This is a genomic window from Natronococcus amylolyticus DSM 10524 (assembly GCF_000337675.1).
Lineage (GTDB): Archaea > Halobacteriota > Halobacteria > Halobacteriales > Natrialbaceae > Natronococcus > Natronococcus amylolyticus.
This window is the reverse complement of sequence record NZ_AOIB01000005.1, coordinates 66,334-176,699: the sequence shown is the minus strand read 5'-3', so window position 1 is coordinate 176,699 and position 110,366 is coordinate 66,334. Positions and strand designations below refer to the sequence as shown.

The window sequence follows — 110,366 nt, the reverse complement described above, 5'->3', positions numbered from 1 at the left end:
GGCTGGGGTCACACCGCGGCCGACACCAGAGACAAGGTCGAACCGCGGAACCTGCGCGAACACGCCATGCTGATCGCACTGCTGGTCCGGGAGCTGACTGGGGCTGAGGTCCCGCGAATTGCGGCCGACGAACTTCGGGAGCGCTTCGAGGACCAGAACTACGTCCCCGGGATGCGGGCGGCCGAGGTCTGGCCGTCGGCGTGGGAGTAGCCGACCCGCTTCGGCGGGCGAGCATATGCAGGCTGTAGCGGTTTGTCCGCAGTTGGCAAAGATCGAGGGAGAACATGACATTCGATCCACCAGTTACGTGTCCTGTCTGCGAGGAGGTTCTGGAGCTAGATCGGGAACTCGAGGACCATCTCGTCGAAAAACACACCCAGCGTGAGGTCGCTCGGTACGTCGTCTCCCGGGAGGATCGAACCGAGCCCGAAGCGCTCGTCAGGTGACGGCCCTCGAGCGGTTTCGTTCTCACCCTCGCATCTCCGCGTCGACGGCGGTTCGGACGACTCGTGCAACGCCCAGCATGGCGACAAAGCAGCCCGCGAACGTCAGCGTCCCGAACAGAAACAGGCCGATCGCGATCGGACCGCCCTCCGACTGGGCGAACAGCGTCGAGATGACGAACCGATAGCTCAGGAAAACGAGGACGACGCCCGCGGCGACGTAGATCGACGCGCGCCAGTAGGCGCCGTACTCCTCGGGAGAGAGCTCCATATGCCGTCGATCGAACGCGGAGGCCAAAAAACGCTCCCCCGCGCAGGGTCGAACGGGAGTTATCGCAGACCGTCCCGGAGCTGTCCCGCAACCCGCGACCCGGTCCGGCGCTCGACCCGGCGACGATCGAACACCGCTCGAGCGCTCGCCGCGGCGTCCTCGTCGACCTCGAACGCGAGATCCGGATAGTCGACGTCGGCGAGCACGAGCGGTTCGGGCGGAGCGGGCGCGATCCCCTCGTGACCGGGCAGCGACTCGGGCTCGAGCGCGCGCTCGAGGTCCGCGAACGACCGCTCACCCGTTCCGACCGATTCGGCGAGCGAGACGAGTCGCCGAACGAGCTCGCGGGCGAAGCCGCCGGCCGAAACGGTGACGACGAGATAATCGCCGTCCCGCATCGCCTCGAGGGTCGGCGAGCGCTCGGTGTTGCGGTCGTCGGGCGTGAGGTTGTGGAAGTCGTGCGTGCCCGACAGCGCGTCGCAGGCGGCTCGAAACCGATCGTCGTCGACGGCGGCTCGGCCGTCTCGAGCGGGCTCGTTCTCTTCGCCTCGGTTCGCGGGCGGTGCGTACAGGTGATACGTGTACTCGCGTCGGGTCGCGTGGTGGGTCGCGTGGAAGCCGTCGGCTGGGTCGGCGGCCGCCCACGCCCGAACGTCGGCCGGGAGTTCGCCGTTGAACGCACGTGGCGTCAACCAACTGGGCGCCTCGAGGCCGACCGTCTGCGCGAGCGCGGAGACACCCGCGTCGGTTCGTCCCGCTGCGGCGTAGCCGGCCGGTTTCCTCGCGTCGGACTCGAGGACACCGTGGGCACGGAGTGCGTCGAACAGCGCGTCCTCGACGGTCGGCACGTCGGGCTGGCGCTGGAAGCCGTAGTAGTCGCTGCCATCGTAGGCGATCCGGAACGCGCGCAGTTCCATCGACTGGATCCAGCGGTTCCGGGGTGTTAGCCTCGTCGGAGCGGTGCCGTGGACTCCGTGCCGTTCGGCGAGACGTCGGACCGGCCTCGGCGGTCCCGGGAGTCGGTCAGTCGGCGTCCTCGAGCGCGTCGACCAGCCGACACAGCTCCGAGACGGCCGTGTCGACGAGCGCTTCGCCCTTCTCTGCGGTCGCGACGGTCGGATCGCCGATGTTCCCGGTAGGCGTCAGTTCGTCCATATCCTCGGCCGTGAGCGACCAGCCAACCTTGTTGTCGCCGAGGGCGTCGTACTCCGTGAGCGGCAGCGACTCCACGGGCGGGTCGACGCGCTCGGCGGCGTCCATATCGACGAGCTCGGGCAGGAGCTCGAGCATGATGCTAGTCTCGAACTCCGAGGCGTGAAAGGAGACCTCACCGGTGCGGATCTCTTCGGCGACCTCCGCGAACAGGTCGACCAGCGGCGCGTGGAACGCCTCGAGGCCGTGCTCGGTCCGCAGTTCGCGGACGACGATCTCGAGTTCGGGATCCTGGGCGAGGTAATGGCCGTTGAGCAGGACGACGTTCTCGATCCCCCAGCGGCCCGCGGAGGCACAGACGTCGGTGACGTACCGCTGGAACGTCTCCGAGGAGAGCGTGAACGTGCCGGGCTTGAACGTGTGGTGGGGGCTGACGCCGTACCAGATCGGCGGCGCGAGCAGGGCGGGGCTGCGCTCGGCGACGCGCTCGCCGATCGCCTCAGGCATGTAGACGTCGACGCCGAGGGGGAGGTGGTGGCCGTGTTGTTCGGTCGTGCCGACCGGGAGCAACAGCGTCGAGGTTGACTCGAGGGCCGTCTCGATCTCCCGCCAGGTCATCTCGGCGACGCGATAGGGGTCGTCGGCACCGCTCGGTTCGTCTGTCACGCCCGTGTCTCACCGCCTGGCGACTAAACGGATTCGGTAGGTTCGGTTCCGATCTCGGCGGACCCGGACTACGGTCCGTCCTGCTCGGGTTCGCTCTCGATCTGGGGGTGAATCGCGTCCCAGTCGCTGGGTCGGACCGGTCCCTCGAGCAGCGGGTCGTCGGTCTCGAGCATCCATCTGATGAGGTCGTCCCGGAGGCGATCCCTGACGTCCTCGTGGTCGGAATCCTCGGCGAGGTTCTCCTGTTCGTGGGGGTCTGCCTCGAGGTCGTACAGCTCGACGTAGGGACGTTGCTCGCAGTAGTACTCCTCACGGACCTCGCTGCCGGCGGCGCTCTCGTAGATGTCGCGGGTGAGGTAGACGCCGGGTAGGTGCCAGAAGTTGCGGACGTACTTGTAGCGGTCCGTGCGGACGGCCCGCACCGGGTTGTAGCGGTCGTGCCAGGTCATCCCCGAGAACAGCTGCTCCCGGGGCTCGTACTCGTCCTCGCCCTCGTCGAGGAGTCGGTCCCGAAAACTTCGCCCGGCGACCTCCGCCGGAACTTCGACGTCGGCGAACTCGAGCAGCGTCGAGAAGACGTCGACGTTGCTGACGAGGTCGTCGACGACGCTCGGCTCGAGTTCGTCAGGGTAGCGCATCGCCAGCGCAGCGCCGATACCGGCGTCGTAACAACAGCCCTTCGCCCGAGGGAACGCCAGCCCGTGCTCGGTCGTGAAAACGACGAGCGTGTCCTCGGCGAGCCCCGCGTCCTCGAGGGCGTCGAGCACCGTTCCGACACCGTCGTCGAGCGCCCCGAGCATCCCCTGTACTTCGGCGATGTCGCTGCGGATCCCCGGTCGATCGGGGAGAAACGGCAGCGGCTCGACGCGCTCCGGATCGGGCGTCTCGTAGCGCTCGGCCTCGAAGCCGAACCAATCCTCCTCCTCGACCCGGTGGAGTTCGAAGAAGCCGACGGAGGCAAAGAATGGGTCATCGTGGTCGCCCGCCGAAAGCACCGAGGCAACCTCCTCGCCGACGTCACGGGCGCGGGCGGTTTCGTGGACCGACGGCGGCGTGTTCACCCGCAGGGACTCCTCGACGTGTTCGTGGTCGTAGCCGAGCCGGTCGGGATACTCGGTGATATGCTGGAGGCCGAATCGGTGGGTCTCGTAGCCGGCCTCGCCGAGCAACTGCGGAAGCAGGCGTTCGTCGGGGCCGATCTCCCAGTCGCCGTGGGCGAGCCCGAGCATCCCGTTCTGGTGGGGGTGGCGTCCGGTCATCAGGCTCGAGCGACTCGGCGAACACTGGGGAGCCGTCACGAAGTGGCGATCGAAGCGGACCCCCTCGTCGGCGAGTCCGTCGATCCGCGGCGTGTCGACGGCCGCCCCGTAGCAGCCGAGGTAGCGCCCCAGGTCGTGGCAGTGCATCAAGAGGATGTTCGGCGGGGCCATTGCTCCGGCGTACGCAACCGGGTCGAGTAAGCGTTGGGCCGGCTACAGCCTGATCGGTCGCCGACGGAGACGGTCATTCGGCCCGATCCGAATCCCTGAATCCCCTGCATTAGCCGGGTCTGGCGCCTTCCCGACGAGAGGCGGAGGTGATATAGTCATGAGCGAACCCAACGAGCGTGACGGAGAGTCACACACTAACGTTCGGAACGTCGTTCTCGTCGTTCTCGACACCGCTCGAGCGAGAAGCGTCAGTCCGGAGACGGCACCGGCGCTGACGACGCTCGCCGAAGAGGGGACGAGCTTCGAGAACGCGTTCGCGACCGCGCCGTGGACGCTGCCCTCACACGCCTCGATGTTCACCGGCTGCTACCCGTCCGAACACGGTGCCCACGGCGGGCACACGTTCCTCGACGACGATCTTCGGACGCTGGCGGAGGCGTTCTCTGAGGGCGGGTACGAGACGGTCGGCGTCTCGAACAACACCTGGATCACAGAGGAGTTCGGCTTCGACCGCGGGTTCGACGACCTCCGGAAGGGCTGGCAGTACATCCAGTCCGACACCGACATGGGCGCCGTCGTCAGGGGCGAGGACGCCCGCGAGAAGCTCCAGGCAACCCGCGACCGACTGTTCGAGGGCAACCCGCTCGTCAACGCGGCGAACGTCCTCTACAGCGAGGTGCTCCAGCCGACCGGCGACGACGGCGCCTCGCGGTCGGCCGACTGGATCGGCGACTGGCTCGAGAGTCGGGGCGACGACCCCTTCTTCCTGTTCTGTAACTTCATCGAGCCCCACGTCGAGTACGATCCGCCACAGGAGTACGCCGAGCGCTTCCTCCCCAAGGGAGCGAGCTACGAGGAGGCCACGGCGATCCGACAGGACCCCCGCGCCTTCGACTGCGAGGACTACGACCTCACCGAGCGGGAGTTCCGGCTCCTCCGGGGGCTCTACCGGGCCGAACTGGCCTACGTCGACGATCAGCTCGCTCGGCTTCGCGAATCCCTCGAGGCAGCCGGCGAGTGGGAGGACACCCTATTCGTCGTCTGTGGCGACCACGGCGAGCACATCGGCGAGCACGGCTTCTTCGGCCACCAGTACAACCTCTACGACACCCTGATCAACGTCCCCCTCGTCTGCCACGGCGGTCCCTTCACCGGCGGCGGGCGACGCCGGGAGCTGGTCCAGCTGCTCGACCTCCCCGCGACGTTGCTCGAGACCGTCGGGATCGACGATCCGGAACTGCTCGAGCAGGGCCACGGTCGGTCGTTCCACCCCGACAGCGACGGCGAGCGACGGGACGCGATCTTCGCCGAGTACGCCGCGCCCCAGCCCTCGATCGACCGCCTCGAGGCCCGCTTCGACGAGATCCCCGACCGCGTGCGGGCGTTCGATCGTCGGCTCCGGGCGATCCGCACCCACGACGAGAAGTACGTCTGCGGCGACGACGGCTTCGAACGCTACCACGACCTCGAGGGCGATCCCGACGAGCGGACCGATCTCGCGGCTGACCGCCCCGAGCGGGTTCGGGAGCTTCGGAAACGACTCGAGGAGCGCTTCGACTCGCTCGAGGCGTCCGAGGCAGGCGGGGAGGTCGAGATGCAGGCCGGAACCAAGGAGCGACTGGCGGATCTGGGGTATCTGTAACAGTCGGTGAGAGGGAGCGTTCGGCGTACTAGTCGTTCAACCGGGATGAACGGTGACCGTCCACAACGGTACGCAGCTCGTGTTCGCTTCCGGCTCGGAGCGTGAACGAGAACGTCGCTCCCTCACCGGGTTCGGAGTCGACCCAGATCTCGCCCCCGTGGCGCTCGACGATACGCTGGCAGAGCGCCAGCCCGATACCGGTCCCCTCGTACGCCCCGTGACTGTGGAGGCGGTCGAATACCGTGAAGATACGGTCCTGATCCTTGGGATCGATACCGATCCCCTCGTCGTCGACTGAAATCACCCAGTCGTTGTGTCTCCGGTCGGCGCTCACGTGAATCCGCGGCGGCTCGTCTCCGCTGTAGGTGATGGCGTTGTCGAGCAAATTCTGGAACAGCTGTCGGAGCTGGCTGGCGTCGCCCTCGAGACGCGGCAGCTCCTCGACCGTCACTTCGGCATCGCTTTCGACGATCCGAACGTGGAGATCCTCGAGCACGTCCTCGAGGACGGCGTTCAGCTCGATCGACTCGACCGAATCGTTCCGTGTATCGACCCGGGAGTACTCGAGTAGCCCCTCGATCATGTCGCGCATCCGGTCGGCACCATCGATAGCGAACTCGATGAACTCTTCACCGTCGTCGTCGAGATCGTCCCTGTATCGGCGTTCGATGAGTTGGAGATAGCTCGAAACCATCCGCAAGGGTTCCTGGAGGTCGTGGCTGGCGGCGTAGGCGAACTGTTCGAGGCGCTCGTTGGACACCTCGAGTCGTCGCTCGAACTGCTTGCGCTCGGTGATATCGGCCAGGGCGCCAGGGAACGACACCGGAGTACCATCGTCGTCGTACTCGACGTGGCCGCGCGCGACGACCCACCGGAGGTTGCCGTCGCCGTCCCAAACCCGATACTCCTCTTTGTACTCTTTACCCGATTCGATAGCGTCCTCGATCTTCCGTTTAACCCGGTCGCGATCGTCCTCGTGGATGGCCGAAATGAACTGGTCGAACGAGACGCCCTCGGTGGCCGCCTCGGGATCGATCCCGAACGTCTTGGCGAACGACGCGCCCGTGACCATCCGGTCGTCGGGAATGTTCCACTCCCAGGTCCCGACGGCGCCGGCTTCTGCCGCCGCCTCCAACCGCTCTTTTGCATCCTCGAGATACCGCTCGCGTTCGACCCGCTCGGTTACGTCGTTCGCCGTACCCAACCATCGTGTGATTTCGCCGTTCTCATCCAGGAGCGGCGTAGCACGCGAGACGATCCAGGCAACTGTGTCGTCTTTGCGAACAATTCGGTGTTCCAACTCGAAGCTGCTTTTCGTGCGAATGGCTTCGTCGATGGTCCGCTGAACGCGCGGCTGGTCTTCGGGCGGAACGTACTCATCGACCCACGACGGCCCTTGCTCGTCGATGTCCGCGAGGAAATCTGCCCCCTCTAAACTGTGCACCTCGCTCCAGTCTGCGTTCGTACTGAACACCGCATCCGACGTGGTAGTGACCAGCGCCCGGAAGCGTTCTTCGCTCTCGCGCAGTTGTTCGTACGCCTCCCGTTTTGCCTGTTGTAGCAGCTCCTGTCCGCGCAACACGATATCCGACGCGAGCTGTGACTCCGCCGTGTCCGGTACCTCTAGCCGCTCCTGGTCGCCGTCCGCCTGGAGTTCCTGGACGATCGGAGTGACGTCCTCAACACTGTGAATAATGTAATCGATCTCGCCCGTCGTGGTGAGCACGGGTGAGTTAGTCGGGCTCCACCAGCGCTCTTCGAACTCGTCGCGGTCGGACGTGCGGTCGGGGATCGGATAGTGCGTCACCGGCATAACGTCGGCCTCTCCGGTCTCCGCTACTCTCTCGAGGGACTCGCGCAGGTTTTCGACGCCCTCGGCTGGATCGTCGGGATTGTTCGGAAAGATCTCGAACAGCGACTTACCCAGGATCTCCGCCCGATCGGTCATCGTCGCGTCCAGATAGGCATCGCTCACGGCCACGGCTTCGTAGTCGCCGGGCTGTACGATGAGATAGTTGCCGGGGACGTTCTCGAACAGTCGACGAAAGGTCGATTCGGTCGTTTCCGTTTCCGCCTGGTTGCGCTCGTCAGTTTCGCGAACGGTTCCGACCGCTCCCTGTGCGGGATCACTCGCGTCGAGTGCGTTCACCCGCACTTCACAGCGAATCTGTTCCCCCTCGGCGGTCTCCAGGGTGAGCCCGAGCGGCTCGCTTCGCTTGGAGTCGTTCGCTCGGAGACGGCTGATCTCCTGTTCGATCGTCCCGCTGTCGCCGCCGAAGAGCACGGACACGTGCTCGCCGAGCAGCTCCTCTCGTGTGTATCCGGTTATCTCGACGATGACGTCGTTGACCGAGACGAGGTGGCCGTCGACGTCGAGTCGATAGATCCCGTCGTCAACCGCCTCGACGAGGGTACGATAGTGCTGGAGGGCCTCGGTGTCATCCATCTCTCCCCAGAACGTCATTTCGGAAGACCCGGCCCGGTCACTCATGTGTTTGCCAAAGACCCTCTACCCGGATAAGGTCCGTGCTCGGACCGTTCCCCGTACTGTTCGGCAGTTTGAGACCGCCAGTACCGCATCGATAGCCTCGTCGTCACGTTACCGTCACTCGTCATGGTCGATCGCTACGCTTTACAAACCGAGCCCGGCCTATTCGTCGTTCGCGTTATGTGCTCTTGGTAACTCGCCGAATGATGACGGCCCCTTGCTTCGTCCGCAGCCCTCTCGGCTCCGCCACCGAGCACCGTTATAGTCCTGTCTCTTATACACATCTCTNTTATAGTCCTCCGTCGTCTTACGGAAAGATGTGTCCGATACCCGCGCGGAGACGAGCAGTTGTCGGCTCTGTGGCGGCGACGTCGACGGCGACGAGCGGTTCTGCTCGAGGGGCTGTCGGGAGATCCACGAGACTCTCGGCGAGCCGCCCGAGGACGGCACCGACGAGCGGTCCGCCGACGCGACAGGCTCGAGCGCCCCGCCCGACGACGCAGCCCGCGCGTTCTTCCGGATCGACGGGATGTACTCCGCGCTCTGTGAGGCCTACCTCGAGTCGATCGCCGAGAAACGGGAGGGCGTTCTCGAGGCGAGCGCGAGCTACGTCAGCGAAACGGTGCGGGTCGACTACGATCCTGCGCTGACTTCGGCCGACGAGCTTCGGGTAACTCTGACCACGACCGGGTACACGGCCTACCGCCGGGAGGGGATCGCCGGCGGGAGCGCCGAGGACAGCGGGGACGACTCGAGCGAGACCACCCACCGGTCTCGGGAGATGACGGGGCTTCGCAAGCGACGCACCGACGACGTCCTCGAGATGCGCTACGTCGTCGGGATCGTCTTCGGCTCCTTCCTGCTGGTGCCGTACGTCACGATCCTCTACCCGGTCTATCTCGCGGACGTCGTCGACTGGCGGTTTCTCGCACCGTACGAGGGGGCGTTCGCGACCCTCGACGGGCTGATACTGCTGCCGCTGTTTCTGTCCGTCACCGGCGCCGTCCTCTACCTGAGCGGGATGCCCCTGCTTCGGGGAGCCTACGTCAGCCTGAAGCTCCGCCGGCCGAACACCCAGCTGCTGGCCGCCGTCACCGTCGTCGCCGCCTTCGCCTACGGCACCGTCTCCCTCGCACTCGGCCGGAACGATGTCTACTACGACCTGACGATCCTGGTCGCCGCGACAGTGATGGCGGCGCTGTTCTACGAGGCGACGGTCAAACGGCGGGCGCTAGCCCGACTCACCGACCTCACCGTCTCGGACGTCGGCGAGGCGCGCCTGCTCGAGGCCGACGGGACGACACGGACGGTGCCGACCGAGCGGCTGGCCGCGGACGATCGGCTGCTCGTCCGCGAGGGCGAGCGGATCCCGGTCGACGGCCGGCTCGCGGAGGGGAGCTGCACGGTCGACGAGGCGGTCGTCACCGGGGAGTCGCTCCCGGTGGCGAAGCGGGCGGGCGACGACGCCGTCGGTGGCTCGCTCGTCGTCTCCGGCGCGGCGGTCGTCGACGCGGCCGACAGAACCGAGAGCAGCCTCGAGCGCCTCACCGAGACGGTCTGGGACCTCCAGAGCGCGACCCACGGCGTCGGCCGGCGGGCCGATCGACTCGCCGCGCGTGCGACCCCGCTGGTCGTCCTCGCCATGGGGGGCGTCGGCGCAGCCGCGCTCGCGCTGGGCTGGGACGCGCCGACGGCCGTCACGGCCGTTCTGGCGGCCGCGATCGTCGCGAGCCCGTGGGCGCTCGGTCTCGCGGCCCCGGTGTCGGTCGCGACGAGCATTCAGGAGGCCCTGGATCGGGGGATCGTCGTCTTCGACGAGACGGTGTTCGAACGGCTCCGCGAGGTCGACGTCGTCGTCTTCGACAAGACGGGGACGCTGACGACCGGCGAGATGCGGGTGCTCGAGGCCGACGCGCCACCGGAGCTGCTCAGAGCCGCGGGCGCGCTCGAGGACCGGGCGGCCCATCCGGCCGCGACCGCGATCCGAGACGCCTTCTCCCACGGGAACGACGCCGAAGACGGCGAGGACGGAGCCAACGCGGGGGAAACGACCGTCGGCGACGGTGCCGGCGTTCCGCCGACGGTCCGGGAGTTCGACTCCCACGAGACGGGCGTCGAGGGCATCGTCGACGGACGACGGGTGCTGGTCGGCCACCCGGACCTGTTCCGCGAGCGGGGCTGGACGCTCGAGGACGAGCTCGCCTCGCGGGCTGCGATGGCTCGCGAGAACGGACGACTTCCGGTCCTCGTCGGCGCCGACGGTCGCGCGAGCGGGCTCGTCGTCGTCGGCGACGAACCCCGCAGCGAGTGGGTCGAGAGCCTGACCCGGATCCAGGAGACGGGCGTCGAGGTCGTCGTCCTCACTGGCGACGACACGGCCGCGAGCGCGTTCCTCGAGCGTCGGGCCGATCTCGAGGTCTTCGCGGATGTCCCGCCGGCCGGCAAGACCGCGGCGATCGATCGGCTGGCGGCCGATCGACGGGTGGCGATGGTCGGCGACGGGACCAACGACGCGCCCGCGCTGGCCGCGGCGGATCTGGGGATCTCGCTCGGCGGCGGAACCGCGCTCGCGGCCGACGCCGCCGACCTCGCGATCCTCGGAGACGACCTGGCCGGCGTCGAACGGGCGATCTCGCTCGCTCGAGCCGCGGGGGATCGCGCCACCCAGAACCTCTGGCTGGCGCTTTCGTACAACGCGATCGCGATCCCGGTCGCGCTGGCCGGGCTGTTGAGCCCGCTGATGACGGCGGGCGCGTTCGCGGTGACCACGTCGCTTGTCGCCGCGAACGCCTCGCGACCGCTGCTCGACCGGTAGCGCTCGAGTGCGCGGAGTAACGGAGGGTTTCCCCTCGAGATCGCGAAGCGGCAACCGGGCGGGGCAAGGCCAACCTACAGGACGGAACGCCCGCATCTCGCGGATGAATGGCCGACGACACCCTCGGGCGACGACGGAGCTACGGGATCGTCGTCGCCGCGACGCTCGCCTACACCTGCCTGATGTTCGTCTGGTTCTCGCTGCCGGCGTACCTCTCGACGATCATCGCGGAGCTCGAGCTGTCGGGCACACAGGCCGGCGTCGTCACGGGTGCGGTGCCGTTGACCTACATCCCGCTAGCGCTGTTCTCGGGGCTGGCGGTCGATCGGATCGGTCCCGGCCGGAGCCTCGCGGCCGGCGCGGCGATCTTCGGCGTCGCGCAGGCGGGTCGGAGCGTCGCCGAGGGGTTCCCGTCGTTGCTGGCGCTCACCCTGCTGCTCGGAGTCGGCGCGACCGCGATCACGTTCGGGCTGCCGAAGCTCGTCTCGACGCTGTTTCCGCCGAGCCGGACGGGGTTTCCGTCCTCGATCTACCTCGTCGGTGCGTCGGCGGGGACCGCGCTCGCCTTCGGGGTCGGACGGCCGATCCTCGGCCCGTGGCTCGGCGGCTGGCGTCCCCTCTTTCTCTGGAGCGGGCTCGTCGCGATCGGCTACGGGCTCGGCTGGTACCTCCTCGCCCGGCGGCTGGGGCTCGACGACCGCGCCGCGGCAAAGGACGCGAACGAGAACGACCACGGCGACCGATCGCCCCTCGAGTCGATCCGCCGGGACCTCCGGCTGATCCTCACCCACCGGGAACTGCAGCTCGTAGTCGTCGTCGGGACGATGTACCTGCTGGCGAGCCACGGGATCCAGGGCTGGCTCCCGACGGTGCTCGAGGCCCGGGGCGTCTCGCCCGGGCTCGCGGGCCAGACGACGAGCCTCTTCGTCGCGGCCTACGCCGTCGGCATCTTTACGGTACCGGCGCTGGCCGACCGCTACGAGGCTCGCCCGTCGGCGCTGATCGGCTGCGGTATCGTGTTCTGTGTTGGGATAGTCGGTATCGTGCTCGCCGATCGGATGTGGGTCGCGCTCCTGGCGAGTATCGTCGTCGGCGGGCTCGGCGTCGGCGGGCTCTCGCCGCTCGTTCGAGCGATCCCGCCCGCGCTCGAGGGGATCGGCGCGCGGCTGACGGGCACTGCCGTCGGCTTCATCTTCGCGGTCGGCGAGATCGGTGGCTTCCTCGGTCCGGTGCTGATCGGGACGAGCCACGACCTGACAGGCTCGTACGCCCCCGGACTGGGACTGATCGCAGCGGCGGGGATCGTGGTCGCGGCCGCGGGCGCGGCGCTGCGTCGCCTCGCCGACTGAGGTCCGAGGGACGTATGCAGGACATCGCCTGAAGAGGCTCCGGTTCCTAACGCCAGTATGGCCAGTATCCGTATCGGTTCGGCGTTCGGCATTCCGATCAAGCTTGGCGTCTCGTTTCTCCTCGTCGTTCCGCTGTTAGCCTACCTCATCGGCGTCCAGATGGAACTTACCGTCCAGTTGCTCAACGACACCTTCGGCGCGGGGATCGATCCGGCCCCGCTGACCGACGGCGCGACGCCGTGGCTGCTCGGGCTGGCGGCCGCGCTCGGGCTGTTCGTCAGCGTCTTCTTCCACGAACTGGGACACGCGCTGGCTGCCCGCCGCTACGACCTCGAGACCCAGTCGATCACGCTGTGGTTCCTGGGCGGGCTCGCCCAGTTCGCCGAGATGCCCGAGGACTGGCACAAGGAGTTCGTCATCGCGATCGCGGGCCCGATCGTCAGCGTCGCGGTCGGTGTCGTCTGCTACGTCGGGTTCGTCCTGCTGCCCGCCGAGTTCCCGGCGGTGCTGTTCGTGCTCGGCTACCTGGCGATACTCAACGTCGTGCTGGCGATCTTCAACATGCTCCCGGGGTTCCCGATGGACGGCGGCCGGGTGCTCCGGGCGCTGCTCTCGCGGAACCGCTCCCGACTGGAGGCAACGCAGATCGCCGCCGGCGTCGGGAAGGGGTTCGCGCTCCTGCTGGGATTCGCCGGCATCATCACCCTCAGCATCTTCTGGATCGCGATCGCCTTCTTCATCTACATCGCCGCCTCGAGCGAGACCCAGCAGATCTTCGTCGAGACCGCCTTCGAGGGGTTGTCCGTCGCGGACCTGATGACGCCCGCGGCGCGGCTCGATACGGTCACGCCCGAGTTTCCGCTCGATCGGCTCCTCGAGCGGATGATGCGCGAGCGCCACACCGGCTACCCCGTCCTCGAGGACGGCGAGCTCGTCGGCATCGTCACCCTCGAGGACCTCCAGGAGCGGGCTGACGACGCCGACGACGTCGTTGCGGACGTGATGTCGACCGACCTCGTCACCGCCGCGCCTACCGACGAGGCGACGTCAGCCCTGCGGACGATCCAGCGGGAGGATATCGGACGCATCCTCGTCGTCGACGACGACGGCTCGCTCGCGGGGCTGCTCTCGCGGACGGACCTGATGAAGGCCCTGGAGATCGCCCAGCGGAGCCGCTCGATCCCGGCCGAGCCGCGGTCGCTCGAGCAGTGAGCGCCCGCCGCGGCCGCAGCCGCGACTCCCGTCGGCGACGGTTCGACTGCCGGGCGTAGGTCTTTGGGGCGCGTGCTCGTGGTACGAGCGAACGCGGCGTACGGTGAGCACCATGGACAGCCACAATCCGGCGACCGGCGAGCGACTCGAAACGTACGACGACCAGGACGAGGACGACATCGAGGAGATCCTCGCGAGCGCGGACGACGCGTTCGAGTCGTGGGCCGAAACCCCGATCACGGAGCGCCAGCAGCTGCTCGAGCGGGCGGGCGACCTCATCCGGGAGCGCGAGGACGAGTACGCCGAGCTGATCAGCGAGGAGATGGGCAAACCGATCGCTGAATCCCGCGCGGAGCTCGAGAAATGTGCGTGGGTCTGTGACTTCTATGCCGAGCGGGCCGACGAGTTCCTCGCCGACGAGGCGCTGGGCAGCGAGCCCCACTCGCGGACGTTCGTCTCCTACGAGCCGCTGGGGGCCGTTCTCGCGGTGATGCCCTGGAACTTCCCGTTCTGGCAGGTGTTTCGCTTCGCCGCACCCCACCTGACCGCGGGCAACGTCGGCCTGCTCAAACACGCCTCGAACGTCCCGGGGTGTGCGCTGGCGATCGAGGAGATCTTCGAGGACGCGGGCTACCCCGAGGGAGTCTTTTCGACGCTACTGGCCGGCTCGGACGCGATCGAGGACGTGATCGCCGACGACCGCCTCGACGCGGTGACCCTCACCGGCAGCGAGGGCGCCGGCCGCGCCGTCGCCGAGCAGGCCGGGAGCGAGCTGAAGAAACACGTCCTCGAGCTTGGCGGGAGCGACCCGTTCGTCGTCTGTGCGGACGCCGATATCGAGGCAGCAGCCGAGACTGCAGCGACCGCCCGGACGATCAACTCCGGCCAGTCCTGTATCGCCGCCAAGCGATTCATCGTCGTCGACGACGTCTACGACGACTTTCTCGACCGGTTCGTCTCGGGGATGGAGGCCCTCGAGATCGGCGACCCGCTCGAGTCCGACACCGACATCGGCCCCCAGGCCCGCGAGGACCTCATGGACGACCTCCACGAGCAGGTCGAGGACAGCGTCGAGGCCGGCGCGACCCTCGAGTGCGGCGGCGAGCCCCTCGACCAGGAGGGCCACTACTACCCGCCGACGGTGCTCTCGGAGCCCCCGCGGGACAGTCCCGCGGCCGACGAGGAGGTGTTCGGCCCGGCCGCGGCCGTCTTCCGGGTCGAAGACGAGGACGAGGCGATCGAACTCGCCAACGACACCCGCTACGGGCTCGGCGGGTCGGTCTGGACCGAGGACCTCGATCGCGGGGAGCGACTCGCCCGCGAGGTCGAGGCCGGCTGCGTGTTCGTCAACGAGCTCGTCAAGTCCGACCCGCGCCTGCCGTTCGGCGGCGTGAAGGCGTCGGGACACGGCCGCGAGCTCGCCGAGGCGGGGATCCACGAGTTCGTCAACCGCAAGACCGTCTGGGTCCAGTCGGCCGGCGCGGACGACGGCGTCCCCGACACCGAGTAGCCGTCGGCCGTCCCACGAAGGTACCAGACTCATAGGTCCCGGGCGAATCGGGTGAGCCGTGCCAACAGCATCCGATCTACTCGTCGACTGCCTCGAGGCCGAGGGCGTCAAGTACGTCTTCGGGCTCCCGGGCGAGGAGGTCGAGGACCTGCTCTTCTCGCTTCGCGACTCCTCGATCGAGTTCGTCCCGACCCGCCACGAGCAGGGCGCGGCGTTCATGGCCGACGTCCACGGGCGGCTCACGGGCGACGCCGGGGTCTGTCTCTCGACGCTCGGGCCCGGCGCGACGAACCTCATCACGGGCGTCGCCGACGCCCAGCTCGACAAGAGCCCCGTCGTCGCGATCACCGGCCAGGGCGGGCGCGAACGGCTCCACAAGGAGAGCCACCAGGCGCTGGACGTCGTCGACGTCTTCGAGCCGATCGTCGAGTGGAACGCCCAGATCGCCGAGCCCGAGATCGTCCCCGAGTCGGTCCGCAAGGCGTTCAAGCTCGCCGAACTCGAGAAGCCCGGCGCCACCCACCTCGAGTTTCCCGAGGACGTCGCGAGCGAGGAGATCGACGAAGAACCGATCCCCGTTCGCGATCCGATTCGCCGTCCGGACCCCGACGATACGTCGGTCGAGCGGGCCGCGGCGTTGCTCGAGGACGCTGAACGACCGCTCCTGCTGGCGGGCAACGGCGCGGTCCGCACTCCGGCGGCAGACGGCATCCGCGCGCTCGTCGACCGCCTCGAGCTGCCCGTCGTCGCGACCTACATGGGCAAGGGGGCGATCTCGGACCGCGAGCCAGCCTCGTTGCTGACCCTCGACTCCGGGCCGAACGACGAGGCCGCGCGGGCGATCGAGCGGGCCGACTGCGTGATCGCGGTCGGCTACGACATCGCCGAGCACGACCCCGAGGGGTGGAACCCCGACTGCGAGAAGCCGATCGTCCACGTCGACTACGAGCCCGCGGAGGTCTATCGTCACTACAACCCCGACGTCGAGATCGTCGCCGACGTCGGCGCGACCCTGGAGGCGATCGGCGATCGGCTCCCACCGGAATCGTGCTCGCTGTGGTGTCGCGACGCCCACGATCGGATTTTCGAGGCGGCCACTCGAGCGCCCGAGGACGACGACCCGGTGACGGTTCGCAACGCCCTCCCGCTGCTCCGGGAGGCGATGGCCGACGAGGACGTCCTCGCCTCCGACGTCGGGAGCCACAAGATGGCCATCGCACAGTCGTACCCGACCTACGAACCGAACACCTGCGTGATCTCGAACGGGCTGGCGAGCATGGGGATCGCCGTTCCGGGCGCGCTCGCGGCCGACCTCGCGACCGATTCGAACGTTGTCGCGGCCACCGGCGACGGCGGCTTCCTGATGAACGCCGCCGAGATCGAGACCGCGAGCAGGCTCGACTGCGGCTTTACGATCGTCGTCTTCGTCGACGACGACTACGGGCTCATCTCCGAACAGCAGGTCGAACACCGCGGCGAGTACACCGGCACCGCGCTCTCGAACCCGGATCTGGTCGCGTTCGCCGAGAGCTTCGGGATCGACGCCTATCGGCCCGAAGACTGGGACGAAGTCGAGCGAGCCTTCCGGGAGGCCGTCCCGTCCGACGAGCTCTCGCTGATCGAGGTCCGACTCGAGGCGTAGTCGACCGGCGAGCGGCGGTCACGCCGTTGGTCGGCGAATCGTTCGTGGACCGAGGTTTCTATTGCCGACCATAGAGTTTACTACAGCGAAAGGATGGAGGAATTATGGCGATCGAGGCCGCCTTCGACGTGTCGGGGGAGTGGTTTCCGCTGACATGCGTGTTCGAGGAGTTCCCGGACGCGATGGTCGAACTCGATCGGATCGTCCCGACGAACGGAGAGACGATACCGTACTTCTGGCTGCGCGGTCCGAACGTCGCGTCGTTCGACCCGGACGCGGTCTCACACCCGGATCTCGGGGCGATCAGCGTCGTCGAAACCGTCGGCGAGGAGGCGCTGATGCGGGTCGAGTGGGATCCCGACCGGAAGACCCTCCTGACGATGTTGCTCGAGTCGCCGGTCGTCCTCGTCTCCGCGGTCGGCACGAGGCGACGCTGGTCCGTCGAGATCCGGGGCGACGACCGCGAGGCCCTCGCCGCGTTCCAGTCGGCCTGCCGCGAGGCGGGGATCCCGATCGATCTCACGCGGCTCCAGCCGCTCTCCTCGCCGCGGGCGGACGAGAGTGACGTCCTCACGCCACCCCAGCGCGAGGCGTTGCTCCTCGCCTACGAACACGGCTACTTCGACTCGCCGCGACGGATCACCCAGACGGAACTCGCCGCGGAACTCGACATCACGCGCCAGTCGGTTTCCTCGCGGTTGCAGCGCGGACTCCGGCGACTCGTCGGAACCACGATGTTCGACTGAACCGACGTGGCACATATAAAAAGGATGCTGCACACGCAGCAGTACGCTCAACCGTTCGAAACGCCGCCGTACGGTAATGGCAGAGGGATTCGAGTTTATTTTATCCATATACTCGTGGGGAAAACTGAGACGGGGGTCGCGGCGAACGAGAGTGGCAGTCGCCCGCCAGACGTCGAGGAGCGGGGACGAACGGTCGGTCGTCCGAGGAGGGCAATGATTCCCTCGCGGGAGGTGTTGCTGGTCGAGGACAATCCCGGCGACGTCCGACTCGTCCGGGAGGCGTTCGAGGCGACCGACGGCGATCACGAGCTTCACGCGGTGCCGACCGGCGAGGACGCCTTGCGGTTCCTCGAGCGACGAGCCGAGAACGGCGACGAAGCGCTGCCCGACCTCGTCCTGCTGGATCTGAACCTGCCCGGGACCGACGGCGGGGCCGTCCTCGAGCGAATCAGGGAGTCGCCGGAGCTCCGACGGCTTCCCGTTATCGTGCTGACGAGCTCGGAGGCCAGCGGGGACGTCGAGGCGTGTTACCGACGGGCCGCCAACGCCTACCTGACGAAACCGATCGCCCCCGACGACCTCGTCTCGATGATCAGGAGCGTCGAGACGTTCTGGTTCGATCACGTCCGACTCCCGCCGCAGTAGGCCGACCCGTTCCGGCGGTATCTCTTTGCCCGTTCGCGCGTTCAGGGCGGAACGTGTTCCACGGCGAGGAGTTCTGGCTCGTTCGCTTCCTCTTCCAGCGCGGGCTGGCGCTCCTCTATCTGCTCGCCTTCCTCGTCGCCGCCGTCCAGTTTCGCCCGCTGGCCGGCGAAAACGGCCTATTCCCCCTCGAGTGGTACGCCGAGGGTGCCTCGTTTAAGGAACAACCGAGCCTCTTTTATTTCGTTCCCAGCGACCGCGCGATCGGGATCGCCGCCTGGACCGGGGTCGGTCTCTCCGCGCTGGCGCTGTTCGCCGTTCCCTACCAGCTTCCCGACGGCTACGCGACGCCCGTCTCGATGGCGCTGTGGGCGACGCTGTGGCTGTTGTACCTCTCTTTCGTCAACGCCGGCCAGCTCTTCTACGGCTACGGCTGGGAGTCGATGCTGCTCGAGACCGGCTTCCTGGCGATCTTCCTCGGTGCCGGCTTGGCCTCCCCGCCCGCGGTCGTCTTCCTGCTGCTCCAGTGGGTGCTCTTCCGAAATATGTTCGGCGCGGGCCTCATCAAGATCCGCGGCGACGACTGCTGGCGCGACCTCTCCTGTCTGGACTACCACTACGAGACCCAGCCCATCCCCAACCCCGTGAGCTGGTTCGCCCACCACCGTTCGAAGCTCTTTCACCGCCTCGAGACCCTCGGTAACCACGTCCTCGAGCTCGCGGTGCCGTTTCTCTACTTCGCGCCCCAGCCCGCCGCAGCCCTCGCGGGCGCGGCGACGATCGGCTTTCAGGGCTGGCTGATGGTCACCGGGAACTTCGCCTGGCTGAACGCGCTGACGATCGTGCTGGCGATCGCCACCTTCAGCGACGGGATCCTCGAGACCCTGTTCCCGGTGACGGCGCCGGCGACCACGGCGACGCCGCTGTATCTCGAGGCCGCGGCCGTCGTGGTGGCAGTGGTCGTCCTCGCGCTGAGCGTCTATCCCGTCCGGAACATGCTCTCCGAGCAGCAGACGATGAACACCGCCTTCGACCCGCTGCACCTGGTCAACACCTACGGGGCGTTCGGTTCGGTCACGCGGGACCGCTACGAGCTCGTGATTCAGGGGACGAGCGACGAGCGAGTCACCGACGATACCGAGTGGGAAACGTACCGGTTCCGGGGGAAGCCGACGGATCCCGAGCGACGGCCGCCGCAGATCGCCCCCTACCACCTGCGACTGGACTGGCAGCTCTGGTTCGCGGCGATGTCGCCGACTCCGCGTCGCAGCCCGTGGGTGTTGCGACTCCTCCGACGGCTGCTCGAGGAGGACGAGTCCACGCGCTCGCTGTTGGCCGAGGACCCCTTCGAAGGCGCCGAGGAGTCCCCCGAACACGTCCGCGTGCTTCGCTATCGCTACCGGTTTACGACCCCCGAGGAACGCGCCGAGACGGGCGCGTGGTGGCACCGGGAACGGGTCGGTACCTACGTCGATCCGGTTTCGCTCGAGGAACTGCGCGTTCGGCGGTTCGGTCCGTAGGGCGAACTCCGCGCCGAAGAAACGGGTGGGCGAACGTCGTCAAAACTGCTCGAGGTATCGATTACCCCGTTTAGTGAGATGTTTACGCGAAACGACGCGTGTGAGGGCGTCACAATCGGGACCGGTGAAACGGGTAACCGTCGACTAACGTCAGGAAACAACTACATAACAATACTTGTGACTTCCGTCGTTAGTAACATGAGCGAGGAGATCACCGTCGGACTGACGGACGGGCGGGAGATCACGGTCGACGAACTGACGGTACTGGACCGGGACAACGGTTCGTGGATCCGGTGTGTGCGATCCGAGCCGAGTCGGCGGATGGAGTTCGACGAGACCACGACGTACTACCACCTCGGACGCGACGTCGACTACGTCGTCGCGGACGGCACGGACGACCACGAGGTAGACGACGTCGTCGACCGCCGACCGAACCTCGCCGCGGTGCCGACCGACGCCGCTCGCCGATGATCGAGCTTCCGAGTCTCAGCGTCTTGCTGATCGGTAGCGGCGCGTATCTCGTGGCGGTCGCCGCCGTCCTCCGGTCGCTGGGTCGAACGCGGACGCTTCACTGGCGAGCCGAGCGCTCGAGCGAGGGCCCAGCGGAGAACGAGGTCTCGTCGTAGCTCGCGGTCGGGTGCGAAGCATTGGCCGGCCGATCAGGTACGCCGCCGCTTACTCTTCCCGCCGGACCGGTGGGGTTTTCGAGAGGTACTGCCCCCAGAAGTCGCGGTTGTGCGCTACTCGTCGGTACCCCTGCTCGCGGAGGCGCTCGTAGTCCTCGAAGTTCCGGAGGAATCCGACGGCCTCCCGCACCACGCCGGCGTCGTCGACTCGAGCCATCCCCTCCTCGAGGGAGGCGCCACAGGAGTAGACCTCGTCGTCGGTCACGAAGTGCGAACAGTCCTCGTAGTTCTCGGGCAGTCGCTCGCGGAGCTCCGGGGTGAGGTCGGTGAAGCCGACGATGCGGACGTCGGCTCGGTCGTCGAAGAACTCGGCCCACCACGTACAGAAGCCGCAGTCGTCGTCGAAGACGAGCGTCGGTTCGGTCATCCTATCGAAAATATTCGGGGTCGGCTCACTTAGCTTCTCGCCCGACGGGGCCGGGATACTTGGCTCGGGCAACCAACCGGTCGGTATGGAGCGATTCGTCGGACTGATCGTCGCCGGCGGGCTCGCCCTTATCGCCGGGCTCTGGCTGCTCGCGCTCCTCGAGGCGGGAGCTGTGGGCTGGGTACTGGGACTCGCGCTCACGATCCTGGGGACGGGCGCGCTGGGTGTCGGAATCGCGAGCGAGCTCGAACTCGAGCCCGGACGGTAGCTGTGACAGATTTCCGTGTCGCTCGAGCCGACAGTCACCGCGCCGGAACGTTCTTGGCGCCGACGGCCGATGCCGAACCATGAGCGTCCGGTCACTGACCGAGCCCGAGGTGCTGGCCGACGCCAAGAGGGGACTCTTTCCTGACGATGGTGGGCCCGCCTACGCGGTCGCAGACACGCAGTTCTCCCGCGAGGAGTGGCTTCCCGGACGGGCCGTCGACCCGGATGTCAGGGACCGGCTGGCGCCGTTCAACCACGTCCGGATCGGCGGCGGCTACCCGGATCTCGTCGGCGTCGGCCGGCTCGAGCCGGAGTTCGTGGCCGTCGACCGCCTCGGCGACGAGCCGCCGCTGGTCGCCGTGGAGGCGAAGGGGTACGCGAGCGACGGTGTCGACACCCAGCGCGGGATCGTCCAGGCCTACGACCGCCTCGGGGAGGCCAACGCGGCTTACCTCGCGGCGCCCGCATCGGCCGTTTCCGAGACCGATCGAACGCTGGCACGGGAGCTGAACGTCGGCGTCCTCGGCGTCGAGTCCGACGGCGGGGTGGCGCCCCTTGAGGTGCCGCGCGTGGTCGGGAACAGGACGACGACCGAGGCGACGGCGATCCGGTTCCAGGCGAGCGCGCAGGGCGTCGCGAACCAGTCGTTCGGCCTGAACCACCCCAAGAACTACCTGGGGTATCCGCTGGCCCACTACGCCGACGGCGACACCGAGACGCTGCTGACGACGTACGACGTCGTCGGCGCTGTCGACGACGCCCGGCGAGGCGCCGTGTTTCTGGGACTGCTCGAGGCGGCGCCGGGCGGAGCGGAACTCACCTCGCTCGGCGAGGAGGTCGTCCGGTTCGCGAAGCACAACTACGGGTCGTGCAAGGGCGCGCTCTCGGAGTTCGAGGCGTGGTACCGCTCCCGGAAGCGGTTCGTCGACCTGGCGCCGGCCTGGGGACAGCTCGCGCGCCGGGTCGTCTTCGACTACCCCGCGACCGAGCTGCTCGTGACCGAACTCCAGGGGCTCCACCGGGACGGCAGCCGCGAGCCGTCGCTCGTCGAGTTCGTCACCTACCTCCACGAGCTCCACCCGACGTTCGCCGTCGAACTGTTCGTCCGGGGCGACCGGAGGGTTCGGCGCCGCGCGCTGACGACCGACGGCGAGCTCCGCCGGGAGGCCCTCGAGGACGGCGCGACCTACCACGCGCCGACGGTGTTCCAGCTGAAGACGATGCTGTACCACGTCGGGATCCTCACCGAGCGCGGCCGCGAGCCACACCGGCTCGAGCCGACCAGCGACGTCTGGGCGCTTCGCGAGTCGGTCTGAGACGGACCGGTAGGGTGCTCGTACCGAGACGACCGGGTTCGTCGATCGGTGCCACACCATCGCTGCTCGGGAAACCGGCCTCGAGAAGATCGAGAAAGCGCCGTCTAGGGGCGGTTCTCCGGCCCATACTTATGTCGCCAAGAGTGTCACCGGCGATTATGCGCTTCGACGGGTGGACGGACGGATGGTGGGAACCGAACGTGAGGACGAATCAACTGGGTGGTCGACCGTGACCGACGAGTACCCGATCGCGACGGGGGGTTCGTTTCCGGGCAAGGAACGGGTGCTGGCCGAGTTCGAACGGATGCTCGACGGCGACGCGCGGCTGACGATGGGCGACCACTGCCGAGCGTTCGAACGGGAGTTCGCCGACTACGTCGGCCGCGAGTACGGGATTGTGACCAACTCGTGTACGTCGGGCCTCGAGACGGTCTTTCGCGCGCTCGAGGGTCGCGGCGAGGAGGTGATCGTCCCGATCCAGACGTTCGCCGCGAACGCCTCGTCGGTGCTGACCGCGGGCTACGAGCCCCGGTTTGCCGATATCGAGCCCGACGATCACAACATCTCGCTCGAGTCGGTCGCCGAGCTGATCGGCGACGACACCGCGGCCGTGGTGGCCGTCCACTTCGCAGGCAACGTCTGCGAACGGACGGCCGAGCTCCGGGACCTCTGCGAGGCCCACGACGCCGTCCTGATCGAGGACTGCTCGCACGCCCACGGCGCGACGATCGACGGCCGGCCCGCGGGCAGCATCGGCCACGCGGCATGTTTCTCGTTCTACGCGACGAAGGTGCTGACGACCGGTGAGGGCGGCATGGTGCTGACCGACGACGACGAGCTCGCGCGACGGGTGGCGGCGATCCGCAACCGGGGGCTCGATCCCGACGCCGACGACCCGCGGTTCACGGAACTCGGGAGCAACTACCGCCTCTCGGAGTTCGCGGCCGTCCTCGGGCGCAGCCAGCTCGAGCACGTCGAGGCGTTCGTCGCCTACCGCAACGAGATCGCCCGGATCTACGACGATCGACTGTCGGAACTCGCCGAGCAGGGGATCGCCGAGCCGATCTCGCCGCCGCCGAGCGTCCGCTCGAGCTACTGGCGCTACCCCGTCGCGCTCGAGGCCGGCTGCGACCGGACTCGCGTTCGGGACCGCCTCGAGGCCGAGGGGATCACGATCGACTGGGCGTACGATCCGCCCCTGCACCGCCAGCCGTTCGTCACCGACCGCTACGACACCGACGGCGTCGCGTCCGAGGGGACCGCAGCGATGGGACGACACGTTTGCCTGCCGATCCACCGGGACCTCTCGCTCGAGGACGCGAAACACGTCGGCGAGCGCGCGGTCCGGGCGATCCGTCGGGCGCGGTCGGAGCCGACGACGGCCGCAAAACAGGGTTACGAGAGTCGGTAGACGGCGGCCTCGTACGGTCGCAGCTCGATCGTCCCGCTGAACGACGGCTCTTCGTCGTAGTTGCCGAGCAGCCGGTTCGCGACCTCGTCCTCGAGGCCGAGTTCGATCTCCGCTCGCTCGCCAAAGAAGTTACAGACGACGAGCAGCCGTTCGTCCTCGAGGCTGCGCTCGTAGGTGAACACCTCGGGATGGTCGGCACACAGGAGTTCGTACTCGCCGTAGACGAGCGTCTCGTACTCCTCGCGGAGAGCGAACAGCTCCCGGTAGTAGTGCCAGATCGAGTCGGGGTCCGCGCGGGCGGCCTCGACGTTGATCTCGTCGTAGTTGTCGGTGATGCCGATCCAGGGCTCGCCGTCGGTGAAGCCGGCGTTGTCGTCGTCGGTCCACTGCATCGGGGTCCGGGCGTTGTCCCGGGAGCACTCCTCGAGCACCGGACGGACGTCCTCGAAGGAGTCGTACCGGTCGCCCTCGAGGGCCTCCTCGAGGAAGTTCTCCGCCCAGACGTCCTCGACGTCGGCGGGATCCTCGAAGCTCGTGTTCGTCATCCCGATCTCCTGGCCCTGGTAGAGAAACGGCGTCCCTCGGAGGGTACAGAGTACGGTCGTGAGCATCTTGGCGGACTCCTCGCGGTACTCGCCGTCGTCGCCGAACCGGGAGACCGTTCGGGGCTGGTCGTGATTGCTGAAGTACAGGCAGTTCCACCCCTCGTCGGCCAGCGCCTCCTGCCAGCGGCTGATGATCTCCTTGAGCTCGAGCAGATCGAGGTCGACGGGATCGTACTTCCCGCCGTCGCCGCGGTCGACGTTCATGTGCTCGAAGTGGATCGCCATGTTGAGCGCCCGATCGTCGCCGATGTACGCCGAGGCCTCCTCGGCCGCCATCCCGACCGTCTCGCCGACGGTCATCGCGTCGTAGTCGGCCAGGGCCTCCTCGTACATCTCCTCCAGGTACGACTCGAGGTTCGGCCCGTTGACGTAGTGTTCGGCCCCGACGGGGAGGCCGTCGATCTCCTGGTCGCCGTCCGGCAGCCCGTCGGGTTTGGAGATGAGGTTGATGACGTCCATCCGGAAGCCGTCGATCCCCTTCTCGAGCCACCAGCGCATCATCTCGAAGACGTCCGCACGAACGTCGGGGTCCTCCCAGTTCAGATCCGGCTGGCTCTCGTCGTAGAGGTGCAGGAAGTACGCCTCGCGCTCGTCGTCGTAGCGCCAGGCCGACCCCCGGAAGAACGACTCCCAGTTGTTCGGCACCGGGCCGTCGGGCTCGCCTTCCCGCCAGACGTAGTGGTCCCGGTACGCCGGCTCGCCGGCCCGCGAGCGGACGAACCACTCGTGTTCCTCGGAGGTGTGGTTGACGACCAGGTCCATGATCAGGCGCATGTCCCGGTCGTGAAGCTCCTCGAGCAGGTGCTCCCAGTCGGCCATCGTCCCGAAGCGGGGGTGGATCGCCCGGTAGTCCGCGATATCGTAGCCGTTGTCCGCCATCGGCGACTCGTAGACGGGGTTGAGCCAGACGACGTCGACGCCGAGCGCCTCGAGGTAGTCGACCTTCTCGACGATCCCGGGGATGTCGCCGACGCCGTCGCCGTCGCTGTCGTTGAAGCTGCGTGGGTAGATCTGGTAGACGATCGCCTCCTTCCACCACTCGCGTTCGGACATGGGGACGGCTACCCACCGGTGGGTATAGTAGCTGTGGCTCCTGGCTCGAGGGAGTGGCGAAAACGGACGCCGTCTCGGTCGGGCTACGCGTCGTCCTCGTCGGAGTCGGCATCGGGGTCAGTTTCGTTCTGTCGCGATCCGTCCTCGGGGATCTCCTCGGTTTTCTCGTCGTCAGTCATACGTCGGAACCATCGGACCGACGGTTCTGAAGCTTCGCCCGGAGTTCGACGGGTCGGGGCTCGGAGTTTTAGTCGAAAGCAGTCGATGTCGGGATCGCGACCTCGAGAAGCCTCATGGGAAATCAGCCAGATGGAGTGGCTTCCGAACAAGTCATTTTAATAAAGGTTCCCTGACCATCTGTCACACAGTAATGGACGAAACGGAGGTGGCGGAATACGCCCGACACAGTCAGACGATTATCGACGATGCACCCCAGATGGACGAAGCTAATACGAAGGCTGCTGTTCTGCGTGATTTTTTGGATCTCCTTGGGTGGGAGATACCTGCTAATACTAAGCTGGAATACTCTGTTAAAGTTGGCACACGGTCCTACAAGGTTGATTATGCGCTCCTCCTCGAGGGGGCTCCGGTCGCATTTTTCGAAGCGAAAGGAGTTGATACGGCTCTGAGCAGTAATCATCGTGAGCAACTCGGCACCTACATGAAGAACGAGAACGTGAATTGGGGAATTCTTTCGAATGGCAAGCAATATCAGTTCCTCCGTCGCGAGGTCGTCGATACGAACGTAAAGGTGCAGGTCCTCGCAGAGGCCGATCTCAAGCGATTGCCCGAGCAGATTACTATCCTGCGAGCGTTCACCAAAGACGCGATTCAAGCAGGCGATTCGGAAAAAATAGCTAACCGTATTGAGGAACTGAAAGCTGCTCGAACAAGCCTTGAGAAGAACAAGGATGATCTCTCAACTGCTATTACTGAAATACTGACGGAGGATGTTTCGGACACGATCTCTACGTTGGCAGAGCCGAGAGCGAAGGAAATGATCGACGACCTTGTTCAGGAGATTGACGCCGAGATCAATACAGACCGAACTCGGTCACAAAGTGAAGAAGTCGATACGTCATCAGTTGAAACAGACGGTTCAGATGAACAAGGTTATATTGTCAAAATCCACAACGGCGGAGAGACTCTCACTACGTTTAGTGATACTGTGCAGAGCGACGTGATGGCAGGGGTTGTGAATTATCTGCTCGAGAACTACGATCTGAGTTCGGAGATAGAACCGTTACCGTACATTCCAGGCAGAAAAAAGGCAATTATCAACGACGAACCTTCTTCACCACACGACGAGCAAGCGATGAGAAATCATCGCGAATTGAGTGGTGGACACTACCTGGATACTCACATGAGTGGGAAGAATAAGAAGAGGTACCTACAACGTTTCGCTGAGATGTGTGGGCTTGACGCATCTTTCGCTGGAGAGTGGTGAACACCTCTCTCCACCTGTAGAGCACGGGGCGCGACGGGATTGTGAACTACGCGAACGGCTCGCTTCGCTCGCCGTTCTCTACTTCAAATCCCGTTTCCCGTCGCTGCCGCTCGCGAATTGCTCGCGGCAGAACGACGGGCGCGACGGGATTTGAACCCGCGACATCTTGGTCCGGAACCAAGAACTCTGTCCACTGAGCTACGCGCCCTCGTGTCTACAGATAGCGATACCGATCGTATAACGGTTGCTCTTTTTTACTGCTTACAGCGACGATTCGGCGTCGGGGACGTCGGTAACCGCGCCGTCGGGCGACGCCGGCTCCGACAGGGCGATCTCGAGCCCGCCCTCGCGGGAGTCGACGGTAACCAGCCAGCCGGCGTACCGGAACGACAGGGATCGGAACCCGGAGCTCGGGTTGGAGATCGAATCCAGCGTATCGGGGTCGATCGCGTCGTAGAGGGGCTCGAGCGCGATCGGATCGACCTCGTCGACGCGAGCGACTAGCTCGACAACCGCCGTACTCGTCCGTCGATCCTCGGTTGCAGCCACACTCGTCATCGGTCGGTGAGAGGTCACTACTAACGGTGAGCGGACCGGGAGTAAAGAAAATGACTGAATATTCCAGCACTGAGATGACGGTGAAAATGAGTGTTCTCTCGACGGATCGATCGCGCAGCTCTCCGAAACGGCCTCACGTTCGGCGAGGAACGTCGTGGCGGCCGAAGCCGTACCGAAGCCGACTCGCCAGCCGCCTCGAGAACCGTCCCTCGTCGGCTCGCGAACCGAACCGCTCGGAGAGGGCGGTGTAGATCAGCGGTAGCGGCACCTCCTGCTCGAGAGCCTCCTGGACGGTCCAGGTGCCCGTCGAGCCGCCCTCGATGCGGTCGGCGACGGTGCCCAGGTCGGTCCCTTCCTCGCGGAACGCCTCCTCGCAGAGCTCGAGCAGCCACGAGCGGATCACGGCGCCGTTGTTCCAGACCGAGGCGACCGACTCGAGGTCGAGGTCGTACCGGCCCTCGTGGAGCAGCTCGAACCCCTCGCCGTAGGTCTGCATCAGGGCGTATTCGACGCCGTTGTGAACCATCTTGACGTAGTGTCCCGACCCCGCGGGCCCCATTCGGCCGTGACCGTCTGGACCGGTCGCGACGGCGTCGAAGACCGGGACGAGTTCGTCGTAGGCCCACTGCGGGCCGCCGACCATTAGCGAGAAGCCGAGTTCGGCGCCCGCCGGCCCCCCGGAGGTGCCGCAGTCGAGATACGCCGCCGAGCAGGCCTCGGCCCGGCGCACCGAGTCCTCGAAGTAGGAGTTGCCGCCGTCGACGACGACGTCGTCGCCGCCGAGGTGGGGATCGAGATCGTCGAGGGTCGCGTCGACAGCCTCGCCCGCGGGGACCATCAGCCAGATCCGTTTCTCCTCGCCGAGTCGGTCCGCCAGGTCCGATACCGAGTCGGCCGGCTCCGCGCCAGCGTCGGCCGCGGTGGCGACGGCTGCCGGATCGAGGTCGAAGGCGACGACGTCGTGGCCCGCCTCGAGCACCCGATCGACGACGATCTGTCCCATGCGTCCGAGTCCGATAACGCCCAGTTGCATGCGTTCGGATGGGCGGGGCCGCGAGGTAGTGGTTGTGATTCGTGGCGGAGGCGACGCTCGAGAACGAAACGCGAGGCAGAAGTCGCCGCGGCTGCAGCGAAGCCGACCGCCGGCGTCAGTGGATCGGTTGCTCGAGGCGAGCCCAGCCGATCGCGTCGAGCACGACGATTCGACCGTGGTGTTCGACGTAGACGCCGTTGTACTCGCCCCGATCGGCCTCGTAGTACGGCAGCGAGTCCCGGATCGTGTCGACGACCGACCAGGCACCGTCGCGCTCGAGGGTGACGTGTTCCCACTCTTCCCGGGCGTCGTTGCGCACCGCGCGCTCGAGCGCCCGTCGGGCGCCCGGAATCTCCGCGAGTCGGCGGGCCGATGCGTCGATAACGGTTGCACCTGCGGGAACCTCGTCGACGACCCTGGCGCCGAGGTTCGCTTTCGAGCGTCCCGTTTCGGTCGGCGAACGGTCGTTCTGAAGGACGTACCCGGCGGCCGCGGCGGTCCCCACCGCGAGCAGCGACAGGGCCATCCCTTTGCCCCTGAACATCATACACATACCTCTCAGTAGCTAACTAAGTATCTTTCGTAACAATCTTCTTTACAAATATATCTAGGAAGGAATTACATGTCTACGACACGGCCGCGGCGACGTTGGTCGTGATCGCCCCGGCGACGACCAGGAGGAGGACGGCGACGACCGCTCCCGCCCGGTACAGCGGCAGGGCGTTCGCCGCGGGTTCGCGGAGCTTCTTCCCGTTGAGTCCCGACTCGAACCGTTTTGCGCCCACCTCGACGAGCCCCGCGAGGACGAGCCAGAGGGCGACCATCGCGAGCACCAACTGCCCGTTGATCGTGTTGAACAGTCCCTCGGCCGTGTAGCGGGTTCCCGCGAGATGACCGCCGCTGAGCAGCAGGACGAGCGCGCTCACGCGCGAGATCGACGTCAGTCTGCTCGAGATCGTTTCGAGGGGTTTCGTCGAGTTGAACGCGCCGTCTCGGGCCAGCGGGAGGACGACGAACGCGACGTAGAAGACGCTGCCGGCCCAGAGCGCGGCGAAGACGAGGTGGGTCGTCTGGGCGAGAAACGTGTCGACCATATCGGAAGCTTCGCGACCGACGGTATCAGCGTTCCGACTTCTCCCGGCTACTCGAGCCAGTCGGGGAGCCATGCGACCAGCCGTCGCCGAACCAGGACGTAGCCGAGCGAGACGGCGAGGCCGCCCGCGACGACCGAACCGACCCAGCCGTCGAAGACGAGCAGCGCCGGCACCGCGAGTGCGAGTGCGAGCGCGCCGTCCTCCGGCGCGCCGTCGTAGCGGACCCACCGTCGCGCCCGGAGCCACCGACCCCGGACGTGGTCGTAGACCGCGCGGTCGCCGACGTCGGTCCAGGGGTTCATTTCCGGTCCGTCGCCGAGGACGTCGCTCGCGGCGTGGAGCCAGGCGGCGACGACTGCAGCGGCGACCGCGACGACGGGACTCGAGGGAACCGCCACCGCAGCGCCGACGGCGAGCGCGGCAACGGGCAATCCGGCGACCGGGAAGTGCAGGCTTCGGCGGTGCTCGAGGACGAGATCGAGATCGGGTGCGAGCCCGCCGACGATCGCACCGACGGCGAGGGGACTCGAGAGCGTCGGAACGGCGGCGGCGACCGGGGCGGCGAGGGCGAGCCCGGCGAAGACGTGGGTGGTCGCCATCATCTCAGCGGTCCGGCGACCCCGTCGGGGTTCGGCTCTCCGTGCTCCGATCGTAGACGATCACGACGGTGAGCGCGGCGCCAACCCNGGTCGCCATCATCTCAGCGGTCCGGCGACCCCGTCGGGGTTCGGCTCTCCGTGCTCCGATCGTAGACGATCACGACGGTGAGCGCGGCGCCAACCCAGATCCCGATCCAGAGGGCGATCGCGGGGCCGGCCGCCCCGATCGTCCCTTGCTGGATCGAGAGCAGGGCGAGATAGCCGAGCAGGGCCGTCGCGAGGGCGAGGACGGGGACGGCGATTCCGAGGACGAGCCAGCCGACATACCGCCATCGGCTCGACCGCTCGTGTCCGCAGTCGGGACAGCGAGCCGCCGCTCGAGTATGCTGCGATCCGCACTGTTCGCACGGCTCCGTCCCGGACATCGCGTTCGAGTTCGTCGCCGGTCGCCTTCGTTCTGTCGGCCGCGAAACCTGTTTTCAGTCCGACCGCTCCGGTGCGAGTCCCTTCTCCTCGAGCTCCGCGATTGCCCCGTCGGTCTTCTCGAGTTCGTCGAGGCCCATCCCCTCGAGGACGTGGTCGGCTTTTGTGAACTGGATCTCCGAGTAGTCGACGAGCTGGACGCGGTTCCCCCACGGATCGTGAAACTCGAGGCCGGGGACGTCGAGGCGCTCGACGACGCAGTCCTCGAGCCGCCGTTCGGCGGCGTCGGCGTCGTCGACGACGAGCCCGAAGTGGCGCTGACCGTCCCGGTCGGTATCGTCGCTTTCGGCGAGCGCGATGAACTGATCGCCCATATCCAGAAAGGCCTTCGAGTCGGACCGGCTCCGGAGTTCGAACGCGAACAGATCCTCGTAGAACTCGAGTGCGTCGTCGATGTCGCCGACCTCGAGGGCGACGTGGTTGATGCCGACGAGCGACGGTCGTTCCGTTTCGGCGTCAGTCATGTGCGAACGGTCGTCGCGGACGGCCGTCAATCCCCTGCCGGCAGCCCGGCGACTACTCGAGGTTCTCGCCCTGATAGCTGCCGTCGTAGGCGCCCTCGTGGTTGGCCTCGGCGAACACCAGCTGGGCGATGCGGGCGCCGCGGGCGATCTCGACGTCGTGGTGGACCTGCAACAGCCCCTCGCCCCGGCCCTCGTAACCGGCGTCCCACACCGCGGTGTTCAGCATACAGGAGTTGCGCATCAGCGACGAGCGGGGGTAGACGAACCCAACGTGACCCTCCGGGATCTCGATGCGCTCGCCATAGCGGGCGACGTAGGCACCCTCGGGCAGGTAGTAGGTGTCCGGCGCCTTCTGCTCGAGCTCCTCGAGCGGGCGGGCCACCCGGTCGCCGATCTGCTTGCCGTCCCGGCCGATCCGACCGGGCTCGAGCTGTTCGAAGACGACGTCGAGGGTGAGGTCGACGCCGTTGGGCTGGATCTGGTCGTCGCTCGTCGGGGAGACGTACTCCGCGACGAAGGCGCCGGAGCGGAACATAGCGTCGATACGCTCCGGAGTTGAAAAAAGGGTATCCGTTCGGATCGGCCGTGGCAGGGCGTTACGGGACACGCTCGAGGAGGTCGCCGTCGGTCGGCTGCGCGCGAGTGTACGAACGGTCAGCGGCGTGGCAATACTTACGCGAAACCCCGTCGAATGCCCGGAAATAACACGGACGTTCCCGATAGAAACACGCTGGATTTATCAAGGCGGAAAGCCGAAATTCGGATGCTATGGGACAGACTCTCACCGAAAAGATTCTCGACGACCACCTCGTCGAGGGCGAACTCGAGACCGGCGAGGAGATCGGGATCGAGATCGACCAGGTACTTACCCAGGACACGACCGGAACGATGGTCTGGCTCCAGTTCGAGGCGATGGGACTGGACGAGGTCCAGACCGAGATCGCCGCGCAGTACTGCGACCACCAGACCTACCAGTTCGACTTCAAGAACACGGACGACCACCGCTTCCTGCGTTCTGCAGCCGGCACCTACGGGGCTCACTTCTCTCGCCCCGGTAACGGTATCTGTCACAACGTCCACCGCGAGAACTTCGCCGCGCCCGGCAAGACGCTGCTCGGCTCGGACTCGCACACGCCGACCCCCGGCGGCCTCGGCGAGCTCGCCATCGGCGCCGGCGGGATCGACGTCACCGTCGCGATGGGCGGTGCGCCCTACTACATCGAGATGCCCGAGATCGTCAGCGTCCGACTCGAGGGCGAGCTCCCCGAGTGGGCCACCGCGAAGGACGTCATCCTCGAGTTGCTGCGACGCCTGAGCGTCAAGGGCGGCGTCGGCAAGATCCTCGAGTACACCGGTCCCGGCGTCGAGAGCCTGACGGCACCGGAGCGGATGACGATCACCAACATGGGAACGGAACTCGGCGCGACGACGTCGATCTTCCCGACCGACGAGCAGACCGAGGACTACCTCGAGCGCGTCGGCCGCGGCGACGAGTACGTCGAGCTCCAGCCCGACGACGACGCCGACTACGACGACGAAATCGTCGTCGATCTCTCGGACCTCGAACCGCTGATCGCCACGCCGTCGATGCCCGACAACGTCGTTCCCGTCAGCGAGGTCGAGGGCGAGTCCGTCGAGCAGGTCATCGTCGGCTCCTGTACGAACGGTGGCTACGAGGACATCCTCCCCGTCGCGAAGATGCTCGAGGATCGCCAGACCTCCCTCGAGACCGAGACGATCGTCGCCCCCGGCTCCAAGCAGGCCTCCGAGATGCTCGCCCGCGAGGGCTGGGTCGCGGAGATGATGGCCGCCGGCGTCAACTTCTCCGAGGCGACCTGTGGTGCCTGTATCGGGATCGGTCACGTTCCCGCCTCCGACTCGGTCTCGCTGCGGACCTTCAACCGCAACTTCGAGGGCCGCTCGGGTATCGAGGACGACAACGTCTATCTGTGCTCGCCGGAGGTCGCCGCCGCCGCGGCCCTCGAGGGCGAGATCACCGATCCGCGGAACCTCGACGACGTCGAGGCCCCCGGCGTCGAGCTTCCCGACGAGTACGACGGCTCGAAGACGGACCTCATCGCCCCCGACGAGGCCGTCGACGACGAGCTCATCAAGGGTCCGAACATCGGCGACGTGCCGATCCGCGACGAGCTCGGCACCGACATCTCCGGTGAGGCCCTGCTCAAGATGGAGGACAACATCACGACCGACCACATCATTCCTGCAACGCAGGACATCCTGATGTACCGGTCGAACGTCCCCAAGCTCTCCGAGTTCACCCTCTCGCGTGTCGACGACACGTTCGCCGACCGCGCGCTCGAGGCCGACGGCGGCTTCCTCGTCGCCGGCGAGAACTACGGTCAGGGTTCCTCGCGCGAGCACGCCGCGCTTTGCCCGATGTACCTGGGCATCGAGGGCGTCCTCGCACAGAGCTTCGCCCGGATCCACCGCGCGAACCTCTTCAACTTCGGTATCGTCCCGCTGACGATCGACGAGGACACCTACGACTCGATCGACCAGGGCGACGATATCGAGATCGTCGACGACGTCTACGAGGCCGTCACGAGCGGGCAGGAGGAGTTCACCGTCCGCGTCAACGGCGAGGAGTTCACCGCGACGCTCGACGCCTCCGAACGCGAGCGCTCGATCCTCGCGGCCGGCGGCAAGCTCTCCTGGACCCGCGACCAGGCCGAGGACAGCGGCGCCGCACCCGCCGACGACTGATCCCAACGCGGGACGCCGATCTTTTGTTTTCTGGCTCCGTAGCTCCTCGAGGAGTTATAATCTTGATCGAACGCTCTAGGTTCGAGTTGCTGCTGAGGTCTCTCATCGCACGGCATTTTATCACAATGTACTAGCCGAAGGAGAACGATAATAAGCAGGGAGATGCGTTTGTCGTCACGTATGCGTAGTCAACACAGCGTTTTCGATACGAGTCGAAGTCCCAGTGCGGTCGGGAATATCCGTGGCCAGCCCCTTTCGGAACTCGTGCTCAGCCTGCTCGACAGCGCCTTCGCCGGCGTCTTCTGTGGATCCGAACAGAGGAACCGATATGGGGAACACCCGGTACGCTGAGCAGGCCGCCCCCGTATGGGTCGAGTACGCCGCCGCATCCGATAGCCACGCCTCCGGACACGTCGTTCTACAGTGACCAACCACTCTCGAACGACGTGTCCGGCTCCGCCAGCGACTGGTGTCCCGGACGTGCTGGACTGGATGGCAGGTACGACGACGAGCCGTGGCTCCAGCCCGGTGCTCGTCTGACTCCCTGGACTAACCGGCAGCGCTGATCGTTGTTCGCTCCCGGCGGACCTCGCGTCCGGCCTGTAGGGCCCCCTTCACGCAATTATTTCATATTATATATCGGTGAATTTAATACACCCAACGCCACATTCCCAACTGTATGTGGGAATCCACTCACCATTCGCAGCTGAGTAGTGCGGTGAACTACAGCGGTCCGACCCTCGAAGAACAGGTTCGCAGCTTGCTCGACAGCGCGTTCGCCGGTATCTTCTCGCCAGCCCAGGAGGAGCACTATGACTGCTAAGACACCGACAGACGAGTCCGAGGAGCAGACGGAAGAACCAGCCGCGGAGCCGCTTACTGACGGCGGAGTCACGAACAACGGAACCAAGACCACTGGCGGCGGAATCGCCATTCGTGGTGAGAGTATCAAGGACGCGGAGCTGACGCGCAGCGAACTCATCCTCTCCTCGTCACTGCCAAAGAAGATCTGGCTCCGCCTCCCGTGGTTGCTGGTTGCACTTGCTGGTGGCCTCCTCGCTGGCGGGGTTATCGGTGGCGCTGAAGGGTCACTCGAGGCAGCCGAGATCGCGCTGCTGGCCGTTTTCGTCCCGGTGATCATGGACATGGGTGGGAACGTCGGTACCCAGGCGTCCACGATCTTCGTCCGCGGGCTCGCAACTGGCCACATCGATGACAAGAACGCAATGAAACACCTCGCTCGAGAGGGCGTTTTTGGCGTCGTCATCGGCCTCATTATCGGTGGCATCGCCGCAGCCATCGCGCTGGTCTGGCAGGATAACGCAGCGCTGTCGATGGTGCTGTTCACCGCTCTGTTGACCGTCTGTACGGTCGCCAGCGTGTTCGGGTACCTCATCCCGTGGGCCGCACACAAGCTGGGATTCGATCCCGCTGCGGTCTCCGACCCCGTCGTGACGACGTTCAAAGACCTCACTGCCGTGCTGATCTACTTCGGCCTGGCAATCTGGCTGCTCCCGGGAGCACTGTAATCGGTAGCCGACACGGTTTCAAAACTCGTCTCCGACGAGTTTCGGATCGCTGACCTCCCGATCACCGCTGACGAGGCGATCGACCGTCGAACGGAACGGACGATGCTGTATTAGCTGTCCGTCGTCGACGTCGACGAACTCGGTGGGGTCGCCAAGCGTGACGGCCTGCTGAACGTCGCACGATGTCGAGGACGTCGTGACGAGCGCTATTCTGACGGGTGATCTGTGTGAGGGGGTCGGCGATGAACCGAGTGTCCTCGCTGGAACAGCTGGATTCTGGGTGTACCGGACCTGGCTGATCCGGCCTCGAGCGCACACTCCCGCAATACGAACATAAACTGAACACGAAATCATGGCCCGAAAACACTACCAGGATGAACTCGAGGCGCTCCGTGAGGCGGTAATCGAGATGAGCGACCTCGTCTACACGCAGTTCGACCGCTCTGTAACAGCCCTCGCTGATCACGATACGGAGCTAGCCCGACAGGTCGTCGAGAGCGAAGAACGAATCAACGAACACTATCTCGAAATCGAGCGCAACTGCATCGACCTGTTGGGACTTCAACAGCCGGTTGCCGGCGACCTCCGCTTCGTCGCCGCGTCGTTCAAGATCAGCACCGATCTCGAGCGGATCGGCGACATCGCGGTCAAGATCGCCGAACGAACCGAAGCCGGGCTCCCGACGATGGACACCGACGTCGATATTCCATCGATGGCCCAGGAAAGCGCAACGATGGTCGCCGACGCGAGCGACGCCTTCGAGGCAGCCGACGCGGAGGCGTGTCGGGAAATCATCGCTCGCGACGACCAGATCGATCAGCTCGCGAAACACGCAAATCGGCAAATATTCGGCGAAACGGTTACCCTCGACGCCGAGACCGTCGATCCGGATGAGTACTACGAGGAGCTCCTCCGTCTCCTGCTCACCGTCACTGACATCGAGCAAGTCGCCGACCACGCGGCGAACATCGCCGCTCGGACGATCTATATGGCCACTGGGGACGACAGTTACCTCGAGTAACACCACCGTATCGGTGTTCTGAACAACTACTCGAGACCGGATTCAGCGATGTCCCTTCTGGCTTCGACACGCCAGGGCGTCTGGCCCCTTATCTACGAGTATCCCTGCTGGCGCCGACGGAGCGACCGAGAGTCGCGCGTCCCGGCTTACGTGGCGTCTACCCGTCGGCACGCCGTCGCATCTCTGGGTTACGGACGCCGTAACTACACGCTCCGACGGCTACGGCCGATCCATGTGGCCCTGGGGACACCTCGGCGTGGCCTACCTCCTGTACTCGCTGTACGCCCGCGGCCGGTTCGGACGGCCGCCGCGAGCCGAACCCGCCCTCGCGGTCCTGGTCGGCTCGCAGTTCGCCGACCTGATCGACAAGCCGCTGGCTTGGTGGGTCGGCATCCTGCCAAGCGGCCGCTCGCTCGCCCACTCGCTGTTCTTCGCGGCGGCGTTGATCGTCGTCGTCTACGCCGTCGGGTTCGCGCTCGGCCGCGTCGAGACAGCCACCGCGTTCGTCGTCGCACACCTCTCCCATCTCCTGGCCGACATCCCGCCGCGGGCGTTTCTCGGGTATCCGTTCGAGACGGAGTTCCTGGTCTGGCCGCTGCTCGAGCAGCCGACGTTCCGGTACGGCGAGCGGCTGTTCGAACCGCCCGCGGTCGTCGAGCTAGTCGTCGGCCCGTTCACGAACCCCGCGATCTTCTTCCTGTTCGAGTGGGTGCTGTTCGGGGCGGCGATCGCGCTCTGGTACGTCGACGGCTGCCCGGGACTGGGGTACGTCGATCCCAGTTCCCGTCGCTGAGTTCGATCATCGGGTCGAGAACGAACAGCGTCTTGTGAACGCAGCCGATAGCTCGAGCGAATGTCCTCCAATCACGCGAACGCGGGCTACCGACGGCTGTTCGACGGCGAGGGACTGACCTTCGGTGCGGGGTTTCCCCTGACCGGGGCGAACCGCTCGAGGCCCGACCCCGAGGCGGAGATCGAACTCGCGACTCTCGCCGAGGAGCTGGGGTTCGACGGCCTCTGGGCGCGGGACGTTCCCACCTACTGGCCGAAGTTCGGCGACGCGGGCCAGACCTTCGACACCTGGCCGTGGCTCTCCCACGTCGCCGCCCACACCGACGAGGTCGCGCTGGGAACCTCGAGCGTCGTCCTCCCGCTTCGTCATCCGTTACACGTCGCGAAGTCGGCCGCGACGGTCGATCGGCTCTCGAACGGGCGGCTCGTGATGGGCGTCGCCTCGGGCGACCGGGACCCGGAGTACCCCGCCTTCGGGGTCGACCGCGAGGCGCGAGGCGAACTGTTTCGCGAGGGATGCGAGGCCCTGCGGACGGTCTGGCGGGAGGACTACCCCACCCTCGAGGGGCGGTGGGGTCGGCTCGAGGGCGAGCTCGACGTCGTTCCGAAGCCGACGGAAGGGACGATCCCGCTGCTGCCGACCGGGAACTCCCGGCAGGCCGACGAGTGGATCGCCGAGCACGGCGACGGCTGGCTCTTTTATCACCTCCCCGAGTCGACCCTGGAGAGCTACATCGCACAGTGGCGCGAGGCGACTGCGGACAAACCGTTCGCGATCGCGGTCCGAGTCGAACTCGCCGAGGATCCGACCGCCGATCCCGAGCCGCTGCACCTCGGGTATCGAGCCGGCGTCGAGTGGTACCGCGACTACTTCCGCCGGCTCGAGTCCTACGGCCTCGATCACGCCATCATCGGTCTCCAGAACGAGGACCGCGAGCGCGGGCTCGAGCGCTTCGCCGACGAGATCATCGACGGGCTGTAGGCCTGTGACGGACGCTACGTCGGGTACCGATCGATCCACGGTCGCCGTCGCTCGAGGGCGGCGCTGGCCGCGAGGACGTCGGCGTCGCCGAAGCGTTCCCCGGCGAGCTGGAGGCCGACGGGGAGCCCGTCGACGAACCCCGCGGGGACCGAGGCGGCGGGATGGCCGGTGAGGTTGTACGGCTGCGTGAGCACCCAGCCCCGTCGCGGGCCGACGTCGACGCCGTCGATCGTTTCGGGCGGTTCGCCGTGAGGGAACGGGGTCGTGGCCAGCGTCGCCGACGCGATCAGGTCGTACTCCTCGAAGCAGTCCTGCAGGTCGTCGAAAACCCGCGAGCGAACGACGTCAGCGCGGGTGAGCTCCCGAACGGTCGGCGGTTCCGCGTCCAGAACGGTCTCGACGAACGCGTGGTGCAGTCGGTCGCGGTCCTCGTCGCGCGGATCGAAGCCCCGGTCCTCGAGGTCGTCGAGGGTCGCCTGCCAGCGGACGGTCGCCATCGTGTAGAACGCCTCGAGGATCTCCTCGCGGTCGTGGGCCAGCCTCGGATCGACCGCGTCGACGGTCGCACCGGCCCGCTCGAGGGCTCCGACGGCGTCGTCGATCGTTTCCCGGACCGCGGGCTCGAGCGGGTAGATCCCCAGATCGGGACTGTAGGCGATCCGCAGGTCGTCGATCGGTCGGTCGACAGCGGCGAGGTAGTCGTCGGTCGCGGGCACCGAGTGGGGGTCGTCGCGGTGAGGGCCTGCCATCGCCGTTAGCGCGAGCGCGGCGTCGTCGACGGTGCGGGTCATCGGGCCGACGTGGTAGAACGGCGTGTGACTGGCGAAGGCGTTGGGCCGATCCACGTTCGGCACCAGTCCGTACGTGGGTTTGTGTCCGTAGACGCCGCAGGCGCTCGCGGGGATGCGGATCGAACCGCCAGTATCGGAGCCCGGCGCGAGCGGGACGAGGCGGTCGGCCAGCGCCGCCCCCGCCCCGCCCGAGGAGCCGCCGGCGGTGCGATCGAGGTCGAAGGGTGTGCTCGTCGGGCCGGCGACGCGGTTGTCCGTCGTCGTGCCGACGCCGAATTCGGGCGCGTTGGTTTTGCCGACGACGATCGCACCCGCAGCCTTCAGGCGGGCGACGTACGCCGCGTCGGCGTCGGCGACGCGATCCTCGAGCAGCCGCGAGCCGTGGGTGGTCTCGACCCCCGCGACGTCGTCGATATCCTTGACGGCGACGGGAACGCCGTGGAGCGGGGGCAGCGGCTCGCCGTCCTCGATCGCGCGCTCGGCCTCGACGGCCGCCTCGCGGGCCGACTCCTCGGCGACGGTGACGAACGCGTTCGTCCGCTCGTTTCGCTCGCGGATGCCCTCGAGGTGGTCCTCGACGACCTCGACGGGGGACAGCTCGCCGTCCCTGATTCGTCTCGTGATCCCGGCCGCGGAAAACTGCGTGCTATCTCCGCCCATAGTGACCGTCACACGAACGGAGGGATAAGCCTGGGTCCGGCGGCTTCAACCGCGGGCGGATCGCGCCGGTTCGAGACGAAGGGGTCTCGGCGACGCCCTCAGAACCGGTCGATCGCGAACGGCTCGATCGGGTGGTCGGTCTCGCCCTCGAGCGCCAGATCGGCGAGGAGCTCCCCGATGACGCTGGCGAACTTGAACCCGTGGCCGGAGAAGCCGGCGCCGACGGCGACCTGCGGGCTCTCGGGGAGCGTATCCAGGACGAAGTCGTCGTCGGGGGTGTTGGTAAAGAGGCAGGTCTGGAGCCCCATCGTCGGTCCGGCGCCGTCGGGGAAGTACCGTTCGGCGAACTCCCTGAGGAGCCACTCGTCGGTCTGGGTCGGCTCGCGCTCGAAGGCGTCGGGATCGACGACCTCCTCGCGGTGGTTGTACCGGCCGAGCTTGAGCCCCGGGACGTCGTGGACGGGAAACCCGTAGTACCGGCCCTCCGGGACCTCGAGGTTCCAGACCGGGAACCGCTCGCGCTCGAAGTGGTCGGGTTCGGTCGGCTGGAACCACGCGAGCGCCTGTCGCTCGGGGACCAGCACCGACTCGAGGGCGTCGACGAAACGTCCCGCCCACGCGCCGGCGGTGACGACGAGCCGATCGGCCTCGTAGCTGTCGTGGTCGGTCTCGACGCGGACGCCGTCGCTCGTCGGGCGCCAGTCGACGACGCGCTCTCGGGCCCGGATCGTCGCCCCCGCCCGGTGGGCGCGCTCGACGTGGCCGACGGTGCAGGCCTCTGGCTCGAGGAACCCCCCGTCGGGCTGGTAGATCGCCTCGTACCCTTCCGGAAGTCGGTAGCCGGGGTAGCGCTCGGTCAGCTCGCTGCTCGACAGTTCCTCGTACTCGAGGCCGTGTTCCGCACAGGAGCGTCTCGAGCCCGCGACCAGTTCGCCGTCGGCGGGCCCGGCGTCGACCGATCCCGTGCGGTAGAACAGTCGCCGGTCGGTCGCGTCCTCGAGGTCGTCCCACAGCTCGGCGGCCCGCTTCGCGAGCGGGACGTAGGCCGGGTCCTCGGCATAGGCGAGTCTGAACATCCTGGACCGGCCGTGCGAGGAGCCGTAGTCGTGGGGGACGTCGTAGCGCTCGAGGCCGAGGACGTCGGCGCCTCGCGTCGCCAGGTGGGCGGTCGCGGCGCTCCCGATTCCGCCCACCCCGAGGACGATAGCGTCGTACCGATCGGTCATGGGTTCGTCTACGGAGCGGGGTTCGAAAACAGTTAGCAGTCGTCGGTCGTCACTCCCGCCGAGCGCGCTCGCGGATCCGGCGCTGCTGGCGGCGTTCGGTGACGTGACCGATCCCGTCCGCCAGTTCCTCTCGAACCTCGTCCTCGAAGGCGTCGGCGTCCTCGAGGAAGCCGTCCGAGAACTCCTCGACCAGTTCGTAGGTCCACCGGTCGCTAATCGCGCCCGCCGGAAGATGATCGTCGCGCAGGCGGTCGGCCAACTCCTCGTGGCCGGCCTCCCGAAGCTGGTCTTCGGCGTCGCCGATTCGGTCCATGGCGTGGCCGAGTTCGTGGTGAAACTGGAGCAGGTTCCCGTAGGCCCGATGGACGTACTCGATGCCGAGCTGGAGCTCGTGTAGAGCCGCCTCCTCCGTTTCGCTCAGCTCGAGGGCCTCGAGATCGGTGTCGGTATCGTGTGCCATCCGTCGTTGGGACGGCGACCGACGTAAAAGGCGTTTCAGGTCCGGAAGCCGGTTCCGGTTCCCGTACTCGGGGCGTTACCGGAACGGCTCGAGTTCCGGTCCGGCACCGCATCGGTCCCGGATCCGGCGTCGACGATCGTCCCCGTCGCCGGCATCGCCAGCACGCTCACCAGTCCGCTGATCGACCCGGTGTGGTTCGCCCCGCGGCGGTGCTCCCGACAGAGGCGACAAACCTCCTCGTACTCGATACCGGGAAGCGCCCGGATCGTCGCCTCGTGCTCGCGGACGAACGTCGGGAGCCAGTCCTCTCGCAGCGCGGCCGCGTTCGTCCCGTCGCTCGAGTCGCCGACGCGCTCGCGGTAGAGCTGGCCGAGCCAGTGGAGCGCCCGCGGCCGGGAGAGCGAGACGCCACTCTCGTTGTGGGAGATCGCCGCGAGGTCGGGCGCGAGCCGCGACACCGCGCGGTTGACGACGTTCCGTCGCATCGCGTCGGACCGGGGTAGCTCGAGCGAGAGTTCGATCAGCCGGCGATCGAGAAACGGGTAGACCGTCGGCAGCACCTGAACGTCGGCGTACCGGTCGAAGGAGCTCTCGTTGGTCAGGGGGTACCAGAAGTCGACTCGTCCGAGCTCCGCCATCGACGGGTAGTCGACGCCGTGGTCGCGGACGCCCTCGGTGGTGTCGGTCAGGGATCGCTCGAGCACCCGACGAGCGGACGGGACCGCGTCGGTGTCGACGTACGCCGGAGTCGCCTTCGACCGCGTCTCCAGGAACTGCCGCCGATTCTCGGCCGCCCGTCCGACCGGGAGCGTGATGTCGCCGAGCGGCGTCGAGAGCCGGCGGTCGGGGAGGGTCCACCCCTTGAAGAAGACGTCGGCGTACAGCCCGGAGACGAGGGTGTCGACGTCCCCGCGGATCTCGTCGGCGACCGCGAGGGTTCGCGCCTCGTTGAACCAGCCGATCCCGTTGCCGTGTCGGCCGTACGCCTCGAGCAGCGCCGGGGTTCGGTCCGGGTCGAGCTCGAGTCGCGTGAACGGAACGTCGATGCTTCGGGCGACGCGGGCCGCGATGGACGACTCGTCACCCGACGTCGTCGAGCCGGTAGTGAAACCGTACGTCCGGTCGGGATCGACCGTCGCCGCGAGGAGCCGGGAGTCGCTGCCACCCGAGAGCAACAGGCCGTGGGTTCGTTCGGACCGAACCCGGTCGTCGACGGCGGCGGCAAAGCGCTCCAGGAACCGATCGACGAACCGATCGGCGGACAGCGACGTCGGCTGCGGGGTCGGGTACCAGTAGCGGTCGTGTGCGATCGAGCCCTCGTCCCCGAGTTCGACCGTCGTGATCGAGGCGGGCGGCAGCTGCGCGATTCCCTCGTAGAGTGTCTGCGTTCCTCGGACCCGCTTGTGAGCGAGGTACTCGACCAGTCCGGACGGATCGAACGCGGCCGGAACGCCGGGGTGGTCGACCAGCGACTGAACGGCCGTCGAGAACAGCAGCCGGTCGCCGCTCGAGTGGTAGTACAGTGGCCGACTGCCGAGGAGATCCGTCACGAGCCGCAGCCGCCGGTCCGCGTGCTCGAGGACGACCGCGACGAACTCGCCGTTGAGTTCGGTCAGCGCCTCGAGCCCGTCGGCGGCGTACTCGCGTGCACAGAACTCCGGCGTCGAGACGCCCGCAGGCCGTCTCCGCCGCGAGCCGTCACCGAGACGACTGTAGACGGTTCCGGAGACCAGCAGCGTCGCGTCTCGCTCCGGAACCCGAACCGGCTGTGGGGTCTGTCGGTGTGTCGCCGCGAGGCAGGTCAGCCCGGCGCCGTCGTGTCTCCCTGCTTCGCCGACGTCACCTCGGCCGACCCACTCGGCCATCGGCTCGATATCCGGTCTCTCTCTCCCGAACGCACCGCAGACCCCAACCATTACGAAAAGTCTGGTGTAGAGGGGGTATTACACTTCGGCCTACCAATCCAGGTGCCGTCCGCTACGACTCCGTCTGCGGGCCGGTTACACGCCTGCTGGTTGTCAGTCTCGACACGGCCGAAGGAACACGGGGAGTACGCCGGTAACCGGTTACGAGAACCCGTCTCAGGCGTCGGCCCGAAGCAGGGTCGTGAACTCCCGAGCGAACGACTCGACGTCGTCCCAGTCGGTGTACTCGTAGTCCCGGGCAGTGTCGGTGTCGCCGCTGGCCCGGCCCGCGATCCAGCGCATGACGAAGCGCTTGAGCCGGCCGTACTCGCTGTACTTGAGCGCGCCCGCGACCGCCAGCGTGCCGTCGGGGTTCCACCCGGTTTCGTCGAGGAACGCCTCGAGGAGCTCCGCGGCGGGAGCGCGCTCGCCGGGATCGTCGTGGGCTGCCGTGAGACTGACCGAAAAGAAGGCCGACGGTCGCCGGTTCAGGGTCTCGAGGTGGTCCCGAACGAACGAGCCGACGTAGCGCTGGTGGGAGCCGCCGTGGATCGACGCGCCGACCACGATGCCGTCGTAGGCGCCGGGGTCGAGCCCGTTGGGCGGGTGTTTCAGGTGTGTGAGGGTTACCTCGTGGCCCTCGCCACCGACGACGTCGCCCATCCGCTCGGCGATCGCCTCGGTCTGTCCCTCGCTCGTGCCGTAGCAGATCAGGACCCGGGTCATCGACAGTCACCTCGAGCGGTCGGGGTGAGGTCGTCCATACGTGTTCTCCCACCCGCAGTTGCATCAAGGCGCAGGTGCCTCTCAGAGCGACAGCTCCTCGCCGAGGGACGGCGCTTCCGCGGCGATTCCCTCTACCCGAAGCTCGTCGGCAAAGTCCTCACAGCGGTCGCCGTGGTTGATCAGTATCCGAGCGTCGGCGTAGGGTGCGAGGAACTCGAGCAGGCCCTTTCGATCGGCGTGTGCGGAGAAATCGTACTGCTCGACCTGTGCACTGACTCGCATCGAGCGCCCGTCGATCACCGCACTACCGGTCTCGTACAGTTCGCGACCGGGGGTGCCCTCGACCTGATGACCCGTCATGGCGATCTTGTTCGTCGGGTGCGAGCGGATCGCCGGCACGTACGTCATCGCGGGGCCGCCGTGGAGCATCCCGCTAGTCGTGACGATCACGGTGTTTTGCTCGGCGATCCGTTCCCGTTGTCCATCCCGCCCGTCGACGAACCGGGCGTTGCCCTTCGCCCGCCGGAGCAGGTCGGGATCGCGCAGAAAGTCGCGGTTTCGCTCGCGGAGAAAGAGTTCGGTGACGCGCTTTCCCATCCCGTCGACGTAGCACTCGAGGTCGTACGCCTCGCAGATGCAGAGCACCTCCTGAGTGCGACCGATCGCGAACGCGGGGACGACGACGGTGCCGCCCTCCCAGAGGGTGGTCTCGAGGCTGTCGACGAACGATCGCTCGATCTCTTCTCGGGGCGGCCGGCTCACGTCCGAGTAGGTGCTCTCACAGATCACGGCGTCAGCGTCGGGACGGGCCACGGTTCCGGAGAGCAACTGCTGGTCCTCAGTGTGGAAGTCGCCGGTGTAGAGCAGCCGCGTGTCGCCGTCGGAGACCAGCACGTGGGCGCTCCCGGGGACGTGACCTGCGTCGAAGAAGATGACCTCGTAGCCCGCGGCCTCGAAGGACTCGCCGTAGCCGTGAGTCTCCGATACCTGTGCGAGGCGAGCGATCTCGGTCTCGGTGAACGGGCAGTTGTACGTTCCCCCGTGAAGTTTGAGGGTATCCCGCGCGAGCACCGTCGCGAGGTCGTACGTCGGCGGCGTCCAGTGGATCGGCGGGCGGGCGTCGCCCGCCAGCAGGGAGGGGATCGAGCCGACGTGGTCGAGGTGGCCGTGGCCGACGACGACCGCGTCGGGGTCGGCGTCGTCGATCGGAAACGACGGTGGGTTCCCCGAGTCCATGCCGAAATCCAGCAGCAAGGAGTCGTCGATCAGCACCGCGCTGCGACCGATCTCGCGAGCCCCGCCCAGAAACCGAACGTCCATACCCGGTCTTTTCCGCTCGAGTCGCTTGCCTCCGTCGGTTCGCCAGCCGCCGTCAGCGGTCGTCGCCCAGCGCCCGGCCGACGAGAAAGAGCAGGGCGAAACACAGCACGACCATGGCGGCCTGGGAGATAGCCCCAATCGGGCTGTCGACGGAGCCGCCCGTCGCGAGCGTCCAGGCGTCCGCGAGCCCGCGCGTGCTGCCCGCGATGCCGAGCAGCGCCAGCAGGCCGTAGCCGTAGATTGGGAGCCGTCGCCGACCCGTCGCGCGGCCGAGCCAGCCGATCGCGACGATGGCGATCCCGAAGAACGCGGGGATGAGCGCCGTGACGCTCGCGAACCCGGTTCCCACGTACGCGACCACACCGAGCAGGATCAGGAGGACGCCGATCGCGATTCCGCCGCCGAACAGCCCCGTCTCGTCTGTCTCCATGGCTGATACGAGTTCCGGCGGGGTAATACTGGTTACGCTCGAGCCTCGCCGACGAAACGAGCTTTCCCGAAGCGCGAGCGCTCAGGAGGAGCCGTTCGACCGGGCCTCACCGGCCGGCGGATCGCTCGAGGGGGCCGTCCGCTGGAGGACGCCGATGAGATAGACGTCGAGCAGGCAGACGATCAGGACGGCAAGCGGGATCGCGACGTCGGCGTAGCTGACCGACTCGAACTGCAGGGCGGTGACGACGAACGGGTCGCCGAGCTCGAGGGCACCCGAGATCGATCGGGCGCTGAGAAAGCCGAGCGCGAGGACGTAGAGGGTGAACCAGATCGACCCCCGCTTCCACTGGCCGAGATACCAGTGGCCCAGGCCGGCGATCAGCGCCGTGAGGAGATAGGCCGGCCAGAACGGTCGTCTGCGATCGGTCATACCCGACAGTTCGGGACGGGGCACAATCGGTGTTTCCCCTCTGACACGGGTTGTCGCGGCCGACGGTCAGTCGCTCGGCTCCGCATCCGGCCCCGCGGGCGAGGCGTCACCGACGACGTTGTCGGTCCAGGTCCCCCGCAGGAACCAGGCGGCGGTGACGATCGCCGAGAGGACGTAGGAGACCGCGATGGCGTACCAGACGCCGATGACGCCCATGTCGAGGACGACGATCGCGATCGCGGCGATCGGGATGCGGTACAGCCACAGCTCCTGGATCGACAACAACATTGCGGCGCGGGTCGACCCGCTGCCCCGGATCCCGCCGAGCATGATCTGGAAGGCGCCGAGGAAGAGGTAGGAGGGTCCCGCGATCGTGATGTAAGCGGCGCCGTAAGCGATCACCTGCGCCGACTCATCGCCCTCGATGAAGATCGCCGTGATCGGTTCGGCGAACTGGTAGGCGACGCCGATCACGACGGCGAAGATCGAGAGGACGAGCGCCCCGCTGAGCGTGACCGCCTGCTTGGCGCGGTCGACCTGCTCGGCACCCAGGTTCTGGCCGACGACGGTCTCGGTTCCGCGGGCGAGCCCGAGCGCCGGCAGGAACATCAGCGACGAGAGCCGGTTGACGATCCCGTAGGCGGCGACCGCCTCGGTGCCGGCGACGGCGATCAGCGCCGTGAGGACGGTGATCCCGAACGCGCGAAACCCCTGTTCGGTCGCGATCGGGCCGCCGATCTCGAGGATCTTCCGAACGGTCTCGCTCTCGAGGCGGAGGTCCGACAGCGAGGGCTCGAGCCCGACCCGACCCGAAAACAGCAGGTAGAGGCCGACGGTCGCGGCGATACCGCGGGAGAACACCGTCGCGACGGCGGCGCCCGCGACGCCGTACCCCTCGAACCCGGTCGCCTCGTAGAGGGTCGTCTCGAGGCCCGCCAGCCCGACCCAGGCGAACATGGGGTTGTCCTGAAAACCGAGGATGAGAAACGGGTCGATGACGACGTTGATCGCGACGCTGATCACCATCAGGTACAGCGGCGTTCGCGTGTCGCCCCACCCTCGCGAGAGCGCGTCGAAGATGAAAAACCAGAACATGAACGCGACGCCGACGAAGATGATCCGGGTGTAGGTGACGGCGTAGGTAAAGGCGTCGCTGCCCGGCTCCGCGCCGATCAGGCGAATCAGCCAGGGCGAGAGGAAGTAGCCGACGATACCGAAGACGATCGCGATGATCGTCACGAACGAGAGGGTCTGGCCGGCGACGTGAGAGGATCGCGTGAAGTTACCGGCACCCTTGTGCTGGGAGATCAGCACCGTCCCGGCGACGGTCAGGCCGCCGCCGACGCTGACCATCAGGAAGACGATCGCCCACGAGTACGACAGCGCGGCGACGGCGTCGCCGCCGAGCCGACCGACCCAGTAGGTGTCCGCGAGGTTGTAGCCGACCTGCAAGAGCTGGCTGGCGACGATCGGCGCCGAGAGAACCATTAGCGGCTTGAACAGGTCGCCGTCGGTGACGTTGACCGAGCGATCGGTGCCCTTGCTCGACCTGCTCACTCCCGATCACGCTCGGCCGGGTCATCGTCGGTACTCTCGTCCGCATCGCCGTTTCCGCCGTCACCCAGGTCGGCGGCGAGGCGGTGTTGCTGGTCGGGCTCCGGAAGGGTACTCGGATCCCGATCGGCCGGGAACGACGCGTCCTCGGCGAGCAGGTCGTCGAACACCCACGTGGCGGTCCCCCTCCGGACCTCCTCGAGGTACTCGTCGCGGCCGATCGTTAGCTGACGGATGCGAGCCCCGTCGAAGGCCGCGATCAGCAGCGCCGCGGTCTCCTCGGGATCGTGTTCGTTGAACTCGCCGGCCTCGAGCCCGTCCCGAAGGATCTCCTCAAGGACCGCCCGAAGCTGATCGTCGCTCTTGCGGAGCTTCTCGCGGAACGCCTCGTTGTACGGCGCCTGCGTACGCAACTCGAGCATCGCGACGTGGAACGACTGGCGATCGTTCTCCTCGGGACCGTAGAGGAACCAGTCGACGAACACTGCCAGCCGTTCGACCGGCGGGCGGTCGCGGGTCTCGGCGACGCGCTCGTCGAAGCGCTCGAAGAGGAACTCGAGGAAGTCGCCCAGGATGTCCTCCTTGGAGTCGTAGTGGTAGAACAGCAGCGACTTGCTCTTGTCGGTCCGGTCGGCGATATCCTGTGCCGTCAGCTCCGTGTAGCCGCTCTCGCAAAGGGCCTCATACACTGCGCGCATGATCGACGCGCGAACGTCGGGATCGGTCACTAACTGACTAGTTAGTCAGCACGGATAAGGGTATTTCGGTTCGAAGGGGTGTTTGAGAGTTACACGCTCACTCCTGGTACCGGCAAATCCCGAACGTCTCGTAACCGCCAAAGGCGATCTCGAGCGAGCCGATCCACCAGTTCCAGCGTTCGGGCGGGCCGCCGTCGGGGGCGTCTTCGAGCTCCTCGAGGACGATTTCCGTCGTGAGTCGGATCCTGGTGTCGGCCTCGTAACGCCCGGAGTCGGCGAGGTCCGTGGCCTGGCGAGCGACGACGCGAGCGGCGCCGCTCGAGCCGCCGAACTCCTCGCGCAGTCGTCGCTCGAGGCGGTCGCGATCGATGCTCACGGGAGCCGGTACGCACCGAGGGCGGTAAACGGCACCGAACGCGGGCGGGCGGGTGTCGCGTCGAGACCGTGTTTCGATGTGTTTTTGAGCGCGCGCCGTTTTTCACCGGGCATGGCAAGTTTCACAGTCGTCGTCGGCGATCCGGACTCCGGATCGACCTACCAGCTCGAAGCGGAGGAACAGGACGCAAACCGGTTCATCGGCAAGTCGATCGGCGAGGAAGTCGACGGTGGTGCCGTCGGTCTCGACGGGTACACCCTCGAGATCACCGGCGGCTCCGACGAGGCCGGCCGCCCGCTCAGCCCCGACGTCGGCGGCCCCAACCTCGAGGAAGTGCTGATGAAGGGCCGACAGGTCGGCTACCACCCCACCCGGGAGGGCGAGCGCCGGCGCGTCACGGTTCGCGGCCGCGAGGTCTCCGACGCCGTCGCACAGATCAACGCCTCGGTCGTCGAATCCGGCAGCAGCGAGATCGACGAGCTGCTGGGCGGCGACGACGAGTAACTTCCCCCGTTTCTCTACGATGGCAGACAGAATCTCGAGTGACCACCCGTCAGTCCGAACCGTTCGCTCGACGTGTACCGAGACGGCAACGGGAACCAAACTCGACGTTCCGGCCGAGGATCGCGAGGCGTTCGTCCACGACGAAGTCGTCCGCGTCGTCCTCGACGGGAGCGAGCGGTTCGCGCGCATTGAACGCGCCCTCACGGGCGAGGAGCTGTCGCTTCCGGGCGTCTACGACACACCGGAGATGGTCCGAAACCCCGGCGAGGGAACGGACCGACTCGAGGAGTGGATCGACGACCACGGGATACGCTCGGGCGGATCAGTGCTGATCGACGTCGTCGAACCCGAGTTTCTCTACGGACTCAGAGCGCCCGGCGAGACGAACTTCTACGACGCCCGCGAACCGCCGAGCGACAGTTTGAGCGACATCGCCGACGGGCTGGGGACGGAGTAGCGGCTGAGCGAGAGCGCTCACTCCGAATCCGCGGCCGGATAGGAGGAGAGAAACCGATCCAGCAACAGCCCGAAGGCGAGGTGCTGGGTCATCGTTCGCTCGAGGGTCGCGCGGACGTAGGCCTCGTCGACGACGGAGTACTCCTTCGTTCGAACCTTCGCGTGCATCGACAGCACGTCCTCCTCCTCGAGTTCGTGCAGACAAGGGTAGACCGTCCCGGGGCTGAGCTGGGCGTCGAACTCTTCGGTTAGATCCGCGAGCAGCTCCTTTCCATGTGTCGACCCGTGGACGCAGACGAGTACGAGCAACAGCTCCTCGAGGTTTTCTTTGATCAGCGACTCGTCGAAGGCGACCTCGTCGGTCGCGAGCGCGGCGGTTACTTGATCGAACAGTTCGTCGAGTTCGTGGTCCGTCGTCCCCGGTTCGGCGGCCCCGAGACCGGTAGCGCCGACGCTTCCGGCTTCGGTACTCGAGCGTTCGTCGAACGCGGACGCGATGGAGGAGTCGTGTTTGCTCATTGATGATCACGGCGGTGTCGTGGCTGGGCCACCGTCGGGACCAGCGACGTCGCGGCGCGAGGTTCGCGTTCGCCCGACAGTCGCTCCGATCCGACGCTTTGTGGCGGTCTCGGGGGATTCCGAGAGGTGCGGAGTCGTGCCCATCCAACTACTGGTTCCTCGTGTCGGAACGTAATAAGTAACAGGGTTCCTTACTTTCATTATTTAGTTAACTACCTGAGCATAAAATACTCGAGCCGGTGTTTCAGGCCGATTCGGGTGGAATCGGAGCATCGGTCGCCACGTCAGACGCGGCTGTCGCTCCAGTTTCGTAGTAATTCCTGAACGTTCCGCCGACGAAGGAACGATCGGAGGAGGTTATTCGTCGACGATGCCGACGACATCGCCGACGTCTTCCGACCGGGCGTCGAACTGCCGGTCGATCCGCTGGTCGGCCATCCGTCCGACCAGCACGTCGTCAGCCAGGCTCTCCCCGTTGATGCGGGCCACGTAGGCGAGGCTTCGCGCGTGAGCGGCGAAGGCGCTCCCCTCGAGCGAGTCGATCGGCGAGGCGACGTCGGCGTCAGGGTGGGCAGCGTCGCCCCGCGAGACGCCCCGGACGTAGGCGACAAGTTGCTCGCGGGCGCGGGGGCCGATCCAGCCCAGTTCCTCGTAGTAGCGCAGGCAGTTCAGCGCCCCCGTCGTTCCGAACCGGTCGGTGAGATATCTCACCCACTCGATCGTTACGTCCGTCCGATCGGTCGGTCCGTCGAGCGTCTCGAGGTACGGCATCGTGTCTGTCATTACTACTGAACGTTTCCTCGCCGGGAACGCAAGAAGCTTCGTTCGATTACGAGCGGTGAGCCGTCAGACGGCGACGACGAACTCGACGAGGTACTGCGTCGCGGCGGCGACGACCGCACCGACCCACGTCAGGAGGACGAAGTGGACCAGCCCGCTAATGGGATGGCCGCGGTCCGTGAGTCGGATGATGGCCGCCGACAGCGCCGCGTTGAGCAGGATGGTAAACGACAGCAGGTACTCGATGGCCGCGATGTTGTACTGTTCGGTATGGAGCAGACCGTCGGTGAAATCGCCCGGCGCTGGCCCGCCGGCGACGTTGCTCTCGGGGTCATCGGTGTCGTCCAGATCCATCTCCGTGGTGATATCCATCATGATGTCGACGATCTCGAGCCCGATGAAGAAGGCAAAGACGCTCGCGGCGGTGATCCCGTACAGGACGCCAATGAGGGTCATCGTCTCCTGCTGGCGCTGCTCGCGGACCTTCAGCACCTGATTGTAGTTCCTGCTGATAAGCTGACCCAGCAGCTTCGGATCGCCCCCCATCCGGCGACCGACGACGTACATATCGCCGAACTTCTGGATGAGGTACGAGCCGGTCTCGGCGGCAAACAGCCGCCACGATCGAACGCCGTCGATCCGCATGTTGAGCCGCTTGTACAGCGCGTCGATGTTCGCCGTCAGCGCACCGAAATCCTTGTGGCGCAGGCTCGAGAGGACGCTGCTCGTCGAGGTCTGTTTGACGCTCTCGACGGCCCCGAGCGTCCGGACGAAGCTCGGGAACTCGCCGTCGCGGATCTTGACCCTCTGTTCCTCCCGTCGCATCCTCCAGCCGGGGTACAGAAGCGGCGTCACGGGGACCGCGAGCAGGATCGGCAGCGGGATGTCGAGGTCGGGCACCGGTACGAACCCGAGCAGGGCGACGAGGACGCCGAGCGCCAGCACGGCGCTCGTTCCGACGCCGATCGCCAGCGCGGTCGGGATCCCGTCCGTCGGACCGAAGCCGGCGGTCTCCTCTATGTACCAGACGGGGTCGGCGGGCGCGATGAGGTGGATCGCGTAGACGAACCCGAGCTGGACGATCAGGAACATGACGATCGTGCCGGCGATCAGCAGCGTCGGGTTCGCCCCGACGAGGATCGGGAGGACGATCGCGAACACGAGGACGAACGCGACCGACAGCATCATCGACATGTACAGCTCCTTCATCACGTCCAGTTTCGCCAGGTCGGCCTCGTAGCGGGTGACGAACTGCTGGATGATCGTGTCCTGCTCGTCGATCAGGAACTCGCTGATCTGCTGGCCGCCGCCGACCGTGTAGGCGAGTCGCTCGAGGAAGTCCGTCAGCAGCGGGCTCGAGGTCTGTTTGGCCCGTATTCGACAGGCGTCGTCGAGGCTCATGTTCCAGGTGTCGACCATCGCGACGAGGTGGCCCATCTCGTCGGCCAGCGCGTCGTACTCCTCCTCCTCGGCCAGGGTTCGGAAGATCTCGACGCGGTTGATGTTCGTCATCGAGAGCACCGTGATGTGGGTCAGAAAGAGGTGAAAGCGCTGTCGGACCTGCTTGCGTTTCCGTTCCTGGAGCAGTTTCGGGTAGCTGACCGCGACGGCGACCCCGAGCAGCCCGAGCAGGACGACCGGGAGCGTCAGCAACAGGGGGAGACCCAGCAGCAGCGCCAGCACGGGCGTAAACAGGAAGAACCCGACCGCGGGCGCAACGACGAACAGGAGGTACCGTTCGGTCGAGAACCCCATCTGTTCGTAGGCCATCCCGAGCTCGCGAAGCGCCGAACGGGCGGCGAGCTCCGGTGACGACTGGGTCTCCGAGGACATGTTAGGCGAACTGATCGAGCCCCCTGATCCGAACCGGCAGCCCCTGCAGCCCGTCGCGCTGGAAGTCGGCGATCGCCCGGTTGACCTCGTGGTAGCCCAGCACGTCGGCGTCAATCAGCTGGCGGACGATCTCCGCGCGGCGATCGAGCTCGTCGTAGATCCGGCGAGTGTCCTGGTAGCCGAGCAGCGTCGCGATCTGTTCCTCGAGGACGTAGGAGTTGTTCCGACCCGTAAACGAGACGTCGTCGTCCCTGGGATCCCAGCGAAAGGCCTGCCGGGTGACGACCCCGCCCTCGTAGTCGGAGTAGCCCTCGATCTCCTGGACCGAGGTGACCCGACGGAGGACGTCGTCGCCCTGCTTGACCCGGTTCTGGAACAGCGCGACGTCGCAGTTGTCCATGAACGTCTCCGGGACGTCGATCGGACTCCCGGTAAAGCGCTGGATCATCGAGACGATGTCGCTGGCGTGGAACGTCAGCATGACCGGGTGGCCGGTCTGGGCGGCCTGGAACGCCATCTGGCCCTCCTCACCGCGGACCTCGCCCACGACGATGTAGTCGGGGCGCGAGCGGAGCGCGGCCGCCACCAGGTCGAACATGTCGACGTCGGCGCTCTCGTCGCCCGACCCCTCCCGGGTCAGGAGCTGCTGCCAGGTGTCGTGGGGCGGGATTACCTCCGCGGTGTCCTCGGCGGTGTAGATCTTGGCGTCCCGCGGGATAAACGAGAGCGCGGCGTTCAGCGTCGTCGTCTTCCCCGAGGCGGTCTCGCCGACGACGAACACCGTCTGCTCGTTCTCGAGGCAGAGCCAGAGGTAGGCCGCGAGTTCGGGGCTGAGCGTGCCCCACTTCGTGATCTGGAGGATCGAGAGGGGGACCTCCTCGCCCTGTCGGATCGTCAGCGAGGGCCCCTGCACCGAGACGTCGTCGGAGTAGATGATGTTGATCCGGGAGCCGTCGGGCAGCGTCGCGTCGATCACCGGATCGGAGTCGCTGACGGGGTGGTCCATCCGTTCGCCCATGTTTCGGAGCCACTGTTCGAACTCCGCGGGCGTGCCGAAGTCGACGGTCGCCTCGATCATCCCGTAGGTGCCGTGGTCGAGGTAACACTGGTCGGGGCCGATGACGTGGATGTCCTCGTTGGCCGTGTCGGTCATCACCGGCTCGAGCGGGCCGAGGCCGACGATGTCGCGCTGGAGCTGGTAGCGCAGGCGGGAGAACTGCTCCTCGGTCACGGAGAGCGTGCTCGTCCCGAAGGCGTCGAACAGCCCGCCCGAACTCGGCTCCTCGGTCGTCCCGGAGCCGATCTCGACGACCTCGTCTAACAGGGCGTCGATGTGTTCCTCGAACGCCTCGCTGTCGGTCGGGGCGGGCCGCGTGACGCTCTTGTCGAGAATCCGCTGGCGGATCTCGTCGTACAGCTCCCCGTCGCCGTCCTCGAGGATCGGCTCGACGCAGTAGTACGTCGTCGAGATGCCGACGTCGCCGTGGACGTGACAGAAGATCGGCTCCTCGGGGGTGTAGATGACGTTCGGCCGGGGGGACTCCCAGCCGGGACCCGGCTCGTCGATCAGGACCGGGTACTCGTTGTACTCGGCGTAGAACCCCTCGAGGTGTTCGCGGAGGTGGGGGTGGTTGTCGGCGAACGCGGCCAGGTCGTCCTCGAGCCGCGGCGTTCCGAAGTCGGACATCTCAGGCGACCGTCCGGCTGATGATCGAGACGCCCCGTCCCTGCTGGACGCTGAAGCCGATCGTGTCGTCGACCGGGGCGTTCATGTTCTGGAACCGCCGAACGCGGATGCTCCGCCTGACCTCCTGGCCGACCGCCGTCGTCTCGATGTCGAAGTAGACGTCGGCGACGCTTCGCAGCGGGTGCAAGGCGTCCTCGGCGATCCCGCTCGGATCGACCGTCAGCACGATCGACTTGCCGCCTCTGGTCATCCGCCGGAGGAAGGTGACGAGTCGCTGGAGCACGCGGTTCTCCTCGCCGGCCGCGCTGCCGGCCTCGTAGTTGGGGTCGTGGCGCAACAGCGCCGAGAGCGTGTCGACGTAGACGACGTCCGCCCGCCAGAGTCGCTCGGCGTCGACCAGCCGAGCGAGCAGCTGGCGGGTCGGCCCCGCGTCGTGGGTGTCGACGTTCGCGTGCAGGAAGAGGAGTCGTTCGGCCAGCAGGAGGTCGACGGCGTCGTAGGACAGCGAGTGCATCTGGTCGATGAACTCGCCTGCCTCGAGCTCGCTCGAGACGTAGGTGACGTCGGTTCCCTCGGTCGCCATCCCGTAGGCGAACCGCTGGGAGAGCGCGCTCTTGCCGGCGCCGTCCTCGCCCTCGATCAGTACAATGCTTCCGGTCGGGATGCCGTCGCCGACGGCGTTGTTCACCCGATCTCGATCCGTCAGTCCGATAGAGTAGTGGTCAGTCATGGTTAGGTTCGAAATTCGAACACCGCGCGGCTGTCGTTTTTCGTGACGACTGCCCGGTGTTCCTCGCCGGTCTCGAGAGTCCGGTCGATCTTGAGTTCGGCGACGGCGCCCGATCGCCAGTGGTCGTCGCCGTGGATCTCGATCTCGAGTTCATCGCTCGAGACGTACTCGCCGTCGACGAGCACGTCGAGGCCGGCGCCGTCGCTGGCGAGGGTCTTCTCGCCGGTGTTCTTGACGTACAGGGTGACGGTGCCGTCGCCCTCATCGCCCTCGTCGCCCTCGTCGTCCTCGTCGTAGACGGCGTCGCTGCCCGCGTCGCTGATGATCGCGATGTCGGTGTCAATCGCGTCCGCGGTGTTTCCGGTCTGGGTGCTGACGGAGCTGCTCACGTCGGTCACCGTGGTCACGAGGGTTCCGGCGACACCCGCGGCGACGATCATCGCCGCGATGAACAGGATCAGACTCGAGATCGAGGTGCTCGACACCTCAGACCGCCTCCGTGGTCGCGACGCCGTGTTCGGTGACCAGCTTGATCCGCTCGGGGTCGTCGGGGAGGTCGTCCTCGTCGACGGTGATCGTCAGCTCCTCCTCGGGGAGCCACAGCTCGTGGTTGGACTCCTCGTCGATCGTCGTCTCCCGGTCTGCGGGGAGCGTTCCGTCGACGAGCAGCGTCGTATCCGCGGCCGACAGCGACGTCGAGCCGTCGTTTCTGGCAGTCACCATCAGCTCACCGTCCTCGGACGTGATCTCGACGTCGTCGATCGCGGTGTTGTGCGTCTCGAGGACACGGTCGTCCCGGTCCTCGATCGCATCCTGGCGTAAGTCTTGTGCCGCCTGCAGGGTTGGATACGCCACGCTGACGGCGACGAGAACGCCGATGAGGAGGATCGCGGTCGCGCCACTGGTGCTGAAGCCCATCTTCGATCACCCACTCGTCAGGGCTCGACGGTTCGTCTGATCTCGCGGATCTCCCGAAGCTGCATCATGTAGGCGTAGCTGTCGGCGTGGTCGTCGGCCGTCAGCTCCGCGGCGCCCGCGGGGGCCGCGGTCTCGAGCCCCGGTCCCGCGAGGACGCTCTCGAGGTGGACCCGGACCTCCTCGTCGATCCAGCCGACCTCGACGTAGTACGACAGCGCCTCGAGGGTCGCCCGCGGCCCGCCCGCCTCGAGTAAGTCCGCGAGCCACTCGAAGACGACCACGTCGGTCGCGTAGGTGTCGGGCAGCTCCCGCAGTGCGGGCTCGTCGGGACTACGGCGCTCGAGCTGGGGTTCCGCGGTCGGCTCGGGTTCGGGTTCGTCGTCCCCGATCTCGTCGACGGGTTCGATCTCGACCTCGCCCTTGAGGTCGTCGAACGAGACCGTCTCGCCCTCGGTGTCGGCGTGCTCGTCGCCGAAGACCTCGAACCCGTTGTCGGCCTCGCCCTCGCCGGTGAAGGGGTTGATGTCGTCGGTCACCTGGTCGTACAGCCCCAGCAGCCGTCGCACGCGGTCGTTGAGTTCGTCGACCTGCGAGACGACCTGCTCCTGGGAGTCCTGGATCGCGTCCAGGCGCATCTCGGTGTCCTCGAGCGACTCCTCGAGGCCCTCGGTACGGTAGTACAGCTCGTCGACCGCCTCCTCGTCGGGGCCGTCCTCGCCGCCGTCGGCCCCGGCCTCGTCGCTCGAGTTCGAAAAGGAGCTGGCCCAGCTGAGGTCGATCCCGCCCGAGTCGTCGTCGGGGTCGTCCAGCGGCGCGGGCTCGAGGGCGGCGAACTCGTCGTGTTCGTCCTCCGCGTCGTCCTCGAGGGTGGCCTCGTCGTCGGCGTCCTCGAGGTCGCCGTCCTCCTCGGCGACGCTCTCGTCGAATTCCTCGAGTTCGGGGTCGGCCTCCCAGTCCGCTGGCTCGAGGCCCGCCGGCTCGGGATCGGCGTCGGACTTCCCGTGACCGAGCAGCCGCAGCAGCCAGTTCAGTCCCGCGGCCATCCTACCGGCCCTCCGTCGGTGCCCCGCTGCCGGCGTCGGCCGGCCCGTTTCCTGTGCGATAGTGTTCTGACATACCCGCCTCTTCTAACAGGACCGCTAAAGTTCTCTCCACGAGTTCAGCGCTCGTTTCGAACCGTGAGTCGAGACTCGAATCGAAACGTGAACTGACAACTACCTTGATGCTCACTGTGTTTGATGTTCTACCGGGGACGACCCCTACAATCCGCGCTTCCGTCAGATTCGCCCGATCCGGCCTCGAGCTCCGGTGAAGCTCTCAGCCCGCTGTCACGCGGTGTGATCGCGGGGTGGCGCTCGAGTCGGCGGCCGCCTCTCGAGTTCGCACTCGAGGTGGCTCGCGCACCCACGGGTGCGCTCGGGAACGTACGGGACGCGGACACGAGACAGATATACAATGTTCGAAACAATCGCAAACGAAGACGACCGCGGTCAGGTCGGGATCGGGACGCTCATCGTGTTCATCGCGATGGTCCTGGTCGCGGCTATCGCCGCAGGTGTACTGATCAACACGGCTGGTTCGCTCCAGAGCCAGGCGTCGGATACGGGTACTGAGACCCAAGAAGCAGTCGCGAACCAGATCGAAGTGGTTCACGCAGTTGGTGAAACGCACGATGGTGAGGAACTGAGTGAAACTGATGACGGGATCGAACAGCTCAGCATGACCATAATGCGGTCGGCTGGAGCAGATGTGATCGACCTCGAGTCGATGACCGTCCAGTATACTAGTGCCGAGACGGATCAGACGCTTACTCACGAAGATTCTGACGACGTAGAGGACGGCGATGAATTTGACCCCTCTGAGTTAGAGGAAGAGCAATTCACTACCGTTGGTATTGATGATAGTGAGGACAACTCGTTGACCAATTCGGAAGACCGCGTTCAGCTTCTGATTAACGTTGACGAAGTTGACGATGGTCTCGGAGAGGGTGACAGCGCAACGCTGCAACTCGTCGACCAATCCGGTGCGCAGTTCACCTACGGAGTCTCCGTCCCAGCAACGTTCGGTAACAACCACGTCGTCGAAGTCTAAAACAATGTTCGAGGCAATTACAGACAACAGTGACCGCGGTCAAGTCGGAATCGGCACCCTCATCGTGTTCATCGCGATGGTGCTAGTTGCGGCAATTGCAGCAGGCGTACTGATCAACACGGCTGGCTCCCTCCAGAGCCAGGCTTCCGATACGGGTTCTGAAACACAGGATGCGGTTGCGAATCAGATCGAAGTCGTACACGCGGCCGGTAACGTTGACGAGAGTGGAGAGTACGTCGAAGAGGTCGACATGACGCTCATGCAGTCCGCTGGCTCTAACGAAATCGATCTCAACTCGATGACGGTCCAGTATACGAGCGCTCATACGGACGAAACGCTCATGCTAGACGATGGCGAGCTGAGCTCCGACTCCATTTCAGGCGATAACGGTGGAGAATCGCTGACCACGACTGAAGACCGAGTGCAGCTCTCGCTCGATACGGCTGCTCTCGAAGGCGACGAAGAGGATGACCTGGGTACTCAAATAACCGAGACGGTCGATACTGACGGTGAAGATATTGACATCGACATCGATCCAACCGTCGATGAGGGTGCGGATGAGGTAGAGTTCGAAATTGAGCTTGAGGACACTGGTCTCGGAGATGAAGAGACTGCAGATCTTGAATTTGCCCTAGACGAGGATAACGAAGAGACCCTCTCTGTCGGTGACACAGACGATGTGGACGATACTACTCTCACCCTCGACGATATCGGAAATGGGGACGAGTTTACTATTGACATCTCACCTGACGAAGGCGACGAAACTGGGTTCGAGGACTCTTACGAAGGAGAGATTTCCTTTATCAGTGGCCTCGAGACTGGTTCGAGCGCAACCGTCGCGCTCGTTGACCAGTCCGGTGCGCAGTACACCTACGGCATCAGCGTCCCGTCGACCTTCGGTGACGCCACGGTTGTCGAGGTCTAATCTCGCAACCACGCCGTATAGATACCTATTTGCCGCTTTTTTGTTCGATGTCGATACGCGAGGACTCGAGTTCGAACGCTACTAGTCGAACGCAAGTAGCGGAGAGCGTCCTCGAGCATACAACTCACTCCTCGATATCGTCCAGAGATTTTTACAGATATACTCTCCACTGAGAGTATGATCGACGACGGCACCTCGAGACGCCGCTTCCTCACTACAGCCGCCACCGTAACGGCAGCGGGACTAGCAGGCTGTACCGGCTCCACCGGACAGATCCACCCGCAAGAACCGTCCGAGCCTCGAGAGGGCTCCCCCGAGGAGTTCTACTACTTCCTCGAGGACAACGATATCGCGGTCGAGGAACTCGCTCGAGAGGACGACGAACTGTTCCTGACCTACGACTCCGAGGCCGAGACGATCGAGGAATCGGACGAGGAGATCATGGTGATCTACGAGGTGTACAAGCTGGCGCTGATCCACCGCGGGTCGGAGATCGAGTACCTCTACAGCGAGATCGCGGATCCCTTCGAGGAGCAGGCGTTGGGCTGGGGGATCGACACCGAGTGGGTCCACCGGTTCGACGACGAGGAGGGCGAGGGTAACGAGACCGACGCCAACGAGTCGACGAACTCGAGCGTGGGCAACGAATCCGCCGAAGAGGAACTAGATATGGACCAGGTCACTCTCTGGAGCAACATCATGAACACCAAAGTGTACGAGGACGACGTCGAGGCCGTCGGCAACGAGAGCGACGCGAACGAGACCGCGGCCAACGCGACGAACGCGAGCGACGACGTTCTCGAGAACGAGAGCGACTGACCAGCCATGAGCGAGGACCTCCCATACGACGAGGGTGTGCTCACCCCCGAGGAGCTCTCGCTCGAGCGCGATACCGTCGACGACCTCGGCGAGAACCGGTTTCTGGTTCGCTCCGAGGGCGACGACTCGAGCGCGGTGCTAACCGACGGCCGCGGCGGAGTCGAGCGCTCGAGTTCCGAGATCGGATCCGACCTCGCCGACACCCCCCAGCCCCACGCGGTCGACATCGCGCTGAAGGTCGACGGCGAGGTCGCACGCCACCGAGCGTCCTCGAGCGACGTCCGCGAGGTGTTCGCCGAGCTGCTGACCTGGTACGCGACCCAGCTGGACGACGACCTCTCGCCCGAGGCGACGCTGCGGCTGATGCTCGAGCACGCCGACCTCGAGCGCTGACGAGGGGATGACGCGTCCTTTTTCCCGCTCGAGCGACGATAGCGCCGTATGAGCAACCCACGCGAGGAGTTTCTGGCAGGGGAGCGTCCCGAGGACGTCGCCCTGTTCCTGGCCGATTCGTACGTCGCGGACGAGCGCTTCGAGAAGTTCGGCGACCCCGTCGACGACGGGATCGTGATGATCGTCGACGGCGAGAGCGGGCGCAACGCGTTCAAGGCCGCGACCGACACCGACGCGATGGGCTTCGCCAAGACCGCGATGCAACAGGAAGGGAAGATCAACGACGACCTCACCAGCGGCGAGTGTCCCGAAGCCGACGCGGACGGCGACCACGAACCCCAGTTCGTCTTCGCGTTCGCCGAGGAACGGAACGAGGACGTGGGCGGGATCTACGCCGAGGGCGCGGTCGTCCACGCGTACGCGCAGTGTGCCTGCGGGACGGCCTACTCGGATCGCTGGAACGTCGCCGACTCGTAGCCGCCCCCACGCGTCGTCGCGACCGACAGCTCGTCGCCACGGCCCGACTCGAGGACTCACACCGACCGGCGACCCGGACGGCTCCGAGCAGCGCCAAGGAGCAGCCTTTTCCTGACGGCCCGGCTACCCGCCCCCAATGAGTTCCTTCGAGACGCCACAGAAGACCGATCGCGGCTTCGGGTTGTCGCGCCGCGAGGTAACCGTCGTCGGCGGGGCGAGCAGCCTGATGGCGGTCACCATCGCACTGATGTACGCCTTCGCGATGACCCCGATCGCCGAGATCAACCAGCTCGTGTTCTCGGTGCCGATCGTCGGCGTTATCGTCTACGGCGCGGCGATCACGATCGGCGACCTGATCGCCGAGCGGGGCGTCAAAAACGACAACATGGGGACGGCGTTTTTCGGAATGGTGATCCTCCAGGTCGCGTTCGCGGCCTTCGGCGCGGGCGTGATCGCGTTCGCCCCGCCCGATCTCCGAGTGACGATCCTCGGCATCACGGCGGTCATCACCGCGATCATGATGGCCGTGATCTCGGGGTACGTCTACGCCCGCTCGATCACGTTCGAACACTGGGGGCGGTTCTCGACGTACGCCTTCATCGGCGGCGTGATCGCGATCCTCGTCGGTAGCTTCGTCCTGCCGGAGCTGCTGCTGGCCGGCTTCGCGCTGTTCTTCCTTGGCTTCGTCCTCCGACTCGGTTACGAAATCTGGCAGGTCCGGGACAACCACAACGCCTCGGTCGGCCTGCAGACCATCGGCGTCTACGTCGCCGTCGCCGGGGTGTTCGTCCACGTCCTGCAGCTCGTCCGGGCCTACGTACTCTCCCAGGAGTAGCTCCCACCGGTCGATTTACGTCCATATTCGTGGAACCGTTCGCCGTGACACGTTACTACGAGGAGCTGACGGTCGGCGACGTTTTCGAAACCGGTGGCTACACCGTCACGAAAGATGAGATCGTCGAGTTCGCGGAGCAGTTCGATCCGCAGCCGTTCCACGTCGACGAAGAGGCGGCGGCGGAGTCGATGTTCGGCGAGCTGGTCGCCAGCGGGCTGCACACGCTCTGTCTGTCGGTACGGCTGTTCGTCACCGACGTCGTCCAGGGCGAGGACGGCGTCGCGAACATGGGCGGGCTCGGGATGGACGACCTGCGGTGGCACGAGCCGGTTCGTCCCGGGGACACGCTCCGCGTTCGCGTCGAGGTGCTCGAGAAGAACCCGTCGGAGAGCCGATCCGACCGCGGCTACGTCACGTTCGGCCGGAGCGTTGTCGTCGACGAGACGACCGTGCTGTCGATCACCTCGTCGAACGTTATCCGGCGACGGGACACCGGGAGGTAGTCGACTCCGACGCCGAAAGGGAGAACGCGTCCTCGGTCCCGATCGATCTCGAGGGACTACGCGTCGTCGGACGCGTCGGACGACTCGTCTTCGTCCGCCGACTCCGCGACGTCGCGGAACGCGTCGAGCAACACCTGCTTTGCAACCGCGCCTCGAGAGGTCCAGTGCATCGCGTAGTCGAGCATGTCGTCGTAGATGTCGGGCTTGCAGCCCGCGGCCTTGGGGTGGCCCCCGCCGTTGACCTGCCCGGCGACCTCGTGGCAGCGCTCGAACTCGTCGGTTCCCCGGATCGAGGCGGAGCCGGCGGGTTTGACGATGATCGAGGCGTCGGCCCCGCGCTCGCGCATCGTCTCGGCGACCTCGTTTTGCGAACAGCGCCCGTAGGTGATCCCGACGGTGTAGCCGCCGATCTTGCGGAACTCCGAGCGACCGACCGCCTGCTCGATCAGCGCCTCCTTCTCGACGCGGCGCTCGGTCAGGTACTCCTGAACCCACTCGGGCAGGTCGACGCCGTACTCCCGGACGACCTCGACGTACTCGGCTGGGTCGGTCCAGTAGGCGTAGTCGGCCAGATCGTCGCTACGGGGGTCCTCGCGCAGCCAGAGGTCGTGATCCCGTGTCACCGCCGCGAGTTCCTCGTACATCGGGGCGAAGTTGTACTCGAGCGAGCGGTAGACGACGTCGGCCGAACACTCCTCCTCGGAGTCACCGACGACGAGGTCGACGCCGGCCTCCCGAACTGCCTCGGCGACGTCGTCGCCCCACTGGTGGTGGTCGTACCACGAGACCCGGTCGGCCGTCTCGAGGGCTGCATCGAGCTCCTCGTCGACGTACTCGTACCGATCGGGACAGAGATCACAGACGAAGAGATCGATTCCCGGCTCGGCGTACTCGGCGACCCGCGCCAGCGCGTCCTCGACGTTGTGGGGACTCGCGGGGATGAGCGCGACGCCGTGGGGCGTCGGCTCGGGTTCGGCGAGCGGATCGTCGGCCTCTCCCGCAGCGAGCGCGAGGTTCTCCTCGTGGGCGTCGTCGGCCGCTTCGGCATCCGCGTCCTCTCCGTCCGCGTCGGGCTCGGGGACGTTCTGAACGTCATCGTAGGCCTCCCGGAGCAGGGCGACGCAGGCCAGCCCGTCGGCGTCGGCGTCGGCGACGACCGCGACCTCGGCGCCCTCGAGGGCGGCCTTGGTCTGTTCGTCCTCGAGATCCTCCTCTAAATCGTCGGGGAGGAAGAAGCCGGTTCCGGGGAGCACCGACTTGCGAGCGGTCGGCAAGTCAGCGCTGTCGATGAGATCCTCGTACATGCTCCCCACTGGGCGGGCTGGCCGGAAGTACCCGCCGATCGACGACCCCGACCCGACTCAGGCCGCAGCGCCGTCGTCGGCCGTCTCGAGCTGGCGGACCGTCAACACTGGTACGGGCGAGCGACGAACGACGCGCTCGGCGACGCTGCCAAGCAGGAGGCGGTTCTCGCCGTGGCGGCCGCGGGTCCCGGTGGCGACGACATCGGCGTCGACCTCCCGGACGTACTCGCAGATCTCGGAGGCGGGTCGGCCCTCTCGAACCGCGGTGGTGACGTCGCCGTCGGTTCGGTTCTCGACCGAGGCGAGGGCGGCGTCGGCGGTCGTCTCGAGTGCCGTTCGAAGTTCCTCGCGGAGCTGTTCGGGCGAGGCGTCGACCTCGCTGGCGTCGATTACCGAGAGCACGTGAACCTCGGCGTCGAACTTCTCGGCGAGGTCGAGCGCGACGTCGACCGCGCGGCTAACGCTGTCGGAGCCGTCCGTGGCGACGACGACCGTATCGAACATAGCCGACACGTACGGGCGCCAGGGCTTAAACGCTCCCGTCACGCTCGAGGCGCCTCCGCTTCGGGGCGGCGAATCGTGCCACGGTGGCGTCCCCGCCGCTCGAGGACGGTGGGGAGTCTTTTTGTCGCCGGAACACACACTGCCGCGTATGGACGCCAGCGAGTCGTTTACCGTCGACACGGTTCTCGCACCGGTCGACGGGAGCGAGGAATCCGCGACCGCCGTCGAGTACGCCGTCGCCGTCGCCGACCGCTACGACGCGTCGGTCCACGCGCTGTTCGTGCTCGGTCGCGGCGTCGTACAGGGGATAGACGCCGGCACCGTCGAAGAGGAGGCCGTCGCTGACAGCACACGAGGCTTTCTCGACGACATTAGTCACATCGCCGACAGCGAGGACGTCTCGCTGTCGACGTCGGTCGACCACGGGTTCTCGACGACGCGCAAGACTCGGCATCCGGGCAACGTCGTGCTCGACACCGCCGACGCCGTCGACGCCGACTTTATTGTCCTGCCCCGTGAGCCCGTCACCGGCGCCTCGGCGGAGATCCTCGAGAAGGCCGCCGAGTACGTGCTGTCCTACGCCAGCCAGCCCGTCCTCTCGGTGTAGCGGGAGAGCGAAGCACACTTTCGTCGCCCCGGACCCCGCTAATTCGGCCGCTACGTGGATAGGCGCACCTAGGGGAATCTCCTCGATCAGCTCGTAGAGCTGTCGAGAGGGCCGTGTTGAATACACAGCGCGAACTTCGGGTCACGTATGGCCTCACTGATCGGCCAGCAGACCAGGCGCTGCGCGCAGCAAGTGGACGTGACCGGGTGTACGGAACACTGCCGGAACGCCACTAGCTTCGAGGATTGCGGCAGCCGTTCCGATCCTCGAGATAGGGAGTGAGCGATCTCCGTCACCAGGCCTGACGGTCCGGACTGGATAGAGAAGGTCGATCTCGCCCCCGGTCTGGGTGTCGAATCGACACTGGGTCTCCGGCACGAAACGCCGCGATCGTGTCGTCAACGAGGGTGACGACTCGCGGCTACTTTTTAACAGGAATGGTGAGCGCCGCATCCCGTTCGAAAGTGATGGTTCGATCACTCTTGACATCCTCTCCGCCCTGAAGGGCGAAGATTCCCACGGCACCGCACCGCTGAGTTGGGATGTTTAAGGTTTGTAGCGGCCCTGATGACGGCTACTGGCTGTGCCAACCAGCCGTTACTCCTATCCCGGCATGGGAGTCGGAGGTACTTCTTGCTGCACCCCGATTCCACAACAGAACGAGGTTCTTTCTGCGTGAAATCGGGGAATCCCGATATTGTCCGATTAGTGGGGCGGGTAGACCGCCTCGGTCACATGATAATACGCAATCATATGAGTTAAAACATTCGTGTAGCACGTCAAACCTGGTTCACGTAGATTTTGTCGGATTCATCCCCGCCGTGAACGGCGGGGCTTTCTCCTCGAACTTCCGTAAACCCCCTCATCGTGCCGGCTCGATGTTCTGGTTCACCCGGAAGAAGTTGTCCGGATCGTAGTTCGCCTTGATCTCCCGAAGACGCTCGTAGTTGTCGCCATAGGAGGCCTGAACCCGCTTCTCACCCTCGTCCATCATGAAGTTGACGTACGAGCCGCCGGCAGTGTGGGGGTGGACTGCCTCCCAGTAGTCGCTGGTCCAGTCGGTGATCCGCTTTTCGTTGGTCGGATCCGGATCGACGCCGACGATCGCCATCGAGTAGGTCGCGTCACGATGCCCCCAGGCGGTGGCGTCCGCGTCCATCTCGTGGACGGCGCGGTCGATGGGATAGATGTGCATCCCGGACTTCGGAGTCGGAACCTCAGCGAAGCGCTCGTGTTCGGCGATCGCCTCGTCGGTCAGTTCGTACACGAGATCCCCCTTCCAGTACCAGTGGTCGCCCGGGGGGTAGAGATCGTCGAACATGCTCTGGACTACCGGATACGGCATCGGATCGATGTGTTCGAAGAGCGGTTCAGCGGTGTCTCGTGCCGGCTGAATCACGTCCTCGGCCTCCTCTTCCGGTCCCAGATAACACCACATCAGGCCGCAGACGTTCTCACCGTGGAGCTCTTCCGGGAAGGGATCACCCGGAACCTCGTGGATCAGGTAGAAGGCGTAGACGTCTTCGGGTTGCTCCGGCAGCCACTCGCGGTACCACTTCATCGTCTCCTCGAGGTCGTCGATCGGCCAGAACAGCGGGCCAGCGACGACCGTTTCGACCGGATGCAACTCGAACTCGAACGAGGTGACAACGCCGAAGTTGCCACCACCGCCGCGTAACGCCCAGAACAGGTCCTCGTTTTCGTTCTCGCTCGCGTGAACCAGTTGCCCATCGGCCAACACGACGTCCGTACTCAGTAGATTGTCGATGGTCAACCCGTACTTGCGGCTCAGATAGCCGTGCCCGCCGCCGAGCGTCAGCCCGCCGACGCCGGTCGTCGAGATGATTCCGCTGACCGTTGCCAGCCCAAACGCGTGGGTGGCGTGATCGACGTCGCCCCAGGTGCAGCCAGGTTCGACGTGGACGGTCCGTGTCTCGGGATCGACGCGGACTCCAGTCATATCCGACAGGTCGATAGCCAGTCCATCGTCAACCGTAGCCAACCCTGCGCCGTTGTGGCCACCGCTACGAACCACCGTTTCGAGGTTGTGAGCGCGCCCGAAGTTCACGGCTGTGATCACATCGGCGACGTTGGAACACCGAGCGATCAACCGCGGGTGCTTGTCGATCATCGCATTGTAGATGATGCGCGTCTCGTCGAACTCCGGGTCGTCTGGCTGGATCAGATCTCCTCGGAGCGTCTCCCCGAACTGTTCGACTTCTGTATCGTCTGTCGTTGCCATGGGTTTCTTCTCCTCCGTTCTCTCTCGGAGAACGGACTGATGCCCTCGGCAATGCGAATGCTATACGCTACCAAGTGCGATGGTTGCCTACCACTTCCAGCGGAAAGTAGGCATCTACTGATGATCCGGCAGCCACCGACGATTGTGCGAACGATGAAACTCCTCACTGATCGTAATGAGTGGTACCATGACGGTCGCGGACCCGCTCGAAGAAATCTTCGACGTGGACAGTAACGGGAGATACCGAGCACTGCACCGGTAGTTGCTCTGCCTGTACGGAACGAATCGCTGTGCGCTATCGGATTCGTTCCGGTCTCCGAACGCAACCCATCGTCAGTCGAGCAGGATCCCCATCTCCTGTTCGAAGTTCTCGGTGCCGGTGGGTTCGAACCCGACGCGTTCGTACAGCGCGATCGCGGGCGTGTTCCAGCGCTCGACGGTCAGCCAGACGTGGGTAATCCCCAGCTCGATCGCGTGCCCGAGCAGGTGTTTCAACAGCTGCGTCCCGATCCCCGACTGCTGGTAGGCCTGGAGAACGAAGATCGCCAGCTCCCACTCGACGTCGCCGACGTCCTCGATCGAGTCGGGGTCGTCGGAGTCGGGGACGAGCACGGCGTGACCGATCACGTCCTCGCCGTGTCGGGCGACGACGTTGACGCTGTGTTCGGCGATCGTCTCGAGCCAGTTGCGGATCCGAGTCTCGCCCGTCGGCGGGATCCCCTGGGCGCGATCGGTCGGGTCGAACTCGACGTACATCTCGACGGTGTCGTCGAGCACTTCGCCCTCGAACTCGTCGACGGCCTGGAACTCGATCTGCCGATCCGACTGGTCCTCGGCGGTCGACGGCGGCGCGGGAAACGACCCCGATGCCGTGTCGGGATACACTCTCCCGGACATCGTTATCGCACCAGCTTGACCGTCGTCGGAGCGTTCAACAGGACGAACTCCGTGATCGATCCCAGCTGAATCTTCCCCATCGGACTGATGGTGCCGCCGCCGATTACCAGCTGATCGAACTCGCCCTGTTCGGCGTAGTTGACCAGCGAGGCGCCCGGATCGCCCTCGAGGCGCTCGATCTCCGCGTCGAGGTTGGCCTCCGAGAGCAGCTTCTCGGCCTGGCGGTACATCTCCTCCTGGGAGCGATCCGTGTCGGCCTTCTCGAGGACCGCGACGGTGAGCTCGTCGCCGACGTTGTCGGTTCGTTCGATCGTTCGGCGCAACGCCGTGATGGATTCGTCGCTTCCGGCCAGTCCCAGCAACACGTTCATGCGTACGTCTGTGAGCTAATGGAGCAAAACCGTTGTGCCGCTCGAGCCGGCCTTCGAGCGTCGCCGCGTGACGACGACGTTAAGGGTGCGTAGAGAATACGTTGACCGAATGAGTGACGCAGCGCTCGATGTCGTCGAGTTCGTGCTCACGACGAGCGTGTATTCCGACGACAGGACGCTGGACGAGAACGATCTCCCGCCGTCGTACCGCCGCGTCTTCTGGACGGGCGGGAGCGACGAGAGCGAGGACGACGACGATGACAGTCGAACGCGGGGCGGGATCACCCGACCGCTGTCGGCGACCAACACCACCGCACGACAGGCGACGGACGTCGATCGACCCTGGGAGGCCGTCTCGGGGCTGATGTTCACCGATCGCGACGAGTTCTCCGGAACGATCACGTTCACCGAGGAGGGGATGGCCGAACAGTGGTACCTCGACCGGACCGACGACGAACGGCTGCTCGAGAACCCGACGCTTGCAAAACACTTCGCGGAACACGACGAGTACGACGTCGACGTCAGCCATGAGGCAGCCCGCGAGCGAAACCGGCCGATTCAGGCCGATCGGGTCTGGATCGACGGCCTGCTCGAGGAGTACTTCGACGAGGAGGACGACGAGGAGATGCTCGACCTCGTCGACGTCCGCGCGCCCGAGGAGGTCGACGTCACGCTCGACGACCTCGTGTTGACGGCGGGCCAGGAGGCCGAGATCGACAAGATCGCGAAGGCGATCGAACACCGCGACTACCTCGCGGAGATCGGCCTGCGCGAGATCGGGAAGCTGCTGTTCGTCGGCCCGCCGGGCACCGGCAAAACGTCGACGGCACAGGCGCTGGCCCAGGACATGGACCTCCCGTTCGTCGAGGTCAAACTCTCGATGATCACGAGCCAGTACTTAGGCGAGACGGCCAAGAACGTCGACAAGACGTTCGAGGTCGCCAAACGGCTCTCACCGTGTATCCTCTTTATCGACGAGTTCGACTTCGTCGCCAAAACGCGGCGCAGCGACGAACACGCCGCCCTGAAGCGCGCGGTCAACACCCTGCTCAAGAGCATCGACAACATCTCGCTGATCCAGGACGACGTGCTCCTGATCGGGGCGACGAACCACCCCGACCAGCTCGACGCGGCCGCCTGGCGGCGCTTCGACGAGATCGTCAACTTCCCCAAGCCCGACTACAACATGCGGGCCGACATCCTCCGGGTCATCACTCGACAGATGCGCATCGACGAGTTCGACCCCGAACTCATCGCCGATGCCACCGAGGGAATGACCGGCAGCGACCTCCGGATGGTGCTCCGGGAGGCCGTCCTCGAGGCACTGACCGAGGACCGCACCATGCTCACTCAGGAGGACCTGCTCAACGCCGTCGAGGAGTTCGAGGAGCGGGACAACCTGAAGAACATGGACATGATCGACGGCGACCACGACGCGCTCGTGGCGGGCGGCGACGTCGACGGCAGCGGCGACGATCACGGTCACGACCACGACCACGATCACTGACCGCGTCGACCGGCCCCGTTCGGTGTCGAGAGCGCAACGACCAACTGTTCGGGCTCCATCGAACCGGTATGTACGATTTCCACGCGCACACGAACTACTCCGACGGCTCCTTTCTGCCGGGGATGGTGCGGGCCGCCGAGGAGGCGGGACTCGAGGGGATCGGCCTCACTGACCACTGTTCGATCAGCTCGCGCGACCGGGCCAACGCCACTCGCAACCGCTACGCGTTCAACCTCGATCTCACCTACGAGCGGCGCCGCGACGCGATCGAGCAGGTTCGGGAGCACACCGGGATCGACGTCTACGACGCCGTCGAGATGGACTACGACCCCCGGGACGAGGACGAGATTGCGGCCTTCCTCGAGGAAGCGAACTTTCAGTACGCGATCGGCAGCGTCCACGCCGTCGAGGGCGAAAACGTCCAGGTATCCTCGAACTTCGAGGGGCTCTCGGAGTCCGATCGAGACACCGTCGTCGACGACTACATCGACCGGCTGGTGGCGCTGATCGACTCCGAGCTATTCGACGTTGCGGCCCACCTCGACCTGATCGAGCGCACGCCGCCGCTACAGGGACGGACGACCACCGACCACTACGAGCGGGTCGCGAGGGCCTTCGATGACTCGCGGACGGTTCCCGAGATCAACGCCGGCCGGGCGACCCGAGAGGAGTCGATCGTCCACCCCTCGGAGGAGTTCCTCGAGGCCCTCCGGACGTACGACGTCTCCGTGACTCTCGGCACCGACGCCCACGAACCCGAGGAGATTCGCGAGCGGACGACGTTCCTCGAGGAATACCTTACGAGTCACGACCTCGAGCCGGTGAGCCCGCCGAGCCTGGAATCACACACGCGGGAGTGACGGTCTCCTTGTGATCGTGACAGTGACCGACCGCGACACACGTCCCGCCGACACCACGTTTTTCCGCGCTCCGTCCGACGGTTCGGTATGACCACCGATCCCGATCGGAACGTGTTCGGCACCGAGCTCGAGCCCTGTAGCACCGATCCGATGACCGGCTTTCTGCGGGACGGCTGCTGTCGACGCGTCGAGGGCGACCGGGGCCGTCACGAGCTCTGTGCCGTCCTCACCGAGGAGTTCCTGCAGTTCAGCAAGGCCCGCGGCAACGACCTCACGACGCCCCGTCCGGAACTCGAGTTTCCCGGCCTCGAGCCCGGCGACCACTGGTGTCTCTGTCTGGGACGCTGGCTCGAGGCCGAGGAGGAAGGCTGTGCACCCCCGGTGGTGCTCGAGTCGACCCACGAGGCCGTCCTCCGGGACGTCGACCCGGATCTGCTCCGCGAACACGAGTACGACCCGCGAGACGACGATCCGTCGGGCTCGAGTTCCGGTTCGGTTTCGGGGTCGACGAACTGATCAGCGACACGCTCCCCCACTCTCTCCCCGTTTCCGAGAGGACCCTCGCTCCAGACTTTCAGCTGTATTGTGTATTTCCACTACCCCGAACTTCGTCGATCCACCACGGAATTTCACAGAGGTCTTGCTCTAGCTCTTCCGGATCTTGCTGAGGACGGGGGCGGCTGATCTCGAGACCAGCATCGGTGATCCGAATGAGTCTGAGTACGTTCCCGCCGTCACTAACTGTGCCCTCTGTCCACTCGCTTTCATCGTTCAGCCGTCCGCCATACCGATACGTTCCTGCCCGGCTGGGCCACTCACAGGGAACGCGCTCGTATCCTTCCTCTGGGAGCGTGAGCGATTGCTCGACGACGACGTCACCATCGGCGAGGACGCGAACGTCGAGTGTCTCTCGACGGTCCGTATGGTTCTCGATAGCTAGATAACGGAGCGTCGTCGGGTTGTAGGCCGAAACTGCACTGAGGCCGAGTACACCGATCGCACCTGCTGCCAGCAGTGACCGTCGTGTGATCCACGTGTCTTTACTCATCGCTAATAGGTTGGTTGCACATCACTTAAACACGGCTCTCGCTCAAAAGAGCGTCTGAGACGTCAGACTGCGCTCTTCTCGCGAACTGCTGGATACGTTTTCGGTCAGCACTCCCTCGCTAACAGGGATCGGGTACGTTGCGATCGACCGCGTCACGTCGGTCTCCGATTCCGTCTACTCCTCGAGCAGCTCCCAGAACCGCTCCTGATCGCCCTCGAAGCGCTCGAGCAGGTCCCGGACCTCTCGGCGCACCTCGTCGTCGACGACGACGTGGACCATCCCCTCGTCGGGTTGGCCGTAGACGACGCTGGCCCCGTCGGGCGCGAGCATGATCGCCGGCAGCACCACCAGGTCCTCCTCGCCGTCGACTAGGACCGTCGTCGGTTCCTCGCGCTCGAGGCTCTCCCGGAGCGTCTCGAGGACGTCGGCAGTGAGCTCGGCGGGCGGATTGTGAGCCTCGACGTTCACTCGCTCAGTGACGGTCTCGCGGATCTCCGCCTCGACGAGCTCGCGTTTGGTCCGCTCGTCGACGAGCGCGACGTCGGGGTCGCGTCCCGTCCTGACGATGTGGTAGGTGACGACGTCGCCGACGGCGATCAGCGGCCCCGAGACCGCCTCGAGCAAAATCTCGGCGTCGGTCTCGATCGGGCCCATCGGCTCCTTGAGCTCGTGGCGCAGTTCGTCGGGTAAAACCAGCAGCTGGTCGTCCGCGCGGACGTCGTCGCTGTCGTCGTCGCGAGCCACGTTACCGAACCTTCAGCGCGTACGCACCGGGCTCGGTGACCTGCATCTCCGTGGCGATCTCGCTGTCCTCGGGATGGGCGATGACGACGTAGCCGGCCCAGTCCTCGGTCAGCGACGAGGAGTTACAGGAGTCGCAGGTGCCGCTGTCGGGGTCGTTGACCCGGTGGCACTCACGACAGACGAGTCGATCGGATGCCATCGTTACTCACCCGTGGCCGCTTCGCGCTTCTCGTGGTCCTCCTCGAGCCAGCCGTGTTTGCCGAGTCCGGGCTGTTTCGCGGTGAGACCGATCTTCGAGTCGCGCGGGTTGCGTTCGTCGATGCTCTTGGTGACGATGCGCGCTCGAACGGCGTCGTCGACGCCCAGCGTGCGGTTGGACTCGTTCGAGGCGAGCTGCTGGTTCTCGCCGTCGAAGGCGAGGTACTCGTCGGAGATCTGGGAGACGTGGAGCAGCCCGTCGACGGGACCGATCCCGACGAAGGCGCCGAACTCGACGACCTCGACGATCGTGCCGTCGACGACCTCCTGCATGTCGGGGTCGAACGTGACGGCGTCGAACTCGGCCTCGTAGTAGACTCCCGGCTTGTTCGGGAGCACGGCTCCTTCCCCGATGTCGTGGACCTGGGTGACCGAGACGACGCTGCCGACCTGTTCGTCCATCCGACCCTCGAGTTTGTCCTGCAGCAGTTGCTTGACCAGCTTCGGCGAGACGTCACCGAGCGCTTTCGGCGGTACTTCGACCGTATCCTTCAGTTTGACCCGTTTGTACATCTATGGTTGAGTGATTGCCAGCTTGTTTCTCCCGCGTAATGCAAGTACCGGTATGCTCGCCTCGAGCACCCGGTCGCGCAGCGGGCGATCGTTCGTGACGACGTAGTCGACGCTTCCCTCCCGGGCGAGTTCGACCAGGGCGTCGTCGGCGTACGACTCCTCCGTGTCGACGACGAGACAGCGTTCGGTCGCCAGGTCGTGGCCGACCGACGCGGCGGTTCCTTCGGTGCCGCCCTTCTCCGAGAGTCGCCGGAGCTCCTCGATCACGGGCTGGGGTGCCACCAGCTCCGCAGAGCCGATCAGCCGCTCGAGTTCGTCGAACAGCCGGACGTCCAGCTCGACCGGCATCATCAACGCGCTCGTGTCGAGGGCGACCCGGGTGCTCATGGCGCTGTCGTCGTGTTACTCGCGAAGCGTTCCCAGCCCGATCAGTCGCCAGCGGGCGCCGATCCGGCGATTGATCGCGATCTTCGCGCCGGGCTCGGCCGCGACGGGGCGTTTGAGCTTGACCTCACACTCCCCGCTGCGGGCGCTCGTGACCGCGCCGACGGTCGTCGCCGTGCCGACGGTCATCATCAGGGGCTCGCCCGTGCTGATCTCGTCGATGTCGGCCGCGTCGCCCGGTCCGCTCGTCTCCTCGACGTTACCGACGACGCGATCGAGGAGATCGACGTCCATCGTGAACTGCTCCCAGGTCGGTGGGAGCGACCCCGGCGGACCGGCGATCCGTCCCGCGAGAGCGTCGCCTTTCGTCAGCGAGGGATCGAGTCCGGTGCCGACCCCGAGCAGCCCGCCGGGCGTAACCGATTCCGCGTCGGCGCCGCCGGCCTGCAGCGACCGAACCGTCGTCTGGATCGGGACGTACTCGGTCTGGCCGCCCTCCTCGACCTCCCGTCCCGGACGGATCTCGAGGTCGTCGTCGAGCTCGAGCTCGCCCCGAACGAGGCTGCCGCCGAGGACGCCGCCGGCGAGGTTCGCGGCGGTCGTCCCGGGTTTGTTGATGTCGAAGCTCCGGGCGACGTGCATCCGGGCGTCGGTTCCGGGATCCCGCTCGGGCGTGGGAATCTCCTCTTCGATCGCCTGGATCAGCAGGTCGAGGTTGACCTCCTGGCCGGCCGAGACGGGGACGACTGGCGCGTCCTCGGCGACGGTGCCCTCGACGAACTCCTGGATCTCCTGGTAGTTCTGTCGAGCCTGCTGAGAGTCGACGAGGTCGACCTTGTTCTGGGCGATGACGATGTTGTCGATCCCGATGATGTCGAGTGCCATCAGGTGCTCCTCGGTCTGGGGCTGTGGGACCGGCTCGTTGGCGCTGACGACCAGCACGGCGCCGTCCATCAGCGAGGCCCCCGAGAGCATCGTTGCCATCAGCGTCTCGTGACCCGGTGCGTCGACGAACGAGACCGTTCGAAGCGGCTCGCTCGGCGTGCCGTCCGCACACTCCTGTTCGACGGTGTACCGTTCGGGCTCGTCGAGGTCGGGACAGTGACGGAACGTCGCGTCTGCATACCCCAGCCGGATGGAGATACCGCGTTTCATCTCCTCCGAGTGCTGGTCCGTCCACGATCCGCTGAGAGCCTGCACCAGCGTCGTCTTGCCGTGATCGACGTGGCCGACGAGTCCGATGTTCACCTCCGGTTGTTGATTTCCTGCCATAAGACGATGAGTAATCTTAGGTAGGAGTTCCCTCGTGCGACTGATAAACCTACTGTTCTCGGGGCGTATCACGCCACCAAACAGTTCCGTGCAGTCGGGCGATCTCGACCTCGTTACTCCTTGACGAAGGTATCGATCGGGGGCGCCTCCCAGACGACGTCGCCGTCCTCGAGCAGCTCGAAGACGGTCGCCGTCTCTCCCGCCTGTTCGCCGGAAATCGAGACGGTCGCGGGGTCGGCGTCGATATCGACGATTTCGTCCTCCCCGTCTTCGAGTTCGACACCCAGGCGGTACGGCTCGTCCTCGCCCAGCGGGAGCTCCTCGCCGTCTTTCGTGAAGACGGCCTCGAGTTCGATTGCCGATCCCGGCTCGATCGCCGGCAGTCCGCCCGTCTCGGTCTCGTAGTGCCAGTGGCCGGCGTGGGAGTTTGCGACCTGTTCGCCGTCACGATCGTAAACGAGCAGTTCGGAGACGTCGACCTCGTGGTCCGCGTCGTCGACCGGATCGTCGACCAGATCGTCGTCGAACTCGCCGTCGTCGGGATCGTCGGTCTGTTCGTCGTCGTCGTCACTCGAGTCGTCCGTCGATTCGCCGGGTTCGCCGTCGTCGAGACAGCCGGCGGCTCCGAGAACCGCGATCGAGCCCGCGCCGGCGAGTAGCCGACGGCGCGACGTCGGGCGTCGGTTGTTGCTCATCGATCACAAGCGGTCACACCGACCTAAACTCCTTCCGATCGCGAGCGCGTCCGTCGATGGCCGGGCCCGTGATCCCCAAGATCGGGTCGTGCCAAGACCCGTCCCCGGCAGAATAACAGCTCCGTTACAGAAACGACGTTGAGCGAACGCTTTAGCTCGGTTGGATGGTAGACCTTCGCATGAGTGACTCATCCGTTTCGAGCGACACCGATCCCGAATCGGTTCTCGAGTGCACGGAGTGTCTGGATCCGGCCGACGCGTTCGCCCTGATTGGCAACGAGACCCGACTCGCGATCCTCGAGGCGCTGTGGGCGGCCGACGAGCGTCCGGTGTCGTTCTCGGAGCTGCGCCGAGCGGTCGGGATGCGCGACTCCGCGCAGTTCAACTACCACCTGCAGAAACTCACCGGCCACTTCGTCACCCGTCGAGAGGATGGGTACGCGTTCAAACACGCCGGCCGGAAGGTCGTCCGCTCGGTGATCGCGGGTTCGTTTAACCAGCGGCCGACGCTCGAGCCGTTCCCCGTTACGGGGGAGTGTTTCGATTGCGGCGGTTCGCTCCGAGCCACCTACGCGGACGAACACCTCGCGATCGACTGTCGGGACTGCGGGCAGTGCCACGGCGAGTACGGCTTCCCGCCCGGCGGTCTGAACAATCGGTCCCCCGCGGAGATCGCCGACGCCTTCGACCAGCGCGTCCGCCATCTCCACTGTCTGGCGGCCGACGGCGTCTGTCCGGAGTGCAGCGGGCGGATGGAAACCCGGATCGTCGAGTCCGGCGAGTGCTGTCTCGGCGTCGACGTTCGCGTCGATCACGAGTGCGCCCAGTGCGGTCACTCCCTTTGTTCGGCCGCCGGGCTCCGATTGCTCGATCACTCCACGGTGGTCCGCTTTCACGACGAACGAGGCGTCTCGCTCGACGACCGACCCTACTGGACGCTCCCGTGGTGTGTCTCCGCCGAGTACACGCGGATTCTCGAGCGCGATCCCTACCGCCTCGAGGTTCGGCTGCCGGTGGCCGGCGACGAACTCCGGGTCAGGATGGCCGAGGATCTCTCGGTGCTCGAGACGAGTCGGTGAGCGGACGCGACCGACGGACGATGGGGTGACCGCTGTGGCGGAGGCGCGGCTGGGACCGATCGCGGAGGCGACGGCGGACGTCACCGCATGGAACTGCGGCAGCCTTCAGGGAGCCGTCGATTCTCGAGGCCGAACGGCCGAGTCGAGCGAACAGCCACACACTCGGCCGATCGGTCCTGAAATCTCCTTCAGTAACGGACGTTACAGAAATGTTTTTCAGATTACACTTAATCGGCATCGGCGCGTCGGTACGGTCGAGAACCGATGCATCCACCGCACTCCCCACCCCCGACCGTACCGCCCGGCACCGATCGAAGTCTCGCGTCGGCGTTCGCCTCGTGTGTCCTCACCGTCGTCGCGTTCAGCACCGCGCTCGTGACCGCGACGACCGCCGCGGCGACCGTCGCCGGACCGCCGCTGGTCACCGCCTCGGTCGCGCTAGCGGTCGGCTTCACGACCGTCGTCGCCGTTCCCGTCGGAGCGTCGGTCGCCGGCCGATGGCTCCTCGAGTGGTATCGCCGACGCGGTCGTCGGCCGTCGACCGACGACCTGAACCCCCCCGACCCGCGGCCGAGGGCGCGCTGAACTCCGGCGCGGCCGGGGTCCGTGACTCGAGCACGAGCGACACCTACTGCTCACGACCCGAACCGGTGTCGTCCTCGTCGTCCGCACCGACGGCGCCTCGCCGTGCGTGACTTGTCGGGGGTGTTACCCGACGGTGTGGCAGGCTATTCTGCTCTGTCGGGCGGCATCCTCTCCTCGTCGGTCTCGACGAGAGCGAAGTCGGTGCACCCACACTGACAGCTCTCGCTTCCGATCGCCTTGATCGTCCCGTTTGGCCATTGTCTGGCCGCGTAGACCGTGCCACACTCCGTACATTCCGCGAGCTCTCTGGAAACGTCGTCCCTGTTCGCCATCCCTTATCGGCGGATGGTGCCGTTCGTAAATCAGCGTTTCGCTCGCGGTGAGCGACGTACTCCGGCCGTACGGATCTCAGATGGCAAAGCCAAAACGACGTCAGAACTCGTAGTGTGCGATCTCGCCGGAGCCACAACCAGTACACTCCTCGGCGTCGGCCGTCAGCTCTCTCCCACAGTTTCGACACTCGTAACGCGTCGTCCCATCGTGGCCTCGAACACCGAGTGCATCGAGTACCCCCATATACCATCCGGCTTTGGACCGCAGGGTGATTAATCCTGTTGTCTCTCGTGACACTGTCTCTCACTGGAGTAGGCGACCGACCTCCTTTTCTCGTCACCGCCCGTTCGGTCCCTCGTGAGCGAGTTCGCGTTCGAACTCGAGCTGTGTGCCGCCCTCGAGTCCCGCGGCGACCGCCTCCTCGCCCGACAGCTCGGCGCGGGCGTCGCGGATCCGGGCGGGCGCGTCCTCGATATCGTCGCCGTCGCTCCCGGCCACCGATTCGCGGATCGGACCGCGATCACGGCCAGGGCGATACCCACCGCGGCGATCGAATCGCGGGTCGGCCCCGGCCGCGCGCGCTACTGGAAAGACGCGTTCGACTGCCATCCCGAACGGGCGCGGCGGGCGACCGAGCGCGCCCTCGAGATCGGCTTCTTCGAGCCCGAGCGCCAGAATGGCCGGGAGTACGTCCGCCAGGTCACACGGTACCCCGACTGGTACGATCGGATCGTCGGTATCGAGAACAAACCCGATCTCGGACGACCGGGCGATCTCGAGGCTCAGCTCCGAACGGACGTCAGCCTCGGACTCGTCGACGAGGTCGTGCTGGCGACCGAGAGCTACGTCACGGGCGCCCACCGCAACCGGATCCCCCACGAGGTCGGGATCTGGCGGGTCCACCGCGAGGAGGGAGCGGTCCGCGAAATCGACGTACTCCGCGAGCCGACTCCCCTCGCGGTCGCCGAGCCGGGAGTCGAGCCCCTCGAGACTCACCCCGGCCGAACCGACGTCGCCGTCGTCTCGCCCGCGGCGAAGGCACGCGCCCGTCGGCGCCTCGCCGAGCGAGCCTACGGCAAGGGGTGGCGAACCTACGGCTTTCCGGACTGTGCGAACTGTCGAGCCGTGGACTCGAGTGGCGCGACGCTGCCGTACTGCGAGTGGGCGGGCCGAGTCGTCGACGCCGAAATCGACTGCGGCACCGACTGTCCGGGGTACGAACCCGAAGTCGGACCGGACGTCGACCTCGAGACCGAACGGGACGACCGAACCGACTGGGTCACGAATCCGGACGGGAAACGCCACAGCCAGGCGGGACTCGAGCGGTTCCGGTGAGCGGTCGCTGGTGAATACGGATCGCTTTCGATACCGAGTATCGAAGGCTCTCGTCCCCTTCCCCTGGAAAGTGAAACGCCGAGCCTTTTACGTACGGAGTCGTTATATTTGGTTGACTTCGCGATACTATCTCTGTACATTGACCGAACTGCCTCGGGCGGAACTGCCGGAAATTTAATTCATGGGAACCACTGAAAACTTCACGACACGAATCGCGCAAGAATTATCAGATGCAGTGAACGAATACGGGCTGGCGTTCGTTATGGTCGCCAGCTACTTCGGCTCCGGATCCGTGTTTATCGCGAGCCAGGCTGGGCTCATGCACGGCTACACGCTGCTGTGGGCCGTCGTCGGTGCGGTGCTGCTCGGCGTCATGGCACAGGACATGAGCGCACGACTCGGGATACACGGCCGGCCGCTCATGCCGTTCGTCCGCGAGAAACTCGGAAAAGGTCCCGCGACGGTGATCGCGGTATTTCTCTCGATCGGTTGTGTCGCCTGGACGCTCGGACTCGTCGCCGCCGTCGGCGCGGGCGTCTCGTTCGTCACCGGAGGAGCCATCGCCTGGCAGCCGATCGCCGTCCTGACGACGCTGCTGGCCATGGGCGTCGGGCTGTTGAACTACGAGAAGATCGAGAAGCTGATGATCATCATGATGCTGTCGGTGATGGTTCTCTACCTCGCCGTCGCCGGCCCGAGCAATCCGGATCTCGGCGCGGTCGCGCTCGGATTCGTCCCGACGTCGGACTCGCTGGGCGCGCTCGCGATCGCCGCCGGCCTGCTCGGGACGACCGCACTGTGGCCCAACTTCTTCCTCGAGTCGATCCTCGTCGAGGAGAAGGGCTGGACCGACGAGAGCGACGTCTCCGACGCCCGCCGGGACCTCGCCGTCGGTTTCACCGTCGGCGGGATCACCACGGTCGCGATCCTGGTCGTCTCGGCCGCGGTGTTACAGCCGATGGGCTTTACCGAACTCGAGTCGTTCATCACGCCCGGCGAAGCGCTCGTCGAGGTGCTCGGCACGTGGGCGATGGTGCTGTTCATCGCGGGTGTAACGGCCGCAGCGTTCAACAGTATCATCCCGATCATGTGGACGCCGGCGTACATCATTCCCCAGGCGATGGACATCGAGGTCGACCAGAGCAGCCGACTGTTCAAGCTCATCTTCGTCGGCCTGACCGGAATGGGACTCGCCTCGCCGCTGATCAGTAGCGTTCTCGACCTCTCGGTCGTCGACATGGTCATCCTCTTCCCCACGTACAACGGGATCTTCGGCCTGCCGCTGGCCGCCCTCCTGCTGTTCTGGGCGGTCAACGACAAGGAGACGATGGGCGAGTACCGGAACACGACGATGCTGAACGTCGTCAACGCCTTCCTCGTGTTGCTAGCGTTCGTCCTGGCGATCTTCGCGGTCCAGGACTTCCTCGACCTGCTGTTCGGCGGCGGGTTCTAACCGCCGTCGCGATCGAGGTCGCTCACTCGAGGACGTACCGCTCGCCGTCGACCGCGAGCGGTTCCTCGAACGCTTCTTCTGCGGGATAGTAGTGTGCTGCGTGGACGAGTCGGGTTCGGCTCGCCTCGAGTTCCTCGGCCAGCGTCAGCGCCCCCTCGCGGGTCATGTGTTTCGAGCCGAACGTATAGGGCGTCCCGTCGGGACCCTCGTGGCGTCCGCCGGCGGGGTGGGAGGCACAGAGGTGGGCCGGCACGATCGCGTCGGCCAGCAAAAGATCCGGATCGGCGAGAATCTCTCGAGAGCCCTCGGGAACGGCGTAGCTCGTATCGCCCGTGATCGACAGCTTCGCTCCCGTCTCGGGGTCCTCGATCGCGAGCCCGTAGCAGACCAGCGGCGGGTGATCGACCGGGACGAACGTCACGTCGAGCCCGCAGATCCGGGTCGGCTCGAGCGGCGTCGTCGGTCGAACGGAAATCGTGTTCAGGTAGTGGTAGTCCTCGGCGACGGTCTCGGCGACGCTGTTCCCGGTTCGGGGGTCGGTCTCGTCGGCCGCGTACACCTCGAGCGAGTCGAAGACGCGAAAGGCGTTACCCAGACCGTCGAGGTGGTCGAAGTGGATGTGAGTGATGATTCCGGCGTCGGGCAGCGCCACCTCCTCGCGGAGAAACTGGGAGCGAAAGTCCGGACTGAAGTCGATCAGCAGCGACTCGCCCGTGCGCTCGTTCTCGACGTGGACCGAGAAGCGAGTGCGCTCGAGGCCGCGCTCGCGGGCCGTCCGACAGGTTCCACAGTCACAGCCTACGGTCGGCGTTCCGGTGGTGTCGCCGGTGCCGAGCAGCGTGACCCGCATCGTCACCGATCCGTCACCTCGGGGGTGACGCCGCTCGAGTGTGCGCGACTCGATCCCGAACCGGCCGCGGATGACCGCTGTCTATACATATACCTCTCCTTCGGCGAACGCTCGCTCGACGAACTCGTGGTCCGTTTGCTCCTCGTACCGATCCGCCGGCAGGACGTGTACCGAGAGCACGGTGCCGTGCTCGAGGCCGGTCTCCCGGGCCAGCGCCTCGAGGTCGCGCTCGGGCTCCGTGTCCTCGAGTACCAGCAGGAGCTCCGCCTCGCTGTGGACGTCGCGGTCGTCGCCGCGAACGGCGCTGCCGAACGCGACGAGGTGACGGATCGTCTCGCCGTACTCGGCCTCCGCCCGCTCGGCGAACGCCGCCGCCGCGTCCGTCGGGTTCGATCCATCGCTCATCGTCGGCCATTCGAAGCCGTCGTATAAAGGGTGTTCCCCGATCCGTCGTCGGTTGGAATCCGGCGACTGAAAGGGGACCAGGGGCTTTCGCCGAAGGTCTCGCACGACTCGCTTTTCGAGGGACTCGCATACTCCACCTCGCGACGCTCGATCGGTCGACAGCGCACGCCACCGCAAGAATACTCATCGGCCCGAGTTCGATTCGGCAGCTGATACACGGGTTCCCTGCACGCACCCCCAGAGGCTAGCTGAAAGGTAGTACACCACTCTACGGCACTCTCCGAACAACGAACCTGTGTTACTTCTGAAGTACCCACTGACAGTCAGTGCGTACCCGATCGCACGACGGCTGTGCGATCGGTGTCCAAACCGTTTCGGTTGTTACGATAGTGGCAGCTGAGTCGGTTTTCGTCCGCTCAGTCGTCGACTCGAGGCGCGACGTTCCCCGGGAGTCGGAACAGGTTCTCCGGATCGTACGCGGTCTTGAGGTCGACCATCCGATCGTAGTTGTCACCGTAGCGCGCCCGCGCGGGCTCCTCGTACATGCCCGGGAAGTTGCCGTACCGTCCCGACGCGATCGACAGGGTCTCGGCCGCCGCGATGGCCTCGCGGGCCCACTCGAGGTTCGCGTCGTCCTGGTCGGGATCCTCCCAGTTGGCCTCGACGGTGAGCATGTGGGGCTTGTCGCGGTGCCAGAACGCCGTCTCCTCCTGTGGAACGTCGGCGACCGCCCCGTCGAGATGCCAGAGGTCGAGCGTCGACAGCGCCGACGGCGCGGCCTCGTTGTACTCGAGCATGAGTTCGACGATCGCGTCGTCGAGTTCCTCGAGGTAGATCGCCTTCCAGTAGTACCGCAGCCCGTCGGGGTAGTCCTCGTCGAGCATCGACTGCAGGTCGACATAGGCCATCTCGCCGCTGAGATCGACCAGCGGGGTCGCAGCCTCGAGCAGCGATCCGAAGACCTCGTCGGCGTCCCCGTCGCCGCGAGAGGACCCCAGCATCGCGATCGCGGGCTCGCCCCACGACGCCTCGGGGAACTCCTCGAGATCGGGAACGTGGGCGGTGAAGACGAGCACGCCCGCGTCCCGCGGCGCGTCAGCGATCCACTCCCGGTAGCGGGCCATCACTGCAGGCGCGTCGTCGGCATGGAACCAGGCGAACAGCGCGTCCACCTTGGGGCCGACCTCGTGGAGTTCGTACTCGAAGGAGGTGACGATCCCGAGGGCGCCCCCGCCGCCCCGCAGTCCCCAGAAGAGGTCCGCGTTCCGCTCGCGACTCGCCGTCCGAACCCGCCCGTCGGCGGTGACGACGTCGACGCTGACCAGGTTGTCGAGCGCGAGCCCGTACTCGCGGCTGCAGTGGCCGTACCCCCCGTTGAGCGTTAGTCCCGCGATCCCGGTCTGGGAGACCGCACCGAGCGCGGTTGCGAGGCCGAACAGCTGCGTCTCGCGGTCGACGTCGCCCAGCGTCGCGCCACCCTCGGCCCGAACAGTTTCCGCCTCGCGGTCGACCCGAACGGCGGTCATCCCGGAAAGGTCGACGACGAGCCCGCCGTCGTTGACTGCCGTTCCGGCGACGTTGTGGCCGCCGCTTCGGACGGCGACCTCGAGACCCTGCTCGCGGGCGAAGTTCACGGCGGCGACGACGTCGGCGACGCCGGAACAGCGCGCGACGAGTGCGGGATAGCGGTCGACCATCCCGTTCCAGATCTCACGCGAATCGTTGTACGTCGGGTCCGAGGGCCGAACGATCTCGCCGGCGAAGTCGGCTGCCAGCGACGCGACGTCCTCGCTCGAGAGCCGTGCGAACGTCTCCTCTCCCGGCGTCCTGTCAACAGTGCCCATACCCGAACGGACGCCTCCGGCGTAAATAACGTCGTAGTCAGGAAAACGGGGCAATCAGCCGAACTGGAGCGTCGGTAGCCGTCCGGAGCCGTCGAACTGCCCTCTTCTGACGGAGGGCTCGAACGCGGAACGGTCGTTCACGTTTCGGCGACGGGATCGCGCTCCTCGGTGACGACGTACTGGACCTCGACGATCGGTCCGTCGTCGGGCGAGCCGATCGCCTCGGAGAGACGATCCGCCAGCCCCGGAATCGGTCCAGGCTCCGAACCGGCGATCGTTACGGTGATCCGATCGGCCGACTGGATCGGGTAGTTTCCGTCGAGTTCGACCGCGACGTCCCGTGCGTCGAGCCCCTCGTACTGCGGTTCCTCGAGTACCGACGCGACCTCCTCTTCGGCCGACGACTCGAGCTGGGTCGTCTGGAAGTCGAACAGCGTGATGCCGGCCAGCGGCGCGGCCAGCACCAGCAGCGCGACCCCGAAGACGGCTGCGTACCTGTATGTCGGTCCGCGGGTCGGCGAGGCCTCGAACAGGCCCTGCGGACGGTAGCCGGCGATCCACAGCGTGGCGAGCGCCGCGAGGTTGATCGAGAGCAGGTTGACGGCGACGAGCACCCCCGCACCCAGGGCCGCGCCGTACATTCCCCAGGCAACCGTGATGCCGACCGCGGCGGCGGGCGGGATGAGCGCCGCAGCAATCATCACGCCGACGATCGCCTCCGAGAACCCGCGCGTGAGACTCAGGATCCCCGCCACGCCGGCACCCAGCGCGACGGCGATCGAGAACAGGTTCGGCGAGACGCGCTCCTCGAGTTCCGTGGCGACGACGATGTCGACCCCCGCGGGCTCGAGGCCGGCCAGCCGCGCGAGGGTGGCGAGGCCGATCGACGCGAGGACGACGATCGCGACGCCGACGGCCTGGTACCGAAACCCGGTCGCCTTGAGCGCACTGTCGCCGGTGACGATCCCGACGCTGGCGGCGAGCGCGGGGCCGAGCAACGGGGCGATCACCATCGAGCCGACGACGACCGCCGGCGAGTCCGCGAGCAGTCCGGAGGTGGCGACGACCGCGCTGATCAACAGCATGACGACGTAGATCGAAACCGGCGGCGTGAACTCCTCGGCCTTGGTTCGAAGCACCTGTCTCGAGGTGCGCGCGCCTCGCTGTCCGCCCTGGCTGTACTGGTCGCGGAGCGTCGTGAACTCCTCCGAGATGACCGTCTCGGCGTCGATGACGACGACCTGGGCGTCGTCGCTCACTCCTGCCTGCCGCAGCCGGTCGAGCACCGGTTCGACCGCCCGCGTCGGCAGCGGGAATCGAACGACCGCAGTATACCCCCTGCCGCTGGTCTCGTCGCTGACGACGTACTCGATCGCCTCGTCCTCGAGGATGTTCAGGACGGCCTGGCGCCGCCCCTCCGGCACCGTGATCTCGAGATATCGCATAGGTCCACGACGACGAGCCGACGAATAGTACCGAAGGGGAGTCGCCGTGGAGACGACGGCTCCTCAGTGGTCGCTCCCGACGATCCCGCAAGCGATCGACTCGGGCTCGAGCAGCTCCTCACCGTCGACGGCGTCGGGATCCAGCAGCAGGATCGTGTCGTCGGGCATCGACCCTTCGACCCGGATCTCGCGTCCGAGTTCGGTCTCGAGGTCGTCGATACCCCCGAGGTCGTGCTCGCGCTCGAACAACAGGTCCGCGTTCGCTCTCGAGAGGACGAAGACGAGCGAGCCCGGATCCGCGGCGTTGGGTTCGGCGGCCTCGAGCAGCTCCGAGAGCGCGTCGGGGGAGAGTTCCTGGAACGAGCGGATCGTTACGCGATCGGTGTCGGAGCCGGCGGCGTCCTCGGACTGGGTTCGGACGCGCGAGGCCAGCTCCTCGAAGTCGGTGCTCTCGTCCATGGTCCGGACGCCACCGTCGGCGTCCTTTATCGTGTGCCCGGCCAGTTCCGGCCCGTATCGATCGGTTTGTGTACCAGCCATCACGGGGTGCGTCGAACCTCGTTTTCGTGTCCAGATAACCGAAGCAACGTGTCCTGCTATCGCGGCAACACGGAGCCGCCACGCCCTCCCCAGCCGACTCACTCGGTCGCGTCGCTCCCTCGTTCCTCCCTCGCGCAAGGTCGTCGACCGCCCTCGCTACGCTCGGTCAGTCTGCTCACGGGTCACTCCGTTCCCCGTTTGCTCTTTCGAGGCGCTCCCTTCGGTCGCGCCTCCCCGACAGCGCGCGCCACCGCAATGTGGATGACCGGAAGTGCGAACAACACGGCCAAAAAGACCGTTACTGGTACTCCGGCAGCCTGTCCGAGCGATCCGAGCCGTCGACGAACGGGAGGTCGGTGCGCGCGGCGCGATCCTCCTCGCCGTTGACGCGGACCGTCAGTTCGTCGGCCTCGAGCCCGAACTCGACGACCGCGAGCGCGATCGGCTCCTCGAGCAGCGGGCTCGTATCGGCTCGAGTCACCTCGCCAACCGACGAGTCGCCGTCAAAGACCGCGGCGCCGGCATCGGGAACGGCCTCGCCCTCGAGGGTCAGGCCGACGAGGCGCTTGCTCGGCTGACCGCGGTTCTCGACGCGGGAGACGACCTCCTGGCCGACGTAACAGCCCTTCTCGAAGTCGAGGGCGTTCCGAAGGCCGAGCACGTTCGGGATCTGCCCCTCGAGTTCGGTCTCGAACAGCGGCGAGCCGGCCTCGAGCGAGAGGCTGTCCCAGGTTCGGTAGCCGAAGGGGGCGGCGTTGAGTCCCTGGTTCAACAGGACGTCGTAGACGTCCTCGGCGGCGTCGGCGGCACAGATCACCTCGTAGCTTTCCTCGCCGGTGAGCGCGTCGGTTCGGACGACCGTGACGCCGTCGTCACCCATCGAGCCGCGGACGAACGAGTAGCGCTCGTCAGGCGAGGCGGCGCCGTTGAGGACGCTCGCGATCTTCTCGGTCGCGTGGGGGCCGTGGACGCCGAAGACGGCGTAGTCGTCGGTCGCGACCCGGATCTCGACGTCCTGAATAAAGACCTTCTCGGCCCACTCCTCGGCGAGGTCGTCAGCGTGGGCGGGCGGCGTAAAGAGGAGCAGCCGCTCGCCGGCGTTGTAGATGTAGAGTTCGATCTCGATGCGGCCCTGCGGGCCGAGGACGAGCGCGTAACAGCCCTGCCCGTCCTCGCCCGGAACCCGATTCGAGACGACGTTGTCGACGTACTCGACCCGATCGTCGCCCTCGACGACGACGACGCCGTAGGCGGCCTCGAACAGGCCGACGCCGTTTCTGACCGCGCGGTGGGCCCGCTCGGGACGGCCGTAGTGTTCGACGACCGTTCGGCCGGCGCGATCGCCGAACGTGGCTCCGAGATCCGTGTGGATGGCCTCGATGACGCTCATGGATACCGAGAGGGGACAGGCACCCACAGGCGTTTCGATTCAGAAGGGCATCCGTTCGCGGAGCCAGTCGCCGATCGACTGCTCGTCGGCGTCGTCGGTCGGTATCTCCGGGACGACGCGCTCGTCAGGCTTGATCACCGTCTCGCTGGCCCCCGCGTCGACGTCGATCAGCCCGTCTTCCTTGAGCGTCGCGAGCGCCTCCTCGAGTTCGTCGATGTCGACTCCGGCCTCCGCGCGGAGTTCGAAGATGGTCATCCCGTCGTCGGCCCGGTCGACGAGCGCGTCGAGTACCGCCACCTCGGTCTCCGCCCGGTCCCGGTACTCCCGCTTTGCTCTCATCCGTCGGTCTATTCGTCGACCCGGGATTTGACGTTTGTCGTTCGGCTACCGTCCTCGAGCGATCGACAGGCGGGACCGACAGAGCCGCGACAGCGGCCATGCAGTACGTTTTTTATGGCCTGACTCGATACGGTGAGACAATGGTCCTGCGATGTTCGCTGCTCGGTCACGACTACGGAGACGTCGACGTCGAACGCGAGCGCGAAGAGCGGGGGAGTGAGGTCGTCGTCACTGTCCGGGAGTACGAGGAGTGTGCTCGCTGTGGCGACAAACACGTCGTCAGCGAGAACACCGAAGTGCGGAGCATCTCGATGGCGGATGCCGGCCCACGACCCGACGAACCCGAGCCGCAATCGACACCCCGATCGGCGGAGCCGCCGGCAGCCGAACCCGGCACCGACACCGGCGGATTCACGGCCGAACCGGGAGCAACGGATGCGACGTTCATCGACGCCGACGACACCGGGAACGAGCCCGCGCCGCCACAACCCTCGTCGTCAGCCGGGACCGAGGAGGGAACCCCCGGGACCGAACCCCTCGAGGGCGACGCCGCCGAGAGCGACTTCGCCGAAACCGATGCTACCAGCTTCGGCTCCACGGGCTCGAGCGCCACCGAAACCGACGCCGCCGACACCGGAGTCGAACTCCCGACCGACGAGAACGGCGACCCGGTCACCGACGACGGCGAGATCCTCGAGGACGACGGCACGACGACCCGCGACCGCGAGTACGGCGAGTGGCCCGACTCCAGCGACGTCGGTCCACCGGTCGAGCGCGGGAGCGACGACGAGGCCGAGGACTGGCCCGACAGGGAGTCCGAACCGCTCGAGGACGACGCGATCTTGCTCGACACCGGAGCCGAGATGATCGAGGCGAACTCGAGCGACGGCGAGACCGAGCCTGAAGCGGGACCCGAACCGTCCGGACCGGGGAGTACGCCCGCGGGCGGTCCGCCGGCTTCGAGAAGCGAGGGGACGACGGTCGACGCGGAACCCAGTGCCGAACCCGGAAGCGGCATCGAGCGAGCAAGTGAGGCGCCGACGCCCGGCAACGAAGGGGGGATCCCGGGCGGCGACGGCCAGGCGGAACTGCACTGCCCCCGCTGTGGCTTTACCGCGGGCACCGAACGCAGCTCCCTTCGAACCGGCGACATCTGTCCCGACTGTCAGATGGGATATCTCGGCGCACAGCCCGACCGCTGACGCCGGTTTCGCGGCTCCTGTTCTATTTCCTGAGTTTCTCACGATCGTGAGACCGTTCCCGACTCAAGCGATGTTCGGGTTTGTCGCCCGACTCGAGCGGGAACCCCGACAGCGGCTATGAAAAGAGGTAAACACTCCCCCGTGTATCACCAATTCATGAAGGAGTACAAGATGCGCCGCGGTGAGTATCTCGAGGAGCGAGTTCCCGATATGGAGGCCACCGTCGTGGACTACTTCGGACCGATTACGGACACCCAGGAATTCAAGGGAAGCGACCTGTACGTGATCGCCGAACCCGACAACCCCGTCTTCGAGAAAATCGTCGTCGGCACCGTCGAATACTCCGGCAAGAAGGACAAGCTCGCCGTCGAGTTCCACGAACGCGACCCCACGGAGCTCGGCCCCGACGAACTCGAGGCCGCAGGCGAGGCCGTCGACGCGAAAAACGACTTCCTGCTCGAGGCGACGGGTCGGGACGCCAAGTCCCGCCGCGACTCGATGAAGCGGACGGTCGAGGACGATCCGGATCACGACTTCGACTAACTGTACTCACCGAACGCGGCTCCACCGCGTTCCCGACGATCCAATCGACGAGAACCGCCCCTGATTTTCGTTCGGGCGATCGGATCCCTTCTCCGACGGCCGGCTCACAGCGTCGACTGCCCGCAGTGGATATCGAAGACGTCCGCTCTCGAGAAACCGAACCAGCGGATGATGGTCCGAAACGGCTATCTGGGCGACGCCGAACCCTACGAACGATGGAAACCGTTTCGTTCCTGCTCGCGATGGCGGTCGCGAACGTCGGCTTCACCGTCGTCATCGTCGCACACGCCACGTTGACCGACCACGACGCCGGCAGATGGCCCTACCTCACGCTCGTGCTCGGGCTCGCCGGGGTCGCTGGCTACCTCCTTTACGACGGAATCGGGCCGTCCGATCCCTTCTAGGCCAGGAAGACGTGTCGCGGTCGCTTCTCGAGGACGTCCCGACCGAACTCGACGGCGTCGGCGAAGGCGTCGCTGCGGAAGAACTGCATGGCGTCCTCGCGGGAGTCCCAGCGGCTGGCGATGAACATGTCGTTCTCGTCCTCGAGGTTAGCCAGCAGGTCGGTCTTGCGGTGGCCCTCCATGTCCGCGAGCAGGGCGCCGGCGTCCTCGAAGGTGTCGATGAAGTCCTCGCGGTGTTCGGGCTTGACGGCGTAGAACATTCCCATCGTCCCCCAGGAGTCGTCGCTGTCGTCTCCTGCCTGCCGCACGATCTCGGGGAGGTCGGCGAGGAACCCGGCAGCGGTGTTGGCCGCCCGTTCGGTTTCCCAGAGGCTGACGACGGCGGTTTCGCTCTCCTCGTCGGCGAGTTCGCTCGGCTCGTAGACGGCGGTCTTGACGTGGGTGTCGTAGTGATCGAAGTTCGTCCGGAGGCCGTCGACCTCCTCGTACAGCTCCTCGGGGTCGGCCGCCGAGTAGAGCACGACGGCGTGGACGTCCTCGCCGTGGGGCTGACCCGCGTAGACGCCCATCTCCTCGAGTTCGCTGCGGACCGACTCGTCGTCGTCCCCGTCGTCTCCGCCGTGGTGGCCGTCGGAGCCGTCGGAATCGCCGTGATGGTGGCCGCTCGAGTCGCCGTGTGTGGACTCGCCGTGGTTGTGGCCGTGATCGGACTCGTCCTGCGGAATCGGCTCACCCGCCAGGAACGCTCTCAGCTGTGTAGGCGGGAACCGCCGCCCCGAGAGGAATCGGCCGAACTCCGCGAACCGGGAGGTCGAGGGGTCGAACCGCATCTCGTAGAGCAGGTCCTTGACGTCGGTGGGATCGTCGGCGAACAGCGTCACGCCCCACTCGAAGTCGTCGAGGCCGATGCTGCCGGAGATGATCTGGGTGACCCGCCCCGCGTACTCCTTGCCGATCTCGCCGTGGCTCGAGAGGTGGTTGGCGCGCTCGTCGAACGGCAGGTCGTACCAGTTGTCCGCGTCGCCGCGACGTTTGTCCATCGGATAGAAGCTGACGAACTCGCTGTCCGGGATCGTCGGCTTCAGCCGGGTTTCGATGTACCGGCGCATCCCGGTGTCCTCGACCTCCTCGTCGTCCTCGAAGAACTCCTCGGACATGTAGCCCGAGACCTCGGTTACCGAGAGGTACGAATCCGCGCGCTCGGTGTACTCCGCGAGCGCGGTCTGCTCGAACCCGCGCTCTAGCGCGTCGATGTCGGCGAGCGTGGGCCGCAGGTGAAGCACCAGCAGGTCGGCCTTGTGGCCGAGCATCGCGAACGTCGCCGACTCGCCCTCCTCGGCGTCGACGGCGTCCTCGGCGGCCGAGAGGTAGTCGACTCCCTCCTCGAGCGCGCTCGAGCGGTGCCGTTCGGGGGCGTCCCGCCAGGCGTCCCAGTCGATCGACCGGAAGTCGTGGAGCACGTACCAGCCCTCTTCGGTCTGTGGCGGTCGTCGTCGTTCCATACGCGCGGCTTAGGCCGGCGCCGTCAAGAAGGACAGGGTTTCGCGCTGCCGTTCGACTATCGAATCCCCGCGAATGTCTGCCGCTTCTTCAGGTGCCTCGAGAACAAACACTAACCGATGCCCCGAACCGACCCACGGTCGCGCCGATCGACGCTTCGGCTAGTCGGCGCGACCGCCGGAGTCGCGCTCGCCGCCGGCTGTACCGAAGGAACGGGCGACGGCGAGGGCGAACCCGATCAGAACGAGAGCGACGAGACGGTCACCGACGAAGCCGACGAGGACGACCCCGACCCGCCCGAGGACGACGAGGACGAGTGGGAGGACGTCTCGACGCTCGAGTTCGAGGCCGACACCGACGGCTGGATCGGGATCGAGCCCGAGGCCATCGAGGACGAGGAGAACCCGGATATCGCCCTCTACGAGGGCCGCGAGTACGAGTTCCGAGTTACGAACGAGGACGGTGACGTCCACAACTTCGCGCTGTGGGACGGCTCCAACCCCATCGCGGCCTCGGCGTTCCTCGAGGACGAGGGAGAGACGGAGACGCTCGTCGCCGACGCGACCGACGAGGTCGAACAGTACGTCTGTGAAACGCACCCGGATGAGATGGCCGGCGCCGTCGAACTCCGGGAGGAGTAGCCTAGCATCGGGAACCGGTCGTTGCGACCTTCTCACTCAGTGGCTACTATAGAACTCGCCAAGACGATTCGAATCGCTGACAATGGCGATCAACGGAACTGTTCAGCTCTCCGTCGATCGCCTGTCTCTCGAGCCTTCGTGAACGGGGGTGACCGAAACCCTTTACGTATATCCGTCAAAACCTCGACGCACATGCGGAAGAGTGGACCGCCGAAGGGAGTGATCGCGTATCTCGTCCTCGAGCTACTCGAGGAGAAACCTCGGTACGGCTACGAGATTCTCAAGGAGATCCGCGACATCAGCGGCGGCCACTGGGAACCGTCCTACGGCTCGGTCTACCCCATCCTCTACAAGTTCGAGGAGAAGGGGTGGGCCGAACGGATCGAACGCGAGGACGAGCCCGACCGGAAGTACTTCGAGCTGACCGACGACGGACACGAGGAGCTCGCCGACCGCCGGGAGAGCGGCGCCGAGAAGGCTCGAGACTTCGCCGACGTCATTCTCGGCTTCTTCCACGTTTACGCGGCATTCTCGACGGACGAGCGCTTCGAGATACCCGAGATGGAGGGAGAGTGGCGCTTCAACGAGGAGTTCAGCGCCTGGATCGTCGAACAGGTCGTTCGCCACCACGAACACTACTTCGACGCCGACTTCGAGCGTATCGAGGAGACACCCCCGGAGTTCTACGAGCGCCACGGGATCGACGAGGAGGAGTAGCCGTCCCGTCGGTCTCGAAGGCACGACGGTTCTTCTGACTCGCTTCGTGCGAATCCGATCGCCGTCGAGAGCCACCGCTACGGGCTGTCGGAATCGGTTCGAACGCGATCACGCTCGAGCGGGAGGACATCGGAGCTCGCCAAAGATCGAAAGCGGCCGCTCAGTTCAACAGCTGCGGCCCGAACAGCATCAACACGAAGCTGGCGAGCATCGCCAGCCCGACCGTCGTCGTCACCATCCTGACCATCCCGCGGGTGGCGTCGATCGGCAGCCTCGACATAACCGCCTCCGTGCTGGTCCGGAGGATGTGACCCCCGTCCAGTGGGAACGCCGGAATGCAGTTGAAGAAGCCGAGCTGAACGTTGATCCAGCCGGTCCAGAACAGCAGATTGGCGATGACGAACACCGTCCAGTCACCGAGTATCGAGAGCGAGCCCTCGACCTGATAGAAGTTCTCGACCCCACCGGTAAAGCCCGCGAAGTTGAACGGCAGGACGTCGAGAAAGCCCGCCAGCGGGAGGAACAGCGCAAACCCGATCTTTCCGAGGAACGAGTCGACGAGCGGGCTGACCTGCTCGTCGCCGTCGCCACCGAGGACGGAGAGGTACGCCTCGGCGGGGTAGTGCTGGACGCCGAGCGCCTCGGCCGAGATGCCGGAGACGCCCTCGACCGGCTGGTAGCCCGCGGTTCCGCCGCCGGTGACCTGGCTTCGGTCGCCGAGGGTGATCTCATACTCGACGCGCTCGCCGTCGAGGTAGCCCGCGACCGTGACCTCGTCGTCGGGATCGGTCTCGCCGAGTCTGTCCTGAAGCACCGACGCGGACTGGGTGCGATCGCCGTCGAGTTCGGTGATAACCATCTGTTCTCCGGCGGGAGCGCCGGCGTCGGCGAGCGGTCCGTCCTCGACGATCGTAACGGCCGCGCCGATCGGGACCTCCCGCTCGTCGGTGTCGCCGTCCTCGCCGACGGTCAGCGTGACGATCTCGTCGTCGCCGGCTGCCTCGAGCAGTTCGTCCTCGGTCGCGACCGGTTCGCCGTCGACCGCGAACACCGACTCGCCGGTGTCGACGCCGGCCGGGTTCCCGTCGATGGCCGCGGTCACGACCAGCGATCGCTGGACGGTCACGGTTTCCTCGTCGTTTCGCTCGAGTTCGACGGTCTCGCCGTCGGCGGTCTCGAGCAGCTCGAGGAAGTGATCGTTGTCCTCGATCTCCTCGCCGTTGATCGCGGTGATGCGGTCGTTGGGCTCGAGGCCAGCGTCGGCAGCGGGTGAGCCGGGGGCGACCCCGCCGACGGCGGCGCCGGGGGCGACCGCGATCGAGCCGACGACGGGTCCGAAAAGCAGGGCGAACGCGACGAGCGTGATCGCGAAGTTGTTGGTGACGCCGGCGGCGAACATCCGAGTCTGGGCCCCGCGATCGGCCTTCTTGCTGCTCTCTTGGTCGGGTTCGACGAACGCGCCGATCGGAAGAACCGCGAGCATCGCGACGCCCATCGAGTTGATGTCGATGTCCTCGACGCGACAGAGCAGGCCGTGACCGCCCTCGTGGACGACCAGACCGACGAGCAGTCCGAAGACGATACCGGGTGTCGCGGAGAGGGGGAGAAAGTCGTTGACGCCGGGGATGATCAGTACGTTGCGGGGCTGTTGGACCGACGACGTTGGCTGGGGTGCCGATAGCGCGGCGATTGCCGCGAACAGGAGGAAGGCGAACATCGCGACCATGACGACGATCGCGATGCCGATTCCGACGTTGGCCCACGCCCGCCAGAACCGCTTCGGTCCGGAAAGCCAGTCCAGGAACTTCCGGCCGCGCTTGGTGTGAAACGTCGTGATCGGTCCCTGCGTCCCGACGTAGCTGGGCAACAGTCCGGCGTTGCGAAGCGAGAGGATCAGGAACCAGTAGGCGAGAAGGCCGATAACTACCCACGTCAGCGTCGTCGAACCGAAGAGCTCCGGAACCGAGACGAAAGCTGGAGCGCCGTGTTGCATCTACCGTAGTTCGGGGTGGGGCTCTCAAATGGTTTGTGTTGGCCGGAGCCCGCCGGGCGACGGCAGAGAACCTGTTAGCGATCCCGACGGAGTCGCGCGACGACGAACTCCCGGTCGACCTTCTCGAGGAACGGGCCGAGCTTCGGTCCCTGTTCCTCGTCGAAAAAGAGCCGGTAGCCGGCGCCGAAGAAGTCGCCGATATCCACGTCGTGGCGCTTCGCCGTCTCGTAGATCTCGCCCTGGATCTCGTCGGGTCCGTGGCCCGCCGCGACGAAGTCGGCGAGCTCCTCGAGGGCGTCCTCGGTCGCCGCGTCGAACTCGTGGTCCGGAATCGCGCTGCGCTTGAGCTCGTAGTCGAACTCGTTTTCGGTCCGACGCGCCCAGTTGCGGGCCTGCTCGACGCGCTCCAGGGCGCCCTCGACGGCCCACTCGGGAGCATCCTCGGGGATGTGGTCCTCCTTGCGGGCGACCTCCTCGCGCAGCTCGGGGTCGTCGAACATTCCGAGCACCGCGGCGAAGGTGTAGGGCAGGCGAATCCGTTCCTCTCGCGGTTCTTCCACGACGAGGGGATAGACCCGGTCGGCGAACGCCTGCTCGTCTTCGCTGGCGTCGATCTCGCCGAAGTACGTCGCCTCGAAGCGGTCGAACTCGTCGACGAGCTGGTCGAGGCGTTCGATGCTGAAGTCCCGCGCCTTCGAGGGGTCCTTCGCGAAGAAGTACCGCAGCACCTCGGGCTCGAGCAGCTCGAGGACATCCGAGACGAGGATGACGTTGCCCTCCGAGGAGGAGAACGGTTCGCCCTCGAGGGTGAACCACTCGTAGACCATCGGCACCGGAGGGTCGATCTCGAGGACGTTCCGCGCGACGTCCTGGCCGCTGGGCCAGGAGCCCTCGGCGTGGTCCTTGCCGAACGGCTCGAAGTCGACGCCCAGGGCCTGCCACTGGCCGGGCCACTCGAAGCGCCAGGGCATCTTCCCCTCGCGGATCGTCGCCGTCCCCTCGTGGCCGCAGCCGTCGATACTCCGGTCGCCAGCGTCCATGTCGGTACAGCGGTAGTCGACGGTCGCCGGATCCGACTCGAGGTCGGCGTCAGTGACGGTTTCGGTGATCTTGCCACACTCCGCACAGATCGGGTTGAACGGGACGTACTCCTCGTCGACCTTGTCCTGATACTGCGAGAGCACCTCTCGGGCGCGATCCTGATTGGCCAGGACGTGTCGGGTGATGTCGTCGAACTCGCCGTCGGTGTAGAGTTCGGTCGTCGACACCATCTCGATCGGCACGTCGACGGCGTCGGCGCTGTCCTGGATGATCTGTGAGAAGTGTGCGCCGTAGGAGTCACAGCAGCCGAAGGGGTCCGGAATGTCGGTGTACGGCGAACCGAGGTTCCGGCCGAGCGCGCCCGCGTCGACCTCGCCCAGATCGACGAGATTCCCCTTGAGATCACATAGCGTCCGTGGGAGCTTCCGAAGCGGGTCGCGGTCGTCGGCGGTAAACACCTGTTGGACCTCGTGACCGCGCTCGCGGAGCACCTCGGCGACGTAGTAACCCCGCATCACCTCGTTGACGTTACCCAGGTGCGGGACACCGGAGGGAGAGATCCCGCCCTTGATCCTGTCTCTTATACACATCTCTGAGCGGGCTGNAGATGTGTATAAGAGACAGGTGTAGGGGCTCTCGGTGTCCGGCTCGCTGCCGTCGGTCGTTTCGTCCTCGTGCGAACTCATTGTTCGTTGTTCGCCCAGTAAGTCGGCTCCTCGCCGACGCCGTCGGGAACGACGTCGGTTCCCTCGTGGTCGCCGTGGCGGACCGCGCGGGCGATGCGGTCGGGGTCGGTTCCGTCGAGGACGATCGTTCGCATCCCCGAGCGCTCGATGATCTTCGCCGCCAGCAGGTCGACCGGTGCGGAGGCGCCGGCGTTCATCTCGAGGCCGGCGATGACGTCGACCAGCTCCGTCGCGGTGAGGTCGTCGTACTTCGTCGCGTCGTCGACCTCGTTGGGATCGTCGCTGTAGACGCCGGGGACGCTCGTCGCGTAGACGAGCAGGTCGGCGTCGACGTACTCCGCGAGGGCGGCGCCGACAGCGTCGGTCGTCTGTGCGGGTGCGACCCCGCCCATGACCGAGACGTCGCCGCGGCGAAGCGCATCGCCGGCCGCCTCGTAGTCCTCGGCCGGTGCGGTGACGGCGTCCTCGCCGAGCGCGGCGATGAGCAGGCGCGCGTTGAGCCGGGTGACGTCGATCCCCAGCTTGTCGAGTTCGATCTCGTTGGCCCCGAGCTCGCGAGCGGCGCCGATGTACTCGCGGGCGACGCCGCCGCCCCCGACGACGGTCCCCACCCGGCAGCCGTCCGCGATCAGGTCCTCGATGACCGCGGCGTGTTCGGAAACCCGATCGACCCCGGGTTCGGGGACGAGGACACTCCCGCCGATAGAAACGACCACTTTCATCCTAACGCGGTGTAACGGAGTCGCTATCTTAAGGATTGCCAACTCCGCGGCGGCTGTGACGCGCTCTCGTGACAGTCGGCCCATCACCCCGCGAGCCGTCGATCAGTCCTCGAACGAGAGGATCATCGCTGCGCCGTCGCGCTGGAAGGTGGTTCCGAACGGAGCCGACAGCTCGCGCATTCGCTCGCGGGACCAGTCGGCGGCGTCGGAATTCGCTTCGTGGACCGCACAGTCGTCGATCTCGGTCGGATACAGTCGGAGTTCGGTCGGCACCCCCGCCTCGGAGACGGCGAGGACGAACAGGAAGCTCCGGTCGTTTCGCAGCCGCGAGTCGACCGCGTAATCGTCGACGAAATCGCCCGTATCGTAGAGGATCGGCCGTCCCTCGTGAACCTCGACTCCCTGGAAGACGTGGGCGCTGTGGCCGTGGACGATGTCGACGCCCGCCTCGAGCAGCCAGCGGCCGAACTCGCGGAACGATACGGGCGGTTCCTCGACCATATTCGGCCCCCAGTGGAGGGAGGCGACCAGCAGGTCGGGATCGGTCCCGCGAGCACGCTCGAGGGCTTCGCCGGCGCGTCGTCTCGTCTCCGGGTTCTCGCGGTCGATCTCGATCCAGGCGGTCCCCGGCGAGGCGCCGTCGGCCGCGTACTCCGGCGTGTTGTCGGTGAGGGCGATGACCGCAACCGTGAGTCCGCCGATCGAGACGACCGCGGGCTCGAGCGCCTCCTCGAGGGTCTCGCCCGCCCCCGTTCGGACGATCCCGGCCTCGTCAAGATGCTCGAGGGTGTCCCGCAGCGCGGCCTCCTCGTAGTCGAGGACGTGGTTGTTCGCCAGCGCGCAGACGTCGACGCCGGCCCGCTCGAGGGCGGGCACGGCCCAGTCGGGATCCGCGCGGAAGTGAAACGGGCGGTACGTGCGTCGCCACTGCCGACCTCGCGTCGAGAGGACGCACTCGAGGTTGATCACCAGCCCGTCGAGTTCGCGAAGCCGCTCGAGGACGGTCCCCCACACCGCGTCGACGGGACGTCGCCGCTGGCGGTCATCGACGACGCGCCCGAGCATGACGTCGCCGGTGAAGCCGATCCGAGTGGCCATACCTTCGTCTACGGGTCGCAGGGACAAAGATCGCCACCCGTCGACAGCTACAAACCGCAACCGAACCAATCGTCCGACATGTACGTACTCGGCTGTCTGAACCGCGGGACGAGCGAGGAACGGCTCGAGCGTGTCGTCGACCGGGTCGTCGACCGGCTCTCCAGGGAGGGCCGCGTCGGCGTCGTCCGGTACGACGCGACGATCGCCGACGGAACCCAGGAATCGCTGACGGTCGGCGGCGACGTCACCTACGGGCTCGGGGCCGACGGCGACTGGACCGCCTCGGGAACGGGGATGTCGGTCGCGGACGCGCTGGCGGCGCTCTCGACCGACTGCGAGTACGCCGTCGTCGTCGGCGTCCCTCGGCTCCGGCACCCGACGCTCGTTGTCGGAGAGTCGTCCGACGACGTCGAGGAGGTCCTCGCGACCGTCTCCGGCCCCGGCGACCTCGAGGAGGACGCCCTCGTCGAGGCCCTCGAGGCCGAAGAGCCATACGAGACCCTCGAGTCGCTCGTCGCGCGGGTCAAGCGTTCTCCGCGGGCCAACCGTGCGGGTGCGATCGCGACGTTCACCGGACGGGTGCGCGCGAAAGACGACGACGACGACGCCCGGACCGAGTACCTCGAGTTCGAGAAGTACGAGGGCGTCGCCGAGGAGCGGATGGCCGCCCTCGAAACGGACCTCGAGTCCCGGGAGGGCGTACTGGACGTCGAACTCTACCACCGAACCGGCGTCGTCGCCGACGGCGAGGACATCGTCTTCGTCGTCGTCCTCGCGGGCCACCGTGGGGAGGCGTTCCGAACGGTCGAGGACGGGATCAATCGGCTCAAGGACGAGGTGCCACTGTTCAAGAAAGAGGTTACCGTGGAGGACGAATTCTGGGTTCACGAGCGGTCATAGCTCTCGTTTCGGTGGGTTCTCGAATCTGGAACGCGGATGGGGTCGTTTCCGGACCTGCTATAGCAAGCAACCAAGATATGATGTCGTTGTCCGGCATGACACTGCAAGCTCTCTCGAAACAGTACATTAAATTGGTATTTCGTATTATTCTATACTTTAGAAGAGAATAATACGTTAGAAGCGGTTATGAAAGTTCTAATGGATTCTCAAATCATCGTGAAACGTCTCGGTGGCGGCGATAAAGAATCTATTATTCGACTGTGCGCTAAATGCAACTAAAAACTCGCTAATCGTCCTTACTTTATAACATATATTGGCTGCAAGAGAGTGTTGTCGATGAGCACGACAGCCCAAACCTCCACGGAAAGCAAAGAACGGCGGCTGAAAAACTACCTGCGCGAACAGGTCGAAGACGGCGAGCTGTACTTCAAGGGGAAGTTCATCTCCGACGATGTCGGCATGTCCCCGAAGGAGATCGGCGCGCTGATGGTCAAACTCTCGGATTCGGACGGCGACCTCGAGGTCGAGAAGTGGTCGTACACGAGCGCGACGACCTGGCGCGTGCAGTCCGCCTGAGCTGTCGTCCACACAACGAACGACGCTCACCCGCGCCGGCGCGCCACGGACGCCATCCGGCGCGGTCTCCCCCCTGATCAAACGGTTGCGGTCTCGCCCGCGTCCGACTGACTGTCTCGGCACGCGGGCTCACTCACTTCTTCGAGAGCGATCGCCGCAGCTTAGGGAAGGCGATTTATACGAGCAACCGCTGACTTCGGACGATGGACGACGTCGATTCGTCCGACTACGGAACGGCGGGCGACCGGAACCCGTTCCCGGAGGACGGACCGCCGCTCGAGCGCGTCGAGTCGGTGTTTGCGGTTTACGAAACCCGACGGGAGGACGACCAGCTCGTCTACTACGGCGATCCGCTGGTCGCCCCCGAACCACTGATGCGGGAGCTGTGGCCGGTGTTTCGCGAGGAGGGGTACGACGTCGAGTTGACGCGGCGCCACGGCGAGTACACCCTCGTCGCCGAGCCCCGGTCTATCGGGATCGACGGGATCCCCTGGACGAACGTTTTTCTGTTACTCGCAACCGTCGTCTCGACGCTGTTCGCCGGTTCGATGTGGTATCATATCGATCCGTTCGCGAATCCGCTGGCGATGTGGGAGGCCTGGCCGTTCATGGTCGCGATCCTGGGCGTTCTCGGCGTTCACGAGATGGGCCACTACGTGCTGAGTCGCTACCATGGGGTCGACGCTTCCCTGCCCTACTTCATCCCGGTGCCGACGCTGATCGGGACGATGGGCGCCGTGATCAAGATGAAGGGCCGAATGCCCGACCGGAAGGCGCTGTTCGACATCGGCGTCGCCGGCCCGCTCGCGGGACTGATCGCGACGGTCGTCATCACGATCGTCGGGCTCCACATGCCTCCCGTCACCGCGCCCGAGGACGTCGTCGCCGATCCGAACGCGATCCAGATCGACCTCGGCTACCCGCTGTTGCTCGAGTGGCTCGCTGCCCTCTTCGATCAACCGCTCTACCAGGATGATCCGGCGACAGCCGTAAACCCGGTCGTCATCGGCGGCTGGGTCGGGATGTTCGTCACCTTCCTGAATCTCATCCCGGTTGGCCAGCTCGATGGCGGTCATATCCTCCGAGCAATGGCCGGGAACCTCCAGGAGACGATCGCCGCGCTAGTTCCCGGTGCGCTGTTCGGACTCGCGGCGTACCTCTACTACGTGAGCGGCTACAGCGGCAACTCGGTGTTCATCTGGGTGTTCTGGGGGATCTTCACCGCGGTGCTGGCCTCGGTCGGCCCGGCGCGTCCGGTCCAGGACGAACGGCTCGGAGCCGGTCGGTTCCTGCTCGGCGTCGTCACCTTCGGGCTCGGCCTGCTGTGTTTCATGCCGGTTCCGATCGCCATCGTCCAGTGATCAACCCTCGCCGTGGGTGTAGCCTCGATCCGCGAGCGGCTCCCCGTCGAGGCTGATTCCGTCGTCGCTCTCGAGAACGGTCCCGATCGTCGAGAGCGGAACGTCGACCGCGTCGCGAACGGCCTCGAGTGCCGTCTCTGGTACTGTCGCGACGAGTTCGAAGTCCTCGCCGAACGTCGTGGCGCGCTCGAGGGCCTCCCGGTCGGTCTCCGAGACCGACCGAACGGCGTCGTCGACCGGAATCGCCTCGCCGTCGATCGCGAACCCACAGTCGCTCGCCTCCGTGAGCTGGTGGAGCGACCGCGCGAGGCCGTCGCTCGAGTCCATCATCGCCGTCGCGTGCGGGGCGAGCGCCCGTCCGGCCGCGATCCGTGGTTCGAACCGGAACAGCTCGTTCGCGCGCCCGCGGGCGTCCGGATCGGTCTCACGCTCGCCGCGTCGAAATAGCTCGAGAGCGGCCGCGCTCCGTCCGAGGGTGCCGGTGACGCAGACGACGTCGCCGGGTCGGGCGCCGCTTCGCGGGACGGGGTCGTCGGTTCGCCCGATAGCAGTCGTCGCGACGGTAAACTCCTCGTGACCGTCGAGGTCACCGCCGACGTACTCGCCGTCGACGAGCTCGCAGACGTCGCGTGCGCCCCGGACGAACGCAAGTAGTTCGTCCTCGACGAACTCCGGAGCCGCGTAGGCGGCGACCGCGGCCGTCGCACCGGCTCCCATCGCCGCGACGTCGGACAGCGAGGCGCCGACGGACCGCCAGCCGGCCGTGTAGCGGCTCGTCCCCGGCGGAAAGTCCGTCCGCTCGTGGAGCATGTCGGTCGTCACGATCAGCCCGTCGACGACGGCCGCGTCGTCGCCGACCGGGTCGAGTTCCCCTTCCAACAGCGCCAGTGCGGCGCGTTCGTCCATACCCGGCGTTTCGGGGCCAGCACGAAAAGCGATCCGGACCGCGAGAACGGTTCTCGAGGTCGAGCTCGGGGAAAGACGATGGCCTTAAATGCCGCGGCAGGGAACCCAACGCCAATGGCTACGATGTACGACGTTCCGGCGGACGACCTCATCGAGGCGCTCGCCGAGGACCTCGAGGACCGACTCGACGAACCCGACTGGAGCCAGTTCGCGAAGACTGGCGTCGACCGCGAACTGCCCCCCGAGCAGGAGGACTTCTGGGCGACCCGCGCCGCGAGCCTCCTTCGGAAGGTCGCCGACCGCGGTCCCGTCGGCGTCGAGCGACTCTCCACCGAGTACGGCGGCGGCAAGGCCGGGACGAACCGTTACCGCGTCGCCCCCGACCGACGAACCGACGGCTCGAAGAACGTGATCCGGACGATCCTCCAGCAGCTCGAGGAGGAAGATCTCGTCGAGACCGCCGAGGGCGAGGGACGGCGCATCACGCCCGCCGGCCGAAGCCTGCTCGACGACACCGCCGGCGAGGTTCTCGAGGAGCTCGACCGCCCGGAACTCGAGCGCTACGCGTAAGGCTCGCTTTCGAGCACTCTTTTCGGACCGCTCGCCGATCAGCGGCGTCTCTCACTCTCATCGTCCGTAATCATTTTCTGCGCCCGCGCGCAACGTCTCCCTATGAGCGGCTCACCCGACGAGGAGAAACTCGAGGAGCTCCGGCAGAAGAAAATGGAGCAGCTACAGGACCGCGCCGAGGGAGGCGGTGAGGCCGACCGGGCGAGCCAGGAGGCCGCCCAGCAGCAGGCCGAAGCCCAGAAGCAGGCGCTGCTCCGCCAGCATCTGACCGACGACGCGCGAAAGCGGCTCAACACGGTCAAGATGAGCAAGGAACAGTTCGGCGAACAGGTCGAACAGCAGGTAATCGCGCTGGCTCGCAGCGGGCGCATCCAGGGGAAGATCGACGACGAGAAGATGAAACAGCTCCTCCAGGAGCTCAAACCCGACTCGAAGAGCTTCGACATCAAGCGTCGCTGATGGAGCTCGGACTGCTCTACAGCGGGGGCAAGGATTCGACGCTCGCAGCGCTCGTCCTCGAGGAGTTTTACGACGTCACGCTCGTTACGGTCAGCTTCGGCGTCAGCAACGACTGGAAACACGCCCGCGAGACCGCCGCCACCGCCGGCTTCGAGTTCGAGCGCCTCGAGCTCGAGCGCAGTGTCGCCCGCGAGGCCGTCGAACGGATCCGTGAGGACGGTTTTCCCCGCAACGGGATCCAGCACGTCCACCAGCACGCTCTCGAGGCCCTCGCCGAGGACCGCTTCGACGCGGTTGCCGACGGCACCCGTCGAGACGACCGCGTGCCGACCGTCTCGCGGGCTCAGGCCCAGAGCCTCGAGGACCGCCACGACGTCGACTACATCGCGCCGCTGTCGGGCTTCGGCCGGACGGCGGTCGACCGCCTTGTCGAAGACCACCTCGAGGTAACCGTCGGGCCGAGCGAGTCGATCGACCGCGCGGACTACGAGGCAGAGCTGCGGGCGATCATCGCCGCGGAGGACGGCCACGGGGCCATCGAGGAGCTGTTCCCCGACCACGAGCAGACGTACGTGACGAACGTCCGATAGTATCCTACCGACCGCGGTTGCGTTTCCAGAGCCCGTAGTTCAGCGCCGTCGCGAACGCGACCCAGCACAGGTACGGCACCAGCAACAGCGCCGCCCGACGGTCGATGCGCGCGAAGGCCAGGATCGTCGCGGCGATTGCCGGCCCGAGCAACGCGATGACGACGAGTCCCCCGAGAATCGATCGTCGGCCGAAGAAGACGAGCGACCAGAGCGCGTTCAACGCGAGTTGGGAGAGGAACACCCGTTCGGCCCGCCGCTTTCCCCTCGCGCTCGCCGTTCGGTCCCGACGGATCAGATGCCACGCGACTCCCATCGTCGCGAACAGGGCCGTCCAGACGGGTGGAAACACCCAGCCCGGCGGCGTTTTCGGCGGCTGCTCGAGCGTCGGATACCACTCGCTCACGTCGTCGGCGGTCAGCAGACCGGGAACGACGCCGGCGAGCTCGCAGAAGCCGACCGCCAGGCCCAGCTCCCGCCACTCGTCGCCGCCGATCGTCTCGGAGGGGGTCCGGCCGATTCGCGGAGGCATACGACGTCTTCGTCGACGCTGTATAAATTCCTCCGCCGCTCGAGAGACGAACCGTGCTCGTCGCGACGCCGTCCCGGATTCACGCGATCGACGCCCAAACGAAAGGTTAGAAGGTCGCCGTCGCCGAACGGTGGGGTATGTACGACGGCATCAAGGGGTTTCGTGACTTCTACCCCGGCGAGATGGCCGCCAGGCGGGCGACCATCGACACGATCGAGGACACTGCCCGCAGGTACGGCTTCCGCGAGATCGGGACGCCCGCACTCGAGCGCGCCGAGATGTGGACCGATAAGAGCGGCGACGAGATCGTCGAGGAGCTGTACGCCTTCGAGGACCAGGGCGGGCGCCACGTCACGCTGACTCCCGAGCTGACGCCGACGGTCGCGCGGATGGTCGTGGCGAAACAGCAGGAGCTCTCGAAACCGATCAAGTGGTTCTCGACGCGCCCGTTCTGGCGCTACGAGCAGGTTCAGCAGGGCCGCCAGCGCGAGTTCTACCAGACCAACGTCGACATCTTCGGCTCCGCCGAACCCGAAGCCGACGCCGAAATTCTCGCGTGGGCCGCCGACGCGATGACCGGACTCGGACTCACTGGCGACCACTTCGAGTTTCGGATCTCCCATCGCGACATCTTAGGCGGCGTGCTCGAGAGCTACGAGGCCGACGTCGACACGACCGAGGCGATTCGGGCCGTCGACAAGTCGGGCAAGATCTCGACCGCGGAGTACCACGACCTGCTCGCGGAAGCGGGGCTGACGTACGACCAGGCCGCCGAGTTCGACGACCTGATCGCGGGCGGCGACCTCGAGGCCGTCGAGTCGTTCGCCGACACCGAGCGGGTTACGGCGGCCGTCGAGAACCTCCAGAACGTGCTCGCCGCCGCCGAGGACTTCGGCGCCCGCGAGTACTGCACGATCTCGCTCGAGACGGCCCGCGGCCTGGATTACTACACGGGCGTCGTCTTCGAGTGTTTCGACTCGACGGGCGAGGTCTCCCGGTCGATCTTCGGCGGCGGGCGCTACGACGACCTCATCGAGAGCTTCGGCGGACAGCCCACCCCCGCGGTCGGGGTCGCACCCGGGCACGCAACGCTCTCCTTGCTCTGTCAACGCGCGGGCGTCTGGCCCGAGGAGGACGTGACGACGGACTACTACGTGCTCCAGGTCGGCGACACCCGCGCCGAGGCCGCCCGTATCACCCGCGAGCTGCGCGAGCGGGGCCACGTCGTCGAGACCGACGTCGCCGGTCGTTCCTTCGGCGCCCAGCTGGACTACGCCGACTCGATCAACGCCGAGACGGTCGTCATCGTCGGCGAACAGGATCTGGCGAACGACGAGGTGACGATCAAGGACATGGAGTCGGGCGATCAGCTTCAGACCCCAGTCGAGAAGTTTCCCGGCGACCTCGAGCGCCCGACCTACGAGGACCTCGCGTAGCGGTTCCGGTTTTTAGCCCGTCTCGGCGTCGGGGCGATACCGCCGGCTGACGGCCTTCCAGCGCCCGCGCCGGAACAGCCAGTAGTTGATCCCGCCGGGAACGTACGTCTCGAGCAGGAACGCGAGGTAGAGTCCCGCGACGCCGAGCGGAGTGACGAGCCCGAGCGCCGCCGCGGGCAGCGCGAAGACGTACCGACCGATCAGCGAGGCCACCAGCGGCAGTCGGGTGTCCCCGGCGCCCAGCAAGGCGCCCGCGGCGGCGCCGTCGACGCCGAGGCCGATCGCGCTGACGGCGCCGACGGCGACGAACGTCGCGGCCAGCGAGATCTCGTCAGGCTCGCTCACGAACAGCCCCGCGATCGGGTCGGCGAACGCGACGACGGCGGCGGCGATCCCGACGTAACAAACCACCGAGAGGCGGACGATCCCCTCGCCGTAGGCGCCGGCTTCCTCCTCCTCGTTCGCGCCGAGGTGCTGGCCGACAAGCGAACTCGAGGCCAGCCCCATGCCCCAGTTGACGCTGTTGATCAGGCTGCGAACCCGACGGCCGACCTCTAGGGCCGTGACGACCACCGGCCCGAACGAGGCGGCGATCCACAGCATGGGGAAGACGACGATCCCCTGGGCGAGCCGGCGGCCGATCTCGGGCGTCGAGATCTCGACGAGGTCGCGGATCACGCCGGCCTCGAGCCACGGCCCCTCGAGGGTGATCGGGACGGGGCTCGGCTCCATTCCCAGCGCGCCGTAGGTGCGTCCGACCATCCCCCAGGCGAGGACGACGGTGACGAAGCCGGTCGAGAGGGTCGTCCCGAGCGCCGCGCCGGCGACGCCCATGTCGAAGCCGAAGATGAAGAGTGCGCTGAGAACCACGTTCAGCACCGCGCCGCCGGCTCGAGCCATCATCTCGGTGAACGTGTCACCGACGCCGGTGTAGGTGCGGCTGGCGATCAGGTTGAGGAGTTCGAAGACGACGGCCGGCGCGACGTAGACGAGGTAGGTGCTGCCGTGGGCCAGCGACTCGGGGCCGGCGCCGAACAGCCCGATCAACTGATCGGGAACGAGGACGAACGCGGCCGCGAGCGGCAGCGAGATGACGATCGCGAGCAGGACGCTCTGGGTGACGACCAGCGACGCGCGCTCGTTCTCCTCGCCGCCGTAGTTCTGGGAGACGAGACTGACGGTGCCGCCAGCCAACCCGAGTCCGAGCATCGCGACGATCTCCCAGTATGCCAGCGCGAACGCAAGGCCCGCCGTCCCGGCGGTGCCGACGGCGATCCCAACCATTGCGAGGTCGGCAGTCTGCTTGGACATGATCGCGACCCCGGTGACGATCCGGGGCCAGGCCAGATCGACCGTCGGGCGCAGTCGCTCGGCGTCGATGATCCCCAGTCGCTCGAGGGCGCTTGCGACGAGCGCGGCGATGGCCGCCAGCCGTCCGGTCATCGCTCGAGTGTTTCACGACGAGGGGTTTCGGTTCGTTGCCTTCGGCTCCGGGAAGACACGTCCGAGCGACGCCTCGAGGGAGTCACGGCCGCAGTCTCGAGAGCATCGCCTTCAGATGGGTCGGCGAGACCAGCGACGTCGGGCGATCCATGTGAACGCCGATCTCGCCCGACAGCGCGCTCAGTCCGACGCGCTGGATCGGCTCGGGCAGCGAGTACGCCCGGCGGAGCCAGTGGCCGAGCTGCTGGTCCCGTTCCAGGTCCTCGCGCCAAGCGTGTTCGTAGGCCGCGAGGCTGGTCGGACGCTCGGGGTCGATCTCGCGAGCCGCGTGGTCCGCGGCCGTCGTTCCGTAGAGGATCCCGCCACCGGTGAACGGCTTGGTCTGGGCCGCAGCGTCGCCGATCAGGAAGCCTCGACGGCTCGTCACCCGATCCGCGGGGCCGATCGGGATCGCGCCCGAACAGCGGTGGGCGACGTCGATCTCGTAGCCGTCGATCAGCTCCTCGAAGTGTTTGGTGACCTCGACGCCCGGCGGGGCCGCGAGGCCGTACTCGACGCCGGCCTCGCCGCGGGGGATCCGCCAGGCGAAGAAGGTCGGCGGCGTGAGGTGAACGTCGACGAAGTCCTCGTAGTCTTCTTCCTCCGAGAAGGCGAGCACCCCGTGAAGGAGTTCGTCGGGCTCGGGGAGCCCGAGCTCCTGGCGGACCCGCGAACGCGGGCCGTCACACCCAGCGACCATCTTCGCCTCGTGGGTGACGGGCCCGTCAGGACCGCTCGCGACGACTTCGACGCGGTCGCGGTGTTCGGTGACGCTCGTCACAGAACGGTTCTCTCTGACGTCGGCACCGGCCTCGCGAGCCAGGTCGGCGAGGTGGCGATCCAGCCCGACGCGGTCGATGACGTTCGAGGCGACCTCGCGCTTATAAAAGGGGTAGGCGTCGCTGCGGGGACCGCCGACGTGAAACCGCGCGCCGTGGATTTCGTTCTGGAGCAGCTCCTCGCGGGCGCCTTCGGCCGTGACACTCCAGATGTCCGTACTGACGTGGCCCGAGCAGGCCAGCGGCGTGCCGATCGTCCCCTGCTCGAGGGCGAGGACGTCGTGGCCGCGCTCGGCGGCTTGCCGGGCAAAGCGCGCGCCGGCGGGGCCGACGCCGACGACGACGAAATCGTACATATTCCGTACGTCTCACTCGGACGGTAAGAAGCTCTCGAGTATCGCCCGCCGAGCGTCGACGGTCCTCACGTCCGTGTCACTGGTTCCCGGTGAAGAGAATTGTAACTTGTCCGATAATATCTCGCACGTATGCAGACCGGGAACGCGGTCGACGAACGAATACTCGACCGCGAGCGACAGCTGCTCGCCGTCCTCGTCCTCGGTCCGCTCCTGCTCGTACAGGTCGTCCGCGGGAGAGGAGCAAGCGCAGCACCCGCGAGCGACCCTCGGGAGCGAGCGGCTTTTTAGCGTAGATTTTTGCGCCCAGCGCGGGACCTCAGGTCCCGCGTGCCATGCGAACGAGTATGGAATGGAGAAGCATACGCCGAGCGAAGCGAGCTGTCGGCTTTTTTCATCATCAGAACCGCAAAGCGGTTCTGATCAGCAGTCAGAACGCGTCGCGTTCTGACGACATCGAAGTTTTTTGCCGGGGGTNCAGAACCGCAAAGCGGTTCTGATCAGCAGTCAGAACGCGTCGCGTTCTGACGACATCGAAGTTTTTTGCCGGGGGTTGAGGCTGACGCCATCGGCGTCAGCCGATGCCCTCGGTAAAAAAGTTCGCTTTACGTAACGAACCGATGGTTCGACCGATTCGCGTCTATGCTCGAGGATCCGCGTCCGGTCCCGGATACTCCCCATCGACGGTCGCCTCGTAGAGGCTCTCGGGATCGAATAGGCGGGCGAACGCGTCGGGCGGGCGGACGCTGACCGAGACGCGAGCCTGGAGTGAGAGTCCTGCCTGCGCGGAGTTCAGCCGCTCGTCGTACGAGAGGAGGTGTGCCGCCTGCCCCTGGTAGGCCGAGGCGAGCGCCGGGTGGTCGTCCTCGGGCTGGTCGACCGCGACGCGGTCGACCTCAAGGCGCTCGCGGTGGTCGGCCGCGAGTTCCGGGTCGGCCAGCGAGGCGACCAGCCGTTCGGTCTCGGCGAGCAGTTCGTCGCTTGCGACCAGCTCGAGCCAGGAGTGGCGACGAACGTGATCGAGCGCCTCGCGGGCCTCGCCGCCGACGAGCAGGTCGGCTGCGAGCACCGCCGGATCGGCGACGACTCGAGTGGGGTCAGGCTCGTCGCGACGCTCACTCATCGTCGTCCTCGGTTCCCGCCTCGTACGTTGCTCGGACGTCCTCGAGTGCGATCCCGTACTCGCTCGCGCGGTCGAACAGGTCCGCCCAGCTGTCGGTCATCGGTAGACGGTTCGAGTCCGGGAACAAAAAGCCCGTTCGCCCGCGTCGACTCGACGGTGTCTCGAGCCGACGGTCACGCCCGCCTCGAGAGCAGCCAGAAGACGACGGCACCGAGCACGAACGCGACGCCGACGTTGACCGCGAGGCCGACGACGCCGACGCCGACGACCAGCGCGAGCGCCCGCCCGTCGTCGACGGGGGCGAACGCGGCCCGTCCGAGCTCGATCGCGACGACGACCAGCAGGACGCCGAGCAGTGCGAGCGGGAAGGCGGCGAGCAGGGCGCCGGCGGCGACCAGCGCGAGCGCGAGGTAGCCGATCCCGAGGAGGACGTTCGCCCCGCCGGTTCGGGCGCCGAAGGCGTACTTGCCCGCGAGCCCGCCGCTGCCGTGGCACATCGGAACCCCGCCGATCGGGACCGCCGCGAGGCAGGTGACGCCCATGCTTTGCGAGAGGTCGTCGGCCCGGACGTCCCGATCGTAGAGGTCGCCACAGAGCAGGGCGGTCGCGATCGCCGCGTTGCCGACCGTCATTCCCAGCTGGGCGATGGTGGCCTCGAGCGCGCCCGTCGTGAACGCCGGTCCTCCGGCGGGGAAGAGCGCGGGCTCGGGTATCCGGGGTGTCGGGACGCCCGCGGTTGCGACGGCCGCGACGGCACCGAGCAGCAGAACGACGAGAACACTGGTCTGACGGTAGCCGACGACAGCGAGGACGGCAACGACGGCGAGTCCGGCCGCCGCGACGGGGAGGCTCTCGAGGGAGAGCCCGACCGCGGACTCGAGCAACAGCAGGGCGACCGCGAACTGCACGCCCCGGATGACGGGCTCGCCGACGACCCGCTGGAGGTGGCCGACGAGTCCGAACCGACCGACGGCGAGCAACACGACGCCGGCGAGCAGTCCGGCTGCGGCGAGTTCGGGATACGAGAGCGAACCGACGATCGCCAGCCCGATCAGGGCCTTCATCGGCTCGACGGAGAGGGGCATCCCGTAGTACAGCCCCCAGACGATCTGGAAGACGCCGAAGCCGACGAGAACGTGGGGTAACGAAACGGACGTCGTCGCGGCCAGCGCGACGACGAGCGGGAGGACCGTAACCGAATCTCCTAGCGCACCCGTCAGTTCGGACGTCGAGAACTCGAGGTCTCGGCTGGTCTCCGAACCGGTCGAGTACGCCATCTACCCGTCATTTGGCGGGGGAGAACTTGACGCTTTTCAGTAACCCTGTGCGATTCATTCGTCCGCCCTCAATAACTAAGTCTGGTTACGCCTCGAGGGGTCGCTCGAGAATTGACTCGAGATCGGTTTTCGCGTCGGCTTCGAGTTCGCGAAGCGGTCGCCGAGGGCGGCCAACCGACTGCCCCCGCATCGAGAGGGCGGCCTTGACGCCGGGGACGCCGAACCGCGAGGTGACGGCGTGGTTGAGTTCGACGATCGCGGCGTTTCGCTCGCGGGCGGCGTCCGTTCGACCCTCACGGTCGAGCCGGTAGATTTCGCTTGCGCGCTCGGGAACGACGTTGGCGACCGCGAGCACGCCGCCGTCGGCACCCGCAGCGAGCCCGGCCGCGTAGACGCTCCCGCTGCCGACGAGGACCGAGAAGGCGTCGTCCGTATGATCGAGCAGGCGCTGGATCGATTCGAGACTCCCGCTCGAGTCCTTGATCCCGGCGATGTTCTCGTGAGTCGCGAGCGCCGCGACCGTCTCGGGGGTAAGCATCCGACCCGTGAACTTGGGGACGCTGTAGAGGTAGACCGGGATCGGCGAGGCGCTCGCGACCTCCTCGTAGTACGCGACGAGGGCCGCGTCGTCGGTTCCGTAGTAGGAGGGCTGTCTCTTATACACATCT

General features: G+C 66.2%; 118 protein-coding genes and 1 tRNA gene (2 of these 119 only partly in view). 52 read left to right on the top strand and 67 right to left on the bottom strand.

The annotated features are described in order from the left end of the window. Both C491_RS01470 and C491_RS23080 read left to right on the top strand, forming a co-directional pair. Nucleotides 1–210, top strand: the end of a protein-coding gene (locus C491_RS01470; protein WP_049891356.1) for a M28 family metallopeptidase. 1,179 nt of this gene lie to the left of the window's left edge; 210 of the gene's 1,389 nt are visible here — the last part of the coding sequence; its start codon lies off the left edge, out of view; its stop codon occupies nt 208–210. Nucleotides 211–284: 74 nt separating this feature from the next. Continuing rightward, nucleotides 285–446 (top strand): hypothetical protein, encoded by a 162-nt coding sequence (locus C491_RS23080; RefSeq protein ID WP_005553212.1) that lies wholly within the window; start codon nt 285–287, stop codon nt 444–446. Between the two features lie 22 nt (nt 447–468). Here C491_RS23080 and C491_RS01465 read toward each other — a convergent pair whose 3' ends face one another. The 4 genes from C491_RS01465 to C491_RS01450 all read right to left on the bottom strand — a co-directional run bounded on the left by C491_RS01465 (nt 469) and on the right by C491_RS01450 (nt 3,962). Continuing rightward, on the bottom strand, nt 469–714 hold the full coding sequence (locus C491_RS01465) for a hypothetical protein (RefSeq protein ID WP_005553210.1): 246 nt from the start codon (nt 712–714) through the stop codon (nt 469–471). Nucleotides 715–773: 59 nt separating this feature from the next. Continuing rightward, nucleotides 774–1,631: a tRNA pseudouridine(38-40) synthase TruA gene (gene truA / locus C491_RS01460; protein ID WP_005553208.1), complete on the bottom strand. Its 858-nt coding sequence runs from the start codon at nt 1,629–1,631 to the stop codon at nt 774–776. 106 nt (nt 1,632–1,737) lie between these two features. Then, on the bottom strand, nt 1,738–2,532 hold the full coding sequence (locus C491_RS01455) for a creatininase family protein (protein ID WP_005553206.1): 795 nt from the start codon (nt 2,530–2,532) through the stop codon (nt 1,738–1,740). A gap of 68 nt (nt 2,533–2,600) precedes the next feature. After that, on the bottom strand, nt 2,601–3,962 hold the full coding sequence (locus C491_RS01450) for a sulfatase family protein (protein ID WP_005553205.1): 1,362 nt from the start codon (nt 3,960–3,962) through the stop codon (nt 2,601–2,603). Between the two features lie 157 nt (nt 3,963–4,119). Between C491_RS01450 and C491_RS01445 the strand changes: the two genes are divergently transcribed. Then, nucleotides 4,120–5,604, top strand: a complete 1,485-nt coding sequence (locus C491_RS01445) for a sulfatase family protein (RefSeq protein ID WP_005553204.1) — start codon at nt 4,120–4,122, stop codon at nt 5,602–5,604. A 28-nt stretch (nt 5,605–5,632) separates the two neighbouring features. Here the strand turns inward: C491_RS01445 and C491_RS01440 are convergent, their stop codons facing one another. Then, nucleotides 5,633–8,050, bottom strand: coding sequence for a PAS domain-containing sensor histidine kinase (locus tag C491_RS01440; RefSeq protein WP_005553203.1), 2,418 nt, complete (start codon nt 8,048–8,050; stop codon nt 5,633–5,635). Between the two features lie 361 nt (nt 8,051–8,411). Between C491_RS01440 and C491_RS01435 the strand changes: the two genes are divergently transcribed. The 10 genes from C491_RS01435 to C491_RS22835 all read left to right on the top strand — a co-directional run bounded on the left by C491_RS01435 (nt 8,412) and on the right by C491_RS22835 (nt 20,154). Beyond that, a complete protein-coding gene (locus tag C491_RS01435) occupies nt 8,412–10,907 on the top strand; it encodes a heavy metal translocating P-type ATPase (protein ID WP_005553202.1) in 2,496 nt (831 codons plus the stop codon). Nucleotides 10,908–11,014: 107 nt separating this feature from the next. Then, nucleotides 11,015–12,256: an MFS transporter gene (locus C491_RS01430; RefSeq protein ID WP_005553201.1), complete on the top strand. Its 1,242-nt coding sequence runs from the start codon at nt 11,015–11,017 to the stop codon at nt 12,254–12,256. Between the two features lie 57 nt (nt 12,257–12,313). Then, nucleotides 12,314–13,468, top strand: coding sequence for a site-2 protease family protein (locus C491_RS01425; protein WP_005553200.1), 1,155 nt, complete (start codon nt 12,314–12,316; stop codon nt 13,466–13,468). 112 nt (nt 13,469–13,580) lie between these two features. After that, entirely contained in the window at nt 13,581–14,978 is a 1,398-nt protein-coding gene (locus tag C491_RS01420) for an NAD-dependent succinate-semialdehyde dehydrogenase (protein ID WP_005553198.1), read from the top strand. A gap of 58 nt (nt 14,979–15,036) precedes the next feature. Then, on the top strand, nt 15,037–16,620 hold the full coding sequence (locus C491_RS01415) for an acetolactate synthase large subunit (protein WP_005553197.1): 1,584 nt from the start codon (nt 15,037–15,039) through the stop codon (nt 16,618–16,620). A gap of 104 nt (nt 16,621–16,724) precedes the next feature. Next, entirely contained in the window at nt 16,725–17,366 is a 642-nt protein-coding gene (locus C491_RS01410) for a helix-turn-helix domain-containing protein (RefSeq protein WP_005553195.1), read from the top strand. Nucleotides 17,367–17,579: 213 nt separating this feature from the next. Continuing rightward, the gene (locus tag C491_RS01405) at nt 17,580–18,011 is read left to right on the top strand and encodes a response regulator (protein ID WP_005553194.1); all 432 of its coding nucleotides are present in this window, start codon (nt 17,580–17,582) and stop codon (nt 18,009–18,011) included. A 53-nt stretch (nt 18,012–18,064) separates the two neighbouring features. After that, nucleotides 18,065–19,528, top strand: a complete 1,464-nt coding sequence (locus C491_RS01400; protein WP_005553192.1) for a lipase maturation factor family protein — start codon at nt 18,065–18,067, stop codon at nt 19,526–19,528. A 198-nt stretch (nt 19,529–19,726) separates the two neighbouring features. Further along, nucleotides 19,727–19,999: a hypothetical protein gene (locus C491_RS01395; protein WP_005553190.1), complete on the top strand. Its 273-nt coding sequence runs from the start codon at nt 19,727–19,729 to the stop codon at nt 19,997–19,999. Continuing rightward, the gene (locus tag C491_RS22835; protein WP_160167132.1) at nt 19,996–20,154 is read left to right on the top strand and encodes a hypothetical protein; all 159 of its coding nucleotides are present in this window, start codon (nt 19,996–19,998) and stop codon (nt 20,152–20,154) included. The genes C491_RS01395 and C491_RS22835 overlap by 4 nt, the downstream gene beginning before the upstream one ends. A 49-nt stretch (nt 20,155–20,203) precedes the next feature. Here the strand turns inward: C491_RS22835 and C491_RS01390 are convergent, their stop codons facing one another. Then, the gene (locus C491_RS01390) at nt 20,204–20,581 is read right to left on the bottom strand and encodes a DCC1-like thiol-disulfide oxidoreductase family protein (protein WP_005553188.1); all 378 of its coding nucleotides are present in this window, start codon (nt 20,579–20,581) and stop codon (nt 20,204–20,206) included. 85 nt (nt 20,582–20,666) lie between these two features. Here C491_RS01390 and C491_RS01385 point away from each other — a divergent pair, with 85 nt between their 5' ends. From C491_RS01385 to C491_RS01375, 3 genes are all read left to right on the top strand, one after another. Further along, nucleotides 20,667–20,849 (top strand): hypothetical protein, encoded by a 183-nt coding sequence (locus C491_RS01385; protein WP_005553186.1) that lies wholly within the window; start codon nt 20,667–20,669, stop codon nt 20,847–20,849. Between the two features lie 79 nt (nt 20,850–20,928). Beyond that, nucleotides 20,929–22,164, top strand: a complete 1,236-nt coding sequence (locus C491_RS01380; protein ID WP_005553184.1) for a hypothetical protein — start codon at nt 20,929–20,931, stop codon at nt 22,162–22,164. 184 nt (nt 22,165–22,348) lie between these two features. Continuing rightward, nucleotides 22,349–23,575: a DegT/DnrJ/EryC1/StrS family aminotransferase gene (locus tag C491_RS01375; protein WP_005553182.1), complete on the top strand. Its 1,227-nt coding sequence runs from the start codon at nt 22,349–22,351 to the stop codon at nt 23,573–23,575. Here the strand turns inward: C491_RS01375 and C491_RS01370 are convergent. After that, complete coding sequence (locus tag C491_RS01370; protein WP_005553180.1) at nt 23,560–25,233, bottom strand: glycoside hydrolase family 13 protein; 1,674 nt, start codon at nt 25,231–25,233, stop codon at nt 23,560–23,562. The genes C491_RS01375 and C491_RS01370 overlap by 16 nt on opposite strands. Nucleotides 25,234–25,603: 370 nt before the next feature. Here C491_RS01370 and C491_RS01365 point away from each other — a divergent pair, with 370 nt between their 5' ends. After that, nucleotides 25,604–26,680: a type I restriction endonuclease gene (locus C491_RS01365; RefSeq protein ID WP_005553179.1), complete on the top strand. Its 1,077-nt coding sequence runs from the start codon at nt 25,604–25,606 to the stop codon at nt 26,678–26,680. A 135-nt stretch (nt 26,681–26,815) separates the two neighbouring features. Here the strand turns inward: C491_RS01365 and C491_RS01360 are convergent. The 9 genes from C491_RS01360 to C491_RS01320 form a co-directional block, all read right to left on the bottom strand. Next, nucleotides 26,816–26,888, bottom strand: a tRNA-Arg gene (locus tag C491_RS01360). Nucleotides 26,889–26,941: 53 nt separating this feature from the next. Next, complete coding sequence (locus C491_RS01355; protein ID WP_005553178.1) at nt 26,942–27,238, bottom strand: HalOD1 output domain-containing protein; 297 nt, start codon at nt 27,236–27,238, stop codon at nt 26,942–26,944. Nucleotides 27,239–27,371: 133 nt separating this feature from the next. Next, nucleotides 27,372–28,271 (bottom strand): phosphogluconate dehydrogenase (NAD(+)-dependent, decarboxylating), encoded by a 900-nt coding sequence (gene gnd / locus C491_RS01350; RefSeq protein WP_005553177.1) that lies wholly within the window; start codon nt 28,269–28,271, stop codon nt 27,372–27,374. Between the two features lie 115 nt (nt 28,272–28,386). After that, nucleotides 28,387–28,818 (bottom strand): hypothetical protein, encoded by a 432-nt coding sequence (locus C491_RS01345; RefSeq protein WP_049891355.1) that lies wholly within the window; start codon nt 28,816–28,818, stop codon nt 28,387–28,389. Between the two features lie 79 nt (nt 28,819–28,897). Beyond that, nucleotides 28,898–29,365, bottom strand: a complete 468-nt coding sequence (locus C491_RS01340; protein WP_005553175.1) for a hypothetical protein — start codon at nt 29,363–29,365, stop codon at nt 28,898–28,900. 47 nt (nt 29,366–29,412) lie between these two features. Then, complete coding sequence (locus C491_RS01335) at nt 29,413–29,967, bottom strand: hypothetical protein (protein ID WP_005553174.1); 555 nt, start codon at nt 29,965–29,967, stop codon at nt 29,413–29,415. Nucleotides 29,968–30,065: 98 nt separating this feature from the next. Continuing rightward, nucleotides 30,066–30,389: a hypothetical protein gene (locus tag C491_RS01330; protein ID WP_005553173.1), complete on the bottom strand. Its 324-nt coding sequence runs from the start codon at nt 30,387–30,389 to the stop codon at nt 30,066–30,068. Between the two features lie 54 nt (nt 30,390–30,443). Continuing rightward, entirely contained in the window at nt 30,444–30,911 is a 468-nt protein-coding gene (locus C491_RS01325) for a VOC family protein (protein WP_005553172.1), read from the bottom strand. Between the two features lie 52 nt (nt 30,912–30,963). Continuing rightward, complete coding sequence (locus C491_RS01320; protein WP_275040001.1) at nt 30,964–31,455, bottom strand: deoxyuridine 5'-triphosphate nucleotidohydrolase; 492 nt, start codon at nt 31,453–31,455, stop codon at nt 30,964–30,966. A gap of 224 nt (nt 31,456–31,679) precedes the next feature. On the opposite strand from C491_RS01320, the gene C491_RS01315 reads away from it, so the two are divergent. The 5 genes from C491_RS01315 (at nt 31,680) to C491_RS01290 (ending at nt 37,959) form a co-directional block, all read left to right on the top strand. Further along, entirely contained in the window at nt 31,680–33,635 is a 1,956-nt protein-coding gene (locus C491_RS01315) for an aconitate hydratase (protein ID WP_005553170.1), read from the top strand. A gap of 812 nt (nt 33,636–34,447) precedes the next feature. Continuing rightward, nucleotides 34,448–35,164, top strand: coding sequence for a magnesium transporter (locus C491_RS01310; protein WP_005553168.1), 717 nt, complete (start codon nt 34,448–34,450; stop codon nt 35,162–35,164). Between the two features lie 352 nt (nt 35,165–35,516). Then, on the top strand, nt 35,517–36,185 hold the full coding sequence (gene phoU / locus C491_RS01300; protein WP_005553166.1) for a phosphate signaling complex protein PhoU: 669 nt from the start codon (nt 35,517–35,519) through the stop codon (nt 36,183–36,185). 232 nt (nt 36,186–36,417) lie between these two features. Then, nucleotides 36,418–36,978, top strand: coding sequence for a metal-dependent hydrolase (locus tag C491_RS01295; RefSeq protein ID WP_005553164.1), 561 nt, complete (start codon nt 36,418–36,420; stop codon nt 36,976–36,978). 60 nt (nt 36,979–37,038) lie between these two features. After that, nucleotides 37,039–37,959, top strand: a complete 921-nt coding sequence (locus C491_RS01290) for an LLM class oxidoreductase (RefSeq protein ID WP_005553162.1) — start codon at nt 37,039–37,041, stop codon at nt 37,957–37,959. Nucleotides 37,960–37,973: 14 nt separating this feature from the next. On the opposite strand, the gene C491_RS01285 is transcribed toward C491_RS01290, so the two are convergent. The 11 genes from C491_RS01285 to C491_RS01235 form a co-directional block, all read right to left on the bottom strand. Then, on the bottom strand, nt 37,974–39,410 hold the full coding sequence (locus C491_RS01285; protein WP_005553161.1) for an amidase: 1,437 nt from the start codon (nt 39,408–39,410) through the stop codon (nt 37,974–37,976). Between the two features lie 98 nt (nt 39,411–39,508). Beyond that, the gene (gene solA, locus C491_RS01280) at nt 39,509–40,636 is read right to left on the bottom strand and encodes an N-methyl-L-tryptophan oxidase (protein WP_005553159.1); all 1,128 of its coding nucleotides are present in this window, start codon (nt 40,634–40,636) and stop codon (nt 39,509–39,511) included. Nucleotides 40,637–40,685: 49 nt separating this feature from the next. Continuing rightward, nucleotides 40,686–41,096, bottom strand: coding sequence for a hypothetical protein (locus C491_RS01275; protein WP_005553158.1), 411 nt, complete (start codon nt 41,094–41,096; stop codon nt 40,686–40,688). 35 nt (nt 41,097–41,131) lie between these two features. Then, a complete protein-coding gene (locus tag C491_RS01270) occupies nt 41,132–43,012 on the bottom strand; it encodes an asparagine synthase-related protein (protein ID WP_152421258.1) in 1,881 nt (626 codons plus the stop codon). Between the two features lie 165 nt (nt 43,013–43,177). Beyond that, entirely contained in the window at nt 43,178–43,726 is a 549-nt protein-coding gene (locus C491_RS01265; protein ID WP_005553154.1) for a flavodoxin domain-containing protein, read from the bottom strand. Between the two features lie 81 nt (nt 43,727–43,807). Next, nucleotides 43,808–45,046 carry an MBL fold metallo-hydrolase gene (locus C491_RS01260; RefSeq protein ID WP_005553152.1) on the bottom strand — a complete coding sequence of 413 codons (1,239 nt, stop codon included), beginning with the start codon at nt 45,044–45,046 and terminating at the stop codon, nt 43,808–43,810. A gap of 52 nt (nt 45,047–45,098) precedes the next feature. Further along, nucleotides 45,099–45,476 (bottom strand): hypothetical protein, encoded by a 378-nt coding sequence (locus C491_RS01255; RefSeq protein WP_005553150.1) that lies wholly within the window; start codon nt 45,474–45,476, stop codon nt 45,099–45,101. A gap of 81 nt (nt 45,477–45,557) precedes the next feature. Further along, entirely contained in the window at nt 45,558–45,908 is a 351-nt protein-coding gene (locus C491_RS01250) for a hypothetical protein (RefSeq protein ID WP_005553149.1), read from the bottom strand. A gap of 66 nt (nt 45,909–45,974) precedes the next feature. After that, on the bottom strand, nt 45,975–47,465 hold the full coding sequence (locus C491_RS01245) for an MATE family efflux transporter (protein WP_005553147.1): 1,491 nt from the start codon (nt 47,463–47,465) through the stop codon (nt 45,975–45,977). Further along, nucleotides 47,462–48,190, bottom strand: coding sequence for a TetR/AcrR family transcriptional regulator (locus C491_RS01240; protein ID WP_005553146.1), 729 nt, complete (start codon nt 48,188–48,190; stop codon nt 47,462–47,464). The genes C491_RS01245 and C491_RS01240 overlap by 4 nt, the downstream gene beginning before the upstream one ends. Nucleotides 48,191–48,257: 67 nt before the next feature. Beyond that, on the bottom strand, nt 48,258–48,536 hold the full coding sequence (locus C491_RS01235) for a hypothetical protein (protein ID WP_005553144.1): 279 nt from the start codon (nt 48,534–48,536) through the stop codon (nt 48,258–48,260). 111 nt (nt 48,537–48,647) lie between these two features. Between C491_RS01235 and C491_RS01230 the strand changes: the two genes are divergently transcribed. Both C491_RS01230 and C491_RS01225 read left to right on the top strand, forming a co-directional pair. Then, nucleotides 48,648–49,040 (top strand): 30S ribosomal protein S6e, encoded by a 393-nt coding sequence (locus tag C491_RS01230; RefSeq protein ID WP_005553142.1) that lies wholly within the window; start codon nt 48,648–48,650, stop codon nt 49,038–49,040. A 19-nt stretch (nt 49,041–49,059) separates the two neighbouring features. Then, complete coding sequence (locus C491_RS01225) at nt 49,060–49,497, top strand: DUF7112 family protein (RefSeq protein ID WP_005553140.1); 438 nt, start codon at nt 49,060–49,062, stop codon at nt 49,495–49,497. A gap of 17 nt (nt 49,498–49,514) precedes the next feature. On the opposite strand, the gene C491_RS01220 is transcribed toward C491_RS01225, so the two are convergent. The 8 genes from C491_RS01220 to C491_RS01185 all read right to left on the bottom strand — a co-directional run bounded on the left by C491_RS01220 (nt 49,515) and on the right by C491_RS01185 (nt 57,006). Continuing rightward, complete coding sequence (locus tag C491_RS01220) at nt 49,515–50,015, bottom strand: helix-turn-helix transcriptional regulator (RefSeq protein ID WP_005553139.1); 501 nt, start codon at nt 50,013–50,015, stop codon at nt 49,515–49,517. A gap of 357 nt (nt 50,016–50,372) precedes the next feature. Further along, the gene (locus C491_RS01215) at nt 50,373–50,798 is read right to left on the bottom strand and encodes a FlaD/FlaE family flagellar protein (protein ID WP_005553137.1); all 426 of its coding nucleotides are present in this window, start codon (nt 50,796–50,798) and stop codon (nt 50,373–50,375) included. Between the two features lie 63 nt (nt 50,799–50,861). Then, a complete protein-coding gene (flaJ, locus tag C491_RS01210; RefSeq protein WP_005553135.1) occupies nt 50,862–52,628 on the bottom strand; it encodes an archaellar assembly protein FlaJ in 1,767 nt (588 codons plus the stop codon). A 1-nt stretch (nt 52,629) separates the two neighbouring features. Then, nucleotides 52,630–54,315 (bottom strand): type II/IV secretion system ATPase subunit, encoded by a 1,686-nt coding sequence (locus C491_RS01205; protein WP_005553134.1) that lies wholly within the window; start codon nt 54,313–54,315, stop codon nt 52,630–52,632. Nucleotide 54,316: 1 nt separating this feature from the next. Then, entirely contained in the window at nt 54,317–55,045 is a 729-nt protein-coding gene (locus C491_RS01200; protein WP_005553132.1) for an ATPase domain-containing protein, read from the bottom strand. Nucleotides 55,046–55,047: 2 nt separating this feature from the next. Continuing rightward, the gene (locus tag C491_RS01195; protein ID WP_005553131.1) at nt 55,048–55,530 is read right to left on the bottom strand and encodes a flagellin; all 483 of its coding nucleotides are present in this window, start codon (nt 55,528–55,530) and stop codon (nt 55,048–55,050) included. A gap of 1 nt (nt 55,531) precedes the next feature. Next, nucleotides 55,532–55,963, bottom strand: coding sequence for a flagellin (locus C491_RS01190; RefSeq protein ID WP_005553130.1), 432 nt, complete (start codon nt 55,961–55,963; stop codon nt 55,532–55,534). Nucleotides 55,964–55,980: 17 nt separating this feature from the next. Beyond that, nucleotides 55,981–57,006, bottom strand: coding sequence for a FlaD/FlaE family flagellar protein (locus C491_RS01185; RefSeq protein ID WP_005553129.1), 1,026 nt, complete (start codon nt 57,004–57,006; stop codon nt 55,981–55,983). A 412-nt stretch (nt 57,007–57,418) separates the two neighbouring features. Between C491_RS01185 and C491_RS01180 the strand changes: the two genes are divergently transcribed. The 7 genes from C491_RS01180 (at nt 57,419) to C491_RS01150 (ending at nt 62,006) form a co-directional block, all read left to right on the top strand. Further along, on the top strand, nt 57,419–58,054 hold the full coding sequence (locus C491_RS01180; RefSeq protein WP_005553128.1) for an archaellin/type IV pilin N-terminal domain-containing protein: 636 nt from the start codon (nt 57,419–57,421) through the stop codon (nt 58,052–58,054). A gap of 4 nt (nt 58,055–58,058) precedes the next feature. Continuing rightward, complete coding sequence (locus C491_RS24150) at nt 58,059–58,979, top strand: archaellin/type IV pilin N-terminal domain-containing protein (RefSeq protein ID WP_005553127.1); 921 nt, start codon at nt 58,059–58,061, stop codon at nt 58,977–58,979. A 177-nt stretch (nt 58,980–59,156) separates the two neighbouring features. Continuing rightward, nucleotides 59,157–59,798, top strand: a complete 642-nt coding sequence (locus tag C491_RS01170) for a hypothetical protein (protein WP_005553126.1) — start codon at nt 59,157–59,159, stop codon at nt 59,796–59,798. A 6-nt stretch (nt 59,799–59,804) separates the two neighbouring features. Beyond that, a complete protein-coding gene (locus tag C491_RS01165; protein ID WP_005553125.1) occupies nt 59,805–60,191 on the top strand; it encodes a DUF7500 family protein in 387 nt (128 codons plus the stop codon). 48 nt (nt 60,192–60,239) lie between these two features. Beyond that, nucleotides 60,240–60,668: a DUF5807 family protein gene (locus C491_RS01160; protein WP_005553123.1), complete on the top strand. Its 429-nt coding sequence runs from the start codon at nt 60,240–60,242 to the stop codon at nt 60,666–60,668. A 136-nt stretch (nt 60,669–60,804) separates the two neighbouring features. Beyond that, nucleotides 60,805–61,503 (top strand): Bax inhibitor 1 family protein, encoded by a 699-nt coding sequence (locus C491_RS01155; RefSeq protein ID WP_005553121.1) that lies wholly within the window; start codon nt 60,805–60,807, stop codon nt 61,501–61,503. A gap of 44 nt (nt 61,504–61,547) precedes the next feature. Further along, nucleotides 61,548–62,006 carry a MaoC family dehydratase gene (locus tag C491_RS01150; RefSeq protein ID WP_049891362.1) on the top strand — a complete coding sequence of 153 codons (459 nt, stop codon included), beginning with the start codon at nt 61,548–61,550 and terminating at the stop codon, nt 62,004–62,006. A 56-nt stretch (nt 62,007–62,062) separates the two neighbouring features. Here C491_RS01150 and C491_RS01145 read toward each other — a convergent pair whose 3' ends face one another. Together C491_RS01145 and C491_RS01140 are read right to left on the bottom strand one after the other, a co-directional pair. After that, the gene (locus tag C491_RS01145; RefSeq protein WP_005553118.1) at nt 62,063–63,310 is read right to left on the bottom strand and encodes a DHH family phosphoesterase; all 1,248 of its coding nucleotides are present in this window, start codon (nt 63,308–63,310) and stop codon (nt 62,063–62,065) included. Nucleotides 63,311–63,367: 57 nt separating this feature from the next. Then, nucleotides 63,368–63,814, bottom strand: a complete 447-nt coding sequence (locus C491_RS01140; RefSeq protein WP_005553117.1) for a universal stress protein — start codon at nt 63,812–63,814, stop codon at nt 63,368–63,370. A 148-nt stretch (nt 63,815–63,962) separates the two neighbouring features. Here C491_RS01140 and C491_RS01135 point away from each other — a divergent pair, with 148 nt between their 5' ends. Further along, nucleotides 63,963–64,421, top strand: coding sequence for a universal stress protein (locus C491_RS01135; RefSeq protein WP_005553115.1), 459 nt, complete (start codon nt 63,963–63,965; stop codon nt 64,419–64,421). A gap of 862 nt (nt 64,422–65,283) precedes the next feature. Here C491_RS01135 and C491_RS01130 read toward each other — a convergent pair. The 3 genes from C491_RS01130 to C491_RS01120 all read right to left on the bottom strand — a co-directional run bounded on the left by C491_RS01130 (nt 65,284) and on the right by C491_RS01120 (nt 67,931). Continuing rightward, the gene (locus C491_RS01130) at nt 65,284–66,663 is read right to left on the bottom strand and encodes an FAD-binding oxidoreductase (protein ID WP_005553114.1); all 1,380 of its coding nucleotides are present in this window, start codon (nt 66,661–66,663) and stop codon (nt 65,284–65,286) included. Between the two features lie 333 nt (nt 66,664–66,996). Next, entirely contained in the window at nt 66,997–67,560 is a 564-nt protein-coding gene (locus C491_RS01125; RefSeq protein ID WP_049891354.1) for a GNAT family N-acetyltransferase, read from the bottom strand. Between the two features lie 2 nt (nt 67,561–67,562). Then, on the bottom strand, nt 67,563–67,931 hold the full coding sequence (locus C491_RS01120; RefSeq protein WP_005553110.1) for a universal stress protein: 369 nt from the start codon (nt 67,929–67,931) through the stop codon (nt 67,563–67,565). A gap of 109 nt (nt 67,932–68,040) precedes the next feature. Between C491_RS01120 and C491_RS01115 the strand changes: the two genes are divergently transcribed. The 3 genes from C491_RS01115 (at nt 68,041) to C491_RS01105 (ending at nt 70,814) form a co-directional block, all read left to right on the top strand. Beyond that, on the top strand, nt 68,041–69,438 hold the full coding sequence (locus tag C491_RS01115) for an ATP-binding protein (RefSeq protein ID WP_005553108.1): 1,398 nt from the start codon (nt 68,041–68,043) through the stop codon (nt 69,436–69,438). Between the two features lie 68 nt (nt 69,439–69,506). Further along, nucleotides 69,507–70,298 carry a PHP domain-containing protein gene (locus C491_RS01110; protein WP_005553107.1) on the top strand — a complete coding sequence of 264 codons (792 nt, stop codon included), beginning with the start codon at nt 69,507–69,509 and terminating at the stop codon, nt 70,296–70,298. Between the two features lie 87 nt (nt 70,299–70,385). After that, a complete protein-coding gene (locus C491_RS01105) occupies nt 70,386–70,814 on the top strand; it encodes a DUF2237 family protein (protein WP_005553105.1) in 429 nt (142 codons plus the stop codon). A gap of 706 nt (nt 70,815–71,520) precedes the next feature. On the opposite strand, the gene C491_RS01100 is transcribed toward C491_RS01105, so the two are convergent. The 6 genes from C491_RS01100 to C491_RS22830 form a co-directional block, all read right to left on the bottom strand. Continuing rightward, complete coding sequence (locus C491_RS01100; RefSeq protein WP_005553103.1) at nt 71,521–72,090, bottom strand: GTP-dependent dephospho-CoA kinase family protein; 570 nt, start codon at nt 72,088–72,090, stop codon at nt 71,521–71,523. A gap of 1 nt (nt 72,091) precedes the next feature. Next, nucleotides 72,092–72,289, bottom strand: coding sequence for a transcription elongation factor subunit Spt4 (gene spt4, locus C491_RS01095; protein WP_005553101.1), 198 nt, complete (start codon nt 72,287–72,289; stop codon nt 72,092–72,094). A 2-nt stretch (nt 72,290–72,291) separates the two neighbouring features. Further along, nucleotides 72,292–72,861 carry a DNA-directed RNA polymerase gene (locus tag C491_RS01090; protein ID WP_005553099.1) on the bottom strand — a complete coding sequence of 190 codons (570 nt, stop codon included), beginning with the start codon at nt 72,859–72,861 and terminating at the stop codon, nt 72,292–72,294. After that, nucleotides 72,862–73,248, bottom strand: coding sequence for a PIN domain-containing protein (locus tag C491_RS01085; protein ID WP_005553098.1), 387 nt, complete (start codon nt 73,246–73,248; stop codon nt 72,862–72,864). A gap of 15 nt (nt 73,249–73,263) precedes the next feature. After that, nucleotides 73,264–74,517, bottom strand: coding sequence for a translation initiation factor IF-2 subunit gamma (locus C491_RS01080; protein ID WP_005553097.1), 1,254 nt, complete (start codon nt 74,515–74,517; stop codon nt 73,264–73,266). Between the two features lie 113 nt (nt 74,518–74,630). Next, a complete protein-coding gene (locus C491_RS22830) occupies nt 74,631–75,212 on the bottom strand; it encodes a hypothetical protein (protein WP_005553096.1) in 582 nt (193 codons plus the stop codon). 179 nt (nt 75,213–75,391) lie between these two features. Here C491_RS22830 and C491_RS01070 point away from each other — a divergent pair, with 179 nt between their 5' ends. Together C491_RS01070 and C491_RS01065 are read left to right on the top strand one after the other, a co-directional pair. Next, the gene (locus C491_RS01070; protein WP_005553095.1) at nt 75,392–76,291 is read left to right on the top strand and encodes an ArsR/SmtB family transcription factor; all 900 of its coding nucleotides are present in this window, start codon (nt 75,392–75,394) and stop codon (nt 76,289–76,291) included. 264 nt (nt 76,292–76,555) lie between these two features. Continuing rightward, the gene (locus C491_RS01065; protein ID WP_005553094.1) at nt 76,556–76,876 is read left to right on the top strand and encodes a hypothetical protein; all 321 of its coding nucleotides are present in this window, start codon (nt 76,556–76,558) and stop codon (nt 76,874–76,876) included. Nucleotides 76,877–77,019: 143 nt separating this feature from the next. Here the strand turns inward: C491_RS01065 and C491_RS01060 are convergent, their stop codons facing one another. Together C491_RS01060 and C491_RS23075 are read right to left on the bottom strand one after the other, a co-directional pair. Continuing rightward, nucleotides 77,020–77,208: a hypothetical protein gene (locus tag C491_RS01060; protein ID WP_005553092.1), complete on the bottom strand. Its 189-nt coding sequence runs from the start codon at nt 77,206–77,208 to the stop codon at nt 77,020–77,022. Nucleotides 77,209–77,308: 100 nt separating this feature from the next. Further along, entirely contained in the window at nt 77,309–77,452 is a 144-nt protein-coding gene (locus C491_RS23075) for a hypothetical protein (RefSeq protein ID WP_005553091.1), read from the bottom strand. Nucleotides 77,453–77,566: 114 nt separating this feature from the next. On the opposite strand from C491_RS23075, the gene C491_RS01055 reads away from it, so the two are divergent. Together C491_RS01055 and C491_RS01050 are read left to right on the top strand one after the other, a co-directional pair. Further along, nucleotides 77,567–78,544, top strand: coding sequence for a DUF5787 family protein (locus tag C491_RS01055; RefSeq protein WP_049891353.1), 978 nt, complete (start codon nt 77,567–77,569; stop codon nt 78,542–78,544). Nucleotides 78,545–78,725: 181 nt separating this feature from the next. Next, nucleotides 78,726–79,997, top strand: coding sequence for an NRAMP family divalent metal transporter (locus C491_RS01050; RefSeq protein WP_049891352.1), 1,272 nt, complete (start codon nt 78,726–78,728; stop codon nt 79,995–79,997). 22 nt (nt 79,998–80,019) lie between these two features. Here C491_RS01050 and C491_RS01045 read toward each other — a convergent pair whose 3' ends face one another. From C491_RS01045 to C491_RS01015, 7 genes are all read right to left on the bottom strand, one after another. Continuing rightward, nucleotides 80,020–80,847: an MBL fold metallo-hydrolase gene (locus C491_RS01045; protein ID WP_005553088.1), complete on the bottom strand. Its 828-nt coding sequence runs from the start codon at nt 80,845–80,847 to the stop codon at nt 80,020–80,022. A gap of 81 nt (nt 80,848–80,928) precedes the next feature. Then, entirely contained in the window at nt 80,929–81,252 is a 324-nt protein-coding gene (locus tag C491_RS01040) for a hypothetical protein (RefSeq protein ID WP_005553086.1), read from the bottom strand. Between the two features lie 416 nt (nt 81,253–81,668). Continuing rightward, a complete protein-coding gene (locus C491_RS01035; RefSeq protein WP_005553084.1) occupies nt 81,669–83,096 on the bottom strand; it encodes an FAD-binding oxidoreductase in 1,428 nt (475 codons plus the stop codon). 137 nt (nt 83,097–83,233) lie between these two features. Continuing rightward, nucleotides 83,234–84,541: a TIGR00341 family protein gene (locus C491_RS01030; protein ID WP_005553083.1), complete on the bottom strand. Its 1,308-nt coding sequence runs from the start codon at nt 84,539–84,541 to the stop codon at nt 83,234–83,236. Nucleotides 84,542–84,604: 63 nt separating this feature from the next. After that, nucleotides 84,605–85,000: a hypothetical protein gene (locus C491_RS01025; RefSeq protein WP_049891361.1), complete on the bottom strand. Its 396-nt coding sequence runs from the start codon at nt 84,998–85,000 to the stop codon at nt 84,605–84,607. 379 nt (nt 85,001–85,379) lie between these two features. Beyond that, complete coding sequence (gene ygfZ / locus C491_RS01020) at nt 85,380–86,471, bottom strand: CAF17-like 4Fe-4S cluster assembly/insertion protein YgfZ (RefSeq protein WP_005553081.1); 1,092 nt, start codon at nt 86,469–86,471, stop codon at nt 85,380–85,382. Nucleotides 86,472–86,510: 39 nt separating this feature from the next. Further along, a complete protein-coding gene (locus tag C491_RS01015) occupies nt 86,511–86,810 on the bottom strand; it encodes a DUF6432 family protein (RefSeq protein WP_005553080.1) in 300 nt (99 codons plus the stop codon). Nucleotides 86,811–86,950: 140 nt separating this feature from the next. Between C491_RS01015 and C491_RS01010 the strand changes: the two genes are divergently transcribed. From C491_RS01010 to C491_RS01000, 3 genes are all read left to right on the top strand, one after another. Then, nucleotides 86,951–88,012: a DUF7093 family protein gene (locus C491_RS01010; RefSeq protein ID WP_005553079.1), complete on the top strand. Its 1,062-nt coding sequence runs from the start codon at nt 86,951–86,953 to the stop codon at nt 88,010–88,012. Nucleotides 88,013–88,168: 156 nt separating this feature from the next. After that, nucleotides 88,169–88,555 carry a DUF5611 family protein gene (locus C491_RS01005; RefSeq protein WP_005553078.1) on the top strand — a complete coding sequence of 129 codons (387 nt, stop codon included), beginning with the start codon at nt 88,169–88,171 and terminating at the stop codon, nt 88,553–88,555. 215 nt (nt 88,556–88,770) lie between these two features. Continuing rightward, nucleotides 88,771–88,959 (top strand): hypothetical protein, encoded by a 189-nt coding sequence (locus tag C491_RS01000; RefSeq protein WP_005553076.1) that lies wholly within the window; start codon nt 88,771–88,773, stop codon nt 88,957–88,959. Here the strand turns inward: C491_RS01000 and C491_RS00995 are convergent. After that, nucleotides 88,956–90,461, bottom strand: coding sequence for a heme-binding protein (locus C491_RS00995; RefSeq protein WP_005553074.1), 1,506 nt, complete (start codon nt 90,459–90,461; stop codon nt 88,956–88,958). The two genes, C491_RS01000 and C491_RS00995, sit on opposite strands and share 4 nt — an antisense overlap. 117 nt (nt 90,462–90,578) lie before the next feature. Here C491_RS00995 and C491_RS00990 point away from each other — a divergent pair, with 117 nt between their 5' ends. Further along, a complete protein-coding gene (locus tag C491_RS00990; RefSeq protein ID WP_005553073.1) occupies nt 90,579–91,100 on the top strand; it encodes a cupredoxin domain-containing protein in 522 nt (173 codons plus the stop codon). Nucleotides 91,101–91,292: 192 nt separating this feature from the next. Further along, the gene (locus C491_RS00985) at nt 91,293–91,817 is read left to right on the top strand and encodes a PadR family transcriptional regulator (protein WP_005553072.1); all 525 of its coding nucleotides are present in this window, start codon (nt 91,293–91,295) and stop codon (nt 91,815–91,817) included. Nucleotides 91,818–91,977: 160 nt separating this feature from the next. Here C491_RS00985 and C491_RS00980 read toward each other — a convergent pair whose 3' ends face one another. From C491_RS00980 to C491_RS00965, 4 genes are all read right to left on the bottom strand, one after another. Continuing rightward, the gene (locus C491_RS00980; RefSeq protein WP_005553071.1) at nt 91,978–93,810 is read right to left on the bottom strand and encodes a site-2 protease family protein; all 1,833 of its coding nucleotides are present in this window, start codon (nt 93,808–93,810) and stop codon (nt 91,978–91,980) included. 74 nt (nt 93,811–93,884) lie between these two features. Next, on the bottom strand, nt 93,885–95,537 hold the full coding sequence (gene lysS / locus C491_RS00975) for a lysine--tRNA ligase (RefSeq protein WP_005553070.1): 1,653 nt from the start codon (nt 95,535–95,537) through the stop codon (nt 93,885–93,887). After that, on the bottom strand, nt 95,534–96,259 hold the full coding sequence (gene pyrH / locus C491_RS00970) for a UMP kinase (protein ID WP_005553069.1): 726 nt from the start codon (nt 96,257–96,259) through the stop codon (nt 95,534–95,536). Before pyrH ends, lysS begins: the two co-directional genes overlap by 4 nt. A 102-nt stretch (nt 96,260–96,361) precedes the next feature. After that, the gene (locus tag C491_RS00965) at nt 96,362–97,357 is read right to left on the bottom strand and encodes a CapA family protein (protein ID WP_005553068.1); all 996 of its coding nucleotides are present in this window, start codon (nt 97,355–97,357) and stop codon (nt 96,362–96,364) included. 78 nt (nt 97,358–97,435) lie between these two features. Here C491_RS00965 and C491_RS00960 point away from each other — a divergent pair, with 78 nt between their 5' ends. From C491_RS00960 to C491_RS00950, 3 genes are all read left to right on the top strand, one after another. Further along, nucleotides 97,436–98,257, top strand: a complete 822-nt coding sequence (locus C491_RS00960) for a molybdopterin synthase (RefSeq protein ID WP_005553067.1) — start codon at nt 97,436–97,438, stop codon at nt 98,255–98,257. A gap of 330 nt (nt 98,258–98,587) precedes the next feature. Beyond that, complete coding sequence (locus C491_RS00955) at nt 98,588–98,833, top strand: DUF7123 family protein (RefSeq protein WP_049891360.1); 246 nt, start codon at nt 98,588–98,590, stop codon at nt 98,831–98,833. Between the two features lie 203 nt (nt 98,834–99,036). Next, nucleotides 99,037–100,194, top strand: a complete 1,158-nt coding sequence (locus tag C491_RS00950) for a site-2 protease family protein (RefSeq protein WP_005553063.1) — start codon at nt 99,037–99,039, stop codon at nt 100,192–100,194. Here C491_RS00950 and thiL read toward each other — a convergent pair whose 3' ends face one another. Then, nucleotides 100,195–101,100, bottom strand: a complete 906-nt coding sequence (gene thiL, locus C491_RS00945) for a thiamine-phosphate kinase (RefSeq protein ID WP_005553062.1) — start codon at nt 101,098–101,100, stop codon at nt 100,195–100,197. A gap of 114 nt (nt 101,101–101,214) precedes the next feature. Between thiL and C491_RS00940 the strand changes: the two genes are divergently transcribed. From C491_RS00940 to C491_RS00930, 3 genes are all read left to right on the top strand, one after another. Then, nucleotides 101,215–101,670, top strand: coding sequence for a 30S ribosomal protein S19e (locus C491_RS00940; RefSeq protein WP_005553061.1), 456 nt, complete (start codon nt 101,215–101,217; stop codon nt 101,668–101,670). Nucleotides 101,671–101,772: 102 nt separating this feature from the next. Next, nucleotides 101,773–102,129 carry a DNA-binding protein gene (locus C491_RS00935; protein WP_005553060.1) on the top strand — a complete coding sequence of 119 codons (357 nt, stop codon included), beginning with the start codon at nt 101,773–101,775 and terminating at the stop codon, nt 102,127–102,129. Beyond that, a complete protein-coding gene (locus tag C491_RS00930; RefSeq protein ID WP_005553059.1) occupies nt 102,129–102,719 on the top strand; it encodes a DUF7411 family protein in 591 nt (196 codons plus the stop codon). The genes C491_RS00935 and C491_RS00930 overlap by 1 nt, the downstream gene beginning before the upstream one ends. A 4-nt stretch (nt 102,720–102,723) precedes the next feature. Here C491_RS00930 and C491_RS00925 read toward each other — a convergent pair whose 3' ends face one another. Further along, nucleotides 102,724–103,248 carry a TspO/MBR family protein gene (locus C491_RS00925; RefSeq protein WP_005553057.1) on the bottom strand — a complete coding sequence of 175 codons (525 nt, stop codon included), beginning with the start codon at nt 103,246–103,248 and terminating at the stop codon, nt 102,724–102,726. Nucleotides 103,249–103,385: 137 nt separating this feature from the next. On the opposite strand from C491_RS00925, the gene hisS reads away from it, so the two are divergent. After that, nucleotides 103,386–104,684 carry a histidine--tRNA ligase gene (hisS, locus tag C491_RS00920; RefSeq protein ID WP_005553054.1) on the top strand — a complete coding sequence of 433 codons (1,299 nt, stop codon included), beginning with the start codon at nt 103,386–103,388 and terminating at the stop codon, nt 104,682–104,684. A 12-nt stretch (nt 104,685–104,696) separates the two neighbouring features. Here the strand turns inward: hisS and C491_RS00915 are convergent, their stop codons facing one another. Further along, the gene (locus C491_RS00915) at nt 104,697–106,127 is read right to left on the bottom strand and encodes an MATE family efflux transporter (RefSeq protein ID WP_005553052.1); all 1,431 of its coding nucleotides are present in this window, start codon (nt 106,125–106,127) and stop codon (nt 104,697–104,699) included. A gap of 82 nt (nt 106,128–106,209) precedes the next feature. Continuing rightward, the gene (locus C491_RS00910; protein WP_005553050.1) at nt 106,210–107,301 is read right to left on the bottom strand and encodes a geranylgeranyl reductase family protein; all 1,092 of its coding nucleotides are present in this window, start codon (nt 107,299–107,301) and stop codon (nt 106,210–106,212) included. A 129-nt stretch (nt 107,302–107,430) separates the two neighbouring features. On the opposite strand from C491_RS00910, the gene C491_RS22825 reads away from it, so the two are divergent. Further along, nucleotides 107,431–107,589, top strand: coding sequence for a hypothetical protein (locus C491_RS22825; RefSeq protein ID WP_160167131.1), 159 nt, complete (start codon nt 107,431–107,433; stop codon nt 107,587–107,589). A gap of 349 nt (nt 107,590–107,938) precedes the next feature. On the opposite strand, the gene C491_RS00905 is transcribed toward C491_RS22825, so the two are convergent. The 3 genes from C491_RS00905 to C491_RS00895 all read right to left on the bottom strand — a co-directional run. Further along, nucleotides 107,939–108,421: a DUF7384 family protein gene (locus C491_RS00905; protein WP_005553049.1), complete on the bottom strand. Its 483-nt coding sequence runs from the start codon at nt 108,419–108,421 to the stop codon at nt 107,939–107,941. Nucleotides 108,422–108,594: 173 nt separating this feature from the next. Beyond that, complete coding sequence (locus C491_RS00900) at nt 108,595–109,698, bottom strand: putative sulfate/molybdate transporter (protein ID WP_005553048.1); 1,104 nt, start codon at nt 109,696–109,698, stop codon at nt 108,595–108,597. A gap of 85 nt (nt 109,699–109,783) precedes the next feature. Further along, on the bottom strand, nt 109,784–110,366 hold the 3' portion of the coding sequence (locus tag C491_RS00895; protein ID WP_005553046.1) for a dihydrodipicolinate synthase family protein. The gene runs 218 nt beyond the window's last position; only the last 583 of its 801 coding nucleotides appear in the window; its start codon lies off the right edge, out of view; the stop codon is at nt 109,784–109,786.

What these genes read in the sequence shown, in the direction of transcription:
- C491_RS23080 (WP_005553212.1), top strand. Translation starts at nt 285, where the DNA reads ATGACATTCGATCCACCAGTTACGTGTCCTGTCTGCGAGGAGGTTCTG.
- C491_RS01465 (WP_005553210.1), bottom strand. Translation starts at nt 714, where the DNA reads ATGGAGCTCTCTCCCGAGGAGTACGGCGCCTACTGGCGCGCGTCGATC.
- truA (WP_005553208.1), bottom strand. Translation starts at nt 1,631, where the DNA reads ATGGAACTGCGCGCGTTCCGGATCGCCTACGATGGCAGCGACTACTAC.
- C491_RS01450 (WP_005553205.1), bottom strand. Translation starts at nt 3,962, where the DNA reads ATGGCCCCGCCGAACATCCTCTTGATGCACTGCCACGACCTGGGGCGC.
- C491_RS01445 (WP_005553204.1), top strand. Translation starts at nt 4,120, where the DNA reads ATGAGCGAACCCAACGAGCGTGACGGAGAGTCACACACTAACGTTCGG.
- C491_RS01440 (WP_005553203.1), bottom strand. Translation starts at nt 8,050, where the DNA reads ATGGATGACACCGAGGCCCTCCAGCACTATCGTACCCTCGTCGAGGCG.
- C491_RS01430 (WP_005553201.1), top strand. Translation starts at nt 11,015, where the DNA reads ATGGCCGACGACACCCTCGGGCGACGACGGAGCTACGGGATCGTCGTC.
- C491_RS01425 (WP_005553200.1), top strand. Translation starts at nt 12,314, where the DNA reads ATGGCCAGTATCCGTATCGGTTCGGCGTTCGGCATTCCGATCAAGCTT.
- C491_RS01420 (WP_005553198.1), top strand. Translation starts at nt 13,581, where the DNA reads ATGGACAGCCACAATCCGGCGACCGGCGAGCGACTCGAAACGTACGAC.
- C491_RS01410 (WP_005553195.1), top strand. Translation starts at nt 16,725, where the DNA reads ATGGCGATCGAGGCCGCCTTCGACGTGTCGGGGGAGTGGTTTCCGCTG.
- C491_RS01405 (WP_005553194.1), top strand. Translation starts at nt 17,580, where the DNA reads ATGATTCCCTCGCGGGAGGTGTTGCTGGTCGAGGACAATCCCGGCGAC.
- C491_RS01395 (WP_005553190.1), top strand. Translation starts at nt 19,727, where the DNA reads ATGAGCGAGGAGATCACCGTCGGACTGACGGACGGGCGGGAGATCACG.
- C491_RS22835 (WP_160167132.1), top strand. Translation starts at nt 19,996, where the DNA reads ATGATCGAGCTTCCGAGTCTCAGCGTCTTGCTGATCGGTAGCGGCGCG.
- C491_RS01390 (WP_005553188.1), bottom strand. Translation starts at nt 20,581, where the DNA reads ATGACCGAACCGACGCTCGTCTTCGACGACGACTGCGGCTTCTGTACG.
- C491_RS01385 (WP_005553186.1), top strand. Translation starts at nt 20,667, where the DNA reads ATGGAGCGATTCGTCGGACTGATCGTCGCCGGCGGGCTCGCCCTTATC.
- C491_RS01380 (WP_005553184.1), top strand. Translation starts at nt 20,929, where the DNA reads ATGAGCGTCCGGTCACTGACCGAGCCCGAGGTGCTGGCCGACGCCAAG.
- C491_RS01375 (WP_005553182.1), top strand. Translation starts at nt 22,349, where the DNA reads ATGGTGGGAACCGAACGTGAGGACGAATCAACTGGGTGGTCGACCGTG.
- C491_RS01370 (WP_005553180.1), bottom strand. Translation starts at nt 25,233, where the DNA reads ATGTCCGAACGCGAGTGGTGGAAGGAGGCGATCGTCTACCAGATCTAC.
- C491_RS01365 (WP_005553179.1), top strand. Translation starts at nt 25,604, where the DNA reads ATGGACGAAACGGAGGTGGCGGAATACGCCCGACACAGTCAGACGATT.
- C491_RS01355 (WP_005553178.1), bottom strand. Translation starts at nt 27,238, where the DNA reads ATGACGAGTGTGGCTGCAACCGAGGATCGACGGACGAGTACGGCGGTT.
- gnd (WP_005553177.1), bottom strand. Translation starts at nt 28,271, where the DNA reads ATGCAACTGGGCGTTATCGGACTCGGACGCATGGGACAGATCGTCGTC.
- C491_RS01345 (WP_049891355.1), bottom strand. Translation starts at nt 28,818, where the DNA reads ATGATGTTCAGGGGCAAAGGGATGGCCCTGTCGCTGCTCGCGGTGGGG.
- C491_RS01340 (WP_005553175.1), bottom strand. Translation starts at nt 29,365, where the DNA reads ATGGTCGACACGTTTCTCGCCCAGACGACCCACCTCGTCTTCGCCGCG.
- C491_RS01335 (WP_005553174.1), bottom strand. Translation starts at nt 29,967, where the DNA reads ATGATGGCGACCACCCACGTCTTCGCCGGGCTCGCCCTCGCCGCCCCG.
- C491_RS01330 (WP_005553173.1), bottom strand. Translation starts at nt 30,389, where the DNA reads ATGTCCGGGACGGAGCCGTGCGAACAGTGCGGATCGCAGCATACTCGA.
- C491_RS01325 (WP_005553172.1), bottom strand. Translation starts at nt 30,911, where the DNA reads ATGACTGACGCCGAAACGGAACGACCGTCGCTCGTCGGCATCAACCAC.
- C491_RS01315 (WP_005553170.1), top strand. Translation starts at nt 31,680, where the DNA reads ATGGGACAGACTCTCACCGAAAAGATTCTCGACGACCACCTCGTCGAG.
- C491_RS01310 (WP_005553168.1), top strand. Translation starts at nt 34,448, where the DNA reads ATGACTGCTAAGACACCGACAGACGAGTCCGAGGAGCAGACGGAAGAA.
- phoU (WP_005553166.1), top strand. Translation starts at nt 35,517, where the DNA reads ATGGCCCGAAAACACTACCAGGATGAACTCGAGGCGCTCCGTGAGGCG.
- C491_RS01295 (WP_005553164.1), top strand. Translation starts at nt 36,418, where the DNA reads ATGTGGCCCTGGGGACACCTCGGCGTGGCCTACCTCCTGTACTCGCTG.
- C491_RS01290 (WP_005553162.1), top strand. Translation starts at nt 37,039, where the DNA reads ATGTCCTCCAATCACGCGAACGCGGGCTACCGACGGCTGTTCGACGGC.
- C491_RS01285 (WP_005553161.1), bottom strand. Translation starts at nt 39,410, where the DNA reads ATGGGCGGAGATAGCACGCAGTTTTCCGCGGCCGGGATCACGAGACGA.
- solA (WP_005553159.1), bottom strand. Translation starts at nt 40,636, where the DNA reads ATGACCGATCGGTACGACGCTATCGTCCTCGGGGTGGGCGGAATCGGG.
- C491_RS01275 (WP_005553158.1), bottom strand. Translation starts at nt 41,096, where the DNA reads ATGGCACACGATACCGACACCGATCTCGAGGCCCTCGAGCTGAGCGAA.
- C491_RS01270 (WP_152421258.1), bottom strand. Translation starts at nt 43,012, where the DNA reads ATGGTTGGGGTCTGCGGTGCGTTCGGGAGAGAGAGACCGGATATCGAG.
- C491_RS01265 (WP_005553154.1), bottom strand. Translation starts at nt 43,726, where the DNA reads ATGACCCGGGTCCTGATCTGCTACGGCACGAGCGAGGGACAGACCGAG.
- C491_RS01260 (WP_005553152.1), bottom strand. Translation starts at nt 45,046, where the DNA reads ATGGACGTTCGGTTTCTGGGCGGGGCTCGCGAGATCGGTCGCAGCGCG.
- C491_RS01255 (WP_005553150.1), bottom strand. Translation starts at nt 45,476, where the DNA reads ATGGAGACAGACGAGACGGGGCTGTTCGGCGGCGGAATCGCGATCGGC.
- C491_RS01250 (WP_005553149.1), bottom strand. Translation starts at nt 45,908, where the DNA reads ATGACCGATCGCAGACGACCGTTCTGGCCGGCCTATCTCCTCACGGCG.
- C491_RS01230 (WP_005553142.1), top strand. Translation starts at nt 48,648, where the DNA reads ATGGCAAGTTTCACAGTCGTCGTCGGCGATCCGGACTCCGGATCGACC.
- C491_RS01225 (WP_005553140.1), top strand. Translation starts at nt 49,060, where the DNA reads ATGGCAGACAGAATCTCGAGTGACCACCCGTCAGTCCGAACCGTTCGC.
- C491_RS01220 (WP_005553139.1), bottom strand. Translation starts at nt 50,015, where the DNA reads ATGAGCAAACACGACTCCTCCATCGCGTCCGCGTTCGACGAACGCTCG.
- C491_RS01215 (WP_005553137.1), bottom strand. Translation starts at nt 50,798, where the DNA reads ATGACAGACACGATGCCGTACCTCGAGACGCTCGACGGACCGACCGAT.
- flaJ (WP_005553135.1), bottom strand. Translation starts at nt 52,628, where the DNA reads ATGTCCTCGGAGACCCAGTCGTCACCGGAGCTCGCCGCCCGTTCGGCG.
- C491_RS01205 (WP_005553134.1), bottom strand. Translation starts at nt 54,315, where the DNA reads ATGTCCGACTTCGGAACGCCGCGGCTCGAGGACGACCTGGCCGCGTTC.
- C491_RS01200 (WP_005553132.1), bottom strand. Translation starts at nt 55,045, where the DNA reads ATGACTGACCACTACTCTATCGGACTGACGGATCGAGATCGGGTGAAC.
- C491_RS01190 (WP_005553130.1), bottom strand. Translation starts at nt 55,963, where the DNA reads ATGGGCTTCAGCACCAGTGGCGCGACCGCGATCCTCCTCATCGGCGTT.
- C491_RS01185 (WP_005553129.1), bottom strand. Translation starts at nt 57,006, where the DNA reads ATGGCCGCGGGACTGAACTGGCTGCTGCGGCTGCTCGGTCACGGGAAG.
- C491_RS01180 (WP_005553128.1), top strand. Translation starts at nt 57,419, where the DNA reads ATGTTCGAAACAATCGCAAACGAAGACGACCGCGGTCAGGTCGGGATC.
- C491_RS24150 (WP_005553127.1), top strand. Translation starts at nt 58,059, where the DNA reads ATGTTCGAGGCAATTACAGACAACAGTGACCGCGGTCAAGTCGGAATC.
- C491_RS01170 (WP_005553126.1), top strand. Translation starts at nt 59,157, where the DNA reads ATGATCGACGACGGCACCTCGAGACGCCGCTTCCTCACTACAGCCGCC.
- C491_RS01165 (WP_005553125.1), top strand. Translation starts at nt 59,805, where the DNA reads ATGAGCGAGGACCTCCCATACGACGAGGGTGTGCTCACCCCCGAGGAG.
- C491_RS01160 (WP_005553123.1), top strand. Translation starts at nt 60,240, where the DNA reads ATGAGCAACCCACGCGAGGAGTTTCTGGCAGGGGAGCGTCCCGAGGAC.
- C491_RS01155 (WP_005553121.1), top strand. Translation starts at nt 60,805, where the DNA reads ATGAGTTCCTTCGAGACGCCACAGAAGACCGATCGCGGCTTCGGGTTG.
- C491_RS01145 (WP_005553118.1), bottom strand. Translation starts at nt 63,310, where the DNA reads ATGTACGAGGATCTCATCGACAGCGCTGACTTGCCGACCGCTCGCAAG.
- C491_RS01140 (WP_005553117.1), bottom strand. Translation starts at nt 63,814, where the DNA reads ATGTTCGATACGGTCGTCGTCGCCACGGACGGCTCCGACAGCGTTAGC.
- C491_RS01135 (WP_005553115.1), top strand. Translation starts at nt 63,963, where the DNA reads ATGGACGCCAGCGAGTCGTTTACCGTCGACACGGTTCTCGCACCGGTC.
- C491_RS01130 (WP_005553114.1), bottom strand. Translation starts at nt 66,663, where the DNA reads ATGGCAACGACAGACGATACAGAAGTCGAACAGTTCGGGGAGACGCTC.
- C491_RS01125 (WP_049891354.1), bottom strand. Translation starts at nt 67,560, where the DNA reads ATGTCCGGGAGAGTGTATCCCGACACGGCATCGGGGTCGTTTCCCGCG.
- C491_RS01120 (WP_005553110.1), bottom strand. Translation starts at nt 67,931, where the DNA reads ATGAACGTGTTGCTGGGACTGGCCGGAAGCGACGAATCCATCACGGCG.
- C491_RS01115 (WP_005553108.1), top strand. Translation starts at nt 68,041, where the DNA reads ATGAGTGACGCAGCGCTCGATGTCGTCGAGTTCGTGCTCACGACGAGC.
- C491_RS01110 (WP_005553107.1), top strand. Translation starts at nt 69,507, where the DNA reads ATGTACGATTTCCACGCGCACACGAACTACTCCGACGGCTCCTTTCTG.
- C491_RS01105 (WP_005553105.1), top strand. Translation starts at nt 70,386, where the DNA reads ATGACCACCGATCCCGATCGGAACGTGTTCGGCACCGAGCTCGAGCCC.
- spt4 (WP_005553101.1), bottom strand. Translation starts at nt 72,289, where the DNA reads ATGGCATCCGATCGACTCGTCTGTCGTGAGTGCCACCGGGTCAACGAC.
- C491_RS01090 (WP_005553099.1), bottom strand. Translation starts at nt 72,861, where the DNA reads ATGTACAAACGGGTCAAACTGAAGGATACGGTCGAAGTACCGCCGAAA.
- C491_RS01085 (WP_005553098.1), bottom strand. Translation starts at nt 73,248, where the DNA reads ATGAGCACCCGGGTCGCCCTCGACACGAGCGCGTTGATGATGCCGGTC.
- C491_RS01080 (WP_005553097.1), bottom strand. Translation starts at nt 74,517, where the DNA reads ATGGCAGGAAATCAACAACCGGAGGTGAACATCGGACTCGTCGGCCAC.
- C491_RS22830 (WP_005553096.1), bottom strand. Translation starts at nt 75,212, where the DNA reads ATGAGCAACAACCGACGCCCGACGTCGCGCCGTCGGCTACTCGCCGGC.
- C491_RS01070 (WP_005553095.1), top strand. Translation starts at nt 75,392, where the DNA reads ATGAGTGACTCATCCGTTTCGAGCGACACCGATCCCGAATCGGTTCTC.
- C491_RS01065 (WP_005553094.1), top strand. Translation starts at nt 76,556, where the DNA reads ATGCATCCACCGCACTCCCCACCCCCGACCGTACCGCCCGGCACCGAT.
- C491_RS01060 (WP_005553092.1), bottom strand. Translation starts at nt 77,208, where the DNA reads ATGGCGAACAGGGACGACGTTTCCAGAGAGCTCGCGGAATGTACGGAG.
- C491_RS23075 (WP_005553091.1), bottom strand. Translation starts at nt 77,452, where the DNA reads ATGGGGGTACTCGATGCACTCGGTGTTCGAGGCCACGATGGGACGACG.
- C491_RS01050 (WP_049891352.1), top strand. Translation starts at nt 78,726, where the DNA reads ATGGGAACCACTGAAAACTTCACGACACGAATCGCGCAAGAATTATCA.
- C491_RS01045 (WP_005553088.1), bottom strand. Translation starts at nt 80,847, where the DNA reads ATGCGGGTCACGCTGCTCGGCACCGGCGACACCACCGGAACGCCGACC.
- C491_RS01040 (WP_005553086.1), bottom strand. Translation starts at nt 81,252, where the DNA reads ATGAGCGATGGATCGAACCCGACGGACGCGGCGGCGGCGTTCGCCGAG.
- C491_RS01035 (WP_005553084.1), bottom strand. Translation starts at nt 83,096, where the DNA reads ATGGGCACTGTTGACAGGACGCCGGGAGAGGAGACGTTCGCACGGCTC.
- C491_RS01030 (WP_005553083.1), bottom strand. Translation starts at nt 84,541, where the DNA reads ATGCGATATCTCGAGATCACGGTGCCGGAGGGGCGGCGCCAGGCCGTC.
- C491_RS01025 (WP_049891361.1), bottom strand. Translation starts at nt 85,000, where the DNA reads ATGGACGAGAGCACCGACTTCGAGGAGCTGGCCTCGCGCGTCCGAACC.
- ygfZ (WP_005553081.1), bottom strand. Translation starts at nt 86,471, where the DNA reads ATGAGCGTCATCGAGGCCATCCACACGGATCTCGGAGCCACGTTCGGC.
- C491_RS01015 (WP_005553080.1), bottom strand. Translation starts at nt 86,810, where the DNA reads ATGAGAGCAAAGCGGGAGTACCGGGACCGGGCGGAGACCGAGGTGGCG.
- C491_RS01010 (WP_005553079.1), top strand. Translation starts at nt 86,951, where the DNA reads ATGGTCCTGCGATGTTCGCTGCTCGGTCACGACTACGGAGACGTCGAC.
- C491_RS01005 (WP_005553078.1), top strand. Translation starts at nt 88,169, where the DNA reads ATGAAGGAGTACAAGATGCGCCGCGGTGAGTATCTCGAGGAGCGAGTT.
- C491_RS01000 (WP_005553076.1), top strand. Translation starts at nt 88,771, where the DNA reads ATGGAAACCGTTTCGTTCCTGCTCGCGATGGCGGTCGCGAACGTCGGC.
- C491_RS00995 (WP_005553074.1), bottom strand. Translation starts at nt 90,461, where the DNA reads ATGGAACGACGACGACCGCCACAGACCGAAGAGGGCTGGTACGTGCTC.
- C491_RS00990 (WP_005553073.1), top strand. Translation starts at nt 90,579, where the DNA reads ATGCCCCGAACCGACCCACGGTCGCGCCGATCGACGCTTCGGCTAGTC.
- C491_RS00985 (WP_005553072.1), top strand. Translation starts at nt 91,293, where the DNA reads ATGCGGAAGAGTGGACCGCCGAAGGGAGTGATCGCGTATCTCGTCCTC.
- C491_RS00980 (WP_005553071.1), bottom strand. Translation starts at nt 93,810, where the DNA reads ATGCAACACGGCGCTCCAGCTTTCGTCTCGGTTCCGGAGCTCTTCGGT.
- pyrH (WP_005553069.1), bottom strand. Translation starts at nt 96,259, where the DNA reads ATGAAAGTGGTCGTTTCTATCGGCGGGAGTGTCCTCGTCCCCGAACCC.
- C491_RS00965 (WP_005553068.1), bottom strand. Translation starts at nt 97,357, where the DNA reads ATGGCCACTCGGATCGGCTTCACCGGCGACGTCATGCTCGGGCGCGTC.
- C491_RS00960 (WP_005553067.1), top strand. Translation starts at nt 97,436, where the DNA reads ATGTACGTACTCGGCTGTCTGAACCGCGGGACGAGCGAGGAACGGCTC.
- C491_RS00950 (WP_005553063.1), top strand. Translation starts at nt 99,037, where the DNA reads ATGGACGACGTCGATTCGTCCGACTACGGAACGGCGGGCGACCGGAAC.
- thiL (WP_005553062.1), bottom strand. Translation starts at nt 101,100, where the DNA reads ATGGACGAACGCGCCGCACTGGCGCTGTTGGAAGGGGAACTCGACCCG.
- C491_RS00940 (WP_005553061.1), top strand. Translation starts at nt 101,215, where the DNA reads ATGGCTACGATGTACGACGTTCCGGCGGACGACCTCATCGAGGCGCTC.
- C491_RS00935 (WP_005553060.1), top strand. Translation starts at nt 101,773, where the DNA reads ATGAGCGGCTCACCCGACGAGGAGAAACTCGAGGAGCTCCGGCAGAAG.
- C491_RS00930 (WP_005553059.1), top strand. Translation starts at nt 102,129, where the DNA reads ATGGAGCTCGGACTGCTCTACAGCGGGGGCAAGGATTCGACGCTCGCA.
- C491_RS00925 (WP_005553057.1), bottom strand. Translation starts at nt 103,248, where the DNA reads ATGCCTCCGCGAATCGGCCGGACCCCCTCCGAGACGATCGGCGGCGAC.
- hisS (WP_005553054.1), top strand. Translation starts at nt 103,386, where the DNA reads ATGTACGACGGCATCAAGGGGTTTCGTGACTTCTACCCCGGCGAGATG.
- C491_RS00915 (WP_005553052.1), bottom strand. Translation starts at nt 106,127, where the DNA reads ATGACCGGACGGCTGGCGGCCATCGCCGCGCTCGTCGCAAGCGCCCTC.
- C491_RS00910 (WP_005553050.1), bottom strand. Translation starts at nt 107,301, where the DNA reads ATGTACGATTTCGTCGTCGTCGGCGTCGGCCCCGCCGGCGCGCGCTTT.
- C491_RS22825 (WP_160167131.1), top strand. Translation starts at nt 107,431, where the DNA reads ATGCAGACCGGGAACGCGGTCGACGAACGAATACTCGACCGCGAGCGA.
- C491_RS00905 (WP_005553049.1), bottom strand. Translation starts at nt 108,421, where the DNA reads ATGAGTGAGCGTCGCGACGAGCCTGACCCCACTCGAGTCGTCGCCGAT.
- C491_RS00900 (WP_005553048.1), bottom strand. Translation starts at nt 109,698, where the DNA reads ATGGCGTACTCGACCGGTTCGGAGACCAGCCGAGACCTCGAGTTCTCG.